Annotated in this window: 102 protein-coding genes and 1 riboswitch (1 of these 103 only partly in view); of the genes, 58 read left to right on the top strand and 44 right to left on the bottom strand. The window is 66.9% G+C overall.

Annotated elements, in window-relative coordinates; genetic code table 11:
• The 6 genes from PV781_RS03540 to PV781_RS03515 form a co-directional block, all read left to right on the top strand.
• Positions 1-3,050, top strand: the 3' portion of a protein-coding gene (locus PV781_RS03540; RefSeq protein WP_274774254.1) for an efflux RND transporter permease subunit. The gene continues 73 nt to the left of window position 1, outside the view; only the last 3,050 of its 3,123 coding nucleotides appear in the window; its start codon lies off the left edge, out of view; it ends in the stop codon at positions 3,048-3,050.
• Positions 3,051-3,443: 393 nt separating this feature from the next.
• Positions 3,444-3,632 carry a hemin uptake protein HemP gene (gene hemP / locus PV781_RS03535; RefSeq protein WP_274774253.1) on the top strand — a complete coding sequence of 63 codons (189 nt, stop codon included), beginning with the start codon at positions 3,444-3,446 and terminating at the stop codon, positions 3,630-3,632.
• Between the two features lie 240 nt (positions 3,633-3,872).
• Positions 3,873-5,633, top strand: a complete 1,761-nt coding sequence (locus PV781_RS03530) for an ArnT family glycosyltransferase (RefSeq protein WP_274774252.1) — start codon at positions 3,873-3,875, stop codon at positions 5,631-5,633.
• Positions 5,630-6,511, top strand: a complete 882-nt coding sequence (locus PV781_RS03525; RefSeq protein ID WP_274774251.1) for a phosphatase PAP2 family protein — start codon at positions 5,630-5,632, stop codon at positions 6,509-6,511. The genes PV781_RS03530 and PV781_RS03525 overlap by 4 nt, the downstream gene beginning before the upstream one ends.
• Complete coding sequence (locus PV781_RS03520; RefSeq protein WP_274774250.1) at positions 6,508-7,266, top strand: glycosyltransferase family 2 protein; 759 nt, start codon at positions 6,508-6,510, stop codon at positions 7,264-7,266. The genes PV781_RS03525 and PV781_RS03520 overlap by 4 nt, the downstream gene beginning before the upstream one ends.
• The gene (locus PV781_RS03515) at positions 7,256-7,606 is read left to right on the top strand and encodes a lipid-A-disaccharide synthase N-terminal domain-containing protein (RefSeq protein ID WP_274774249.1); all 351 of its coding nucleotides are present in this window, start codon (positions 7,256-7,258) and stop codon (positions 7,604-7,606) included. The genes PV781_RS03520 and PV781_RS03515 overlap by 11 nt, the downstream gene beginning before the upstream one ends.
• Before the next feature lie 86 nt (positions 7,607-7,692).
• Here PV781_RS03515 and metC read toward each other — a convergent pair whose 3' ends face one another.
• Positions 7,693-8,871 (bottom strand): cystathionine beta-lyase, encoded by a 1,179-nt coding sequence (gene metC / locus PV781_RS03510; RefSeq protein ID WP_274774248.1) that lies wholly within the window; start codon positions 8,869-8,871, stop codon positions 7,693-7,695.
• A 184-nt stretch (positions 8,872-9,055) separates the two neighbouring features.
• On the opposite strand from metC, the gene PV781_RS03505 reads away from it, so the two are divergent.
• The 5 genes from PV781_RS03505 to PV781_RS03485 all read left to right on the top strand — a co-directional run bounded on the left by PV781_RS03505 (position 9,056) and on the right by PV781_RS03485 (position 14,281).
• Positions 9,056-10,066: an amino acid ABC transporter substrate-binding protein gene (locus tag PV781_RS03505; protein ID WP_274774247.1), complete on the top strand. Its 1,011-nt coding sequence runs from the start codon at positions 9,056-9,058 to the stop codon at positions 10,064-10,066.
• 437 nt (positions 10,067-10,503) lie between these two features.
• Positions 10,504-11,793 carry an amino acid ABC transporter permease gene (locus tag PV781_RS03500; protein ID WP_274774246.1) on the top strand — a complete coding sequence of 430 codons (1,290 nt, stop codon included), beginning with the start codon at positions 10,504-10,506 and terminating at the stop codon, positions 11,791-11,793.
• A 10-nt stretch (positions 11,794-11,803) separates the two neighbouring features.
• A complete protein-coding gene (locus PV781_RS03495; protein WP_274774245.1) occupies positions 11,804-13,201 on the top strand; it encodes an amino acid ABC transporter permease in 1,398 nt (465 codons plus the stop codon).
• A gap of 29 nt (positions 13,202-13,230) precedes the next feature.
• Complete coding sequence (locus PV781_RS03490; protein WP_425532360.1) at positions 13,231-13,998, top strand: amino acid ABC transporter ATP-binding protein; 768 nt, start codon at positions 13,231-13,233, stop codon at positions 13,996-13,998.
• Positions 13,999-14,086: 88 nt separating this feature from the next.
• Complete coding sequence (locus PV781_RS03485) at positions 14,087-14,281, top strand: hypothetical protein (protein WP_274774243.1); 195 nt, start codon at positions 14,087-14,089, stop codon at positions 14,279-14,281.
• Between the two features lie 51 nt (positions 14,282-14,332).
• Here the strand turns inward: PV781_RS03485 and panC are convergent, their stop codons facing one another.
• Positions 14,333-15,178 (bottom strand): pantoate--beta-alanine ligase, encoded by an 846-nt coding sequence (panC, locus tag PV781_RS03480; RefSeq protein ID WP_274774242.1) that lies wholly within the window; start codon positions 15,176-15,178, stop codon positions 14,333-14,335.
• 277 nt (positions 15,179-15,455) lie between these two features.
• Here panC and PV781_RS03475 point away from each other — a divergent pair, with 277 nt between their 5' ends.
• A complete protein-coding gene (locus PV781_RS03475) occupies positions 15,456-16,160 on the top strand; it encodes a VWA domain-containing protein (protein ID WP_274774241.1) in 705 nt (234 codons plus the stop codon).
• Positions 16,161-16,330: 170 nt separating this feature from the next.
• Entirely contained in the window at positions 16,331-17,047 is a 717-nt protein-coding gene (locus PV781_RS03470) for a DnaJ domain-containing protein (RefSeq protein WP_274774240.1), read from the top strand.
• A 20-nt stretch (positions 17,048-17,067) separates the two neighbouring features.
• Here PV781_RS03470 and PV781_RS03465 read toward each other — a convergent pair whose 3' ends face one another.
• Entirely contained in the window at positions 17,068-18,900 is a 1,833-nt protein-coding gene (locus PV781_RS03465) for a serine hydrolase (RefSeq protein WP_274774239.1), read from the bottom strand.
• Positions 18,901-19,177: 277 nt separating this feature from the next.
• Here PV781_RS03465 and PV781_RS03460 point away from each other — a divergent pair, with 277 nt between their 5' ends.
• The 3 genes from PV781_RS03460 (at position 19,178) to clpA (ending at position 22,816) form a co-directional block, all read left to right on the top strand.
• Complete coding sequence (locus PV781_RS03460; RefSeq protein WP_274774238.1) at positions 19,178-19,507, top strand: phasin family protein; 330 nt, start codon at positions 19,178-19,180, stop codon at positions 19,505-19,507.
• A 243-nt stretch (positions 19,508-19,750) separates the two neighbouring features.
• On the top strand, positions 19,751-20,161 hold the full coding sequence (clpS, locus tag PV781_RS03455; RefSeq protein ID WP_425532359.1) for an ATP-dependent Clp protease adapter ClpS: 411 nt from the start codon (positions 19,751-19,753) through the stop codon (positions 20,159-20,161).
• Positions 20,162-20,314: 153 nt separating this feature from the next.
• A complete protein-coding gene (clpA, locus tag PV781_RS03450; protein WP_274774237.1) occupies positions 20,315-22,816 on the top strand; it encodes an ATP-dependent Clp protease ATP-binding subunit ClpA in 2,502 nt (833 codons plus the stop codon).
• Positions 22,817-22,967: 151 nt separating this feature from the next.
• Here the strand turns inward: clpA and PV781_RS03445 are convergent, their stop codons facing one another.
• Together PV781_RS03445 and ctrA are read right to left on the bottom strand one after the other, a co-directional pair.
• Positions 22,968-23,852, bottom strand: coding sequence for a hypothetical protein (locus PV781_RS03445; protein WP_489667326.1), 885 nt, complete (start codon positions 23,850-23,852; stop codon positions 22,968-22,970).
• 263 nt (positions 23,853-24,115) lie between these two features.
• Positions 24,116-24,817 carry a response regulator transcription factor CtrA gene (ctrA, locus tag PV781_RS03440; protein ID WP_274774235.1) on the bottom strand — a complete coding sequence of 234 codons (702 nt, stop codon included), beginning with the start codon at positions 24,815-24,817 and terminating at the stop codon, positions 24,116-24,118.
• A 550-nt stretch (positions 24,818-25,367) separates the two neighbouring features.
• On the opposite strand from ctrA, the gene PV781_RS03435 reads away from it, so the two are divergent.
• From PV781_RS03435 to PV781_RS03410, 6 genes are all read left to right on the top strand, one after another.
• Entirely contained in the window at positions 25,368-25,763 is a 396-nt protein-coding gene (locus PV781_RS03435; RefSeq protein WP_274774234.1) for a flagellar export protein FliJ, read from the top strand.
• A gap of 169 nt (positions 25,764-25,932) precedes the next feature.
• Positions 25,933-26,469, top strand: a complete 537-nt coding sequence (locus PV781_RS03430) for a sigma factor-like helix-turn-helix DNA-binding protein (RefSeq protein WP_274774233.1) — start codon at positions 25,933-25,935, stop codon at positions 26,467-26,469.
• 5 nt (positions 26,470-26,474) lie between these two features.
• Complete coding sequence (locus tag PV781_RS03425; protein ID WP_274774232.1) at positions 26,475-27,965, top strand: hypothetical protein; 1,491 nt, start codon at positions 26,475-26,477, stop codon at positions 27,963-27,965.
• Positions 27,966-28,072: 107 nt separating this feature from the next.
• Complete coding sequence (locus tag PV781_RS03420; RefSeq protein ID WP_274774231.1) at positions 28,073-29,170, top strand: sulfate/molybdate ABC transporter ATP-binding protein; 1,098 nt, start codon at positions 28,073-28,075, stop codon at positions 29,168-29,170.
• A 130-nt stretch (positions 29,171-29,300) separates the two neighbouring features.
• On the top strand, positions 29,301-30,284 hold the full coding sequence (gene speB, locus PV781_RS03415; RefSeq protein ID WP_274774230.1) for an agmatinase: 984 nt from the start codon (positions 29,301-29,303) through the stop codon (positions 30,282-30,284).
• Between the two features lie 15 nt (positions 30,285-30,299).
• Entirely contained in the window at positions 30,300-31,367 is a 1,068-nt protein-coding gene (locus tag PV781_RS03410) for a calcium:cation antiporter (protein WP_274774229.1), read from the top strand.
• 116 nt (positions 31,368-31,483) lie between these two features.
• On the opposite strand, the gene PV781_RS03405 is transcribed toward PV781_RS03410, so the two are convergent.
• Positions 31,484-32,353 (bottom strand): hypothetical protein, encoded by an 870-nt coding sequence (locus tag PV781_RS03405; protein WP_274774228.1) that lies wholly within the window; start codon positions 32,351-32,353, stop codon positions 31,484-31,486.
• A 443-nt stretch (positions 32,354-32,796) separates the two neighbouring features.
• On the opposite strand from PV781_RS03405, the gene PV781_RS03400 reads away from it, so the two are divergent.
• Positions 32,797-33,207 (top strand): NADH:ubiquinone oxidoreductase subunit NDUFA12, encoded by a 411-nt coding sequence (locus PV781_RS03400; RefSeq protein ID WP_274774227.1) that lies wholly within the window; start codon positions 32,797-32,799, stop codon positions 33,205-33,207.
• 237 nt (positions 33,208-33,444) lie between these two features.
• On the top strand, positions 33,445-34,152 hold the full coding sequence (locus PV781_RS03395; protein ID WP_274774226.1) for a DUF2155 domain-containing protein: 708 nt from the start codon (positions 33,445-33,447) through the stop codon (positions 34,150-34,152).
• On the opposite strand, the gene aat is transcribed toward PV781_RS03395, so the two are convergent.
• Positions 34,083-34,760 (bottom strand): leucyl/phenylalanyl-tRNA--protein transferase, encoded by a 678-nt coding sequence (gene aat, locus PV781_RS03390; protein WP_274774225.1) that lies wholly within the window; start codon positions 34,758-34,760, stop codon positions 34,083-34,085. The genes PV781_RS03395 and aat overlap by 70 nt on opposite strands.
• Before the next feature lie 222 nt (positions 34,761-34,982).
• On the opposite strand from aat, the gene PV781_RS03385 reads away from it, so the two are divergent.
• From PV781_RS03385 to PV781_RS03375, 3 genes are all read left to right on the top strand, one after another.
• The gene (locus PV781_RS03385) at positions 34,983-36,725 is read left to right on the top strand and encodes an ABC transporter permease (RefSeq protein WP_274774224.1); all 1,743 of its coding nucleotides are present in this window, start codon (positions 34,983-34,985) and stop codon (positions 36,723-36,725) included.
• An 11-nt stretch (positions 36,726-36,736) separates the two neighbouring features.
• A complete protein-coding gene (locus tag PV781_RS03380; protein ID WP_274774223.1) occupies positions 36,737-38,065 on the top strand; it encodes an ABC transporter ATP-binding protein in 1,329 nt (442 codons plus the stop codon).
• 140 nt (positions 38,066-38,205) lie between these two features.
• Positions 38,206-39,207: an FUSC family protein gene (locus PV781_RS03375; RefSeq protein WP_274774222.1), complete on the top strand. Its 1,002-nt coding sequence runs from the start codon at positions 38,206-38,208 to the stop codon at positions 39,205-39,207.
• Between the two features lie 40 nt (positions 39,208-39,247).
• Here the strand turns inward: PV781_RS03375 and accC are convergent, their stop codons facing one another.
• The 5 genes from accC to PV781_RS03350 all read right to left on the bottom strand — a co-directional run bounded on the left by accC (position 39,248) and on the right by PV781_RS03350 (position 44,155).
• Complete coding sequence (accC, locus tag PV781_RS03370; RefSeq protein WP_274774221.1) at positions 39,248-40,603, bottom strand: acetyl-CoA carboxylase biotin carboxylase subunit; 1,356 nt, start codon at positions 40,601-40,603, stop codon at positions 39,248-39,250.
• A 93-nt stretch (positions 40,604-40,696) separates the two neighbouring features.
• A complete protein-coding gene (gene accB, locus PV781_RS03365) occupies positions 40,697-41,167 on the bottom strand; it encodes an acetyl-CoA carboxylase biotin carboxyl carrier protein (protein ID WP_274774667.1) in 471 nt (156 codons plus the stop codon).
• Positions 41,168-41,245: 78 nt separating this feature from the next.
• On the bottom strand, positions 41,246-41,683 hold the full coding sequence (aroQ, locus tag PV781_RS03360) for a type II 3-dehydroquinate dehydratase (RefSeq protein WP_274774220.1): 438 nt from the start codon (positions 41,681-41,683) through the stop codon (positions 41,246-41,248).
• A 187-nt stretch (positions 41,684-41,870) separates the two neighbouring features.
• Positions 41,871-42,635, bottom strand: coding sequence for a DsbA family protein (locus tag PV781_RS03355; RefSeq protein WP_274774219.1), 765 nt, complete (start codon positions 42,633-42,635; stop codon positions 41,871-41,873).
• Between the two features lie 44 nt (positions 42,636-42,679).
• Positions 42,680-44,155, bottom strand: a complete 1,476-nt coding sequence (locus PV781_RS03350) for a M48 family metalloprotease (RefSeq protein ID WP_274774218.1) — start codon at positions 44,153-44,155, stop codon at positions 42,680-42,682.
• Positions 44,156-44,452: 297 nt separating this feature from the next.
• Here PV781_RS03350 and PV781_RS03345 point away from each other — a divergent pair, with 297 nt between their 5' ends.
• On the top strand, positions 44,453-45,631 hold the full coding sequence (locus PV781_RS03345; RefSeq protein ID WP_274774217.1) for a pyridoxal phosphate-dependent aminotransferase: 1,179 nt from the start codon (positions 44,453-44,455) through the stop codon (positions 45,629-45,631).
• A 3-nt stretch (positions 45,632-45,634) separates the two neighbouring features.
• On the opposite strand, the gene rsmD is transcribed toward PV781_RS03345, so the two are convergent.
• The gene (rsmD, locus tag PV781_RS03340) at positions 45,635-46,183 is read right to left on the bottom strand and encodes a 16S rRNA (guanine(966)-N(2))-methyltransferase RsmD (RefSeq protein ID WP_274774216.1); all 549 of its coding nucleotides are present in this window, start codon (positions 46,181-46,183) and stop codon (positions 45,635-45,637) included.
• A gap of 12 nt (positions 46,184-46,195) precedes the next feature.
• Positions 46,196-47,992 (bottom strand): pseudouridine synthase, encoded by a 1,797-nt coding sequence (locus PV781_RS03335; RefSeq protein ID WP_274774215.1) that lies wholly within the window; start codon positions 47,990-47,992, stop codon positions 46,196-46,198.
• A gap of 69 nt (positions 47,993-48,061) precedes the next feature.
• On the opposite strand from PV781_RS03335, the gene PV781_RS03330 reads away from it, so the two are divergent.
• Positions 48,062-48,490 (top strand): nucleoside deaminase, encoded by a 429-nt coding sequence (locus PV781_RS03330; RefSeq protein ID WP_274774666.1) that lies wholly within the window; start codon positions 48,062-48,064, stop codon positions 48,488-48,490.
• Positions 48,491-48,668: 178 nt separating this feature from the next.
• Positions 48,669-49,661, top strand: coding sequence for an SLAC1 family transporter (locus tag PV781_RS03325; RefSeq protein ID WP_274774214.1), 993 nt, complete (start codon positions 48,669-48,671; stop codon positions 49,659-49,661).
• 36 nt (positions 49,662-49,697) lie between these two features.
• On the opposite strand, the gene PV781_RS03320 is transcribed toward PV781_RS03325, so the two are convergent.
• Positions 49,698-50,597 (bottom strand): alpha/beta fold hydrolase, encoded by a 900-nt coding sequence (locus PV781_RS03320; RefSeq protein WP_274774213.1) that lies wholly within the window; start codon positions 50,595-50,597, stop codon positions 49,698-49,700.
• Positions 50,598-50,656: 59 nt separating this feature from the next.
• Positions 50,657-51,913 carry a phosphoribosylamine--glycine ligase gene (gene purD, locus PV781_RS03315; protein ID WP_274774212.1) on the bottom strand — a complete coding sequence of 419 codons (1,257 nt, stop codon included), beginning with the start codon at positions 51,911-51,913 and terminating at the stop codon, positions 50,657-50,659.
• A 131-nt stretch (positions 51,914-52,044) separates the two neighbouring features.
• Here purD and xseA point away from each other — a divergent pair, with 131 nt between their 5' ends.
• Positions 52,045-53,652, top strand: coding sequence for an exodeoxyribonuclease VII large subunit (gene xseA, locus PV781_RS03310; RefSeq protein ID WP_274774211.1), 1,608 nt, complete (start codon positions 52,045-52,047; stop codon positions 53,650-53,652).
• Positions 53,653-53,781: 129 nt separating this feature from the next.
• The gene (locus PV781_RS03305) at positions 53,782-54,012 is read left to right on the top strand and encodes a DUF2093 domain-containing protein (protein ID WP_274774210.1); all 231 of its coding nucleotides are present in this window, start codon (positions 53,782-53,784) and stop codon (positions 54,010-54,012) included.
• Between the two features lie 38 nt (positions 54,013-54,050).
• Here PV781_RS03305 and lpxK read toward each other — a convergent pair whose 3' ends face one another.
• From lpxK to PV781_RS03270, 7 genes are all read right to left on the bottom strand, one after another.
• The gene (gene lpxK, locus PV781_RS03300) at positions 54,051-55,067 is read right to left on the bottom strand and encodes a tetraacyldisaccharide 4'-kinase (RefSeq protein ID WP_274774209.1); all 1,017 of its coding nucleotides are present in this window, start codon (positions 55,065-55,067) and stop codon (positions 54,051-54,053) included.
• A complete protein-coding gene (locus tag PV781_RS03295) occupies positions 55,067-56,305 on the bottom strand; it encodes a 3-deoxy-D-manno-octulosonic acid transferase (RefSeq protein ID WP_274774665.1) in 1,239 nt (412 codons plus the stop codon). The genes lpxK and PV781_RS03295 overlap by 1 nt, the downstream gene beginning before the upstream one ends.
• A gap of 62 nt (positions 56,306-56,367) precedes the next feature.
• Complete coding sequence (locus PV781_RS03290; protein ID WP_274774208.1) at positions 56,368-57,069, bottom strand: lysophospholipid acyltransferase family protein; 702 nt, start codon at positions 57,067-57,069, stop codon at positions 56,368-56,370.
• A gap of 156 nt (positions 57,070-57,225) precedes the next feature.
• Positions 57,226-57,477 carry a DUF4170 domain-containing protein gene (locus PV781_RS03285; RefSeq protein ID WP_274774207.1) on the bottom strand — a complete coding sequence of 84 codons (252 nt, stop codon included), beginning with the start codon at positions 57,475-57,477 and terminating at the stop codon, positions 57,226-57,228.
• Between the two features lie 36 nt (positions 57,478-57,513).
• Positions 57,514-58,281: a 3'(2'),5'-bisphosphate nucleotidase CysQ gene (locus tag PV781_RS03280; RefSeq protein WP_274774206.1), complete on the bottom strand. Its 768-nt coding sequence runs from the start codon at positions 58,279-58,281 to the stop codon at positions 57,514-57,516.
• 191 nt (positions 58,282-58,472) lie between these two features.
• Complete coding sequence (gene ubiA / locus PV781_RS03275) at positions 58,473-59,441, bottom strand: 4-hydroxybenzoate octaprenyltransferase (protein ID WP_274774205.1); 969 nt, start codon at positions 59,439-59,441, stop codon at positions 58,473-58,475.
• A gap of 14 nt (positions 59,442-59,455) precedes the next feature.
• Positions 59,456-59,980, bottom strand: coding sequence for a hypothetical protein (locus tag PV781_RS03270; protein WP_274774204.1), 525 nt, complete (start codon positions 59,978-59,980; stop codon positions 59,456-59,458).
• Positions 59,981-60,371: 391 nt separating this feature from the next.
• On the opposite strand from PV781_RS03270, the gene PV781_RS03265 reads away from it, so the two are divergent.
• The 6 genes from PV781_RS03265 to PV781_RS03240 all read left to right on the top strand — a co-directional run bounded on the left by PV781_RS03265 (position 60,372) and on the right by PV781_RS03240 (position 65,840).
• On the top strand, positions 60,372-62,132 hold the full coding sequence (locus PV781_RS03265; RefSeq protein WP_274774203.1) for an acetolactate synthase 3 large subunit: 1,761 nt from the start codon (positions 60,372-60,374) through the stop codon (positions 62,130-62,132).
• Between the two features lie 135 nt (positions 62,133-62,267).
• A complete protein-coding gene (gene ilvN / locus PV781_RS03260) occupies positions 62,268-62,783 on the top strand; it encodes an acetolactate synthase small subunit (protein WP_274774202.1) in 516 nt (171 codons plus the stop codon).
• A gap of 308 nt (positions 62,784-63,091) precedes the next feature.
• Positions 63,092-64,111: a ketol-acid reductoisomerase gene (ilvC, locus tag PV781_RS03255; protein WP_274774201.1), complete on the top strand. Its 1,020-nt coding sequence runs from the start codon at positions 63,092-63,094 to the stop codon at positions 64,109-64,111.
• Between the two features lie 395 nt (positions 64,112-64,506).
• On the top strand, positions 64,507-64,989 hold the full coding sequence (gene fldA / locus PV781_RS03250) for a flavodoxin FldA (protein ID WP_274774200.1): 483 nt from the start codon (positions 64,507-64,509) through the stop codon (positions 64,987-64,989).
• The gene (locus PV781_RS03245; RefSeq protein WP_209104503.1) at positions 64,968-65,342 is read left to right on the top strand and encodes a DUF2023 family protein; all 375 of its coding nucleotides are present in this window, start codon (positions 64,968-64,970) and stop codon (positions 65,340-65,342) included. Before fldA ends, PV781_RS03245 begins: the two co-directional genes overlap by 22 nt.
• A 102-nt stretch (positions 65,343-65,444) precedes the next feature.
• Positions 65,445-65,840, top strand: coding sequence for a winged helix-turn-helix domain-containing protein (locus PV781_RS03240; RefSeq protein ID WP_274774199.1), 396 nt, complete (start codon positions 65,445-65,447; stop codon positions 65,838-65,840).
• A gap of 18 nt (positions 65,841-65,858) precedes the next feature.
• Here PV781_RS03240 and modC read toward each other — a convergent pair whose 3' ends face one another.
• The 3 genes from modC to modA all read right to left on the bottom strand — a co-directional run bounded on the left by modC (position 65,859) and on the right by modA (position 68,616).
• Positions 65,859-66,965 carry a molybdenum ABC transporter ATP-binding protein gene (gene modC, locus PV781_RS03235; protein ID WP_274774198.1) on the bottom strand — a complete coding sequence of 369 codons (1,107 nt, stop codon included), beginning with the start codon at positions 66,963-66,965 and terminating at the stop codon, positions 65,859-65,861.
• Entirely contained in the window at positions 66,962-67,651 is a 690-nt protein-coding gene (gene modB / locus PV781_RS03230) for a molybdate ABC transporter permease subunit (protein ID WP_274774197.1), read from the bottom strand. Before modB ends, modC begins: the two co-directional genes overlap by 4 nt.
• 170 nt (positions 67,652-67,821) lie before the next feature.
• Entirely contained in the window at positions 67,822-68,616 is a 795-nt protein-coding gene (modA, locus tag PV781_RS03225; RefSeq protein ID WP_274774196.1) for a molybdate ABC transporter substrate-binding protein, read from the bottom strand.
• A gap of 252 nt (positions 68,617-68,868) precedes the next feature.
• Here modA and PV781_RS03220 point away from each other — a divergent pair, with 252 nt between their 5' ends.
• The 4 genes from PV781_RS03220 to PV781_RS03205 are packed head-to-tail and all read left to right on the top strand — an operon-like array spanning position 68,869 to position 72,937.
• Positions 68,869-70,344 carry a UbiA family prenyltransferase gene (locus PV781_RS03220; RefSeq protein WP_274774195.1) on the top strand — a complete coding sequence of 492 codons (1,476 nt, stop codon included), beginning with the start codon at positions 68,869-68,871 and terminating at the stop codon, positions 70,342-70,344.
• Positions 70,345-70,348: 4 nt separating this feature from the next.
• Complete coding sequence (locus PV781_RS03215; RefSeq protein WP_274774194.1) at positions 70,349-71,719, top strand: FAD-binding oxidoreductase; 1,371 nt, start codon at positions 70,349-70,351, stop codon at positions 71,717-71,719.
• Positions 71,716-72,468 carry an SDR family NAD(P)-dependent oxidoreductase gene (locus PV781_RS03210; RefSeq protein WP_274774193.1) on the top strand — a complete coding sequence of 251 codons (753 nt, stop codon included), beginning with the start codon at positions 71,716-71,718 and terminating at the stop codon, positions 72,466-72,468. Before PV781_RS03215 ends, PV781_RS03210 begins: the two co-directional genes overlap by 4 nt.
• 46 nt (positions 72,469-72,514) lie before the next feature.
• Positions 72,515-72,937 carry a GtrA family protein gene (locus PV781_RS03205; RefSeq protein WP_274774192.1) on the top strand — a complete coding sequence of 141 codons (423 nt, stop codon included), beginning with the start codon at positions 72,515-72,517 and terminating at the stop codon, positions 72,935-72,937.
• Positions 72,938-73,022: 85 nt separating this feature from the next.
• Here PV781_RS03205 and PV781_RS03200 read toward each other — a convergent pair whose 3' ends face one another.
• Positions 73,023-75,059, bottom strand: a complete 2,037-nt coding sequence (locus PV781_RS03200) for a hypothetical protein (RefSeq protein WP_274774191.1) — start codon at positions 75,057-75,059, stop codon at positions 73,023-73,025.
• Between the two features lie 120 nt (positions 75,060-75,179).
• Positions 75,180-75,416 (bottom strand): Lrp/AsnC ligand binding domain-containing protein, encoded by a 237-nt coding sequence (locus tag PV781_RS03195; protein WP_274774190.1) that lies wholly within the window; start codon positions 75,414-75,416, stop codon positions 75,180-75,182.
• Between the two features lie 104 nt (positions 75,417-75,520).
• Positions 75,521-75,626: riboswitch (TPP riboswitch) on the top strand.
• Between the two features lie 48 nt (positions 75,627-75,674).
• Here PV781_RS03195 and thiD point away from each other — a divergent pair.
• Complete coding sequence (gene thiD / locus PV781_RS03190; protein WP_274774189.1) at positions 75,675-76,487, top strand: bifunctional hydroxymethylpyrimidine kinase/phosphomethylpyrimidine kinase; 813 nt, start codon at positions 75,675-75,677, stop codon at positions 76,485-76,487.
• A gap of 90 nt (positions 76,488-76,577) precedes the next feature.
• Entirely contained in the window at positions 76,578-77,195 is a 618-nt protein-coding gene (locus tag PV781_RS03185) for a helix-turn-helix domain-containing protein (RefSeq protein ID WP_274774188.1), read from the top strand.
• 45 nt (positions 77,196-77,240) lie between these two features.
• Here the strand turns inward: PV781_RS03185 and PV781_RS03180 are convergent, their stop codons facing one another.
• The 6 genes from PV781_RS03180 to rfbC all read right to left on the bottom strand — a co-directional run bounded on the left by PV781_RS03180 (position 77,241) and on the right by rfbC (position 84,681).
• On the bottom strand, positions 77,241-79,949 hold the full coding sequence (locus PV781_RS03180) for a sulfite reductase flavoprotein subunit alpha (protein ID WP_274774187.1): 2,709 nt from the start codon (positions 79,947-79,949) through the stop codon (positions 77,241-77,243).
• A 353-nt stretch (positions 79,950-80,302) separates the two neighbouring features.
• On the bottom strand, positions 80,303-81,076 hold the full coding sequence (locus PV781_RS03175; RefSeq protein WP_274774186.1) for a ferredoxin--NADP reductase: 774 nt from the start codon (positions 81,074-81,076) through the stop codon (positions 80,303-80,305).
• Positions 81,077-81,285: 209 nt separating this feature from the next.
• A complete protein-coding gene (gene rfbA, locus PV781_RS03170; RefSeq protein WP_274774185.1) occupies positions 81,286-82,158 on the bottom strand; it encodes a glucose-1-phosphate thymidylyltransferase RfbA in 873 nt (290 codons plus the stop codon).
• Positions 82,155-83,051, bottom strand: a complete 897-nt coding sequence (rfbD, locus tag PV781_RS03165; RefSeq protein WP_274774664.1) for a dTDP-4-dehydrorhamnose reductase — start codon at positions 83,049-83,051, stop codon at positions 82,155-82,157. Before rfbD ends, rfbA begins: the two co-directional genes overlap by 4 nt.
• On the bottom strand, positions 83,048-84,103 hold the full coding sequence (rfbB, locus tag PV781_RS03160) for a dTDP-glucose 4,6-dehydratase (RefSeq protein WP_274774184.1): 1,056 nt from the start codon (positions 84,101-84,103) through the stop codon (positions 83,048-83,050). Before rfbB ends, rfbD begins: the two co-directional genes overlap by 4 nt.
• A gap of 20 nt (positions 84,104-84,123) precedes the next feature.
• Positions 84,124-84,681 (bottom strand): dTDP-4-dehydrorhamnose 3,5-epimerase, encoded by a 558-nt coding sequence (gene rfbC / locus PV781_RS03155; RefSeq protein WP_274774183.1) that lies wholly within the window; start codon positions 84,679-84,681, stop codon positions 84,124-84,126.
• Positions 84,682-85,209: 528 nt separating this feature from the next.
• Between rfbC and PV781_RS03150 the strand changes: the two genes are divergently transcribed.
• Positions 85,210-85,902, top strand: coding sequence for an EAL domain-containing protein (locus PV781_RS03150; protein WP_274774182.1), 693 nt, complete (start codon positions 85,210-85,212; stop codon positions 85,900-85,902).
• Between the two features lie 3 nt (positions 85,903-85,905).
• Here PV781_RS03150 and PV781_RS03145 read toward each other — a convergent pair whose 3' ends face one another.
• Positions 85,906-87,327, bottom strand: a complete 1,422-nt coding sequence (locus PV781_RS03145) for a mannose-1-phosphate guanylyltransferase/mannose-6-phosphate isomerase (protein WP_274774181.1) — start codon at positions 87,325-87,327, stop codon at positions 85,906-85,908.
• Positions 87,328-87,536: 209 nt separating this feature from the next.
• Here PV781_RS03145 and PV781_RS03140 point away from each other — a divergent pair, with 209 nt between their 5' ends.
• The 5 genes from PV781_RS03140 to rnhB all read left to right on the top strand — a co-directional run bounded on the left by PV781_RS03140 (position 87,537) and on the right by rnhB (position 93,771).
• Positions 87,537-89,678 (top strand): sodium-translocating pyrophosphatase, encoded by a 2,142-nt coding sequence (locus PV781_RS03140; RefSeq protein WP_274774180.1) that lies wholly within the window; start codon positions 87,537-87,539, stop codon positions 89,676-89,678.
• Between the two features lie 150 nt (positions 89,679-89,828).
• Positions 89,829-90,233 (top strand): preprotein translocase subunit SecG, encoded by a 405-nt coding sequence (gene secG / locus PV781_RS03135; RefSeq protein ID WP_274774179.1) that lies wholly within the window; start codon positions 89,829-89,831, stop codon positions 90,231-90,233.
• Between the two features lie 164 nt (positions 90,234-90,397).
• On the top strand, positions 90,398-92,026 hold the full coding sequence (gene pyrG / locus PV781_RS03130; RefSeq protein ID WP_274774178.1) for a CTP synthase: 1,629 nt from the start codon (positions 90,398-90,400) through the stop codon (positions 92,024-92,026).
• Positions 92,027-92,202: 176 nt separating this feature from the next.
• A complete protein-coding gene (locus PV781_RS03125; RefSeq protein ID WP_274774177.1) occupies positions 92,203-93,078 on the top strand; it encodes a VOC family protein in 876 nt (291 codons plus the stop codon).
• A 15-nt stretch (positions 93,079-93,093) separates the two neighbouring features.
• Complete coding sequence (gene rnhB / locus PV781_RS03120; protein ID WP_425532353.1) at positions 93,094-93,771, top strand: ribonuclease HII; 678 nt, start codon at positions 93,094-93,096, stop codon at positions 93,769-93,771.
• Positions 93,772-93,807: 36 nt separating this feature from the next.
• On the opposite strand, the gene PV781_RS03115 is transcribed toward rnhB, so the two are convergent.
• The 5 genes from PV781_RS03115 to PV781_RS03095 form a co-directional block, all read right to left on the bottom strand.
• On the bottom strand, positions 93,808-94,581 hold the full coding sequence (locus PV781_RS03115) for a sulfite exporter TauE/SafE family protein (protein ID WP_274774176.1): 774 nt from the start codon (positions 94,579-94,581) through the stop codon (positions 93,808-93,810).
• Between the two features lie 211 nt (positions 94,582-94,792).
• The gene (gene cysQ, locus PV781_RS03110; protein WP_274774175.1) at positions 94,793-95,560 is read right to left on the bottom strand and encodes a 3'(2'),5'-bisphosphate nucleotidase CysQ; all 768 of its coding nucleotides are present in this window, start codon (positions 95,558-95,560) and stop codon (positions 94,793-94,795) included.
• Positions 95,560-97,488, bottom strand: coding sequence for a sulfate adenylyltransferase subunit CysN (gene cysN, locus PV781_RS03105; protein WP_274774174.1), 1,929 nt, complete (start codon positions 97,486-97,488; stop codon positions 95,560-95,562). The genes cysQ and cysN overlap by 1 nt, the downstream gene beginning before the upstream one ends.
• Complete coding sequence (cysD, locus tag PV781_RS03100) at positions 97,488-98,618, bottom strand: sulfate adenylyltransferase subunit CysD (protein WP_274774173.1); 1,131 nt, start codon at positions 98,616-98,618, stop codon at positions 97,488-97,490. The genes cysN and cysD overlap by 1 nt, the downstream gene beginning before the upstream one ends.
• 188 nt (positions 98,619-98,806) lie before the next feature.
• Positions 98,807-99,454 (bottom strand): class I SAM-dependent methyltransferase, encoded by a 648-nt coding sequence (locus PV781_RS03095; protein WP_274774172.1) that lies wholly within the window; start codon positions 99,452-99,454, stop codon positions 98,807-98,809.
• Positions 99,455-100,059: 605 nt separating this feature from the next.
• On the opposite strand from PV781_RS03095, the gene PV781_RS03090 reads away from it, so the two are divergent.
• On the top strand, positions 100,060-101,961 hold the full coding sequence (locus PV781_RS03090; protein ID WP_274774171.1) for a hypothetical protein: 1,902 nt from the start codon (positions 100,060-100,062) through the stop codon (positions 101,959-101,961).
• Between the two features lie 31 nt (positions 101,962-101,992).
• On the opposite strand, the gene PV781_RS03085 is transcribed toward PV781_RS03090, so the two are convergent.
• On the bottom strand, positions 101,993-103,054 hold the full coding sequence (locus tag PV781_RS03085; RefSeq protein ID WP_274774170.1) for a glycosyltransferase family 61 protein: 1,062 nt from the start codon (positions 103,052-103,054) through the stop codon (positions 101,993-101,995).
• A gap of 44 nt (positions 103,055-103,098) precedes the next feature.
• A complete protein-coding gene (locus PV781_RS03080; RefSeq protein WP_274774662.1) occupies positions 103,099-103,833 on the bottom strand; it encodes a sulfotransferase family protein in 735 nt (244 codons plus the stop codon).
• Between the two features lie 327 nt (positions 103,834-104,160).
• On the opposite strand from PV781_RS03080, the gene PV781_RS03075 reads away from it, so the two are divergent.
• From PV781_RS03075 to PV781_RS03060, 4 genes are all read left to right on the top strand, one after another.
• Positions 104,161-106,443 (top strand): FdhF/YdeP family oxidoreductase, encoded by a 2,283-nt coding sequence (locus PV781_RS03075; protein ID WP_274774169.1) that lies wholly within the window; start codon positions 104,161-104,163, stop codon positions 106,441-106,443.
• Positions 106,444-106,464: 21 nt separating this feature from the next.
• A complete protein-coding gene (locus PV781_RS03070) occupies positions 106,465-107,277 on the top strand; it encodes a formate/nitrite transporter family protein (protein WP_274774168.1) in 813 nt (270 codons plus the stop codon).
• A gap of 239 nt (positions 107,278-107,516) precedes the next feature.
• A complete protein-coding gene (locus PV781_RS03065; protein WP_274774167.1) occupies positions 107,517-108,233 on the top strand; it encodes a cytochrome c oxidase assembly protein in 717 nt (238 codons plus the stop codon).
• Positions 108,230-108,739 (top strand): CopD family protein, encoded by a 510-nt coding sequence (locus PV781_RS03060; protein WP_274774166.1) that lies wholly within the window; start codon positions 108,230-108,232, stop codon positions 108,737-108,739. The genes PV781_RS03065 and PV781_RS03060 overlap by 4 nt, the downstream gene beginning before the upstream one ends.
• Here PV781_RS03060 and PV781_RS03055 read toward each other — a convergent pair.
• Positions 108,700-109,209 carry a DUF2231 domain-containing protein gene (locus tag PV781_RS03055; RefSeq protein WP_274774165.1) on the bottom strand — a complete coding sequence of 170 codons (510 nt, stop codon included), beginning with the start codon at positions 109,207-109,209 and terminating at the stop codon, positions 108,700-108,702. The genes PV781_RS03060 and PV781_RS03055 overlap by 40 nt on opposite strands.
• A gap of 48 nt (positions 109,210-109,257) precedes the next feature.
• Here PV781_RS03055 and coxB point away from each other — a divergent pair, with 48 nt between their 5' ends.
• Genes coxB through PV781_RS03040 form a run of 3 tightly spaced genes read left to right on the top strand, consistent with a single transcriptional unit; the run spans position 109,258 to position 112,732 of the window.
• Positions 109,258-109,902 (top strand): cytochrome c oxidase subunit II, encoded by a 645-nt coding sequence (gene coxB / locus PV781_RS03050; RefSeq protein WP_274774164.1) that lies wholly within the window; start codon positions 109,258-109,260, stop codon positions 109,900-109,902.
• Positions 109,899-112,412, top strand: a complete 2,514-nt coding sequence (gene ctaD / locus PV781_RS03045; protein ID WP_274774163.1) for a cytochrome c oxidase subunit I — start codon at positions 109,899-109,901, stop codon at positions 112,410-112,412. The genes coxB and ctaD overlap by 4 nt, the downstream gene beginning before the upstream one ends.
• Complete coding sequence (locus tag PV781_RS03040; RefSeq protein WP_274774162.1) at positions 112,409-112,732, top strand: hypothetical protein; 324 nt, start codon at positions 112,409-112,411, stop codon at positions 112,730-112,732. The genes ctaD and PV781_RS03040 overlap by 4 nt, the downstream gene beginning before the upstream one ends.
• Positions 112,733-112,735: 3 nt before the next feature.
• On the opposite strand, the gene PV781_RS03035 is transcribed toward PV781_RS03040, so the two are convergent.
• On the bottom strand, positions 112,736-113,335 hold the full coding sequence (locus tag PV781_RS03035; RefSeq protein WP_274774161.1) for a hypothetical protein: 600 nt from the start codon (positions 113,333-113,335) through the stop codon (positions 112,736-112,738).
• Between the last annotated feature and the right edge of the window lie 437 nt (positions 113,336-113,772).

Raw genomic sequence — 113,772 nt, 5'->3', positions numbered from 1 at the left:
TGTTCGCCTACCGCCTCCTGCCGGTGGCCGCCCTGCCGCGGGTGGATTTTCCCACCATCTCCATCACCGCCAGCTTGCCCGGCGCCAGTCCCGAGACCATGGCCTCGGCGGTGGCAACGCCCATTGAGCGCCAGCTTTCCACCATTTCGGGCATCACCTCGCTCACCTCCTCCAGCACCCAGGGCTCCACCTCCATCACGGTGCAGTTCGACCTGTCGCGCAACATCGATGACGCGGCGCTGGACGTGCAGTCCGCCCTCTCGGTGGCCCAGCGGCAATTGCCGGCGGAAATGACGACCCCGCCCAGCTTCCGTAAGGTCAATCCGGCCGACGCGCCGGTGATCCTCCTGGCGGTGTCCTCCGATACGCTGCCGCTTTCCACCGTCAACGAATATGCCGACACCATCATCGGCCAGCAGATCTCCCAATTGCCCGGCGTGGCGCAGGTGCAGATCTACGGCACGCAGAAATATGCGGTGCGCGTGCGCGTCGATCCCGCCGCCGCCGGGGCGCGCAACATCTCCGCCTCCGACATCAAGACCGCGCTGGAGGCCGCCGCCTCCAACACGCCCATCGGCCAATTGGCCGGGCCGCGCCAGAGCCTGACCATCGACATGGGCATGCCCAAGGCCGACGCCAACGTCTATCGCCGGCTGGTGGTGGCCTGGCGAAATGGCGCGCCCGTGCGGCTCGACGAGATCGCCCGCGTCACCAATGGCGTGGAGAATGAGCGCGTCGCCTCCTGGTTCAATGACGAGCGCGCCATCGTGCTCGCCGTGGTGCGCCAGCCCGATGCCAACACGGTGGCGGTGGTGGACGAGGTGCGCGCGCATCTCGACGGCTACCGCGCCCAGGTGCCCGCCTCGGTGAATATCGCGGTGCTGAACGACCGGTCGGTCTCCATCCGCGACGCGGTCCACGACGTGCAGAAGACGCTGTTCGAGGCCATCGTGCTGGTGGTGCTCGTCATCTTCCTGTTCCTGCGCAACGTGCGCGCCACCATCATTCCCTCGCTGGCGCTGCCCATCTCCATCGTCGCCACCTTCGGCGCCATGTGGCTGCTGAACTTCTCCATCAACAACATGACGCTGCTGGCGCTCACTTTGTGCGTCGGCTTCGTGGTGGACGATGCCATCGTGGTGCTGGAGAACATCTATCGCCACATCGAGAACGGCATGCGCCCGTTCCAGGCGGCCATCCTGGGCTCGCGGGAGATCGGCTTCACCATCATCTCCATGACGCTGTCCCTGGTGGCGGTGTTCATCCCGGTGCTGTTCATGGGCGGCGTGGTGGGGCGCGTGTTCCGCGAGTTCGCGGTCACCATCTCCATCGCCATCCTGGTATCGGGCTTCGTCTCGCTCACCTTGACGCCCATGCTGTGCGCGCGCGTGCTGAAGCCCGTGGACCACCACAAGAAGCCGCCGCTCCTCTTCCGCTGGAGCGAGGCCATGTTTGATGCCTGGCTCGCCGGCTATCGCCGCAGCCTCGACTTCGTGCTGCGCCATCGCTTTCCCATGCTGCTGGTGACCTTCGCCACCATCGGCCTGTCGGTCTATCTCTACATCGCCATTCCCAAGGGCTTCTTCCCTACCGAGGACACCGGCTTCATCACCGGCACGGTGGAAGCGGCGACCGATTCCTCCTTCGATGCCATGGTGGAGCGCCAGAAGCGCGTGGCGGACGCGGTGCGCGGCGACCCCAATGTGGCCTACCTGATCTCCACGGCGGGCGCGACTGGCATCAGCCGCACCACCAATTCGGGCCGCATGTTCATCGCGCTGAAGCCGCGGGCGGAGCGCGAGAAGAGCGCCTTCCAGATCATCCAGGACCTGCGCCGCCGGGTGGCGGCGGTCCCGGGGGTGAAGGTGTTCTTCCAGCCGGTGCAGAACATCAATATCGGCGGCGTCGCCTCCAAGAGCCAGTACCAGTACACGCTCCAGAGCTCCGACACGGATCTGCTCTATGCCCGCGCCGCCCAGATGGAGGAGCGCCTGGCCGCCCTGCCGCAGCTGCGCGACGTGACCTCCGACCTCCAGATCTCCAATCCCCAGCTCACCATCGACCTGGACAAGGACAAGGCGGCCGCCCTCGGCATCACCGAGGACCAATTGCGCAACGCCCTTTACACCCAGTTCGGCACGCGGCAGGTGGCCACCCTCTACACCTCCACCAACCAGTACGCGATCATCGCCGAGGTGCAGCCGCGCTTCCAGCAGGATGCCAGCGACCTCAGCCGCGTCTATCTGCGCACCTCGTCGGGCTCGGTCGTGCCGCTGGAGACAGTGGCCGACATCCGCCGCACCGTGGGTCCGCTGCAGATTGCCCACCAGCAGCAGCAACCCTCCGTCACCATTTCGTTCAACCTGCCGCCGGGCGTCTCGCTCGGCCAGGCGGTGGAGGCCATCCGCGAGGTGGAGCGGGAGGCGGCCTTGCCGGCCACCATCATCACCGGCTTCCAGGGCACCGCGCAGGTGTTCCAGGATTCGCTCTCCAACCAGCCGCTGCTGATCCTGGCGGCGGTGGTGGTGATCTATATCGTGCTCGGCATCCTGTATGAGAGCTTCATCCACCCCATCACCATCCTGTCGGGCCTCCCCTCCGCCGGCATCGGGGCGATCCTGACGCTGATGGCGTTCGGCATGGAATTGTCGGTGATCGCCATCATCGGCATCGTCATGCTGGTGGGCATCGTGAAGAAGAACGCCATCATGATGATCGACTTCGCGCTGGAACGACGGCGCGAAGGGGCGGATGCGCTTGAGGCGATCCGCGAGGCGGCGCTCCTGCGCTTCCGGCCGATCATGATGACCACGCTCGCCGCCATTTTCGGCGTGCTGCCCATCGCGGTGGGGGCGGGCGCCGGCTCCGAGCTGCGCCAGCCCCTGGGCGTGGCGGTGGTGGGCGGGCTCCTGGTGTCCCAGCTCCTCACCCTCTACATCACGCCCGTGGTCTATCTCTATCTCGACAAGATCGACCGCCGCGTGACGCGGGCGGTGAGCGGGGAGAGCGACGAGACCCCGGCCAGCGGCAGCCCTCACCCCGCTGAATAGGCGCAAAGGCCGGAGCCGCGCCGTTGCAGCGCGGCCCGCTCTGATCTGCCGGGCATTCCCTTACGACAAGAGCCGTTGTGCGGCCGCACGTTCCGCCTATTCTCACAGCCCGCCATATGCCCCGACCACGCGCCCGCCTGGCGCGGCCGGCGTCCCGATTCTGTCCGCGCCGATCCGGCGACAGGGGGCGGACGGGCCTTCAGCCACGATGCGAACACAGAATCGGGCCTGTGCCGGCCAGCACAGGCATCGGTGTGACGCTTCGTTGATTTTCATATCCCAGCGTATTAGAAGGGGATGTGCAGGAAGAAGCCTAATATTGAATTCTTCTAAAGTGCACGAATAGCCTGACGAAGTTCGATTTGCAGATCATTGCATATTGGAGCTGTTCAAATGAGCAAGCATGAACATCAAGCTCCCGCCTGGACGCCGCAGGGCAAGGCCCGCGCCGTTCCGCTGGTGGGAGAGCAGATGGACAGCCGGGACCTCTTCGCGGCCTCCCGCGTGGTCACCATTTCCCATGGCGAGCAGGTCTACCAGCTGCGCCTGACCTCCCAGGGCAAGCTCATCCTCACCAAGTGACGGGCGTGCCCCCGCCGAGGGCGGGGGAGGGGCGCGCCGTGGCGCGAAGCTGTGCAGGGTGATCTTCGATAACGGTCCCTCGGCCGGGTGGGGCAGATTGTGCCTTGCTTCCGCCCACCTGCTCGGCCATGTGTGCGCCCAGATTGGGGCAGGCTGCGGCCGGCCGGAGGGGTGCACTTTCCGGCTTGGGCGTTTCTGCTATTGTCCCGCGCCCGAAACGACCCGGACCTGACCTCGCGCATGGCCCTTTCCGAGCCCGCCGGCGGACACCGCATGGCCGCCAGCCCTTCTGCTTCGGACCGTATCGCACACGGTCTCGACCGCGTCTGCGCGTCTCATGGGCGCGCGGTGGGCGTGCTCGTGCTCCTTTGCCTCTTGGCCTTCCTGCCCGGCTTCTTCTCCATCTCGCCCATCGACCGGGACGAAGCGCGCTTCGCCCAGGCCACCAAGCAGATGCTGGAAACCGGCAATTATGTGGACATCCGCTTCAAGGAGCAGGCGCGCCACAAGAAGCCGGTGGGCATCTACTGGCTCCAGGCGGCGGCGGTCTCCACCGCCGAGGCCGTGGTCGGCCCGTCCGCCCGCACCACCATCGCCTATTACCGGCTGCCCTCGCTCGCCGGCGCCATCGGCGCGGTGCTGCTGACCTATTGGGCGGGCCTGAGCTTCCTCTCCCGGCGCGGCGCCTTCCTGGCGGCCGGCATGATGGCCACCTGCGTCCTCCTGGGCGTGGAGGCGCGGCTCGCCAAGACCGATGCGGTGCTGCTCTTCACCATCCTGGCCTCCCTCGGCGCGTTGACGAAAGCCTATCTCGGCGGGCGCGAGCGCCCCGATGCGGGCTGGGGCGGCTGGCGCCTGCCGGCCATTTTCTGGACCGGGCTTGCCGCCGGCATCCTCATCAAGGGGCCCATGGCCCCCCTGTTCGTGGGCCTGCCCATCCTGGCGCTGGCCATCGCCGACCGTTCGCTTGGCTTCATGCGGCCGCTGAAGCCCCTGCCGGGCCTCGCCTGGTGCCTGCTGCTCTGCCTGCCCTGGTTCGTGGCCATCTATATCGTCACCAACGGCGCCTTTTATGAGCATGCGGTGGGCGTCGACATGCTGGGCAAGGTGGCGGATGGGGCGGAGGGCCATTGGGGTCCGCCGGGCACCTATCTGCTGGCGGTGTGGGGCACCTTCTGGCCGGCGGTGGTGCTGGTGGCCATGGCGGTGCCGTTCGCGTGGCGCAACCGGCGTGAGCCGGCGGTGCGCCTGCTGCTGGCCTGGATCGTGCCGGCCTGGATCGTCCTGGAAATCACCGCCACCAAGCTCCCTCATTATGTGCTGCCGCTCTATCCGGCGCTTGCCCTTCTGGCGGCGCTGGCGCTGGAAAAGGGTGCGCTCGATGCGGTCCATCGGCGCCTTGCCGGCACGGCCGCCCTGTGGCCCATCCTGGCCGGTGTGCTGATTGTCGGCTCGCTCGGGGCCTATGTGTGGATCGGCGGCAAGCTCGTCTATTGGCTGGTGGCGCTGCCGCTTCTGGCCGGCTCCATCTTCCTTCTGGCCATCGCGGCCGGGGGCATTCAGCGCCGGGGCGCGCAGGCGAGCTTCGTGCTCGCGGCGGGCGGCGCGCTGCTGCTCTATGCATCGGTGTACCAGATCCTCATGCCGCACATGCGCGGCGTCTGGATCTCCGAGCGCCTGGCCGAATATGCCCGCGCCAGCGGCTGCCCCGCGTCCGACATCGCCACCGTGCCCTACCAGGAGCCGAGCCTGGCCTTCCTGGTGGGCACAGACACACGCTTCACCAATCCGGTGGACGCCGCGGACCTTTTGAAGTCCAAGCCCTGCTCGCTGGCCTTCATCGGCGCCAATATGCGCCCGCTCTTCACCGACCGGGCCGAGCGCATCGGCCTGCGCTATGAGACCGCCGGGACGGTGGAGGGCTTTGCCTATAATGGCGGGCGCAAGGTCACCATCTACGTCTTCCGGCCCGTGACGACGGATGGAAGGAGCGCGCGGTGAAGGCGCGCCTCCAGCGGGCCGGGCTGTTCCTGCGCCAGGCTGTTGCGGGCCTCGGCGGCGCCATCGCCTATGGTCGGGCGCGCCGCGTGCGGGGCCCCGCACCGCGCGTCATGTCCGGCGGCGCGGTGGAGACCGCATCCATCTTCGTCCTGGTGGCGAGCCTGATCGCCGCCTCCATGATCCTGCTGGATCCGTTGATCCCGGGCCTGCGACTGCAACTGCCCCACGGTCTCGTGCGGGTGTTCGAACGCATCACGGATCTCGGGCTCGGCAGCGTCGTGTTGTGGCCGGTGGGCATCGCGTGGCTCGTGGTGCTGGGCGCCATGCCTGAGCTGAAGGACATGAACCGCCGGGTGGCCGCCGCCCTGGCGGCGCGGATCGGCTTCGTCTTCACCTGCGTGGCCGGTGTCGGCCTGTTCGTCCTGGTGCTGAAATATGTGCTCGGCCGGGCGCGCCCCTATATGGCGCTGCACCTGCCCGGCCCCCATCCCGTGCTCACCTTCGACTGGTTCGCGCTGCAGGCGAGCTTTTCCAGCTTCCCTTCGGGCCACAGCACGGTGGTGTTCGCCACCGCCTGTGCCTTTGCCGCGCTCTATCCCCGGGCGCGCACGGCGCTGTTCGCAGTGGCCGTGCTGGTGGCCTTCTCCCGCGTGGTGCTGGGCTCCCACTATCCCAGCGACGTGCTGGCGGGCGGAGCGCTGGCCATCCTGTTCTCCTGCTTCATGGTGAAGGCCTTCGCCGCCCGGCGCCTGGTCTTCTCCGTCGCCCCCGACGGGGCGGTGCATCCCATGCCGGGCCCCTCCGCCCGCCGCCTCGCGCGGCTCGTGGCGCGCGGGTCCCATTCCCAACGATCGGCTCTTGAAGAGGCGAGACCTTGAACGTTCAGACTGCGCTGGCTCCGGCCGCTCCCCGCTACTCGGTCGTCATCGCCGTGCGCGACGAGGTGGACAATGTGGCGCCGCTGATCGCGGAGATCGAGGCCGCACTCCCTGCCGGCACGTTCGAGCTGGTGTTTGTGGATGACGGCTCGGTGGATGGCACCGACAAGGTGCTGCTCACCTGCGCCCAGACCCGGCCCAACATGCTCATCATCACCCACGAGAAGGCCTGCGGGAAGTCGGCGGGCGTCGATACCGGCGTGTGGGCGGCGCGGGGGGATATCCTGCTCCTGCTGGACGGCGACGGCCAGAACAACCCGGCCTATTTCCCGCAGATGATCGAGACGCTGGAAAAGGGCGGCGCCGGCGCGGGGATGGTGCAGGGCGAGCGCGTTGGCCGAAAAGACACGGCCTTCAAGCGCTTTCAGTCGCGCCTGGCCAATGCGGTGCGCAGCGCCTTGCTGCGGGACGGCACCCGCGATACAGGGTGCGGCCTGAAAGTGGTGTATCGCGACGTCTATCTGCGTCTGCCCTTCTTCGATGCCCTTCATCGTTTCACGCCGGCCCTTGTGCGCCGGGAGGGCCTCGACGTTCTGACCTTCCCGGTGGTGGACCGGGCGCGTTGGCACGGGCAGTCCAAATATGGCTTCTGGAACCGCCTGTGGGTGGGGATCGTGGATCTCCTGGGGGTGTGGTGGCTCACACGCCGGCGTCGCGTGCCCAAGGTAGTGAGGGTCTATCCGGATGCTCGTTGAGCTCGCCAACGCCGTTGGAGACTATCTCCACGACGTGTTCGTCACCCAGCTCGACTGGTGGGTCATTCTCGGTTTCGTCGCCCAGATTCTGTTCACCATGCGCTTCGTGGTGCAATGGGTGGCCTCCGAGCGGGCCGGGCGCTCCGTGGTGCCGTTCGCCTTCTGGACCTTCTCGCTGGGCGGCGGGACCTTGCTGCTGATCTATGCGCTCTATCGGCGGGACCCGGTCTTCATCGCGGGCCAGGCGCTGTCCACCTTCATCTATATCCGCAACCTCCAGTTCGCCCTGCGCGAGCGCAAGGCGAACAAGGCGGCGCTCCCCCAGACCAAGGGCCAGTGAGCGCCGCTCTCGCGTGCCGGGCGCGCCCGCGCGGCGCCGGTCAGGGACGGGGACGGGGAAACGGGGCCTGAGGGCCCCGTCCGGTCTCACCCGTTGAGGTGCTCCAGGCCCTGGGCGAGGTCGGCCATCAGGTCGGCAGGGTCCTCAAGGCCGATATGCAGGCGCACCGCCGGGCCGCCGGGGGCCCAGGTGGTGGCGGTGCGGTAGCTGGAGCAGTCGAAGGGGATGGCGAGGCTCTCATAGCCGCCCCACGAATAGCCCATGCCGAACAGAGCCAGGGAATCGAAGAAGGCCGCCACCTTCTCCTCCGCCACCGGCTTCAGGATCAGGCTGAACAGGCCGGACGCGCCGGAAAAATCCCGCTTCCAGATGGCATGGCCGGGATCGTCCTCCAAAGCGGGATGGAGCACGCGCGCCACCTGCGGCTGCTCTTTCAGCCAGCGTGCCACCTTCAGGCCCGAGGCCCAATGCCGCTCCAGCCGCACCGCCATGGTCCGCAGCCCGCGGGAGGCGAGGGCCGCATCGTCCGGGCTCACGCAGAGGCCGAGATCCCCATGGGTCTGCTTCACCTTGCGCCAGGCTGCGCCGCGGGCGGCGATGGTGCCGAGATTCACGTCCGCATGGCCGCCAATATATTTGGTGCCGGCCTGGATGGTGATGTCGACGCCCAGCGCCAGCGGCTTGAAATAAAGCTGCGTCGCCCAGGTGTTGTCGATGAGGGTCGTGATGCCGTGCGCCTGTGCCACCGCCACGATGGCGGGCACATCCTGCATCTCGAAGGACTGGGAGCCGGGCGATTCGAGGAAGATGGCGCGGGTGTTCTCCCGGATGAGGCCGGCAATGCCCGCCCCCACCAGGGGATCGTAATAGGTCACCTCGACGCCCATGCGCTTGAGCACGCCATTGCAGATGGTGCGGGTGGGCAGATAGGCGGTGTCCACCATCAGCAGGTGATCGCCGGCCCCCAGGACGCTGAGCAGGGCCGTCGAAATGGCGGACAGGCCGGAGGGCGTCAGCACGGTGCCGTCGGCGCCGTCCAGCGCGCTGAGCGCCGTTTCCAGCGCCTCGCCCGTGGGATTGCCGCGCCGGCCATAGGTGTAGCGCCCATTATGGGCAACGAGGTCGGCATAGGTGGGCGAGAGCACGGTGGAGCCGCGCACCACCGGCGGATTGACGAAGCCGTCGAAGCGCAGGGGGTCCCGGCCGAGGCGCACCACCTCGGTGTCCGGCGCGAATTTTGCATTGGGCAGATCTGAAGGCTTCATCCGGGTCTCCGGGGGGTGCCACACGATTGTGCTGTCTAAACGCTGGGCAGCCTATTGACCACCTGGGCGCGAGAGAATGAGATACATGTCCTTACGACGTCCCGGACGATGGCGTCGATCCCCTCCGGGGGACGGCCCCTCGAACCGGCACGAAGCTCAGGTGCAAAGAGAGAAGGGACCTTCCGTGAAACGCATCCTGCTTGCTGCGGCTGGATTTCTAGCGCTCGGCGTCGGCGCGAGCCAAGCTGGCACCCTCGACGACGTGAAGGCGCGCGGCGCGCTCAATTGCGGCGTGACCCAGGGTTTGCCCGGCTTCTCCAATCCCGACGACAAGGGCAATTGGACCGGCATCGACGTGGATTTCTGCCGCGCTGTGGCGGCAGCCATCTTCAACGACCCCACCAAGGTGAAGTTCTCGCCGCTCTCGGCGAAGGACCGCTTCACCGCGCTCCAGTCCGGTGCCATCGACGTGCTGTCGCGCAACACCACCTGGACCATGTCGCGCGATACCACGCTCGGCTTCAACTTCGCTGGCGTCATGTATTATGACGGCCAGGGCTTCATGGTCCGCAAGTCGCTGGGCGTGAAGTCGGTGGACGAGCTCAACGGCGCCTCCATCTGCGTGCAGACGGGCACCACCAACGAACTGAATGTGGGCGACTATTTCCGCTCCCACAACATGAAGTACGAGCTGATCGCCTTCGCGACCATCGACGAGACGGTCAAGGCCTATGATTCGGGCCGCTGCGACGCCTTCACCTCGGACCAGAGCCAGGTCTATTCGGTGCGCCTGAAGCTCACCAATGCCGGCGACCATCTGGTGCTGCCGCAGGTCATCTCCAAGGAGCCCCTCGGCCCGCTGGTGCGCCATGCGGATGACCAGTGGTTCGACCTTATCAAGTGGACCTATTTCGCGCTCCTCAATGCCGAAGAGCTGGGCGTGAACTCCAAGAATGCCGACCAGATGGTCAACTCGCCCAACCCCGAGATCAAGCGTCTTTTGGGTTCGGACGGCAAGTATGGCGAGGCTCTCGGCCTCACCACCGACTGGGCGCTGCGCATCGTCAAGCACGTGGGCAATTACGGCGAGATCTTCGACCGCAATCTCGGCCCCTCGACGCCGCTCGGCATCAATCGCGGCCTCAACAACCTGTGGAACAATGGCGGCCTCCAGTACGGCATGCCGGTCCGCTGACACTGCGACCCGGCGCGCGTCTGCGCGCCGGGTCATTCCCCGCTGAGGGACAGCCTCGGCGAGGGCCGGCTCTGGCCGACCGGGGGCGGTCCCCGGGGGGGCTTCAAGGCTTCGTCCTCAGGACATGGCGCCCATCGTCACGCGGCGCGCCTGGACCTGGGGAGCGGGGCCGACGACGACGACGACGGACGCGGGGTGCGTGACCCCAGCGCAGTTCAGGCTCAGGGGCGCGGGAGCGCGATCTGACCGCATGACCTTCCAGAAGGGTCCATTCGGTCGGCCAATCGTCCTCCATCGTCCGGAAGAGAGACGGATCCATCCCGGCTCTGGCGCCGGCGGCGGGCCGCACGACAGCACAGACATCAGACGAATCCGAACCCGGCAAGGCGCCCGCAAGAGGCGCAGCGGTGGGGCGTATTTCGGGACCGAGGGGCTAAATGGCAGATGTTCGCAGGTCGGACGAAGGTCCGGCGCGGCGCTGGTCGTGGACCGACCCAGCGCTCAGGTCCGCCGTCATCCAGGTGAGCCTCGCGCTCCTCCTGATCTGGATGGCATGGTCGTTCTTCGCCAATGCGCAGGCCAATCTGGCCCGCCAGGGCATCGCCTCCGGCTTCGGCTTCCTGGAGAATTCGGCCGGCTTCGGCATCACCCAGACGCTCATTCCCTATTCGGAATCCATGAGCTATGGCCGCGCCTTCCTGGTGGGCCTGCTCAACACGCTCCTGGTGGCGGTGATCGGCATCATCCTGGCCACCATCATCGGCTTCTTCATGGGCGTTGCCCGCCTGTCCCACAACGTGGTCATCAAGGCGCTGGCCTCCGCCTATGTGGAGATCACACGCAACCTGCCGCCTCTGTTCCAGATCCTGTTCTGGTACCTGGCGGTGCTCTCCACCATGCCCGGCCCGCGCCAGAGCTGGCGCTTCGGCTCCCAGCCGCTGCTGGGCGTGCTGGGCGACTGGTCCAACGCCATCGGCCTTGCGGGCCTCGGCGGCTGGTTCAAGAGCCTGGCCGGCGACATGGCGGCGCCGGGCATCTTCCTGTCCAATCGCGGCCTCATCGTGCCGCGGCCTCTGTTCGAGGCGGACTTCAACATTGTGCTGGCCGTGCTCGCCGTGTCGGTGGTCGCCGTCTTCCTCATCGCCCGCTGGGCGAGCAAGCGGCGGGAGGCCACCGGCCAGCAATTCCCCACCTTCTGGGTCGGGCTTGCCGTGCTCATCCTGCCGGCCCTGGTGACAAGCCTCGCGCTCGGCTCGCCGGTGAGCTTTGAATATCCTGAGCTCAAGGGGTTCAATTTCGTGGGCGGCATCCGGGTCATTCCCGAATTCGTCGCCCTGGTGCTAGCCCTGTCCATCTATACGGCCGGCTTCATCGCCGAGATCGTGCGCGCCGGCATCCTGGCCGTGTCCAAGGGCCAGACGGAAGCGGCCCATTCGCTGGGCCTGCGCTCCGGCCCCACGCTGCGCCTCGTCATCATCCCGCAGGCCATGCGGGTGATCGTGCCGCCGCTCACCAGCCAGTATCTCAACCTGACCAAGAACTCCACGCTCGGCGTGGCGGTGGGCTACCCGGACCTGTTCGCCATCTTCGCGGGCACCACGCTCAACCAGACCGGCCAGGCGATCGAGATCATCGCCATCACCATGGCGGTCTATCTCATCATCTCCATCATCACCTCGGCTTTGATGGGCTGGTTCAACAAGCGCGTCGCGCTGGTCGAGCGGTGAGGGGGCGGCCATGACTTCCACGGACATTCACGCCCCCCACGCCCGCGTCTATGTGGCCCCCGGCGAACTCATCGCCCCCGAGCCCGCCCCGCCGTCAACGCGTGGTGCCTGGGGCTGGGCGCGGGCCCATCTGTTCGGCTCGGTCTCGCAGGTGCTGCTGACGCTGTTCGGCGCGCTCCTGGTGCTCGCCGTCGTGCCGCCGGTGCTGCGCTTCTTCATCTTCGACGCCGTGTGGACCGGCACCAACCGCGAAGCCTGCCTGCCCCAGACGGTGGGCCGGGACGTGGGGGCCTGCTGGCCCTTCATCTGGGCCAAGTGGAACCAGATCCTCTACGGCTTCTATCCGGAGACGGAGCGCTGGCGGGTCAACATCGTCTATGGGCTCGCGGTGGTGCTGCTGGTGCCGCTGCTGGTGCCCAAGGCGCCCTACAAGCGCCTGAACGCGCTGGCCTTCTTCGGCATCTATCCGCTGGTGGCCTTCGTGCTGCTCACCGGCGGCAACGTCACCATGCGCAATTTCGTGCTGGGCAGCTTCGGCCTGGATTTCGGCCTCACCGCCACGGCGGGGGGCTTGTGGCTGTCCTTCTGGGTCCAGTTCGCGGTGGTGGCGGGGCTGGTCGCCGCCCTCTGGGCGGCGGTGTCGCCCTTCTTTGGAACCGCTCGCCCCGATGCCGCCAAGGCCGTCCTGAAGGTGTTCGCGGTGCTGGGCCTCGTCCTTCTGGTGATGGACGCGGATTTCGGCCTCCAGGAGGTGGAGACGCGGCGCTGGGGCGGCCTGATGGTGACGCTGGTGATCGCGGTCACCGGCATCGTCGCCTCCCTCCCGCTGGGCATCCTGCTGGCGCTGGGGCGGCGGTCGGAGCTGCCGCTGGTGAAGTACTCCTCCATCATCTTCATCGAGTTCTGGCGTGGCGTGCCGCTCATCACGGTGCTGTTCTTCGCCACCTACATGCTGCCCTTGTTCCTGCCCGGCCGCTTCACCATCGACGGCCTGCTGCGGGTGCTTGTGGGCGTCACGCTCTTCGCCTCGGCCTATATGGCAGAGGTGGTGCGCGGCGGCCTGCAGGCGATCCCCAAGGGGCAGTATGAGGGCGCCATGGCGCTCGGCCTGCGGCCCTCCTGGATGATGCGCCTCGTGGTGCTGCCCCAGGCGCTCAAGCTGGTGATCCCGGGCATCGTCAACAACTTCATCGGCCTGTTCAAGGACACGACGCTGGTGCTGATCGTGTCCATCTTCGACCTCCTGGGCGTGCTGCGCGCGGCCTTTACCGATCCCAACTGGGCCACCCCCACCACCGTCTTCACGGGCTTCGGCTTCGCCGGGATCATCTATTTCGTCTTCTGCTACGGCATGTCCCGCTACTCGATGATGCTGGAAAAGCGTCTCGACCGCGGCCGCCGCCATTGAGGGGTTTGACCATGTCCCAGGCGCAATCCATGTCCTCCACGCTCTCCCCCGCCGCCGAGACCGAGCAGCTTGCGGTGGAGCTGGTCAACGTCAACAAGTGGTATGGCGACTTCCATGTGCTGCGGGAGATCAATCTCGCCGTGAAGCGCAAGGAGCGCCTTGTCATTTGCGGCCCGTCCGGCTCCGGCAAGTCCACCATGATCCGCTGCATCAACCGCCTGGAGGAGCACCAGAAGGGCCGCATCGTGGTGGATGGCATCGAGCTCACCAACGACCTCAAGCGCATCGACGAGGTGCGCCGCGAGGTGGGCATGGTGTTCCAGCACTTCAACCTCTTCCCCCACCTCACCATTCTGGAAAACTGCACGCTTGCCCCCATGTGGGTGCGCAAGATGCCCAAGAGGGAGGCGGAGGAGGTGGCCATGCACTTCCTCACCAAGGTGAAGATCCCCAACCAGGCGCACAAATATCCCGGCCAGCTCTCTGGGGGCCAGCAGCAGCGCGTGGCCATCGCCCGCGCCCTGTGCATGCGCCCGCGCATCATGCTGTTCGACGAGCCCACCTCGGCGCTCGATCCGGAAATGGTGAAGGAGGTGCTCGACACCATGGTCTCTCTCGCGGAAGAGGGCATGACCATGCTGTGCGTCACCCATGAGATGGGCTTTGCCCGCCAGGTGGCGGACCGGGTCATCTTCATGGATGCCGGGCAGATCATCGAGATGAACGAGCCCAACGCCTTCTTCTCGAACCCGCAGCACGAGCGCACCAAGCTCTTCCTCAGCCAGATCCTGCACTGAGGGCGCGGCCCGGCCCAGGCGGGGCCTTTCGTTTGGCGCATGAAACGAGATGGCCCCGCCAGCGTTGTCCTTGCGAAAGGAGAACGCCATGGAAGATGTGAAGGAGCGGCGCGAAGATCGCGCCTTTCATTCCCCGGACGGGATCGGGCCGCAGGGTGAGCCCATCAAACCGGCGCCCAAGGCCCGGCAGGGCGTGACGTCGGGCCGGGTCATGACCATCCTGGTGGTCGGCTTGCTGTTCGTGGTGGCCGGCTTCGTGGCCAGTTTCATTCTGGCGGTTTAACCGCCGGAATGCCGGATGCCAGCGGCCGCCGACGGAGGCGGTCAGGCGGTGTCAGACGCCCATATTGTCAATGAGGCGGGTGGTACCGAGCCAGGCCGCCGCGAGGAGGCGGATGGGCTCTCCCGCTGCGGAGACCGGCGCCAGCGTCTCGGCATGGCGCGCCTCCACATAATCCACCTTGAGGCCGGCTGCGGATATCTCAGTCCGCGCCGTGTCTGCTGCCGAATCAGGCGCCCTCCCGGCGCGGATGGCGGCGGCGGCCGCGGTAAGCGCGCGGTGAATGACCGGCGCCGTGGCCCGCTCCTGCGGGCTCAGGTAGCGATTGCGGGACGACAGAGCCAGGCCGTCTTCCTCGCGCGCGGTGGGGGCGGGGACGATCTCCAGCTGCAGGTCCAGGTCCCGCGCCATGCGGGTGACCACTTTCAGCTGCTGGTAGTCCTTCTCACCGAACACCGCATAGTCCGGCAGGCATTGCAGGAACAGCTTGGACACCACAATGGCGACGCCCGAGAAGAAATGCGGGCGGAAGTCGCTTTCCAGGCCCTGGGCGGGGCCGGCCATCACGATCGAGGTGGAAAAGCCCTCGGGATACATGTCGGCGGGGGAGGGGGCGTAGACAAGGTCGGCCTCGACCTCCGACAGCTTCTCCAGGTCCGCCTCGAACGTGCGGGGATAACGGGAGAAATCCTCGTTGGGGGCAAACTGGGTGGGATTGACGAAGATGGAGACCACCACCCGCTTCGCCTTGCTTCGGGCAAGCTTCACCAGGCCCATGTGACCCGAATGCAGCGCGCCCATGGTGGGCACCAGAGCCACGCTCTCGCCGGCGGCGCGCCATGCTTTCACCTGCGCGCGCAGTGCCGCCACCGTCTCGGCCACCTGAGGCTTATCCGCCATTCATCCCTCCCCATCGCGCCGCTGACGGGCCAGAAGGCCGCGCGCCGCATCTTGCTCTGCGGGCCGGGCCCGGAGCGCGCCGCACGGCGGGGCGCTGGGTCGGCCGTTCGGGGGCGGAACCTAGTGCGCGTCGCGGCGTGAGGGAAGCGGTTCCGTGCGGGGGTGGCCTTGGTGCCGGCGTTCGGCATGCTTATGTTCATGCCATGCTCGTGCGCACCCCTCTTTTGCACCCTTCACCCACCTGCATCCTGTCCCTGCCGCCCGGGAGGGGTCTGTCGTGAGGGGGAAGGACAATAAGGGCCTGCCGGCCGCCGGCACCTCTTCGGCGGACGACGTGGCCGCGTTCCTGAAGGCCGCCACCCACACCGCGCCCCGCGCGGCGGGGCGCGGACGCCTCGCTTTCGCGCTGGATGCCACCTTCTCCCGCCAGCCCACCTGGGACCTGGCCTGCGGGCTCCAGGCCGAGCTGTTCTCGGCGGCGGCGGACCTGGGCGGGCTTGACGTGAAGCTCCTCTATTATCGCGGCGCCAGCGAGTGCAAGGCCTCCGGCTGGGTGGAAGATCCCCGCACGCTGGGGCGATTGATGGGCACCATCACCTGCCAGGGCGGGCAGACGCAGATCGGGCGCGTGCTCACCCATCTGGAAGGGGAGGTGGAGCGCTCGGGCCTCAAGGCGGCGGTGTTCGTGGGCGACGCCATGGAGGAGGATGTGGACGCCCTGTGCCAGAAGGCCGGGCGCCTGGGCGTGCTCGGTCTGAAGCTGTTTGTCTTCCAGGAAGGCCACGACCGGCGGGTGGAAGCCGCCTTCCGCGAGATCGCGCGCCTCACCGGCGGGGCCTGGTGCCGCTTCGAGCCGGGCGCGGGCGAGGAATTGCGCGCTTTGCTGCGGGCGGTGGCCGCCTATGCGGCCGGCGGCCGGCCAGCCTTGCAGGCGAGCCGCGAGCACGGCGCCCGGCTGCTGCTGGCGGCGCTGCGCCCGTGAGTGTGACCGGCGGGCGAGGTTCGCGCCCGCGGTAGGGCTGATATAAGGCTGTTTTCCGGGAGACCTTCGACGCCGCTGGTGTCGGCGCGGCTCCCGTCAAGTCATTGAGGCGGCGCACGGGCGGATGTGTTTCGCGCCAGACAGCGCCGGCTCCAGGAAAGGCGGACCCCGTGGCTCTGATCGCCGGCGCGATCCTGCTCGCCGTGCTGCTCTATGCGGCGCATCTGTGGACCAAGGCCAATCCCAAGGCCCTGTCCTTGAACCTGATGAAGCTCGGAGCGACGCTGTCCTTCGTCGCTGCGGCGGGGATGCTGGTGACGGGGCGGTTCGGCGCCGCCATTCCGCTCGCCGCCATCGGCCTTGCCCTGCTGGGACGTACCGGCGGCGGGCTTTTGGGCCTGTTTGGCTCCTGGTTCGGCGGCCCGCGCGCGCCGCGGGTCTCCAAGGTGCGATCGGCCTGGTTCGAGATGGCGCTGGACCATGACAGCGGCGCCATGAGCGGCCAGATCCTCGCTGGTGCCCATGCCGGCGCAACGCTCGATGCCCTTGCGGTGCCCGATCTCCTGGCGATGCGGGCGCAGGTGGACGCGCAGTCCCTGGCGCTACTCGAAGCTTATCTCGACCGCCGGGCGCCCGCCTGGCGTGAAGACAGACAGGGCAATGCGGGTCGGGGGGGTGGCGCCGACCCGGGCCGGGCGGACGGGGGCCCGATGACCGAGGAAGAAGCCTACGAGGTCCTTGGTCTTCAGCCGGGAGCGGATGAGGCCACGGTGCGAAATGCGCACCGGACGCTGATGAAGCGGCTCCATCCCGACCAGGGCGGCTCCGGTTATCTTGCGGCTCGCGTCAATCAGGCAAAGGATGTCATTTTGCGTAAGCATCGCTGAACCCGCGCGAATCCGTTTCCTCAGTTGCGTATAGTCATGCAGTCGAAATCATTTCGCTGCAGTAAACGGCAGGCGTCCTTCGCGCTCTTTTCGCTCAGGCCGGCGAATCGGGCGCGATAGAGGTCGGACGAGCCGCGAGACACTTTCTCGGTATAGGGGGCGGCGCCGTTCAGCGCGGTGCGGGCCTTGGAGAGGGCCGCGTCGAGACGTGCCTTGGCTTCCTTTTCCCCATTGAACGCCCCGATCTGAATCTGCCAGCCGGGCTTGGGCGGGCCGCCATTGGCCGCGGCCGGGTTGGAGGTGCGGGCCGTGGGCAGGGCCACCGGCGCGGCCGAGGCGGTCCGCACGGGCTGGGGTTCGGGCCGGGCCGCCTCGGCGGAGGACACCGGCGCCCCCCAGATGAGTGCGGGCGGGGCGATCTCTTCTTCCGCGAGACCGGCGGGCAGGCGCGCCGGGGGCTGCAGATGCGAGACCGCCTGGACCTGCGCCTGGCCGGTCTGGAAGCGCTGCGACGGAACAAGGGCTTGCTGGGCCGGAGCGGGCGCCGGGGCCGGCACCGGCTGGGCATAGGCCTGGGTGCCGGAATTGGAGAAGCCAGGGGCCGTCAGCGTCTGCGTGGTCGGGCGCTGGATGGCGGTGGTGCGCACCGCCACGGGCTTGATGAGCTCGTTGGCAGGCTGGGCCGTGGCGCGGGCGGGAATGGCGGCCGTCACCACCGGGTCGGCCGCATAAGCCAGGCGCTGCGGCGCGGGAAGGGGGGCGATCGGCCCGGGTTCCACTGCGGCCATGGCAGCCGGGCGGGTGGTGGGGATCGGCGGGGGATTGTCGTTGGCCGCGGTCTGGATGGTGCGGCTTGTGCGCGCACCGGCATAGGCGCGGTTGTAATTGTTGGCGATCAGGCTCGCCATCCGGGCATCCCGGGAGGGGCCGCTCGAGCCGCCCAGCACCACGCCAATGATGAAGCGGTCATCCTTGTGGACCGAGGTCAACAGGTTGAAGCCCGAGGCACGGGTATAGCCGGTCTTGATGCCGTCCACGCCTTCCACCCGTCCCAGAAGCCGGTTGTGGTTGCCGATGGACTCGCCCTTATAGACGAATGTCCGGGTGGAGAAGTATTTGTAATACTGGGGGAAACGGTCCTGGATGGCGATGCCGAGCGTGGCCAGGTCGCGCGCCGTGGTCAGTTGTCCCGGATTGGGCAGGCCGGAGGCATTGCGGAACTGCGAGCGCGTCATGCCGATCTGGCGGGCCTTGCGCGTCATCATCTCGCCGAAGGTCGACTCGTCCCCGCCGATGGCTTCCGCGATCACCACCGCCACGTCATTGGCGGAGCGCGTGACCAGGGCCTTGATGGCGTCGTCCACCTCGATGGTGGACCCGGCGCGCACATTCAGCTTGGAGGGCGACTGCGCCGCAGCGCGGGCGGAAACCGGCAACTGGCTGTCGAGGCGCAGGCGGCCGGCCTCCAGCTGCTCGAACAGCATGTAGAGGGTCATCACCTTGGTGACCGAGGCCGGGTGCAGCTGGGTGTCGGCATTCTCCTCATAGAGGACCTTGCCGGTATTGGCATCGACGATGAGCGCGGCGGTGCCGGAGCGCCAGCCCGCGCCCGTGGTCGGGGTATCGTCGTCCTCGTCGTCCTGGGCCCGCGCGGTCTTGGCCTTGCTGGATTTGGAGGCCGACTTGGAGCTGGCGCTGCTCTTGGATTTGCTGGATTGCGTCTGCTTCTGGGAGGACTTCTGGCTCTTGGCGTCGGCCGCATCGGCGCCGCCCACCGTGAAGGCGAAAGCGAGCGCGGTCACTGCCGCGAGAAGCCTGAAGGAAAAGGCGCCATTCGCAAGCGCAATACGCATGAAACTGGTCCCGTTTTGGTTCGGCGGACAGGCCGGCAAAAAGGCACGACGCGTCCGCAAGCCCGGCGCGCCGTCACGGTCATGTCGTTCGGTATGTGACCGGCTCGAAGGGTAGAAACCCGCAGTTACCAAGCCGTAAATCCGGCCACATCCGTATTTGTGCGGTGCACAAAATTCTTGACGTTTATGTTGCAGTGCATATTATACAAATCGGGCAGGGCAAAACCTCCCAGTGTCAGGGCTGCCGGTGAAAGCCGGTATAGGAAAGGAACTCCCAATGGTTCAGTCCGCTGAAGAGCTGCAGAAGCTCGGTAAGGAAAATGTCGACGTCGCGCTGAAGAGCTTCGGCGTGTGGTCCAAGGGCGCCCAGGCCATCGCCATCGAGGTCGCCGAATACACCAAGAGCTCGTTCGAGCTGAGCACCTCCACGCTGGAGAAGCTCCTCGGCGCCAAGACCCTGGATCAGGCCGTAGAGATCCAGCAGGGCTATTTCAAGGCCGCCTACGAGGCTGCGGTGTCCGAGACCACCAAGCTGGGTGAGCTCTATTCCGACCTCTACAAGCAGGCCTACAAGCCCTACGAAGCCGTGTTCGCCAAGGTGCAGTGAGGCTTTGCCTTCGTTGGCCGCCCGGACCTTCCGGGCTGCCAACCGTGTGCCAATCCCTCGCAGCCCATTAAGGGCCGCGAGGCTGTCGTGAAGCCTGCGGCGAACGGGCCGTCCGGCATGATTTTGCGCTTTCCGGGCGCCTATGGTCTGGCGAAGCCGGGCCGTCATTCCTATTATTCCGGCATGCGCCGAGATGGCAGATCGTCCGCGGTCGCGTCACCGGGAACAGCGCGCAAGATGCCGATGAGATACAAAGAACCTCTTTCCGCCGCACCTGTCGCGGGCCCCGCTGCAAGGCCCCCCGCCGCTCCGCCGCCCTCGGCTGCCGGAGACAAACCCCGCCGCGGAGGCGGGACGGGTCCTGGCACAGCCGTCATCACGCGCACCAAGCCGCAGACCAAGCGGCCGAGCCTTTACCGGGTGCTGCTGCTGAACGACGACTACACCCCCATGGAATTCGTGGTGCACGTGCTGGAGCGGTTCTTCAACAAGGACCGGGAAGCCGCCAACACCATCATGCTCCATGTCCACCACCATGGCGTGGGGGAATGCGGCGTCTACACCTACGAGATCGCTGAAACAAAAGTGACACAGGTGATGGACTTTGCCCGCAAACACCAACATCCTCTCCAGTGTGTGATGGAAAAAAAGTGACGCTGGAACAAGCTTGATGTCGTCACATGGGTGAATGAGGCCCGCGAGGGTCTTGCAAGGGGGGCGGGCCGGTACAAAGTTTAACGGAGCGGGCACGCGCCGGGATCCTTCGAACCGGCAAGGGTTGGGGCGACGTGCCAGATAGAGGTGTCGATGCCGACTTTTTCACGCAGCCTCGAACAATCGCTCCACCGCGCGCTCGCCTTGGCGAACGAACGGCACCACGAATACGCGACGCTCGAGCACCTGCTTCTCTCCCTGGTGGATGACCAGGACGCGGCCGCTGTCATGCGCGCCTGCAATGTCGATCTCGACAAGCTGCGCCGCAATCTCATCGAATATGTGGATACCGAGCTCGACAACCTGGTCCAGCGCGGCGGGGACGATTCCAAGCCCACCGCCGGCTTCCAGCGGGTCATCCAGCGCGCCGTCATCCATGTGCAATCCTCCGGCCGCGAGGAAGTGACGGGCGCCAACGTGCTCGTCGCCATCTTTGCCGAGCGGGAGAGCCATGCCGCCTATTTCCTGCAGGAGCAGGACATGACGCGGTATGACGCCGTCAATTACATTTCCCACGGCATCGCCAAGCGGGCCGGCATGTCGGAAAGCCGCCCCGTGCGCGGCGCCGAGGAGGAGACTGAGACGAAATCCGGCGAAGAGACCAAGAAGAAGGCGGATGCGCTCGACGCCTATTGCGTCAACCTCAACCGCAAGGCCAATGAGGGCAAGATCGACCCGCTGATTGGCCGCGACAAGGAAATCCAGCGCACCATCCAGGTGCTCTGCCGCCGCCAGAAGAACAATCCCCTGTTCGTGGGCGACCCTGGCGTCGGTAAGACCGCCATCGCGGAGGGCCTGGCGCATCGCATCATCAATGGCGACGTGCCGGAAGTGCTGGCCACCGCCACCATCTTCTCCCTCGACATGGGCGCGCTGCTCGCCGGGACCCGCTATCGCGGCGACTTCGAGGAGCGCCTCAAGCAGGTGGTGAAGGAGATCGAGGCCTATCCCAACGCCATCATGTTCATCGACGAGATCCACACCGTCATCGGCGCGGGTGCGACCTCGGGCGGCGCCATGGATGCCTCCAACCTGCTGAAGCCGGCGCTGGCCTCCGGCTCCCTGCGCTGCATGGGGTCGACCACTTATAAGGAATACCGGCAGTATTTCGAGAAGGACCGCGCCCTGGTGCGCCGCTTCCAGAAGATCGACGTGGCCGAGCCGACCGTTCCGGACGCCATCGAGATCCTCAAGGGCCTCAAGCCCTATTTCGAGGACTATCACAAGCTGCGCTACACCAACGAGGCCATCAAGGCCGCGGTGGAGCTGTCCGCCCGCTACATCCACGATCGCAAGCTGCCCGACAAGGCCATCGACGTGATCGACGAGAGCGGCGCGGCGCAGATGCTGCTGCCGGAGGCCCGGCGCAAGAAGACCATCGGCCTGAAAGAAATCGAGGCCACCATCGCCACCATGGCGCGCATTCCGCCCAAGACCGTCTCCAAGGACGATGCGGAGGTGCTGTCGGCGCTGGAAAGCACGCTCAAGCGCGTGGTCTATGGCCAGGACAAGGCCATCGAGGCGTTGTCCGCCTCCATCAAGCTGGCCCGCGCGGGCCTGCGGGAACCGGAGAAGCCCATCGGCTCCTATCTGTTCTCCGGCCCCACCGGCGTCGGCAAGACCGAGGTCGCCAAGCAGCTCGCCTCTGTGCTGGGGGTGAACCTGCTGCGCTTCGACATGTCGGAATATATGGAGCGCCACACGGTGTCGCGCCTCATCGGCGCGCCTCCCGGCTATGTGGGCTTCGACCAGGGTGGCCTTCTGACCGACGGCGTCGACCAGACCCCCCATTGCGTGCTGTTGCTGGACGAGATCGAAAAGGCCCATCCGGACCTCTTCAACATCCTCCTGCAGGTGATGGACCACGGCAAGCTCACCGACCATAACGGCAAGTCGGTGGATTTCCGCAACGTGATCCTCATCATGACCACCAATGCGGGCGCGGCGGACCTCTCCAAGGCGGCCTATGGCTTTACCCGCTCCAAGCGGGAGGGTGACGACGTGGAGGCCATCAACCGGACCTTCGCGCCCGAGTTCCGCAACCGCCTGGACGCGGTCATCCCCTTCGCCCACCTCACGCCCGAAATCATCGGGCAGGTGGTGGAGAAGTTCGTGCTCCAGCTGGAGGCGCAGCTCGCCGACCGCAACGTGACCATCGAGCTGTCCGAGGAGGCCACCTCCTGGCTGGTGGAGCGCGGCTATGACGAGCAGATGGGCGCCCGCCCCATGGGCCGGGTGATCCAGGAATACATCAAGACGCCTCTGGCCGATCTGGTGCTGTTCGGCTCGCTGAAGGGCGGCGGGCATGTGCGGGTGGTGGTCGAGGGCGAGGGCGCCAAGTCCAAGCTTGGCTTCCTCTTCCCCGACGGCCCGGTCACGCCCAAGCCGGACAAGGTCACCCCCACCGCCCCCAAGCGGACGCCGCGCCGCAAGGGCGAGGCCGGGGGGCCCTCCAAGGGGGGACGGCCGAAGGGAGGTTCCGGCGGGGGCGGACCCAAGTCCGGCCCCAAGGGACCCAGGTCGGGCGGCTCCTCCGGTGGTCCCTCCGGGGGCACTGGCCGCCATGTGCCGAAGGTGCCGCTGGTCAAGGCCTGAGCGCACGGGCGCGATGCGCGTATGCCTATAGTGGCATGCGCGGCAGCCTCAGTCTCATGAAACAAAGCGGGCTCCGGCCATCTCGCCGGAGCCCGCTTCTTTTTTTGCCAAACGACCAAGGCGGCCTTGGACCGGGGTTTGGCCGCTCCGGTCAGCTCGCCTTGGCTGCCGCCGCGTTGCGCGCGGCGGCCCGGATCGCCCGCCTCTTGGCGAGGGCCGCGACGCGGGGATCGGAGCGGCAGAAGGCGTCGAGCTGGCGGTAGATCTCGCCTGCGGCGATCAGCTCATAGGCCTTGTTGTAGTGTCCCAGGTCCTGCAGCGCGACATCCATGCCGTCCCGCATCACATAGGCGGTGGGATCGATGAAGGCCGTGTGCGGGCTGGTCTCCGCCGCGCTCTTCAACGCATCGCGGAGCTCCACGCGCTGGCGGATGGGCGAGCCGTCATAGTCATTGGACGTGATGCCGACGAAAACCACGGGGTGGTCTGGCATCATTTCCCGCAGCCGCAGGATCTCCTGCGCCAAGCCGGCATGGTCCAATTCGTAGAAGTTGGACTGAAGCACCACATCCATGGCCAGCTCGGATTTGGGCTTTCCCTTCAGCCGCTCGGCGATGTCGGCCTTGGCATCGGCGGAGCGGAACAGGGCGCCGGACGCCCGCTCGTCAATCTTGTACTCGGCCAGCATCTCCCGGAACCGGTTCAGCTGGAGGTACCAGCCCTTATATTCGATGATCCGCACCGAGGAGACCTCGCACACGATCACATCGATATTGGCGAAGAGGCGGTAGAAGCGGTCTTCCCCCCTCAGCTCCTTGGGCGAGGTGATGTTGATGAGGTCGTAGAGCTCCGGCGGGGCCTTGATCTCGGACCGCAGGAGGCGGATGGCCTGCTGGATCTCAAGCGGGTTGTGAAGATAACCGATGGCGGAATCGAACTTGTAGGAGATCAGTCCGTGATTTGTGACCACGCTGAGAGGCGTGTTCACGCGGCAGCTGCCAAAGGCCCCTACGGCCCAAATCGATTCCTCGTCCACGGCTTAGCCCCTCGCGATTGAAGTCAGGTGCGGACGCGTCGTTCGCGGCGGTCGGCCTGACATGTTGCAGTGCGGTGGAAGCAGTGTAAACCCCTCGGGCCGATGCCGTGGAGGTTTTATGATACGCATGAATGAAAATTCATAAGCCTTGCCAACGCCTGGTCCCAGGCGTTTCCCTTGGCCAAGCGAAAATGGCCCCGCCGGGAGGCGAGGCCATTTTGAAGGACGCAGAGGGGGGGGCGCAGGATGCTTGGCCGGGCAGGTCAGACCGCCATGCGCTCGGCACCGGCCACCGGCTCGCGCAGCACATAGCCGCGACCCCAGACGGTCTCGATATAGTTCTTGCCACCGGAGGCGTTCGCCAGCTTCTTGCGCAGCTTGCAGATGAACACGTCGATGATCTTCAGCTCGGGCTCGTCCATGCCGCCATAGAGATGGTTGAGGAACATCTCCTTGGTGAGGGTCGTGCCCTTGCGCAGGGAGAGGAGCTCCAGCATCTGGTACTCCTTGCCCGTGAGGTGCACCCGGGTGCCTTCCACCTCGACGGTCTTGGTGTCCAGGTTGACGATCAGGTCGCCCGTCTGGATGACCGATTGGGCATGGCCCTTGGAGCGGCGCACGATGGCGTGGATGCGCGCCACCATTTCGTCCTTGTGGAACGGCTTGGTGAGATAGTCATCCGCCCCGAAGCCGAAGCCCTTCACCTTGTCCTCGGTGCCGGCAAGGCCGGAAAGGATGAGGATGGGGGTCTTGACCTTGGCCACGCGCAGGGCCCGCAGCACCTCGAAACCGGACATGTCCGGGAGGTTCAGGTCCAGCAGGATGATGTCGTATTCGTAGACCTTGCCCAGGTCCACGCCTTCCTCACCGAGGTCGGTTGCATAGACGTTGAAATTCTCGGACTTCAGCATCAATTCGATGCTTTGGGCCGTCGCACTGTCGTCCTCGATGAGCAAGACGCGCATGGCAATCCCTTTCCTCGAACCAAGACGAAAGGCGGCGTGCCGCCCCTCGCGGTCCCGACAGACAGTGTGATTCGCGTTACGTATGATGAATCGATAACCGACAAGGATTCATGCGGGCAAGAGTCGGTTTGAAAAACTTTGTGCATGAACGCGAAGACTGACTCTGTTCCAAGCACTTACGTTTTTTCATCCCCATGCCGCCGTAACGTCGCACTCCCTTCCGAGACCGGAAATATCGGACGCCGCTCCTGATCCGGGGGGTTGGCGCGGTAACACTTTGCCGGCGCCCTCGAACCGGGATCGGAAGTCTTCAAAACCCCTGTGGCGCAAGGATTGCCCCAGCGCCGGAGGTTTTTCGAACCACGTCCGAACCGTGGAAGCATCATTAATGAAGGCGGTAAACGATTGGTTTCCATGCGCAGCGTGGCCGTAAATTTCCCCCGCCTTGGAGGTGGCGGTAAGGAAAGCGCAACCGGTGTGCGCCATGCTGGCTCAACAGGTCCAAAGCGGACCGAAGCGTTCAGTGATGCACTTCGGAGTATGGCGTTCCATGAAGTCGCGTGAACCCCTGATCCGCGCCAAACGGTTCAAGATCGAGGATGCCCGTCGGCGCCTGTCCCAGATTGATGCGATGATCGGCGAGTTCGAGCGCATGGCGAACGATCTCGACCGCGACATCGCCGCCGAGGAGGCGCGGACCGGCATCTCCGATCCGCGTCATTTCGCCTATCCGCCCGTGGCTGCGGCCGCGCGGCAGCGGCGCGACAATCTCGTGCGGTCCTGCCAGGACTTGCGGGGCCAGCGCTCCGACGCGCTGGACGTGCTCAACGAGGCGGAGACGCAGTTGCAACTGGCGGAAGCCGCCGGAGAGCGCGAGCGGGCCTCCGACGGCGAGGGCCTGGAGCGGCGCCTCGCCTGGCGGCATGGCGAGACCGCGCGCATGTGAGCGCGTGCGCCCAACTTTCAAAAACCGGGCCGCCAAAAACCGGGGCGCGCGGTCCATCTGCCATGTGCACATGGCGCGCCAGCGCGTATGACAGTCGGATTGTCCGATCCGCGTCGCGCACACGGGGCGGACCGGATTTGAGCGGCGCCGGGCGCCAGACGGGAGTGTCGTGACCCATCCCTTCGATGCGGAACGGGTGATGGAGCAAGTGGCGGCCGGCAACCGGGACGCCTTGCGTGTCCTCTATGACGCCACCGCGCCGCGCATCTATGGCATCGCCCTTCGGATCCTGCGCGAGGAGGCGCAGGCGCGCCACGTGGTGCGCGCGCTTTATCTGGAGATCTGGTCCGAGCCCGCCGCCTTTGCCCCGCCCGAGCGCCTGGTGGATCGCATGGCCGCGCGCGTGCGCGCCCTTTCCCTTGATGCCGCACGCGACCGCGCCGAGAGTGGCAGCGGGTTCGAGCCATTCGCCGTGGACGATGATGTGGACGATCCCCTCGCCAGACCCGAGCGCACGCCCGCACTCCTGAAGCTCCTCACCTGCCTCGGCCAGCTCCCGGAAGATCGGCGCCGCATGCTGCTGCTGGCCTATTATGATGGCTGGAGCCGGGATGCCCTGTCCATCTATCTGGATGCGCCGCCTCATGCGGTGAACACCTGGATCTGGCGGTCGGTGGCCGAACTCGACGCGTGCCTCCAGTCATGATGGCCATGGACGATCCCCGGCGCCTTGCGGCCACGTTCGTGTTGGGCACGCTGGATGGCCCCGAGCGTGCCGAGGCGCGTGCACGCCGTGCGGAAGATCTGGACTTTGCCGCCCTGGTCCATCTGTGGGAGGAGCGCCTCGCGCCTCTCCACGCCCTGTCGCCCGCCGTGCGCCCGCCCGCCGACCTGTGGGACGATCTGCTGGCGGCGCTGCCCGTGCCGACACCGGAGGTCGAGGAGGCTGCGGCGGCCCTGGACGCGCCTGACGAGGCCGGCAAGGAACCGGCCGGCCCGCCCGGCGCAGAAGACGGCACACCGGTCGAGCCTCCCCTGCCGGGCATGGATACGCCCGCGCCCGAGGCAACGCCCGATGTGCCGCCCGAGCGGTTCCGCGCGGACGGGCAGGCGGGCGTGCCGATGGAAGGGGCCGCCTCCAGCCGTCCCGAGGCCAGCGCACCCGGTGACGGACCGGCACAAGAGTCGTCCGCCGCGCCTGCGCCCGAGATGCCGGGCGAGCCACCTCTGGACCCGTCCCTTGTGGCGCCCTTGGCGCCGACGGACACGTCGGCCGGCCCACCGCTCCCGGATGGTCCGCAGCTTCCGGCCGCAGACCCCGTGGCGGCCGGGCCTGTTGTCCCGGCCGAGCAGGGGCGGGCGGGTGTGGCATCCTCCGATGGACCGGGCTCCGGGTCGGAGCCGGACAGCGCCGCAACGCCGAACCACGCCTTCCCTCACGACGAGGGGAAGGTCGGGCGCGAGGCGGTCGCGGAAGCGGGGGAGGGGGCGGCGACGCCGATTCTCGTTTCGCCCTCGCTTTCGGCAATACCGGCCGAGGAGGAGTCGCGGCCCGCTGCACCCCTGACGGTGCCGGCCGGGGGGGCGACCGCAGAGCCGCCTGCCGAAGCACCTGCCGAAGCACCCGCCGATACGCCTCCCGAAGCGCCCGTCGCCACGGAGCCGCTCGCGCCGGTGCCGCCGCGCGGGCCATTCGACATCGTGCTGGATCGCCCCGCGCCGACGGGTCGCGAGGCCGGCGCGGCCCCGCCGGCTGAGGCGCCGTCCGAAGGCGGCAACCCCTGGCGGCTGACCACGGGGCTCCTGCTGGTGGCGGGGCTCATCGGGGGCGGGGCGCTGGCCTATCGGGAAATGCACCGCCAGCCGCCGCTGCCCGATGTCTTCGCCCCCCTGCGCTCCTCGCCCCACCCCCAGATGGTGCTGGCCCTGGACCCAGAAGCCGGCGACGTGGTGGTCCGCCATCTGGATGCGCCGCCGCCGGAGGGCATGGTCTATCGCATGTGGCTGGTGTCCCACACCCACGGCACCCGCGCCGTGTGCAGCTTCACCACGGCGGGACGCTGCCCTGCCGGAGCACTCGGCGCGGTGGACCGCGCCGGGCTGATGGCTGGCACGCTTCAGGTGACGCTGGAGCCGGCCGGCCTGAGCCTTGCCACCCCTACCGGCAAGGTGGTGTTCTACGGCCGCGCGCTGACCCGCTGAGGCGGCCAAGCGTTTGCCCCGCCGCCTGTTCATGGCATAAGGCCGGCTTGAGCCGGTGACGCAGCGCCCCCTTGGCGCGGCCTGAGCGCTTCTTGACGGGACGGATCATGACGGTCGCGGTGACGATTGAAGACGCGGTGAAGACCTTCGGGCCCCATCGCGCCCTGTCGGGCATCTCGCTGAAGATCGAGCACGGCGAGCTGGTGGCCCTGCTGGGCCCCTCCGGTTCGGGCAAGACCACCTTGCTGCGGGCGGTGGCGGGGCTGGAGCAACTGGACACCGGCCACATCTTGTTCGACGGCGTGGATGCGGCGCAGGTGCCGGTGCGCTTTCGCGGCATCGGCTTCGTGTTCCAGCAATATGCCCTGTTCCGCCACATGAGCGTTGCTGACAATATCGCCTATGGCCTGCGCTCCCGCTCCCGCGCGACCCGCCCGCCGGAAGCGGAGATCCGCCGCCGGGTGGAGGAACTTCTCGCGCTCGTGCAGCTGGAGGGCTATGGCGGCCGCTTCCCGGCCCAATTGTCCGGCGGCCAGCGCCAGCGCGTGGCGCTCGCCCGGGCGCTCGCCATCGAGCCGAAGGTGCTGCTGCTGGACGAACCCTTCGGGGCGCTCGATGCCCTCGTGCGCAAGGAGTTGCGCGCCTGGCTGCGGGCCCTGCACGACCAGACCGGCCACACCACCTTGTTCGTCACCCACGACCAGGAAGAGGCATTGGAACTGGCCGACCGCGTGGTGGTCATGAGCCAAGGGCGCATCGAGCAGGTGGGCACGCCGGACGATGTCTATGACCGCCCCGCCACCCCCGACGTGTTCGGCTTCATGGGCGCCTCCAGCCGCCTGCCGGTGACGGTAGGGGAAGGGCTGGTGCGCGCCGGCGGCGACGTGGTGGCCGCGCCCATCGAAATGGTGCCGGACGGGCCGGGTCTCCTCTTTGTGCGCCCGCACGACATCACCGTCTCCATGGCGGGTACGCCGGGCGCCGACGGCGTGGTGCGGGGCTTCCGCCGCCATGGCGCCACCCGCCTCCTGGAAGTGGAAGTGGGCGGGGGCCTCGTGGAGGCCAATGTGACGCCGGCAGTGCGCGTTCCCGCGGGCACCAAGGTGTCGGTGCGCTTCGACCGCGCGCGGCTGTTCCCCTCCGCCGGCGGCGCCGTGGATTGCCGGCCGCCCAAGGCCCACCAGACGGGCGAATACGCCATCTGAGCGCGCACAGGCGTGGATTACTCCGGCCACGCTTAACCTTGCGTCGCTCTTGCCCTGTGTCGGCGGGAAAGGCTAAGTCGGCGGCGGCGACACGTGCTGCGGTTGCTCGCGGCTAGGCAGAGTGAGTGTGATGAGCGCTGATCCCCTGTTCCCGCGTCCGGTCGACCGTGCGCTTGATGCGTCCTTCCGGTTCGGCCAATCCATGGAGCCCAACTATTCCGGCGCGGCCTCCTTCCTGCGGCGGCGCTATGCCAAGGATGGCGGCGGGGCCGAGGCGGTGGTGTGGGGCATCCCGCTGGACGTGACCGTCTCCAACCGGCCCGGCACCCGCTTCGGGCCTCGGGCCCTGCGCGCCGCCTCCACCATTCTCGACGGCGATCCCTATTACCCCTTCGGCTTCGACCCCTTCGCCCGGCTCGACGTGGCCGATGCGGGGGATTGCGTGTTCGACTATGGCATCGCCCATGCCATCCCCGCCGCCATCGAGGCGCAGGCGGCCCAGCACCATGCCCGCGGCACCCATCTGGTGACGCTGGGCGGCGACCATTTCCTCACCTATCCGGTGCTGAAATCCCTGGTGGCCAAGCTCGGCGAGCCGGTGGCCCTGATCCAGTTCGACGCCCACCAGGACACCTGGGACGATGACGGCGAGCGGGTGGACCACGGCACCATGATCACCCGCGCGGTGAAGGACGGCCTGATCCGTGTGGACCGCTCGGTGCAGGTGGGCATTCGCACCCACGCCCCGCAGACCTACGGCATCGACATCATCGACGGCTTCACGGCCGGCGAGCTGGGCCCCCGCGAGGTGGCGCGGCGGGTGATCGAGCGGGTGGGGGACGCCCCGGTCTATGTCTCCTTCGACATTGATGCGCTGGACCCCGCCTTCGCGCCCGGCACCGGCACGCCCGTGTGCGGCGGCCTCACCAGCCGCGAGGCCATCTCCATCCTGCGCCAGTTCGGCGGGCTCAACCTGAAGGGCTTCGACGTGGTGGAGGTCTCGCCGCCCTACGACCATGCGGAAGTCACGGCGCTGGCGGGGGCGAGCCTGGCGGCCTGCTATCTGTGCCTGCTCGCCGACCGGAAGGCCAAGGGCTTCGACATCTCCCTTTAGGCCGGAGCGCCCCCCATGGCCGTTCCGGCCTACGCCTATGTGCTGCCGCTCTCGGCGGTGGGGCTTGCCTTGGCCGGCCCCATCCTGCGCCTGCCATTCTCTGACGCGGCCGCCTTGCTGGCCACCGGTTTGCTGCTGGGCTCATCCTTCTCGGCGGTGAAGCATGCCGAGCGCATCTCGGCCCGGCTGGGACAGCCCTACGGGACGCTGGTGCTGACCTTTTCGGTCACCCTTATCGAGGTGTCGGTCCTCGCCTCCCTGATGCTCAATGGGAGCAACAACCCGACCCTTGCCCGCGAGGCCGTGCTCTCCACGGTCATGTTCGTTTTGACCGGCGTGGTGGGCATCTGCCTGCTTCTGGGAAGCCTGCGCCATTTCCAGCAGGGGGTGCAGCAGCAGGGGGTGACCGGGTTCCTGTCGGTCATCATCTCCATCTCGGTCATCGGGCTCATCCTGCCCGGCGAGACCTCCGCCGGCATGACGGGAACGGCCAATCCGGTGCTGATCGCCCTCATCATGGTGGGCGTGGTGCTGCTCTATCTCTCCTTCCTCTTCATGCAGACCGTGCGCTACCGGCTGGATTACCTGGACGGGGACAGCGACGAGGACGAGCGGCCCACCGGCCGGCAGACCCTGAAGGCCATCACCTTCCTGCTGGTGAGCCTGATGGGCGTGGTGATGCTGTCGGACCATGTGGCGGCCGGCGTCGAGCGTCTCATCCTGCCGCTGAACCTGGCGGACCCGGACGCGGTGATCGGCGCCGTCGTGGTGGCCATGCTGCTCTTGCCGGAGACCATCACCGCCATCCGCGCGGCGCGAAACAACGAATTGCAGCGGGCGGTCAACACCGCGCTGGGCTCGGCGCTGGCCACCATCGGCCTGACCATGCCCGCCATGGTGGCCATCTCATTCCTGCTGGACCGCCCTATCGTGCTGGGCCTCGACCAGGAGGACCGGGTGCAATTGCTCCTGGCGCTGCTGCTGTCGGTGGTGAACTTCGGCACCGGCAAGACCAATACCTTGACCGGAATGGTGCATCTGGTGCTGTTCTTCGTGTATGTGGTGACTTTGATCGTGCCTTAGCCTCCTTGGCGTCCGACCCAATCCGTTCCCACAGCGTTTGGGCAAGAAGGTCCGCCGCCAGGCGGCGGGCCACGCTCTGATCTGCTGTTCGGCACCTGTGCGAGCGGAAGCCTCGATCAATTTTTCACTTCGCCGGCAATAGCCAGCCATTCGGCAACGCCCTTGTGGAAATTCAGCTTCAGCCAATTATCGAACTCGGCGGCCCACTTGTCCGGGGTCATTGCCTTGACCTTGTCGTAGAGCATCTGGGCATCGTTCTTGTCGTTCGACTCGCAAAGGGTCACGAAACCGACAGCGATGCCCTGAAGCATGCCGCGGCCTTTTTGAATGAAGGCGTTGCTATTCGCTGCGTCCGTATTGTTGAGGTCCATCTGAGCCATCATCTGATCATAACTGGGCATCTTGCCCATGAGCGTGTCGATCAAGGCGGGTTTCGCGGCGAGGATGTTGCCGATGGCAAAGGCGAGGTCGCTTGCCGCCGCTGCGGGCGACGCCGGATATATCCGCGGAGGCGCGACCTGAGCCGGGTCGATGATCTTGGCATAGGCGGCAATGGCCGCATCGATGCCGGCTTCGGTTGCAGGGTAGCGGTTGGCCAGCAGGTCGGTGGGGCTCTGCCCGGCCTCATAGGCCACTTCCGCTTCAAAGGCGGCGCCAAGAAGCGAATCGCCGCCCTTGGCTGCGGCGATAATGGCCTGCGCCGAGGCCACGTCCTCCGCCTGGACGAGATCGTAAAAAGCATCTCGCAATCCAGAAAAAGCGGCCCGATAGGCCAGGAGAACGGTTCTGTTCTTCCCCCGCTCCCCGAGCGACAGATCATTGGCGGGGATTCGCGCGACCAGCTGGGGCGCCAAAGCTGGCGTCGTGGTCAGGATGGCGCGGATGCGGTTGCCCAGCATGGCGGCGGCCACCTGCGTTCCGATGCTGTTCGCATTCTCGCTGAAAGCCTCGAAAGCGGCGTCGATCATGTCAGTGGCGTCGGTCATCGTCAGTCCCTCCGATTGGATGTTGGGCGGCGTTCGAGGCATCGCATTCATCAGGATTGAGTTTTCGTCCGCCGACCATGACGGCCACACGGGAAGCGCCTGGACGTGGGCAGGGGGAGCGAGGTGTGGGAGTGAGGTGTGGAAGTCAGCTGGCCCACCAAGCCCCTGGGCGCCAATTCGGGGCCGCTCCCCTCTGTGACTGTCTTCACGTTTGCCCCGCTCCCTCCCTGGTGAACGGCCGAGCCGCGAGGCGAGTATGTCAGATCTATGCGTGTGCGTAACTATAAATACAACTATAACTAGAAAATGAGTGACCCTTGCGATGGTCCTGGGGTGGTGGAGCGAGCCGCCGGTGGCTGACGTCCGCCCCCCTGTCGAGAAGGCGTGGACACCCGGGCGCGGGAATGGCATGTTCCGACCCGAAATCGAGCGAGGCGCGGACCGTGAAAGAGTTGCTGGTTTCTATTTTCACCTGGTGGAACAAGCAGACCATCGGCACGGCCCTGTGGACCCGCCGCTTCGGCGAGTTCGTGGGCCAGGACGAGTTCGGCAACCGCTATTTCCGCACCCGCAACGGCGCCATCGACCCGACCCTCGGCTTCGAGCGGCGCTGGGTGATCTATAACGGCTATGCCGAGGCCAGCTCCATTCCCTCCGGCTGGTATGGCTGGATTCACCACCGCACCGACGTGCCCCCCACCGAGGAAACCTACGTTCCCCGGTCCTGGGAAAAGCCGCACCACCGCAATCTCACCGGCACCCCGGCCGCCTATCGCCCCAAGGGCTCCGTGCTGGCGGGCCGCGCCCGTCCGCGCGTGACCGGCGACTATTCCGCCTGGACGCCCGGCGAGTGAGTCGCCGCCGCTGAGCGCTCGGCGCGGGCCTCCGCCCCCCGCGCGATCTGCTGCGCCTCCCATACCCCATGACGCCGTGCCGATGCATGGGACGTGGAGGGTGTGGGCCTGTCCGCCCTGCTTGCCCTTCCGTGGCCGCATTGGGGGTGTTAACGGAGACCAGCGGCGGATCCCAACCGCCCCTGCGTCGTGGCGACCCCGCCGTCCGGCGGCCGGCCCCCTGGAAATGGTTTTGACATGGTGATGTCCCGCTTCGCGTCGTTCCTGGCCATCGCGACGCTGCTCGCGGCGGGAACGGCAGCCTTCGCGCAGTCGAGAAGCGGCATCGAATCGGCGCCCCTCCTGCCGCCCGCCAGCGTCGGCCAGCCACCGGCCGGGGCCCAGCCCAGCCAGGCGCCGCGCCCGCAATATCCCCAACTGCCCCCACCCGGCGCGCCCCGTCCCGCGCAACCCGGCGCCCAGCCGGCGCCCCCCGTGACCCAGGCGCCGCTCGCCCCCCCGCCCGCCGCCCCGCAGACGCCCGTGACGGCCCCGCCCGTCTCCCCGGGAAGCCAGGCGCCGGCTGCGGATGGCAATGATTATGTGGTGGTCCAGCCTTCAGCCGAGCGCATTGCCAATCCGACCGCCGTCTATGCCGGCCTCGACAAGATCACCGGGCGCATCACCTCGTTCGAGGTGGCCATTGGCGAGACCGTGCAGTTCGGTGCCCTCCAGGTGACGCCGCGCGCATGCTATACGCGCCCGCCCACGGAGACGGCCAACACCACCTCATTCACGGAGGTGAACGAAATCACGCTGAAAGGCGAGGCCAAGCGCATCTTCACCGGCTGGATGTTCGCGGCCAGCCCCGGCCTCCACGCGGTGGAGCACCCGATCTATGACGTCTGGCTGATCGACTGCAAGGCAACCCCGCCCGGAACCGCCAAGTCCGCCGGCCAGAAGTAGAAGTCGGCGTTGGCCTTCGCCGCCTCGTCCAGCAGGCGCTGATAGGCGCGACGGCTGACCTCCACCGCGCCGAAGGTGGCCAGGTGCGAGGTGACGAACTGGGTGTCCAGGAGACGGAACCCGCCCGCCTTCAGGCGCGCCACCAGATGGACGAGCGCCACCTTGGAGGCGTCCCGCTCGGTGTGGAACATGCTCTCGCCGAAAAAGGCGGCGCCGAGCCGCACGCCATAAAGGCCGCCCACCAGCCGCCCGTCCTGCCAGGCTTCCACCGTGTGGCAATGGCCGCGGCGGAACAGGTCGCCATAGAGTGCGCGGATGCGGCCATTGATCCAGGTCTTGGCCCGGCCGGGCTGGGAGGCGGCGCAGCCGGAAATCACGCCCTCGAAATCGGTGTCGACGCGCACCTCGAATTCATCCGCGCGCACCGTGCGGGCGAGGCGCGAGGGCACGTGGAAGGCGTCGAGCGGGATGATGCCCCGTCGCTCCGGCTCCACCCAATAAAGGCCGGGATCCTCGGCGCTCTCGGCCATGGGAAAGATGCCGCAGGCATAGGCCTTCAGCAGCACCTCCGAGGTGATTTCAACGATATGGTCGCGCGGCCTGCTCATGGGACCATAGAAGCGCATGCAAGCGGGGCGGCGATGTGGCGCTTTGCCGCTTTTGTCCCACCTGTTCCGCGAAACCATGCGGCAGTGCAGCATGGGCGTGGAAAGGTGCAAGGATAAGGGGATACGGCTGTAGTCATTTTGTCATGAACGCGCTGTACTGCCGCTCTGGACCCACCTTCGGTGCCGTCCGCGTTTCAGCCCGTTTTGCAGCGGACCCGCCTCATGCTCTTCCAGCCTGTCGGCTCCAGACCTGATCCCGCGGCGGTCCGCCCCCGCTATTTCAGCGCCTTCGATCTCTTCGCCTTCGCCATCATCTTCGCCTTCCTGGCGCTGATCACCCACGCGACGCAGGAGACGCTGGTTCCGATCGCCGAGATGGAGCAGACGCCCATCTCGCTCGACCCGACGTCGCTGCCCGAATATGCGCTGCGCACCACCTTGCGCATGCTGGCGGCCATCGTCTGCTCGCTGATCTTCACCTTCATCTACGGCGCCATTGCCGCCAAGAGCCGGCGCGCCGAGATGGTGCTGATCCCGGTGCTGGACATCCTGCAATCGGTGCCGGTGCTGGGCTTCCTGTCCTTCACGGTTCTGTTCTTCATGAACCTGTTTCCCGGCCGGGTGATCGGCGTGGAACTGGCGGCGGTGTTCGCCATCTTCACCAGCCAGGCCTGGAACATGACCTTCAGCTTCTACCAGTCGCTGAAGACGCTGCCCCGCGATCTGGTGGAGGTGTCGGACAGCTTCCGCCTCACCGGCTGGCAGCGCTTCTGGCGGCTGGAGGTGCCCTTCTCCATGCCGGGCCTCGTATGGAACACCATGATGTCCATGTCGGGCGGCTGGTTCTTCGTGGTGGCCTCGGAAGCCATCACGGTGGGCGACACCACCATCACCCTGCCGGGCATCGGCGCCTATGTGGCCACCGCCATCGACCAGCGGGACCTTGGCGCGGTGGCCTGGTCGGTCATCGCCATGCTGGTCATCATCCTGCTTTATGACCAGCTGCTGTTCCGTCCCTTGGTGGCCTGGGCGGAGAAGTTCCGGTTCGAGCAGTCGGCGGGCGGCCCCGCGCCCAAATCCTGGGTGCTGGACCTCGTCAAGCGGGCACGCCTGCTGCAGATCCTCATGACCCCCATCGGCATGCTGGCCACCGTGGCCTCGCGCATGCCGCTGCGTTCCCCCGTGCGCGTGCCCCGCAAGGTGGAGGCCGCCTGGACCAGCCCCACCATGGACCGCATCTGGACCGTGCTGGTGGTGGCGAGCGCGATCTATGGCGCCTGGATCGTGGTTGACTATGTGGGCCGCGAGGTGGGGCTTGCCGAAGTGGGCCATGTGGTGTGGCTGGGCTTCCTCACTCTGATCCGCGTGGCGGTGCTGATCTTCCTCGCCTCGCTCATCTGGGTGCCCGTTGGCGTGTGGATCGGCCTTCGCCCGAAGGTTGCCACCGCGCTTCAGCCGGCGGCGCAGTTCCTGGCGGCCTTCCCCGCCAACATCGTCTTCCCGTTCGCGGTGGTGGCCATCGTGCGGCTGGGGCTCGACCCCAATGTGTGGCTGTCCCCGCTGATGGTGCTGGGCACCCAGTGGTACATCCTCTTCAACGTGATCGCCGGCGCCAGCGCCTTCCCGAACGACCTGCGGGAGGCGGCCAATTCCTTCCACATCCGGGGCTGGCACTGGTGGACCAAGGTGATCCTGCCCGGCGTCTTCCCCTATTATGTCACCGGCGCCCTGACCGCCAGCGGCGGCTCCTGGAACGCCTCCATCGTCGCCGAGGTGGCAAGCTGGGGTGACACCACGCTCAGGGCCGAGGGCCTGGGCGCCTATATCGCCGATGCCACCACGGCGGCGGACTTCCCGCGCGTGACCCTCGGCATTGCCGTCATGTCGCTCTACGTGATCGCCTTCAACCGCACGCTCTGGCGCCCGATGTTCACCTTCGCGGCCCGCCGCCTGCGCCTCGACTGAGGAGACCGACCATGCTCGAAACCGTCTCTCCCCCGGCGGATACCCCGCTGCTCGGCGTCTCCCATGTGGTCCAGTCCTATCGCAAGGGCGACAACAACCGCATCCTGGTGCTGGACGATGTCTCGCTCTCCATCAAGGAGGGCGAGATTGTCGGCCTGCTCGGCCGCTCCGGCTCGGGCAAGTCGTCCCTGCTGCGCATCATTTCCGGCCTCGTGCCGCCTTATGCGGGCGAGGTGACCTGGTGCGGGGAGAAGATTGACGGGCCGTGCCCCGGCATCTCCATGGTGTTCCAGACCTTCGCCCTCTTTCCCTGGCTGACCGTGCTCCAGAATGTGGAGATCGGCCTTGAAGCGCTGGGCGTGGATGCGGCGGAGCGCCGCCGCCGCGCGGAGCAGGCCATCGACCTGATCGGCCTCGGCGGCTTCGAGAGCGCCTATCCGAAGGAATTGTCCGGCGGCATGCGCCAGCGCGTGGGCTTTGCCCGGGCGCTGGTGGTGCATCCGCGCCTCATGCTCATGGACGAGCCCTTTTCGGCCCTCGACGTGCTGACCGCCGAGACCCTGCGCACCGACATCATCGACCTGTGGACCGATGGCGTGCTGCCCATCAAGTCCATCCTCATCGTGACCCATAACATCGAGGAGGCGGTGCTCATGTGCGACCGCGTCCTCATCTTCTCGTCCAATCCCGGCCGGGTGGCCTATGAGATGCCCATCGGCCTGCCGCACCCGCGCGACCGCCTGGCGCCGGAGTTCCGGGCGCTGGTGGAAGAGATCTATGCCCGCATGACCAACCGGGCCGGCCCCGGCGCGGCGCTGCAAGGTCACGACCAGCAGCACCAGGAGGCGACCCTCACCTCCCACCTTCAGCCCATTTCCACCAACATCCTGGCCGGCCTGCTCGAGGAGCTGGCGGACCCGCCCTATAACGGCAAGGCCGACCTGCCCGAACTGGCGGACAGCCTGCACATGCCGGCCGACAGCCTGTTCCCGGTGGCCGAGGCCCTCCAGATGCTGCGCTTCGCGGACATCGTGGCCGGCGACATCCTCATCACCGAGGCGGGGCGGCAATTCGTCGGTGCCGAGGTGGAGGCGCGCAAGCGCCTGTTCGCGGACCATCTCCTCGCCCATGTGCCCCTGGCCGCGCACATCCGCCGGGTGCTGGAGGAGCGCCCCAGCCACAAGGCCCCCTGGTCGCGCTTCGCCGACGAGCTGGAGGACCACATGTCCGAGGACTTCGCCAGCGAATCCCTGTGGGCGGTGGTCAATTGGGGCCGCTATGGCGAGACCTTCGTCTATGACGAACAGCTGAAGCAGTTCAGCCTCGAAGAGGAAGAGTGAGCGCGCGCCGCGCCGCCGGCCTATGGTCCTGAACACAGGCGGCTGACCGGGCCGGCGGGGTCGCAGGACGATCCGGTGCCCGGATCCGCCTCCTGGGGAGCAGCCGCTGCCCGAGGCGCGGGCGGCCGATGGAGGGGCGGATGGCGCGCGCGCGGCTTGTCCGGGCCGGTGTGCTTGCGATGGCGGCGACGGCGCCGGGTTTTCTCGGCCTTGCCACCGTGCAGGTGGAGGCGGGGATTGCCGGCGCTTTCGGCGCCTATCTCCTGGTTGTCAGCTTTCCCAAACTCCCCGCGCGCGAGCCGCGTGCCAAGCTGCTGGTGGCGGCGGCCTCCTTCGGGGGCTCGGCCGCCCTCGGTGCCTTTTGCGGGCTGGACCTCTGGCGGCTCATGCCGGCCGCGATCCTGTTCGCCCTCTGGCAGGCGCGCACCGAACTGGTGCCGGTGAGCCTGCGCCCCGTGGCGGCCCTGAGCGCACTCGCCATGGCGCTGTCCACCGCTCCGCTTCCGCCCGGCCTGACGCCGGCCACCTACGGCCTCGCCCTTGGTGCCGGCGCCCTGTGGCAAGCGGTCTGGGTGGCCGCGCTGGTGCCCGCCGGAGAAACGGGGCGTCGCGGCTGGCGCAGCGAGCTGGTGTTGCCCTGGCAGGGCCTCTTTCACGCTTATGCACCCCCGCCAGTGGAGGGCCGGAAGGTCGGCGCGCGGTTCGATCTGGTGATGGCGGTTCTGGCGGCGGTGGGCAGCGTTCTGGTGGTGGTGATGCCGGTGCCCCATTCGGGCTGGCTGCTGACCACGGCACTGCGGGTGATGAAGCCGACGCGGACGGAGACGCTCCATCGCATGCATCGGCGGGGGCTGGGCACGGTGCTGGGATCGGTCGCGGCGGTGGCGATCCTGTCGGTTGGAATGCCGCTCGCCCTCCACATCGCGTTGATGGGGGCGATCCTGTGCGCCATGCTGGTGGCGGGGCCGCAGCGCTATGGCCTCTACAGCTTCTGCCTGACCGTGGTGGCGCTGAACTTTGCGGCCTCTCCGGGCGAGGCGGTGACCGCGCTCGGCGGTTATCGGGTGGAGCTGACGCTCGGCGGCCTCGCCCTCGGCCTTCTGGCCTGCCTCGCTCTGCCGGCGACGGGGCAGAAAGCCTGACCGGGCGCGGAAGCGCCCGGCGGCTGCCCTCAGGCCCCCGTCAGATGCCCTTGCCCTCGCCCTGCGCCAGGAAGTGCTCCAGCCAGTGAATGTCATACTGGCCTTCGGCAATGTCCTTGGTGCGCACGAGGGTGCGGAAGAGCGGCAAGGTGGTGTCGATGCCATCCACCACGAACTCGTCCAGCGCGCGGCGCAGGCGCATCAGGCATTCGTCGCGGGTCTTGCCGTGGACGATGAGCTTGCCCACCAGCGAATCGTAATTGGGCGGGATCGCGTAGCCCTGATAGGCATTGCTGTCGACGCGGATGCCGAGGCCGCCGGGCACATGATAGTGCGTGATCCGCCCGGGCGAGGGCCGGAAGGTGGTGGGGTGCTCGGCATTGACGCGGCACTCGATGGCATGGCCCTCGATCACCACATCCTTCTGGGTGAGGGTCAGCGGCTCGCCGGCGGCGACGCGGATCTGCTCGTTGATGAGATCGATGCCGGTGACCATTTCGGTGACCGGATGCTCCACCTGGATGCGGGTGTTCATCTCGATGAAGTAGAATTCCCCGTTCTCGTACAGGAATTCCACCGTGCCGACGCCGAGATACTTCATCTCGCGCATGGCCTTGGCCACGGTCTCGCCGATCTCGGCGCGCTGGGCAGCGGTGATGACCGGGGAGGGGGCCTCTTCCCAGACCTTCTGGTGGCGGCGCTGCAGCGAGCAGTCGCGCTCGCCCAGATGGATGGCGTTGCCACGCCCGTCGCCGAGCACCTGCACCTCGATATGGCGCGGCTTGCCCAGATACTTTTCCAGATAGACCGCATCGTCGCCGAAGGCCGCCTTGGCTTCCGAGCGGGCGGTGGAGAGCGCCGCGGACAGGTCCTCGGCGGTCAGCGCCACTTTCATGCCGCGCCCGCCGCCGCCGGCGGCGGCCTTTACCAGGACCGGGAAGCCGATCTCGGCCGCGACCTTGTGGGCCTCCTCGTCCGAGTGAATGCCGCCCTCGGAGCCGGGCACCACCGGGATGCCGAGCCGCTGGGCGGTCTTCTTGGCCTCGATCTTGTCGCCCATGATGCGGATATGCTCCGCCTTGGGGCCGATGAAGTGGATGTTGTGGTCGTTCAGGATCTCGGCGAAGCGGGCATTCTCGGCCAGGAAGCCGTAGCCCGGATGTACCGCGTCCGCGCCCGTGATCTCGCAGGCGGCGAGCAGGGAGGGGATGTTCAGATAGCTGTCGCGGGCGGGAGCCGGGCCGATGCACACGCTCTCGTCGGCGAGGCGCACATGCATGGCATCCGCATCCACGGTGGAGTGCACGGCGACGGTGGCGATGCCGAGCTCCTTGCAGGCCCGCAGGATGCGCAGCGCGATCTCGCCGCGATTGGCGATGAGGATTTTCTGAAACATCGGCGCGGTTAGCCTTCGCGTAAACTCAATCTGCCGACGGCCGGCAGGAGGCGCCGGCCCGTCCGTGACGCGCGCCTTGGGGCGCGCCGTCGCTCACTCGATGACGAGCAGGGGCTCGCCATATTCCACGGGCTGGCCGTTCTCCACCAGGATCCTGGTGATCGTGCCGGAGCGCGGGGCGGGGATGGCGTTCATAGTCTTCATGGCTTCGACGATCAGGACCGTCTGGCCTTCGCGCACCGTGGAACCCACATCAACGAAGGGCGCCGCACCCGGCTCGGGGCAGCGATAGGCGGTGCCGACCATGGGCGAGGAGACCGCGCCGGGGTGCTTGGAGAAATCAGCCGGGCTGGCGGCGGCGGCAGCCTCGGGCGCGGCGAGCGCGGGGGCGGCGGGCGCTGCCACGGCGGCGGGGGCCACCTGGACCACCGGGGCGGGGGCGCGCACCACACGGATGCGCAGCGCGTCTTGCTGGACCTCGATTTCCGTCAGGTCGCTCTCCGAGAGGAGCTGGGCGATGTCGCGGACGAGGGCGGTGTCGATCGGGGATTTGGGATTCTTCATCATGCCTATGCGATCGTGCGGCGCGAGCGGCCGCGCGGGGCTCCTTGAGGACTGGTCAGTTCCGAATGTCAAGCATGGTCAGGCCGGACGCTGGGCTGCGAGTGCGGCGATGCCCAGAACATAGCTCTGGGGGCCGAAGCCGCAGATGACGCCGCGCGCCACGGGCGAGAGATAGGAATGGTGCCGGAACGGCTCGCGCGCGAACACGTTGGACAGGTGGACTTCCACCGTCGTGACGGCCGCAGCGGAAATGGCGTCCCGGATCGCCACCGAGGTGTGGGTATAGGCGCCCGCATTCAGCACCACGCCGAGGCTGCCGCGCGCGGCATGGATCTGATCCACCAGCACGCCTTCATGATTGGTCTGGTGGAACACCAGGTCCAGCCCGTGGCTGGCGGCGGCCTGCCGGCACAGGGCCTCGATGTCGGCCAAGGTCGCGGCGCCATAGATGCCGGGCTCGCGCGTGCCGAGCAGGTTCAGGTTGGGTCCGTTGAGGACGTGGACGGTATCGGGCATCCGGTGCGATCGGGTCCATGGCGCCCCGCGCACATCGCGAGGCTGCCGAGAGGAAGACGTCGCGGCCTCATGCCAGCGCCGGCTCTTCGGGCCGGGCGTTTATAAGGTGCAACGCGCACGAAGAAAAGCGCCCCGCGCAAGGCTGTCCCTGCGCGAGGCGGGATGGGAGGGCAGGCCGGCGCGCCGCTCAGTTGGTCGCCTGCTTGCGGGCCTGGTCCACCGCGTCCTTGAGCTTGTCATAGCCCACCGCGCCGATCACCACGTCGTTGCCCACCACGAAGGAGGGCGTGCCGTTGAGGCCGAGCGCCTGGGCGATCTTCATGCTCTCGTCGAGGGTGGCGTTCAGCTCGGGCGAGGTGGCCTGCTTCTGGATGAGGGCGGTGTCGATGCCCACTTCCTTGGCGGCGGCGATCGCCTTGGCGCGGTCGGCCTGGCCCCGGCCGGACAGCAAGGCATGGTGGAAGGCCATGTATTTGTCGGGCGCCACCATGCGCACGGCCACCGCCACCTGGGCGGCCTCCACCGAGCCCTGGCCGAGCACGGGGAATTCGCGCAGCACCACCTTCAGCTTGGGATCGGCCTTGATGAGCTGCTCGATGTCGGTGAGCGCCTTGCGGCAATAACCGCAATTATAGTCGAAGAACTCCACCAGGGTGACGTCGCCCTTGGGATTGCCCACCACCACGCCGCGCGGGCTGTTGAAGATGAGGTCCTTCATCTGCGTCACGGCCTGCACGCGGTCCTTGGCCTCGTTGGCCGCCTGGCGCTTCTCCAGCTCCATGATGGCTTCCTGGAGCACTTCCGGATTCTTGATCAGGTAGTCGCGGATGATGGGACCCATCTCGGCCTTTTCCGCATCGGTGAAGGCGGCGGCGGGGGCGGCGAAGGTGGCCAGCGTCCCGAAGGCGGCGGCGAAGGCGAGGGCGGCACGCAGGCCGGGACGGGGCAGCATCGAAGTCTCCATGAGAAAACGGAAAACGAGAGAAACGCGCATCATCACCGCTGCGCCGTCGGGGCGGGCGGCTTGAAGTTCAGGATGTCGTCGGCCTTCAGCCAGCCCGGCGTGCCCGGCTTGAAGCGCTGGCGGGCGCGGGCGGCCAGCTCCTGGCCGGTGCGGAACTCGCCGGCCGCCATATAGCCTTGCGCCGAGGCCAGGTCCGCATTGGCAAGGTCTCCCTTGCGGCCATAGGCGGTGGCCAGCGAGCGCCAGGCAAGGGCGGAATTGGGATCGCGCTGGGTGGCGAAGGACAGTTCGCGGATGGCCTCGTCCGTATAAGCGGGGTTGCCGGACTCCACCAGCGCCTGGCCCAGCATGGCGCGGATCAGCGGGTTGCCGTTGGTCATGCGCACCGCCTGCTGCAGCGGGGGCACCGCCTGGCCGGCGCGGCCCGCCTCCAGCAGCGCCTGGCCCTTCAGCTCGACAAAATAGGGGTTGCCCGGCTGGCGGGCGATGAGAGCGTCGATCTTGCTGATGGAATCGTTCACGTTGCCATAGCGATAGGCCGAAATCGCCCGGGCATATTGGGCCGCCAGCGAGGTGTCGGAGGGCGGATAGCGCCGCAGCACCGCGTCGGGCCGCTCCATGAAGCCGAACAGCTTGGCGCGCATGAGGTCGTGGCGGGCCTGGAGTTCCGGCGGATCCTTGGCGTTGTAATAGGGGCTCGCCTTGGCCAGTTGCTCCAGCGCCGCGATGCGCTCGCGCGCCATGGGATGGCTGAGCAGATAGGGGTCGATGCGCTGGCTGAGGAAAAGCTGGTCGCTCTGGAAGCGCTCGAACGTCTCCAGCATGCCCTTGGCGGATTGCTGGGTGGCGGTGAGATATTTCACCGCCAGCCGGTCGGCCTCCAGCTCCTGCCCGCGCTGATAGCTCAGCAGCGAGCGGCGAATCATTTCCTGCGGCGCGGTGATTGCGCCCGCCGCGGCCCCGCCCACCGTGCTCCCGCTGGCGCCCGCCGCTGCCCCCGCCGCGACGCCCGCGCCCGCCAGCAGCATGGCGGCGATGGCCATGGTCTGGGCGCCGGCAATCTGCTCGCGCATGCGCACCAGGTGGCCGGCGGAGATGTGGCCGATCTCATGGGCGAGCACGCCGATGATCTGGTTGGGCGTCTCGGCATCCATGAGCGCGCCCACATTGATGAAGATGCGCTTGCCGTCGGCCACGAAGGCGTTGAAGGAGCGGTCGCTGATCAGCACCACGTCGATGTTCTGCTGGGTCAGCCCGGCCACCTTGAGGATGGGGCGGATATAGTCGCGCAGCAGGTTCTCGATTTCCGCGTCGCGGATGAGCTTGGGGCGCGCCTGGGCGGCGGCCTCGTGAACGGGGAAGGCGAGGGTGGCGAGGAAGGCCAGGGCAATGGCGCCCGCGCCCGGCCACCCGCCCGAACGGCGCGCAGGCGCGCCCGGTCGCTGGCCGGAGGTCCCGTGCCGGATCGCGCGGCACGCATGCTGGAAGAGGCTCCACACCACCTTCATCGGTCCGTACGCTCGTTCCTTCATAATCGGGGCAGGCCCAGGCCTCCCCTTGCGCAGCCCCCACGCGGCCGCCTCTCGCCCCTTGGCGGACCGGCGCTCCCGCGCTACCAAGCGCAGCGACGCCGCAGTTCATCCGCCGCAGACGACAAAGCGAAGGAACACGGCCCGGCCCCACGGGTCAATGCGCCCCTGGATCACGTTGGGGCGAACCCTGTAACCACCGCGCGAATGCGGCGACACGACGGCGTCGCCCGCGTGCCAGGATCACGTGCCAAAGATCGTCTTGAGGATCACCCCATGTCCCCGCGTCCCGTTCCGCCCTTTTTCGCCTCCGCGCGCTCCGATGTGGCGCCCTTCATCGTCATGGACGTGATGGCGCATGCGGCCCGCATCGAGAGCGCGGGCGGACGGGTGATCCATATGGAGGTGGGACAGCCCGCCGCGCCCGCGCCGCTCACGGCCCGGCGGGCCGCCGCCGCCGCGCTGGAGGCGGGGCAGGTGGGCTATACGGCGGCGCTGGGCATTCCGTCGCTGCGGGCGCGAATCGCCCGCCATTATGGCGAGGTCCACGGCACGGCGGTGGACCCGGAGCGCATCGTCGTCACCAACGGCTCGTCGGGCGGCTTCATCCTCGCCTTCCTGGCCTTGTTCGAGCCCGGCGACCGGGTGGCCATCGCCGCGCCCGGCTATCCGCCCTATCGCCACGTGCTCTCCGCGCTCGGCTGCGAGCCGGTGCTGATCGAGACGCGCGCCGAGGACCGCTTCGCCCTGACGCCGGAGACGCTTTTGGCCGCCCATCGCCAGAAGCCGCTCAAGGGCGTGCTGGTGGCGAGCCCCGCCAACCCCACCGGCACCATGATGGACCGGCCGGCGCTGGCCGCGCTCATGGACTGTGCCAAGGATCTCGGCCTGCGCTTCGTCTCCGACGAGATCTATCACGGCCTCGACTATGCCTTCCCGGCGGTGAGCGCCGTGGAGCTGTCGGAGGAGGCGGTGGTGATCAACTCCTTCTCCAAATATTTCTGCATGACCGGCTGGCGCGTGGGCTGGATGGTGGTGCCGCCGGGCCTGTCCCGCACCATGGAACGCCTGCAGCAGAACCTGTCCATCTCGGTGCCCACCCTCTCCCAGGTCGCCGCCGAGGCCGCCTTTGACGGGTGCGCGGAGATGGACGCGGTCAAGCACGGTTATGAGGTGAACCGGCGCATCCTGACCGAGGGCCTGCCGCGCGTGGGGCTCGACCATTTCCTGCCCGTGGACGGCGCCTTCTACCTTTATGCGGATGTCTCGCGCTTCACCGGCGATTCCGCCGCCTTCGCCACCCGGCTTCTGGATGCCGTGCACGTGGCGGTGACGCCGGGCATCGACTTCGACCCGTTCCGGGGCAACCAGTTCCTGCGCTTTTCCTATGCCGGCTCCGAGGCGGACATGCGCGAGGCGGTGGAGCGCATCGGCAGCTTCCTGGCGGCCGAGTAGGGCTCAGGCGGAGAGAAACGTCAGTTCCGTCTCGTCATAGCGCCGGCGCTCCAATTCGGTGAAGCCCTCGGGCACGGTGAAGGCGCCGGCCTTTTCCTCCACCACGATCAGCGCTTCTGGGGCGAGCCAAGCGCCCAGGCGCGCGGAGGCCAGCGCCTGCTCAGCCAGCCCCTTGCCATAAGGCGGGTCGCAGAAGACGAGGCTGTAGGCATCCCCCGCAGGGCAGTCGCCCAGGCGGGTGGCATCGCGGCGGAAGATGCGGGTGACGCCGGTCAGCCCCAGCGTCTCCACATTGGTGCGGATGAGGGCGCGCGGCTCCACAGCCTCCTCCACGAACAGGGCAAACGCCGCGCCCCGCGAGAGCGCCTCGATGCCCAGGGCTCCGGTGCCGGCGAACAGGTCGAGCACCCGCGCGCCGTCGGCCGCGTCCCCATAGGCATGGGCGAGCACGTTGAACAGCGCCTCGCGCAGCCGGTCCGTAGTGGGGCGCGTGGCGTTGGTGGCGGGGGCCTTCAGCACCCGCCCGCGCAGGGAACCGCCGACGATCCGCATGGCCGCCCCCGATCAGCCCCGGCTGCGGGGACCGGACGACCGGCCGCGCGGACCGGCGCCACCGGGGCCGCCCTTGGGACCGCCCTTGCCGCCCTTGGGGCCGCTCTTGAAGCCGCCGGAGGGACGGCCTTTCGGCCCACCCTTGGGTCCGCCCTTGCCGGGCCCTGCCGGGCCGCGGGGGCGATCATCCCCATAAGCCGGCCGCTTGCCGGCGCCGCCCTTGAAGCCCTTGGGGCCGTCTTCCCGTCCACCGGACCGGAAGCCGCCCGACCGCTGGGGCCGCTCGCCCCCCTCGGGACGCTCGGACCGCTCACGGAAGGGACGGGCGGGACGCTCGCGGCGCTCCTCGCGGTCCCCGCCAAAGCGGCCGCCGGACCGGGGCGGACGGGCGCCGCCTTCGGGACGCTCGGACCGCTCGCGGAAGGGGCGGGCGGGGCGTTCGCCGCGCTCGCCGCCAGCGCGGGGACCGCGCGGCAGGAAGCCCACATCATCCCCCTCGGAGCGGGGGCGCTCGTCGCGGCGGGGAGGACGGTCGCCCCCACGGGCGGGACGGCCGCCAAATTCCCCTTCATCACGGCTGAAGCCGGGACGGCCCCGGCCGAAGCGGGGCTTCTCGCCCCGGGCATCATCAAAGCCGCGCTGGCCGCCCTTGCGGGGCGGGCGCCCGTCCGTGGACTTGCCGCGCCGGGGCTCCTCGCGCGGCTTCACCACGCGCTCCACCTTGATTTCGCGGCCCTTGCGATCGGCTACGGTGCCGCGGCTCTCCAGCTCGCGCTCCTCGTCTCCCCGACGGCTGCGGACGCGGAAGGCGGCGGTCTCCTCGGCCTCGCCGCGCGGGCGGCGGGCGCGCGCCCGCGGCTCCGGCTCCGGCTCGGCTCGGCGCGGCGGTCCACGACGGGCGGGACGGCGGGCCTCGTTGTCCTCCTCGGCCGCCTCGGTGCGCACCCGGCGGGCGGGCGGCTCCACGGGCTGGTCCAGGATGGGGCCGTCAAAGTCCGCGCCGGAGGCGGCGACGATCTCGGCGCCCATCTGGTCGCGCAGGATGCGGGTGCGCACTTCCTCGATGCCGCCTTCCGCGATCTCGCCCAGCTGGAACGGGCCGTAGGAGACACGGATCAGGCGGTTCACCAGGAGGCCGAGGGCGCCCAGCACATTGCGCACCTCGCGATTCTTGCCTTCGCGCAGGGCCACCGTGATCCAGGCATTGGCGCCTTGGACGCGGTCGAGGGTCGCTTCGATGGGGCCATATTCCACGCCCTCCACGGTGATGCCCTTGATGAGGCCGTCGAGCTGGGCCTGGTCGATCTCGCCCTTGGCGCGCACGCGGTAGCGGCGCAGCCAGCCGGTCTCCGGCAGCTCCAGCACCCGGGCCAGGCCGCCATCATTGGTCAGCAGCAGCAGGCCTTCCGAATTCAGATCGAGCCGGCCGACGCTGACGAGGCGCGGCAGGCCCTTGGGCAGGATCTCGAAGAGCGTCGTGCGCCCTTCCGGGTCCTTGTTGGTGGTCACCACGCCGCGGGGCTTGTGGTAGAGGAACAGGCGCGTGCGCTCACGCTCCGGCAGGGGGGCGCCGTCGACCGTAATGGCGTCCTCCGCCGTCACGGTGAAGGCGGGGGAGGTGAGGACGGTGCCGTTGACGGCGACCCGCCCTTCCAGGATCCAGTCCTCGATCTCGCGCCGCGAGCCTAGGCCGGCGCGGGCGATGACCTTGGCGACGCGCTCGGCGTCCTTGGTTTGGGCAGGCGGCAGCGCGGCTTTGGCACGCGGGACGCGGTTCTTGTCCTTGCGGGGAGGCTGTGTACGGGGCATGGAGAGGGCGATAGCACGATCCGTGCGGCGAGACGAGGTGGCTGGAGCGTCGGCGTGGGCGAGACTTTCATGCAGATGGCGCTGGCCGAGGCCCGCGCCGCCGCCGCGCGGGGCGAGGTGCCGGTGGGGGCGGTGCTGGTGCGCGGCTCGACGGTGATCGCCCGCGATGGCAACCGCACGCGCGAAAACTCAGATCCCACCGCCCATGCGGAGATGCAGGTGCTGCGCGCGGGGGCGGCGACGCTCGGCGCGGAGCGGCTGGTCAATTGCGATCTCTATGTGACGCTGGAGCCCTGCGCCATGTGCGCGGCGGCCATCTCCTTCGCGCGCATCCGCCGACTTTATTATGGCGCCGCCGATCCCAAGGGCGGCGCGGTGGACAGCGGTCCGCGCTTCTACAGCCAGCCCACCTGCCACCACGCCCCCGAAGTCTATGGCGGCATCGCCGAGCGGCAGGCGGCCGAGGTGCTGCGCACCTTCTTCAAGGACCGGCGCTGACCCCAGGCGCGCCCGCCCGCCATTTGCATGGCGTGGTGCCCGATCATGCACGCGCGTCCGTCGTGAAATCAGAGCCAAGATGCTAAAGCGGCCCTCTCACGCTTTGCCCGAACGGGACGCAAAAAAGAGGGCGCGCGCCTCTGGGGCGCCCGCACCCAGAAGACCTGGAAACGCCGTGATGTCCGCAGCCGCAATGGTCACGCCTCCCGACGCCGGCCACAGGCCGGGCCGGCTGGTGCACCTGCCCCTCGCACTGTTCGCAGCGCCCATGGGGTTGGGGGGCATCGGTCTCGCCTGGCGGGAGGCGGGCCGTTATCTGGGCGCGCCGGTCTTCATCGGCGAGGCTCTGATTGCCCTGGCCTGCCTCGTCTGGGGGCTGCTGGTGGCGCTGCATCTGGCCCGCGCGCTGCGCCATCCCGGCGCGCTTGCGGCCGATCTCGGCCATCCCGTGCGCTCCGCCTTTGCCGGCGCCGCCTCCATCGGCCTGATGATCGTGTCCGGCGGGCTCACGCCCTATGCGTACACGGCCGCCTGCTGGATCTGGCTGGTGGCGGTGGTGCTCCACGTGGGCATTGGCGTGTGGATGGTGCGTGGGCTCCTCACCTTGCCGCGCGAATCCACCGCCCTGTCTCCGCCGCTGCTGATTCCCCTTGTGGGAAATGTCCTGGCCCCGGCCTTCGGGGTCGCGCTTGGCTATGAGACGCTCGGCTGGGTGCTGTTCGGCCTCGGCGCGCTGCTCTGGGTGCTGGTGCAGCCCCTGATCCTCTCGCGCATCATCCTCGGCCCGAAAATGCCGATCCGCCTCCAGCCCACCCTCGTCATCCTGCTGGCGCCGCCGGCGGCCGGGGCGCTGGCACTGGCGCGCCTCACCCACGGCTTCGGTCCGGGGCCGTTGGTGCTGCTGGGGCTTGGCGCCTTCTTCGCGCTGGTGTTCGCGACCCTGGTGCCGGTGTTCGCGAAGATGCCCTTCGCCCTGTCCTGGTGGGCCTGGACCTTCCCCACCGCCGCCTTCGCCATGTCGACTTTGGCCTTTGCCAACGATCATCCGCACAGTGCCTGGACGCTGGCGGCCTGGGCGCTGCTGATGGCCTCCAGCGCCATCGTGGCGCTGGTGTCGGGCCTGACGCTCCGGGAGGCCTGGTCCGGGCGCCTGCTTCAGCCGGAGCCCTGATCCATAAGGAGGGGCGCTATCTGACCAGACGGCGGCTCAGGCGAAGAAGTCCAGGAGCGCGGCGCTGACGGCCTCGGGGGCCTCCTCGCACACAAAGTGGCCGGCCTCCACCGGGGCGCCGCGGCGCTTGGGGGCGAAGATCTTCCAGGCGTCCAGCGGGCTGACGCCGCGGCTGGGAATGCCGGTGGCCCCCCACACCGCCAGCACCTCGCAATCGATCTGCCGCCCGGCGGCAAGGTCCGCCTCGTCATGGGCGAGATCGATGGTGGCGCCGGCGCGGTAATCCTCGCAGGCGGCGCGGATATGATCCGGGGAGGAGAAGGCCGCGCGGTAATGGGCGATCGCGCGGGGATCGAAGGCGGAGAGGTCTTTCTCCGCCGTCCAGCTCGCCAGCGTCCAGTCCAGGAAATAGCCGGGGTCGGCGCCGATCATCTTTTCCGGAAGGGGATGGGGTTGGGCCAGGAAGGCCCAGTGATAGACCTGGAGCGCGCGGGACCGGTCCATGCCATGCCACATGGTGACGGTGGGCACGATGTCCAGCACCGCCAGCCGGTCCACGCGGCCGGGCGCGTCGAGGGCGAGGCGATAGCCGACGCGCGCCCCGCGATCATGGCCGGCCACGGCGAAATGGGCGTGGCCCAGATCTTCCATGACGTGAACCAAAGCCGCCGCCATGGCCCGCTTGGAATAGGGGGCATGGTCGCGTCCAGGGGCGGGGGCGGCGCTCCAGCCATAGCCGGGCAGGTCCGGAATGATCAGCCGATGGCTCTTGGCCAAGGCGGGGGCCACCTTGTGCCACATCACGCCGGTCTCGGGAAAACCGTGGATCAGGAGGAGGGGAGGGCCCTCGCCGCCGACGCGGGCAAAGATGCGCCCGGCAGGGGTGTCGATATTGTGCGACGAGAAACCGGGAAACAGATCGGCGAGATCAGGCACGGCATCCTCCCTTGGTCACGTCCGGGCACCAGGCGCGCGAGGCCAGCGCGCCCGAGACCTTATTTCAAGGCACGCCAGCCAATATCGTTCCGATAGAAGCCGCCGGGCCATTCGATCCGCTCGGCCGCCGCATAGGCGCGGTCACGGGCGTCCTTCAGGGTGGTGCCGGTGGCGGTGATGTTCAACACCCGACCCCCGTTGGACACGATCTTGTTGCCCAGCCACTTGGTGCCGGCCTGGAAGATGATGACTCCCTCGCCTTCGCCGGCCGCCTCCAGGCCGAGGATCTCGTTGCCCGTCTTGTGGGCGCCGGGATAGCCGCGGCTGGCATAGACCACCGTGATGGCGTTCTCGTCGGACCAGGTGACGTCCACGGAGGCAAGGCGCCCGGCTGCGGTGGCGGCGAGCACCTCCAGGAGGTCGCCGGTGAAACGCGGCATCAGCACCTGGCATTCCGGGTCGCCGAAGCGGCAATTATATTCCACCAGCTTCGGCCCGGCGGAGGTGAGCATGAGGCCGGCATAGAGGATGCCGCGATAGGGCGCGCCTTCCTTCACCATGGCCTTGGCGGTGGGCACCACGATCTCGGCGATGGCGCGGGCTTCCAGTTCGGGGGTGAGAACCGGGGCGGGGGAATAGGCGCCCATGCCGCCCGTATTGGGGCCGAGGTCGCCGTCGAAGGCGCGCTTGTGGTCCTGCGCGCTGCCGAAGGGCACCACGGTCTCGCCGTCTACCAGGCAGAAGAGGCTGGCCTCCTCGCCTTCCATGAATTCCTCGATCAGCACTTCCTGCCCGCCGGCGGCGAACACCTGCTCGATGGCGGAGACCGCCTCTTCCAGATTGAGCGCCACCACCACGCCCTTGCCGGCCATGAGGCCGTCCGCCTTCACAACGATGGGCAGGCGCTCCCCCTTCACATAGGCGGAGGCCGCCTCGGCGGAGGTGAAGCGGGCAAAGCCGGCGGTGGGGATGCCATAAGCCCGGCACAATTCCTTGGTGAAAAGCTTGGAGCCTTCCAGGCGCGCGGCGGCGGCGGTGGGGCCGAAGGCGAGGATGCCGGCTTCGTTCAGCTTGTCCACGAGGCCCGCCACGAGCGGCGCCTCCGGGCCGACCACGACGAATTCGATGGCATGGTCGCGGCACCATTTCACCAGGGTGTCGTGGGCGGAGAGGGGAATGCCTTCCACCACCTCGGCGAAGTCGGCGATGCCGGGATTGCCGGGGAGGGCGTAGAACTGCCCCATGTTCGGACTCTGGGCCAGCTTCCAAGCAAGAGCATGTTCGCGGCCACCGGAGCCGAGGAGCAGAACATTCATCAGGCATCTCTCCCGTTTCAGTTTCGCTATCGGCTTGAGGCCCGGCAAACAAGAGAAAAGGCAATGCGCTCTCCGCATGAGAGGTGAAAGCGTTATGCTCTTGTCATCGTTGTCCACCGTTCCGTGATTCCATGGTTGCCCTCTCCCCGCCTACCGCCAACGCGCCCGAATGGAGCGTCACCGAACTGTCCATGGCGCTCCGCCGCACGGTGGAGGATGCCTATGGGCACGTGCGGGTGCGGGGCGAGATTTCCGGCTATCGCGGCCCCCATTCCTCCGGCCACGCCTATTTCTCGCTGAAGGATGCGGGCGCAAGGCTCGATGCGGTGGTGTGGAAAGGCACGTTCGGCCGCCTGAAGCTGCGCCCGGAGGAGGGGCTGGAAGTGGTGGCCATCGGCCGCCTCACCACCTATCCCGGCAAGTCCGGCTACCAGATCGTCATCGAGGCGCTGGAGTTCGCGGGCGCCGGCGCCATCATGGCCATGCTGGAGGAGCGCAAGACGCGCCTCGCGCTGGAAGGCCTGTTCGATGCCGGCCGCAAGGTGCCTCTGCCTTATTTGCCGCAGGTGATCGGCATCGTCACCTCGCCCACGGGCGCCGTCATCCGCGACATTCTTCATCGGCTCGGGGATCGCTTCCCCCGCCGCGTCATCGTCTGGCCCGTGCGGGTGCAGGGCGACACCTGCGCCGCCGAGGTGAGCGCCGCCATCCGAGGCTTCAATGCGCTTGCCCCCGGTGGCCCCGTGCCCCGGCCGGACGTGCTGATCGTGGCGCGGGGCGGCGGCTCGCTGGAAGACCTCCTGGGCTTCTCGGAGGAAGCCGTGGTGCGGGCGGCGGCGGAGAGCGCCATCCCGCTGATCTCCGCCGTGGGCCACGAGACCGACGTGACCCTCATCGATTTCGCCGCCGACGTGCGCGCGCCCACCCCCACGGCCGCCGCCGAGATGGCGGTGCCGGTGCGTGCCGAGCTTCTCAATGGGCTCGACCGCCTCGCCGCGCGTTTGCGTGCCGCGCCGCGCCGCCATTTGGAGCGGGCGCGGGCGGAGTTTCGCGCGCTCTCCCGCCTGTTGCCCACCGCCGAGACGCTGCTGGCCGATCGCCGGCAGCGCCTCGACACGGCCTCCGCCCGGCTGCCGCGTGGCCTGACCACCAATGCCGGCGCCCATCGCCTGCGCTTCCAGGCGGCCCATGGCCGCCTCTCCCCCCATGTGCTGCGCGCCCGCCTGGAGCGGTGCGGCGAGCGCAGGGACGTGCTGGGCGCGCGGTTGGAACGGGCGGCGAAGGCCCTGGCAGAGAGGCGCTCCGACCGGCTCGCCAGCTTGTCCTCGCGCCTCGATGCCGCGCGGGCCGGCTATCTGCGCACCCAGGCGCTCCACATCGCCCGCCGACGCGAGGGGCTGGCGAGCCTGCACAATCGGCTCGGCCGCGCGGTCAAGGCGCTGCTGCGGGACCAGACGCGGCAATTGGCCGGCGCGTCCGCCATGCTGGAGGCCTTGTCCTATCACGGCGTTCTCGCGCGCGGCTTCGCCCTGGTGCGCGATGCCTCGGGCCAGGCGGTGCGCGCCGCCGGTCAGGTGCGGCCGGGCGCCGGTCTGGAGCTGGAATTTGCCGACGGCCGCGTCGCCGTGACCGCCGAGGGCACGCCGCCCGCGCCGGGAGAGGGCGGCGCGCCCCGCCGCGCGCCCAAGCCGGCCGCGAAGGGGACGGGGACTGGCCAAGGGTCGCTGTTCGCGGGCTGAGCGGGCGTCTCGAAGGCCGCCGGCTCTGACTGGGACGCATGGCTGGCGGTCGCGGGCGCCCCGCCCTTTGCGGTTCGGTGCCGAAAACCTTATGCTGGCGTCATCACAGATTTGCGGACATCCGCCGGCATGAACAGATTTGAACGTTTCCCCGAGCCCAATGGCGAGGCCGAAATCCGGTATCTCGACGGCGAGTTCCGCGTGCTCCGCCCCGGCAGCTTCGTGCGCTGCGCGGTGACCGGCCAGACCATTCCCCTCGACGAACTGCGCTATTGGAGCGTCGATCTCCAGGAAGCCTATGCGGACCCCCAGGCGGTGCTCCAGCGCGTGCGCCAGCAGGAGGGCAAGCCTACCTCCTGACGGCCCACCTCCTGACGGCTCTGCATTTTTGGGGGTCTTTATCCGCTGGTGCGGGCGGCGAAGCGGGAGTCCGCCAGCGCCACGAGATCGTCAAACAGGTTTGCCGCCGCCGGCACCATCTCGACACCGAGGGTGGCAATGTCCGGGCGGACCTGCGCGAAGGTGGGCCCGGAGAGGCGCACGGCATCCTTTTCGGTGGTGACGGGGGTCAGCCCCGCCACGCGGGCTTTCAGCACCAAGGCGGTGATTTCGTCGACCCCATAGGGATGATGGTCGGGAAAGGCCTGGCGCGCCACCACGTCCGCACCCGCCGCCTCCAGGGTCGCGAAGAATTTGTCCGGCCGGCCGATCCCGGCGAAGGCCAGCACCCGCTTTCCCTTCAAGGCCTGCGCATCCCGCGCCACCGGCACCAGATGGCCGGTCTCGATGGTGGGCGCGCCGGCATCGCGGGCCGCCTGGAGCCCGGCTGTTCCCTCGCCCACCACCAGCACCGCATCCGCCCGGGCCAGTTGCGGCTTCAAGGGCGCGCGCAAGGGACCGGCGGGCAGCACATGGCCGTTGCCGATGCCCGCCGCCGCATCCATCAGCAGGAGGCTGGCATCCTTCACGAGGGAGGGATTCTGGAAGCCGTCATCCATCACCACATGGGTTGCGCCCTCCGCCAGAGCGAGGCGGGCGCCGGCGGGGCGGTCGCGGGAGACGATGGTGGGCGCGTGGCGGGCCAGCAGCAGGGCCTCGTCGCCCACATCCGCCGGGCCGTGCCGATCGAGGTCCACCCGCAGCGGCCCCGCTTCGCGGCCGCCATGGCCGCGCAAGAGGGCGAAGGGGCGGGCGCCACGGGCGGTCAGCGCGTTGAGCAGCGCAATGGCGGTGGGCGTCTTGCCGGTGCCGCCCACGGTGGGATTGCCGATGCAGATGACCGGCAGGCCGACCGCGGCGCCCGGCTGCGCCATGCGGTGCACCGTCACCGCCCCGATGAGCGCGCCGAGCGGCGAGAGCAGGGCGCCGGCAAGGCTGCCCGGAACCGACCAGAACCGGGGCGCCTGCGCGAACATCAGCGCCCCAGCCGCAACTGCACGAGATAGGGCTCGATGGCCGACAAGGTCCGCTCCAGCGCTCCGCTCAGCGCCGCCGTGGTCCGCCGTGCCGCTTCCGCCGTGCGGGCATGGAGGGTTGGGTCGGCATATTGGGCGAGCACGCTTTCGATGATGTCCTCGGCGGAATTCACAAGGCCCGCGCCGCCTTCCGCGTCGAGGCGGTCATAGACCAGGCCGAAATTCCACACATGCGGGCCGTGCAGCACCACCGCGCCGAGCTTGGCCGCCTCGATGGGATTCTGTCCGCCATGGCGCGCCAGCGAGCCGCCCACGAACACCACGGGGGCGAGGCGGTAGAACAGGCCGAGTTCACCGATGGTGTCGGCCACATAGATCTCGATGCCCTCGTCCGGCATGTGGCCGCTGCTGCGGGTCAGGGCCGGCAGGCCGGCCTGCTCGGCGATCACCCGCACCGCCTCGCCTCGCTCGGGATGGCGGGGGACGATGACGGTCAGGAGGCCGGGAATCTCTTCGCGCAGGGCCAGGTGCACCTGTGCGATGGCTTCCTCTTCGCCCGGATGGGTGGAGGCGGCCAGGAAGACCGGGCGGTCATGCAGATGCCGCAGCATGGCGTCCAAGGCCGCCGGGTCCACGGGCGGGGGCGGGACGTCGAATTTCAGGTTGCCGGCCACTTCCACGCGGGGCGCGCCGAGGGTCTTGAAGCGCTGGGCGTCGTCGCGGGTCTGGGCGAGGCACAGGTCGACGCGGGACAGCAGGGCACCGGCGCTGCGGGGCAGGCGACCCCAGCGCCCGGCCGAGCGTTGCGACAGGCGGGCATTGACCATGACCAGAGGCGTGCCCCGCCGCCCGATCTCGGCCAGGAGATTGGGCCACAGCTCGGATTCGGCGATCAAAGCCAGGTCCGGCTTCCAATGGTCGAGGAAGCGGGCGACGAAGCGGGGGGCGTCGAGGGGAATGAACTGGTGGATCACCCCGCGCGGCGCGCGGCGCGCCACGATGCGGCTGGAGGTGAGCGTGCCGGAGGTGAGCAGGCAGGAAAAGCCGCGCTCCACCAGCCGCTCCACCAGCGGCATCACGGAGATGATCTCGCCGACGCTCGCCCCATGCACCCAGACCAGGGTGCCGCGCGGCCGCTCGGCGCTGGCAAAGCCCCGGCGCTCGGCCAGGCGGGAGGGATCCTCCTTGCCCTTGCGGACCCGGTATCCGAGCCATGCGGGGGTCAGAAGGCCCGCCATCGCGGTCAGCCCGCGATAGGCGCGGAGCGGAACGGGCAGCTTTTGCCCCTTCGTCGCCGCCTTCACCTGGCGGTGTCTCCGCGGCCGAGAAGCGCCTCCGCCCGGGCGGTGGCCTTCTCCAGGCGCTCCTGCACCAAGGCGCGGGCGGCTTCCAGGCCCGCCTCGTCCACGTCGCGGGCCACGAAGATGGGCTCGCCCACCACCGCCGCCCCCTTGCCGAACGGCAGGTGCAGGCTGGCGCGGTCCCAGCTCTTGAGCAGGATGCGGTTCTTGGTGGCCATGGCGATGGGCAGGATAGGCCGTCCCGAATGGCGCGCAATGGTCACCACGCCGAGCCCGGCCCGGCGGGAGATCTTGGGCACGTCGGCGGTCATGGCGACGTTGATGCCCTCGCGCAGGGTCTCGATCATGGCATAGGTGGCGGAGACGCCGCCCTTGCGGTGGAAGTCGCCCGGATTGGTGGCGCCGGAGCCACGAATGGTCCCCACCCCCAGCCGCTCGGCGGCGATGGCATTGATCTCCGCGTCCGCATGACGGGAGATGAGCACCTTTGCCTTGTGGTGCGGCTTCATGATGAAGGGGGTCAGGAAGTGCTGGCCGTGCCAGAACGTCATGATCAGCGGCAGGTGCGCGTCCATGCGCTCATAGATGTCGGGCGGCTCGACGATGAAGCGGGACGTCTTGGCGACCAGCTTGAAATAGGACGCAAACGCCGTTCCGGCGGCCACCTGAAAGGCCCGGTTGGTGCGCAGACGACGCCACATGCTTCGATGATGTCCCAGTCAAACATATGCTCGCCCCGCGGGATGTCTCCCACGGAGCAAGACGCATTGCAATCGGATTGTTTCAGCATCTTTCGCCGCGTGAACAGGAAATGCTGCACTGCGGCGACGGCGGGCTCCGGGGCCGGCCCCGCAGCGTCAGCCTTCGTGGGTGGTGTCGGTCTCGGGGTCCAGAAGGCGATGCATGTGGACGACGAAATAGCGCATCAGCGCATTGTCCACCGTCTGCTGGGCCTTCGCCTTCCAGGCGGCGGCGGCGGAGGCGTAGTCGGGATAGATGCCGACGATGTCGAGCTGGCTGAGATCCTTGAACTCGACGCCCCCCAGCTCCTTCAGCTCGCCGCCGAAAACCAGGTGCAGCAACTGTTTGTGGTCGGATGACTTGGGCATGTTCGGACGCTTCCCGCAGCTAGAGCACGACAAGGATCAGAGGCCCGCCCCCCCCTTGAGGAGCGCGAGCACGGGGCCATGGAGCTTCAGTCCGGCACAGACCAGCGGGCGATGCCGGGGGCTCGGCGCATTGTAGCGCGGAACCGCTCCGTCATAGCTCGTTACTGCACCGCACGCTTCATGCACGATCAGATCGGCCGCGGCAATGTCCCAGTCATTGGCGGCGGCGCCCGCGAGGGTCAGGTCCAACTCGCCGGTGGCCACCCGGGCGAGGCGCAGGGCGAGGGAGCGGGCGCGGGGCACGCGCTGGATGCGGGCGCGCCGTTCCATGGCATCGAGGGCGCCGTTGGGGCCGGCGACGGTGGCGCCATCAAGGCCCGCGCGCTGCGACGCCGCGATGGGCGCGCCGTTGCGGGTCGCCCCGCCGCCGAGGCTGGCGAGGAACAATTCGTTGGTCACCGGGGCGAAGAGGGCGCCGGCGATGGGCCGGCCATCCTCCACGAGGGCGGCCGAGATGCTCCAGTCGCTGCCGCCGGCCATGAAGCCACGCGTGCCGTCGATGGGGTCCACCACCCAGACGCGGCGCCGGGACAGGCGGTCGGGGGAATCCGCGCTCTCTTCGGAGAGCCAGCCATAATCGGGCGCCAGGGCCTGCAGGCGCTCGCGCAGATAGGCATCCACGGCCAGGTCCGCGGCGGTGACGGGGGAATCGTTGGACTTGGTCCAGGTCTCCACGTCGGCGCGGAACATGGAGAGCGCGATTTCGCCCGCCGCGGTCGCAACCTCCGCCAGATGGCGCGCCATGGCCGCCGGCGCATCCGGCGCGGGGGAGGCGGCGACGGAGGAGGAAAAAGGATCTGAGGGACGCATGGCAAGCCAATAGGCCGGGGGCGACGCTAAGGCAAGCGCGGCCGGGCAAGCGGGGTCGGGCAAATAGGGCCGGGCAAGCAGGGGCCGGCAAGGCGAGGCTGGAGGCGCGCCAAGCCCCGGGGCCGCTAGATCAGCCCCGTGGCCACCAGATGTTGAAGCGCCGCATCCAAAGCAAGGCCGGCGAACAGGATCAGGCCCGCATTGCGGTTGGACTTGAACAAAGCCAGGCACAGGTCGGGATTGTCGATGTCGAGGCGCACCACCTGCCGCCGCAGCATCAAGGCGAAGACGGCAAGGCCGATCCAGGCGAACAGGCCCGCGCCCGCCGTGAAGAGAGCAAGGGCGAAGAAGACGACGGTCGCGCCATAGACGAGGGTCAGGGCAATCCCCGAGCTGCGGCCGAACAGCAAAGCGGTGGAGCGCACACCCACCACCGCGTCGTCCTCGCGGTCCTGGTGGGCATAGATGGTGTCATAGCCGAACACCCAGCACACCGATCCGGCGAACAGGAGGAGGGCGGGATCCTCGATGGAGGAGAAGACGCTGGCCCAGCCCATGAGCGCGCCCCAGGAAAAGGCGATGCCCAGCACCAGTTGCGGCACCGAGGTGATGCGCTTCATGAGCGGATAGACCGCCACCACGCCCATGGAGGCGATTCCCGTGACCACCGCGAAGCGCGGCAGGCTGAGCAGCACCGCAAGCCCGATGAGAAGCTGGAAGGCCAGGAAGGCGAACGCACCGGTCAAGCCCACCTGGCCGCTGGCCAGCGGGCGGGAGCGGGTGCGGGCGACCTTCTTGTCGATGTCGCGGTCGAGAATGTCGTTCCAGGTGCAACCGGCGCCGCGCATGGCGATGGCCCCCACCGCGAACAAGGCGAGCAGGGCGGGATCGGGATAGGCATGGCGGGCGGCGATGGCGGCAAGGGCGGTGGACCACCAGCACGGCAGCAGCAGCAGCCAGCTGCCGATGGGCCGGTCCGCCCGCGCCAGGCGCAGATAGGGCCGCGCCACGGCAGGCGCCCAGCGGTCAACCCAGTTGCCGGCGCCCGCGTCGGCAACGGGCGCGAAGGCGCCGTCCTGTCCCAATGATGTCAAGGTCGGCCTCGCGGCTATTTCAAGGCGTTGCCGGTCAAGGTGTCGAACACGCCCCCGCCCGTGCCGCCGGAGCCGGGCACGTAGCCGGTGGTCACGCCAAGCGCGCTGGACATGGAGCCCTGCGGCGGGGGCTTGGCCGGCCCGCCCCCTCCGGCCCCGGCGCCGCTGGCCGCTGCCGCGCAGATCTTGTCCCGCAGATCGGCGGTCTTCTTGTTGTTGGCCACCGCCGAGGTCACCACCTCCGGCGGGATCTGGCACCAGTCCTTATTGTCCTGGAGATATTTGGCGACCTTGGCCTCGGAGGCCGTGAAGGTGCGGAAGAGCGGGCACAACTCCTGCGGCGGCTTCTTCGCCTTGCCGGCGGCCTGCAGGGCCTTGCCCTTTTCCTCCATGTCCTGGCGCAGGGCCATGAAGTCGGTCTGGCAATCGGCGAGGGCGACGCCCGTCCCCATCAGGAAGAGGGCAAGGGTGGCCGCCGACAGGCGCTGGATTTTAGCGTGCACGGACAAATCCCCTTCCGCAGCGTCCCACAAGGTCATACATTTTCCTTACAAAGACCCGACGTATTGGGCAATATCGCGGCAGGCGGCAATATAAGTTCAAATAGCGGGGGAAGACCCCTTCCGCGATGGGCTTTTGCCGGCGCTAAAAAACCGCACGGGCGTGCTTGACGGACATTGCGCCGGAAAGTACCTTCCGCGCAACTTTATGGAAGGTGTGTGCGCACATGCGCAAGTTCGTTGCCATTCTTGTACCCTGGGGCGCCACCAACGGGCCGGCTTGATTGCCGGGACGGGGATTGGTGGCGCGTGACGAGGGGCCTTCGGGCCCCTTCGTCGTTTCTGGACCCCGTGATGTTTCTGGACCCTGTGACAACAGAACGCTTGAGGAATGGTGCGGCGCTGCGGCGGGCACCGGGGAGCAACTGAGATGAACAAGCAGATGACCGGCGCCGAAATGGTCATGCAGGCCCTCGCCGACCAGGGGGTCGAACACCTGTTCGGCTATCCGGGCGGCGCCGTGCTGCCCATCTATGACGCCATGTTCCACCAGAACCAGGTGCAGCACATCCTGGTGCGGCACGAGCAGGCGGCGGTTCATGCGGCCGAGGGTTATGCCCGCTCCTCCGGCAAGGTGGGCGTCGTGCTCGTCACCTCCGGTCCCGGCGCCACCAATGCGGTCACCGGTCTCACCGACGCGCTGATGGATTCCATTCCCCTCGTCTGCATCACCGGCCAGGTGCCCACCCACCTGATTGGCAATGATGCCTTCCAGGAATGCGACACGGTGGGCATCACCCGCCCTTGCACCAAGCACAATTATCTCGTCCGCGACGTGAACGACCTGGCGCGCGTGCTGCACGAGGCCTTCTATGTGGCGCAGAACGGGCGCCCCGGCCCCGTCGTTGTCGACATCCCGAAGGACGTTCAGTTCGCCACCGGCACCTATGTCGGCCGCGAGAATATCGAGCACAAGACCTACAAGCCGAAGCTGTTCGGCGATGCCGACAAGATCGCGGCGGCGGTGGAGATGATCGCCAATGCCAAGCGGCCCATCTTCTATACGGGCGGCGGCGTCATCAATGCCGGGCCGGAGGCGAGCCGCCTGCTGCGCGAGCTGGCCAAGCTCACCGGCGTGCCGGTCACCTCCACGCTGATGGGCCTCGGCGCCTTCCCGGCGGCGAGCAATCAGTGGCTGGGCATGCTGGGCATGCACGGCACCTACGAGGCCAACATGGCCATGCACGGCTGCGACGTCATGGTGTGCATCGGCGCGCGCTTCGACGACCGCATCACCGGCCGCCTGGACGCCTTCGCGCCGGGATCGAAGAAGATCCACATCGACATCGACCCGTCCTCCATCAACAAGAACGTGAAGGTGGACCTGCCCATCATCGGCGATTGCGGCCGGGTGCTGGCGGACCTCGTCTCGGTGTGGAAGGCCAAGGGCGCCCAGGTGGAGAAGGACGCGCTTGAGATCTGGTGGCGGCAGATCGACCGCTGGCGGGGGCGCAACTGCCTCGCCTACCGGGCGTCCGACGAGATCATCAAGCCGCAATACGCCATCGAGCGCCTCTATGCGGCCACCAAGGACAAGGACGTCTACATCACCACGGAAGTGGGGCAGCACCAGATGTGGGCCGCCCAGTTCTTCCGCTTCGAGGAGCCCAATCGCTGGATGACCTCCGGCGGCCTGGGCACCATGGGCTACGGCCTGCCCGCCGCCATCGGCGCGCAGATCGCCCATCCCGAGGCGCTCGTCGTCGACATTGCCGGCGAAGCCTCCATCCTCATGAACATGCAGGAGATGTCGACGGCCGTGCAGTTCGACCTGCCGGTGAAGATCTTCATCCTGAACAACCGCTACATGGGCATGGTGCGCCAGTGGCAGGAACTGCTCCATGGCGGGCGCTACTCCCACTCCTATTCGGAGGCGCTGCCCGACTTCGTGAAGCTGGCGGAAGCCTATGGCGGCGTCGGCATCCGTTGCGAGAAGCCCGGTGACCTCGACGCGGCCATCGCCGAGATGAATGCCATCAAGCGCCCGGTCATCTTCGACTGCATCGTGGACCAGCAGGAAAACTGCTTCCCCATGATCCCGTCGGGCCGCGCGCACAACGAGATGATTCTCGGCGACATGGCGGTGGACCTCGACGAGGCCATCACCGACGAAGGCAAGATGCTGGTGTGACGGACGCCTGACGGCACCGCCCGGTCGCCGCCCCTCACGGGCCGGCCGGGCGGATGCCGCTTGAGAGACCGCGCCGTCCCTTTTTCCTCTGCCCTCCCGCTCGCGGAGGGCATGCCCCACCTTCAAGAGACATCCATGTCCCATCCCGCCGAACCCATCGAGCGCCATACCCTCTCGGTCCTGGTGGACAACGAGCCCGGCGTGCTCGCCCGCGTCATCGGGCTGTTCTCCGGCCGCGGCTACAATATCGACAGCCTGACCGTGTCCGAGGTGAGCCAGGAGACCCATCTCTCGCGCATCACCATCGTCACCACCGGCACCCCCATGGTGATCGAGCAGATCCGCAACCAGCTCGATCGCCTCGTGCCCGTGCACAAGGTGCGCGACCTCACCAAGGAGGCGGTGTCGCTGGAGCGGGAGCTGGCTATGGTGAAGGTGCGCGGCCTCGGCGAGGCGCGCAGCGAGGCGCTCAGGCTGGCGGAAGCGTTCCGCGCCCGGGTCATCGACGCCACCCGCGAGAGCTTCGTGTTCGAGATCACCGGCAAGAGCGACAAGATCGACCAGTTCGCCTGGCTGATGGAGCCCCTCGGCCTCGTGGAGGTGGCGCGCACCGGCGTGGTCGCCATCGCCCGCGGGCCGGAGCCCATGTGAGGCGAGCGCGGGCAGCTATGCACCATGCACTGCGGTAGGCCGAAAGGCATGCCGCACCGCATGGACAGGCGGTGAACGGAGCGCCGCCTTGGGCTTGCCTCGCCGGGTTCCCCTGGATATACGGCGGGGCATCAAGCCCTCGTGCGCCATAGGCGCGAAGGTGGCATTCAGCGCGCATCGTCGGCGTCCCCCTTAGAGCTTCGCCGCCGGAGCGGGAGGACGTTCAAGGCCGGTCGGAAAGCACGCTTCGGGTTCGCCGCCGGCCCTTTTTCACACCCTTTCAAGAACAGCGCCCACAGGAGATGATGATGCGCGTTTACTACGATCGCGATGCCGACCTGAACCTCATCAAGGGGAAGAAGGTCGCCGTCGTCGGCTATGGCAGCCAGGGCCACGCCCATGCGCTCAACATGCGCGATTCCGGCGTGAAGGACGTCGTGATCGCCCTGCGCCCCGGCTCCGCCACCGCCAAGAAGGCCGAGGCCGAGGGCTTCAAGGTCATGACCCCCGCCGAGGCCGCCAAGTGGGCCGACGTGGTGATGATGCTGACCCCCGACGAGCTGCAGGGCGACATCTATCGCGAGAGCCTGCACGACAACATGAAGAACGGCGCCGCGCTGCTCTTCGCCCACGGCCTCAACGTGCACTTCAATCTCATCGAGCCCCGCAAGGACCTCGACGTGCTGATGGTCGCCCCCAAGGGCCCCGGCCACACCGTGCGCTCCGAGTACCAGCGTGGCGGCGGCGTGCCGACCCTCATCGCCATCGCCCAGGACGCCTCGGGCAATGCCCATGACCTCGGCCTCTCCTACGCCTCCGCCATCGGCGGCGGCCGCGCCGGCATCATCGAGACCACGTTCAAGGAAGAGTGCGAGACCGACCTGTTCGGCGAGCAGGTCGTCCTGTGCGGCGGCCTCGTGGAGCTGATCCGCGCCGGCTTCGAGACGCTGGTGGAAGCCGGCTACGCCCCCGAGATGGCCTATTTCGAGTGCCTCCACGAGGTGAAGCTGATCGTCGACCTCATCTATGAGGGCGGCATCGCCAACATGAACTACTCGATCTCCAACACCGCCGAGTATGGCGAGTATGTCACCGGCCCCCGCATCATCACCCCCGAGACCAAGGCGGAGATGAAGCGCGTGCTCGCCGACATCCAGACCGGCAAGTTCACCCGCGACTGGATGCTGGAGAACAAGGTCAACCAGGCCTCCTTCAAGGCCACCCGCGCCCGCGTCAATGCCCACCCCATCGAGGAAGTGGGCGAGAAGCTGCGCGACATGATGCCCTGGATCAAGGCCAAGGCCCTGGTGGACAAGTCCCGCAACTGATCCTCGCGGCTCAGCATGTGCGTCTGGAAGGCGGGCTTCGGCCCGCCTTTCTTTTTGCCTGCGTCAGGCGGGGAGCCGCGAAAAAGGATGGGCACATCGGCCCATTTTTGAATCATTATTATTTTGATCTATTCTATCCGTGAAATCCCTATATTGTCGGGTTTCTTTCCCTGCCTCACATTTGATCCTGCCTGAACGGCGTGCATCCAGAGCGCGATCCCACCCGGCAGCCTCGTCGTCAGGCGGCAGGGCGTTCTCTGGGAATGCTCTAACTTATTGTTTTCACGCGATTTCGGTAGCGAAAACGGGCGCTCGCCCGTGCCGGAATGGCATGCGTTCTTCGTGGCAGCGGCGGATGTTTTTCCGCTGCCGCAGGCATTGAGAAGAGAAGGTCCATGATTGTCACGATCATTTACGGCTCCGATGGCGGAGCCACGAAAGGTGTTGCGTCAAAGATATCCAAGAAAACCAAGGGCCGCGTGGTGGACATCAAGGCCGCCAGCGCGTCCGATTTCGAAGGCTGCGATCTCCTCATCCTCGGGTCCCCCACCTATGGCGCGGGCGACCTCCAGATGGATTGGGAAGCCCATCTGGATACGCTGAAATCATCCAACCTGGACGGCAAGAAGGTCGCCCTGTTCGGAACCGGGGACCAGGCCACCTATCCGGACTCCTTCGTCGACGCCATGGGGGTCCTCTATGACCTCGTGGTGGAGCAGGGCGCGCAGGTGGTCGGCTTCACCGATACGGCCGGCTATGACTTCACCGGATCCTTTGCGGAGCGGGATGGCCAGTTCGTGGGCCTCGCCCTCGATCAGGACGGCCAATCCTCCTTGACCGAGAAGCGAGTCACGGCATGGCTTGCGACCATTCTCTAGATCCCCTCGCGCTGCGGATCTTCAACCACAATGTCTACGAATATCGACGGGGCGTGCGCGCCCTGTTCCTGATGACCATGGGAGAGGGCGACCTCCCGCCCATTCTCACCCGCCTCGCCAACACGGGCATCGACCATTTCGTCCAGCAGGTGACGGCCACCAAGGTGAACCTGTTCTTCGGAAGCCGGGCCTTTGTGGAGACGACGCGCAGCATCGTCACCAAGCCGCTGTGCCAGCTCTCGCCGGAGGAGGATTTCATGCTCGGCACCATGCTCGGCTATGATCGCGAGCAACAATGCCTGCGCTATCTCTCGCGGGTGCTGCGTCCACCGGGGGTGGTGTTGAGCCATTGACGTGGCGCGTGGGGCTGCCAATCTTCGTTGCTCCTGAAGATCGCGGATTCTGCAGGCGGGCCTGGAAGGTCAGGCCGACAATGCCCGCCACGAGGAAACGCCGTGCCCCAGAAGACCGCCCCCCATCTGTTCCTGCGCCTGGATTTCGCCGATGGCCGCCGCCTCGGGCCGGGCAAGATCGCGCTGCTGGAGGCGGTGCGCGAACATGGCTCCATCCTTGCCGGCTCCAAGGCCATCGGGATGAGCTATCGCCGCGCCTGGCTCCTCATGGACGAACTGGACCGCATGTTCGAGGACAAGGTGGTGGTGACCTATCCCGGCCGGCGCGGCAGCGGCACGGAGCTGACGCCGTTCGGCGAGCGGCTCATCGCCCTCTACCGGGCCATGGAGCGCCAGGCCGCCAAGGCCACGCGCGCGGCGGGGGACGAATTGGCCGCCGCGCTCGCCCGCGACTTCCAGGCGGTGGGGGAGGGGAGGCGGGAGAGCGAGGCAGGCTGAGCGCGCGCCGCTTTCCGCTCACGTCTCCCCATCGGCCGCAAAGCGCGGCGAGCGGCTGTCCACCGCCACCGCCTTGATCATGATCCAGACCGGCATGCCCGGCTCCACCGCGAGGCGGTCCGCGCTTTCCGTGGTCACCAGCGCGCGGATGACGGACGAGCCCACATCCACGCCAATGTCCGAATAGGGGCCTTCCTCGCGCCGGATGTCGCGGATGCGGCCGGGCAGGCGGTTGGTGATGGACACGTCCATGGGCCGCGACAAAGAGAGCGCCACGTCGCGCGAGCGGATGCGGGCCCGCACCGGACCGCCCACCGGCCGGTCCACCAGCGGCACCCGCAACTCGCCATCGGCGAAGGCGAGGGTCGACAGGAACAGGTCGGGATCGTGCCGCTTCACCCGGCAATCCAGGATGGTGCCGAGGTCAAACCGCCCCACCACGGACAGAAGATCCGGCCGGGACATCACCTCCGCCACCGGGCCCGAGGCGAGGGCCTGGCCGCTGGCCATGGCCACCACCGTATCGGAGAGACGTAGGACCTCCTCGATGGAATGGCTGACATAGAGAATGGGGAGCGCCAATTCGTCCCGCAGGCGCTCCAGATAGGGCAGGATCTCGGCCTTGCGCTGCTCGTCCAGCGAGGCGAGGGGCTCGTCCATCAGGAGGAGACGGGGCTGGGAGAGCAAGGCGCGGCCGATGGCCACCCGCTGGCGCTCGCCGCCGGACAGCGTATGGGGCCTGCGCTTCAAGAGATGGCCGATGCCGAGCATCTCCACCACGGCGGCAAAGGCGACGGGTCTTTCGCCCACCGCCCGCCGCTCGCCATAGCGCAGGTTCGTCTCCACCGACATGTGCGGAAAGAGCCGGGCTTCCTGGAAGACATAGCCCACCCGGCGTCTTTCCATGGGCAGGTCGATGCGGCCCGCCGAATCGAAGAAGGTCTCGCCGGCCACGCGGATACGCCCGCTATCCGGCCGCACCGCTCCGGCCACCATCTGAATCAGCGTGGTCTTGCCGCAGCCCGACCGGCCGAACAGAGAGGTCACGCCCCGCTCGGGCGCGGTGAACCGGATCGCCAGCCGGAAGTCGGCCGCGCGCTGGAGGGCCACGTCGATCTCAATCATGCCCGCCCCAATGCGCGCTTGAGCTGCTTGTCCGCAAAGTTCGCCATCATCAGCGCGCCCAGCGCGAGCACCACCGACACCAGAGACAGGCGCGCCGCGATGGCGTCGCCATCCGGCATATGGGTGGCACTGTAGATGGCGAGGGGAATGGTGCGGGTCTGGCCCTCGATGTTGGAGACGAAGGTGATGGTGGCGCCGAACTCGCCCAGCGCCGAGGCGAGGCAGATGAGCGCCCCCGAGAGGATGCCCGGCGCCATCAGCGGCAAGGTGACGGAGAAGAACACGTCGATCCGCGAGGCACCAAGCGTGCGGGCCGCCGTCTCCAGGCCCTTGTCCACCGCATCGAGGGAAAGGCGGATGGCATTCACCGACAAGGGAAAGCTCACCACCGCCGCCGCCACCGTGGCGCCCGCCGTGGAGAAGATGAGCCGGATGCCGAACCACTCATAGAGATACTGGCCGAGAAAGCCCTTCGAGCCGAGCGTGAGCAGCAGCAGATAACCCACCACCACGCGCGGCAGGACGAGGGGCAAATGCAGGATGCCATCAAGGAGGCCCTTGCCGGGGAAATGCGTCCGCGACAGCACCCAGGCAAAGGCGATGGCAGGCGGCAGGCTCCACACCGTGGCCCAGAAGGCCACTTCCAAGCTGAGATGGACCGCTGTCCATTCATCAGGGGTCAGCATGAGGGATCCTCAACGGGCTTTGCGCCGGCCGGCGCCGGGTCGCGTTCCATCCTGCACCGCATGGGGGCGGCAGGTCAGGCCTCTTTTCAGCGCACGGCGGATCAACACGAGGCTGCCCTGGCCCCTCGCAGGGGTCAGGACAGCCGCGCTTCACTGCTCCAGGGGAAGGTTCAGAGCACCGTGAAGCCGTATTTGACGAAGATCGCCTTCGCCTGCGGGCCCTTCAGATAGTCGAAGAAGGCCTTGGCCGCGGGCGTGTCCTGGCCCTTTACGAGGGCGAAGGGATAGACGATCTCCGGGTGGCTGGACGCCGGGAAGGTGCCGGCCACCTTCACATTCTTGGCCACCGCCGCGTCGGTGGCATAGACAATGCCAGCGGCGGCTTCACCGCGTTCCACCAAAGCCAGCGCCGCGCGCACGCTTTCGGCGCCGACAATGCGGGGACGGAACTGGTCCCACACCCCGAGCTTGGTCAAGGCCGCCTTGGCATAGATGCCCACGGGTACGCTTTCGGTGATGCCAGTGGCGAGCTTGCCATCGGGCCCGAGCAGGGCGTCCGCATTCAGCTTGTCGTCGATGGTGACGGTGCGCGACTTGTCGGCGGGGACGATCAGGACCAGGGCATTGCTGAGCAGCGGAGTGCGGGTGGCGGGGATGATCAGGTCCTTGGACTGGGCATAGTCCACCCACTTGTTGTCCGCCGACACGAAGATGTTGGCGGGGGCGCCCGCCTCCATCTGCTTGGCAAGGTCCGAGGAGGCGGCAAAGGAGAAGCGGATCGTGTCCTTGGACGTCTCCCCATAGGCCTTGGCAATGTCCTGGAGCGCATTGGTGAGGCTGGCGGCGGCAAACACCGTCACCTGCTCGGCGCGGGCGGCCACGGGCGCGGAAATGAGCGCGGACGCCAGCCCGGCAGCGAGAAAAAGACGCCGCGAAAGGCGCCGGAACGGACCGGAAAGCGACATGAAGGAATCCTCGACGTTATATCCAATCGTATATAGCAATTCTTGCCGCATGCCCCGGCCGCCCGTCAACTGCGGGAATGCCCGATGAGCCGAACCGGCGCCATGCCGCCGGCCATTCGGCGCCCGGCGCTTGCCGCACCGCGAAAGCGCATGTCATAAGCAAAGCTAAGACAAGCGCTTGCACGACCCTGACGCCGCCGGCCCGCCGATCGCGGGAACGCGCGGCGCGAACCAGGATGGAAGCCGCGGCCGGTGACGCAACCCCACATGCCCCTGAGCGCCGCCTCGGCCCAAGGCGCGGACCTCCTGCCGCTGGTGGTGGACCTGGACGGCACCTTGACGCCCTCCGACACCCTCCATGAATCCTGCCTTGCGGTGCTGAAGACAATCTCCGCCTCCGGCCTTGGCCCCTGCCTCGCCCTTCTGCCGCACCTGCGTGCCGGCAAGGCCGCCTTCAAGCGCGCGGTGGCGCAGACCGTGGTGCTGGATCACGAGGCTTTGCCCCTCAATGAACCCTTCCTGGACTGGCTGAGGCAGGAGCATCGGGCTGGCCGGCCGCTTTATCTGGTCACCGCCGCCGACCAGTCCATCGCGGACGCCGTTGCCCGGCACCTCAACCTGTTTGATGGGGCGTTCGGATCGGCGGACGGCGTGAACCTATCTGGCGACCGAAAGCTCGCCCTCATCCGCGAGCGGATCGGAGGGCGGTTCCTCTATGCGGGCGATGCCCCGGTGGACGCCCCCCTGTTCGCGGCGGCGGAGGCGGCGGTGCTGGTGGGGAACACCAAGCGGTTGGAAGCCTTGATCCCCCCGGAAAAGCCGGTTCTTCAGCGCTTTCCAACCGCGGTTCCGGGCCTCCTCACCTGGGCGAAGGCGTTCCGCCTGCCCCATTGGTCGAAGAACCTCCTGGTCTTCGTTGCCCCCTTTCTCGCCTTCCACCACGCCCCGGGCGGTGTCCTGGTTCAGGCGCTTTTTCTCTTTCTGGCCATGGGGTTGCTGGCCTCGGCCACCTATGTGGCGAACGACCTTCTCGACCTGCCGGCCGACAGGCGCCACCCGCGCAAGCGCATGCGCCCCTTCGCTGCGGGGCTTATCCCCCCCAAGCAGGGGGTAATGGCCGCGTGTGGTCTTCTTTTGCTTGCAGTTCTCCTAGCATTTAGCCTTCCGGTGAGTGTTAGACTGACGCTCATTGGCTATGCGGTGGTGACTCTGGCCTATTCGTTCGGATTGAAGCAGCAACCCATCGTGGATGTCTTCGTTTTGGCCGGATTATTCACCTTACGCATACTGGCGGGCACCTTGCTTCTTCCAGGACCCCCATCGCCCTGGCTCTTGACGTTCTCCATGTTTTTCTTCCTGGGCCTCGCCATGGTCAAGCGCCATGCGGAGCTGGATCGTGTGGTGCGGGAAGGCGGCAGGGGCGTCGCCTCCAGAGGCTATACGGCCCGCGACTTGCCGCTTCTTCTGGCTGCTGGGGTGGCTTCCAGCTTCGCTGCCATCGTCATGTTCATGATCTACCTGATTGGCGAGCAGTATCCGAATGGCATGTATAGCCATCCTGGTCTTTTATGGATCATGATGCCGGTGCTTCTCATCTTCGTCTTGCGGGTGTGGCATCTGACGGTACACGGCCGGATGAACGAAGATCCTGTGATGTTCGCGCTGAAAGACAAGACGTCCCTCGCGCTCGGCGTCGTCGCCCTCGCCGCCCTCGCTCTGGCGCTGTAAGGTTATGGAATACCGTAAGTCTGTCCGCCGTTCGGCCAGCCACACCTCCTGGGGCAACGTCATCCGGGCTGAGCATGACGTTGTCTCCCCCGGAGAACCCCTTGAAGCTGCAAGGCTTTTATCCTCTGTCCCAGCCGGTCATGCCATCCCGCGCGGCTGCGGCCGATCCTATGGCGACGTGGCACTCAATCCCGGCCGGCTGCTGGTCGAGACCCGCCGGCTCGACCGTTTCATCGCCTTCGACCCGTCGACCGGCCTCCTGACCTGCGAAGCCGGCGTCACCCTGGCCGAGATCCTACGCGCCACCTCCCGCCCGGATCCGGACGGCTCCGGCTGGCTGCTGCCCGTGGTGCCGGGAACGCGCTTCGTGACCGTCGGCGGCGCCATCGCCAACGACGTCCACGGCAAGAACGCCCACGTCTTCGGCAGCTTCGGAAACCACCTGGAAGCCCTTGATCTTGCAAGAAGCGACGGGCAGATCCTCATCTGTTCCGCCACCTCCAATCCGGACCTGTTCGCCGCCACCATTGGCGGTCTCGGCCTGACCGGCCTGATCCTGCGCGCCACCTTGCGGCTGCGGCGGGTGGAGGGGCTGGCGCTGGAAAGCGAAGAGATTCGCTTCGCCCGCCTCGCCGATTTCTTCGCCCTGGACGCCGGAAGCGCCGCCGATTGGGAATATACCGCCGCCTGGATCGACTGCCTGGCAAAAGGGGAGCACCTGGGGCGTGGCATTTACCTGCGCGCCCGTCACGCTGCTGGCGTCGGCGCCCCGCCGCCCGCCCTTGGCCCGCGCCGTTCCGTGCCGGTCGCGCCCCCGCTTTCATTGGTCAACGGCCTTTCGGTGCGCGCCTTCAATGCCGCCTACTGGCGCAAGCTCGGCAGCAAGGACCGGATCCGGCGCGTGGCGCCTTATGAGAGCGCCTTCTTCCCCCTGGATGCCCTGGGGGGCTGGAACCGCCTCTACGGCCCCAAGGGTTTCTTTCAATTCCAATGCGTTGTGCCGGGCGAAGCCGAAGCCGTGACCCGGGCGCTGCTCGCCGCCATTGCGGCCTCCGGCCAAGGCTCCATGCTGGTGGTGCTGAAGCGCTTCGGCCATGTGGCATCACCGGGGTTGCTATCATTCCCCATGCCCGGCATCACGCTGGCGCTGGATTTTCCGAACACCGGGGCAGAGACGGTGGGGCTCTTGAAGCGGCTCGAGGCCATCGCCCTGGAGGCGGGCGGGCGCCTTTATCCGGCCAAGGATGCGCTGATGTCCGCGGAGAGCTTTGCGCGCGGATATCCTGAGGCCGCAACCTTCCGGCGGCATATGGATCCGGCCTTGTCCTCGGCCTTTTCGCGCCGTGTTGGACTGACCGAAGAGGGGACATCATGAGCGGGAAGGGACGTCGCGTAGCCATCTTCGGGGCGACCTCCGAGATCGCCGTGGCTTTCGGGCGCATCTGTGCGGAGGCCCATGACACCCTTGTGCTGGTGGGACGGGACAGCGAGGCGTTGGAACTCCTTGCGGCGGACCTAAAGGTGCGCGGCGCCCACGCAGTCGCCATTTTGCCGGGGGATTTCAACCATATTTCAGGATTGAAAGAGGTCGCTGAGGAGAGCTGGGCGGTCTTTGGGGGGCTCGATCTCGCCCTTATCGCCTATGGCGTCCTGCCGGAGCAGAAGGAGGCGATTGCCGACCCGACCGTCGCGGCGGCTGCGCTCCACATCAATTTCGTCAGCCCGGCCTTGCTCTGTGACCTGCTGGCCGCACGCTTCGAGGCTGCCAAGGCGGGCGCGCTGGCCGTGATCACGTCGGTGGCGGGGGACCGTGGCCGCCAGAGCAATTATGTCTACGGCGCCGCCAAGGGCGGCTTGCAATTTTATCTGGAAGGCCTGCGCCATCGGCTGGCAAAGGCCGGCGTGCCGGTGGTCGACATCCGTCCTGGCTTCGTTGCCACCCGCATGACCGCCCACCTGCCACAAGGCGGACCGCTGTGGGCGACGCCGGAATGCGTGGCGGCGGATATGGACAAGGCGGTCCGCCGCGGCAGCGCGGTGGTCTACACGCCCTGGTTCTGGAGGCTCATTCTCATGGTGGTGCGCGCCCTGCCGCGCCCCCTTTTCCATCGCACCAAGCTGTGAGACGTCCCTCGTCCCCTACGCTCCAGCCTTCGGGATGGGAACCGGCATGAGTCGCGACTTCCTTTTCTTCCTGGTCATTGGCGGGTTGGCGGCGCTGGTCAACCTCGTCGCCCGCATCGCTTTCAACCTGGTTGTGGACTATCAGGTCGCCATCGTTCTGGCCTATCCGCTGGGGATGGTGGTGGCGTTCCTGCTCAACCGCCATTTCGTCTTCAAGGCCGATGCCCATCCGGCGATGGGACAGATGGTGCGCTTTGCTCTGGTCAATGTGCTGTCCTTGGCGCAGATCTGGATCGTGAGCGTGGGGCTCGTGGAATGGGCCTTTCCCGCCCTCGGCTTCACCTGGCACGCCGAAACGGTGGGCCACGCCATCGGCCTCGGCAGCCCGGCCCTGACCAGCTATTTCGCGCATAAGCACTTTTCGTTCCGGCCGGCCAAATCCGCTTCCTCCATGCCGGACCGAAGATAGGATCCGGGTCGCGCGGACATCCGCTGCGGGCTTGAGGACGCGGATCCACTGTTTCACCCACAATCCAACGCCTTGCCGTGCCGGTCTAACCGTTTCGTACCTCGATGGAGCGCGGCCGGATGGACACGTCCATGCGGCGTGGCCGCCATGCCCAGCCAGCCGACAGGGAGAGCGAAATGGCCAAGGCCATCATATAGGTGGCTGGCAGTGTGTATTGCGGATTGATGGCAGGGAACGAACTGACATCCACGATGGCAACCACCGCCAGCCGCGAGCCCACAAAGATCCAGGCCGCGCCCGCGCTCAGCCAGGCGGCATCCAGCCGCCTGTGTCGGGCCAGCTGGACGCCCGTCCACACGAAGGCGAGGAGGGAGAGCGCTACCAAGGGCGGAAACACAAACGGCATGCCGCGGAAAAGAGCCCGGATGGTATGGCCAGCCGCATTGGAATGGCGGTTCCAGATGCCGGCGGGATGAAGGGTCGCGACGGTGGCGTCCACATGAAGGGTGCGCGCCCCCTCTGTCCGCGCCGACGCGCCGCCAGGCGCGAGCGGCAGCGAGAGCGAGGACCCGTCCGCAAAGGTGGCTTCAAGCAGGCACGTACCCGCGCAGCTATAATTGGCCGAGAACCGATCATTGACCGCGCCGGGATCGGAAAAGGCGAGCGCCACGTCCGGGCTTGCCATGCGCTGGATGCTGGCGCGAAGGGGAGCGCCCTGTGGGTCCCGGATGGAAAGGGACGGCCAGGCCTCACCCGGTTGCAACCTGATCCAGCCGAGCGTCTCGCGACGGTCGCTGGCGGGGCCATAGGTGCGCGGATAGTTCAAAAAGGACCAATAGAGGTTGAACAACGCCTCGTTGGGTTCGGCTCGGGTGGTGGCGAGGTCGTAGCGCTCGCCTGTCGCGATGGCGGATATCGTCAGCGCCTGGAACAGTCGGCCAGGCAGTGCGAGCCATTGTGCCCATGACATATGGGGAATGTGTGCATAGAGCGTCGGCCGGCAGGTCAAGGCTCCGGCGGCGCAAGCGACGCGGATCTCGTCCGCGATGCGGGAGAAAGTCTCCCGCGCCTGCTCGGGAGAGGCAAAGACCCCTGCGCTGGATGCTGCATCTCGGAAGGCCCACACGAACCAGCCACCGGCAAGCTGGCCGCACGTCTCCGGCAGCGCTTCGCAACTGGTGGCGTACCATTTGGCCAAAGGTCCGTCGGGCCGGAGGTTGGGGGCGAGGCGTGCGAAGGTGGGACTGACCTCGGCAGCCTTCTCCATGGCAGTGGTGGTGACGGGCACCTTTGCACGTGAGCCGCCATCCTCGATGCTTGAGAGGGCGCCGATCGCTTCCTTGAAGGGTCGGTCCTGAAAATCAACGGCCACGAAGGCGCCGTATGTCAGGAAGTTGATCGACAGCAGCATGAGAAGAAGGGCGTAGAAGCCCGCGATCGCGCCTGCAATGCCGGGTAGGACTTTCCAGAATGCCGCTCGGTTGAGGCCGTTCCAGACAAGGCCTGCCAGAAGGAGAGCGGCCAACCCCGGAAGAAACCAGACCCCTTCCTCGCGGGTCAAAAAGGCCCAGGCCAGCGTGGCCCCGCCGGCAAGGCCGAGGCCGAGGCGCGCCTTCCACCCCTCGGGCGGCGCGAACATGACCACCATGCCGCAGGCAAAGACGATCAGCGTCTGGCCCCAATACACCTGGTCGCGGATCACCCGATGGACACCAGCATCGAAGCCTGAAGGGATCAGGAGGAGCAGGATGACCGTGCCGTAGAAGGTGGACCGGGATCGGGTCAGGCGGAGCACCGCGACGGCGGCGACAAGGACCGCCAGGAGATGGAACAGGGCGTGGCCGATGGAGACCGGTCCGCCGAAAAGCGTTGCAAGGGCGACAAAGAGCGGATAGCCGGGCCCCTTCATCAGCGTGTACTGGTCATAAGCACCGAGCCATTGTCCCGATGCGATATGGCTCGCCATCCGCATGAAATAGCCGTCATCGTGGCCGGCGGCTGGGATGAGGAGGAGGCGACTGTTCACCTCCACGTAAAAACGCGCGGCGAAAAGGATTAGGAGCAGCACAAAGTCGCGGCCCCGCAGGCGTGGCATCTGGTCTTCGGAGATCGATCTGTCCACGCCGCCGCTCGTCACACCCGCACCTCTGCCTTTGGGCCTTCTGGAGAGCCCGCGGGATCGGCCGCCAGGCTGGAAAGTCGCAGCCGCCGCGCCCGTGCCGCCCCACCCATCGGGAAGGTCTCAGAACGCCTTGAAAGTAATGATCGTGCGCGTGTCCTGAATACCGGGTATGCCCTGGACCTGTTCGTTCACGAAGTGACCGATGTCGATGTCGTCGGCCACATAGAACTTCACGAGGAGGTCGAAGTCGCCGGCGGTCGAATAGATCTCGGAGGCGATTTCCTTGTCGGCCAACGCATTGGCCACCTCATAGGAGCGGCCGAGCTGGCACTTGATCTGCATGAAGAAGGGAACCACGGCGAACCTCCTGGACAGGGCGGCAAAGTGGACAAAACAGCCGCCTCTTGCAAGCCCGTCACCGGCCAATCCTTGAAGCGGGAAGGTGGGTTGGCTACATGAAAGGGATCTCGTCGGGGTGTCCCGCATCATGTGGGGCTGAGAGGCAGGCGCCAACCCGCGAACCTGATCCGGATCATGCCGGCGAAGGGAAGCGAGGACGGCCGGACGCATGGTGTCGGGGCCATCGGACCTTCCCGCTCCGGCGCGGGAGGCCCCATGGCAGAGCGCGTTCCCCCCATTGCCGTCACCGTTGCGGGCTCGGATTCCAGCGGCGGCGCGGGCATCCAGGCGGACCTGAAGACGTTCTCGGCGCTCGGTGTCTATGGCGCCAGCATCCTCACGGCCCTGACGGCCCAGAATACGCTGGGGGTGAGCGCCATCCACGACGTGCCGCCTGATTTCATCACAGCCCAGTTCGACGCGGTCTTCTCCGACCTCAAGGTGGAGGCGGTGAAGATCGGCATGCTCTCGCGGCCAGCCGCCATTGAGGCGGTGGCCGCTGGGCTGGACCGCTGGGCGCCGAAGGCGGTGGTCCTTGATCCCGTCATGGTGGCAGCATCGGGTGCGCGCCTGCTGGAACCGGAGGCCATGGACGCCCTGAAGGCAATGCTTCTGCCGCGCGCCCACGTCTTGACCCCGAACCTGCCGGAAGCCGCTGCTCTCCTCGATGCGCCGGTGGCGGAGACGGAGGCACAGATGCAGTCCCAGGCCGAACAGCTCATGGTCCTCGGCGCCCGCTGCGTCCTCATGAAGGGGGGGCATGGCGGCGGGCCGGAGAGCGTGGATCTCCTGGTGGACAGCAAGGGCGTCACGCGGCTCGCGGCTCCCCGCCATGCCAGCCGAAACACCCATGGCACCGGCTGCACCCTTTCTTCCGCCATTGCCGCCGGACTGGCCCAAGGCAAGGGCCTCGCCGATGCGGTGGATGCGGCCAAGGCCTATATCACAGGCGCCATCGCGGCCGCCGATGGCCTGGATGTGGGGCGCGGACACGGGCCCGTGCACCACTTCTTTGCCCTTTGGAATTGAGCCCGCATCAGGGCCCGGCCCGCGGCAATTCGTCTTGCATTCGCCGGCTCGTACGTTAATACGAACATTGGTTCGCAAAGATGGAACGCCATGTCGCAGCGCGAAAAGGGGGGCGAACGCCCCCTTGAAACGGGGGCCCAGGTCATCACCGGGCAGCTGGGAAAGACCATCCAGCGCCTGAGAAAGGCCTACAACCTTTCCCTCTCCGATTTGTCCGAACAATCGGGCGTTGCCAAGTCCATCATCAGCCAGATCGAGCGCAACGAGACCAACCCGACCTTGGCCACCATCTGGCGCCTGTCGCAGGCCCTGGACATGTCGGTGGAGCGCGTGCTCGCCTCTTCCGACGAGGCGCCGTTCGTGGAGAAGCTCACCCGGGCCGATACGCCCATCCTGCTGTCGGATGACGGCCGCTGCCGTCTGACCATCATCGGATGGATCAAGACGGTGGAGTGGCTGCAATATTACGACTTCCAGGCGGAGCCGGGCGGCGAGCTGGACTCCGATCCGCACCAGCGCGGCTCCATCGAATGCCTGAGCGTCGTGTCCGGCGCGCTGGAGGTGGAGGTGGGCGGCGTGACGGAGACCGCCAAGGCCGGCGAGACCCTGCGCTATCGCTGCGACCGTCGCCACACCATCCGCAATGTGGGGACGGAGCCTGCCCACGCCTTCATGGTGTGCCTCCTGAAGGCGGCTGTGCTCGACTGAGCCATAGGAATAAGCCAGGAGAAGAAGAGGCGCTTGGCCTCTTCTTCAATAGACATCCCGCCGGTAGAGCCCTTCGGCGGCAAGGCGGTCCAGTTCGTCGGTTCCCAGGATGGTCCGCAGCCTCTCGTCCACCGCGCCCGCCATTCCGGCGATGCTGCCGCACACGAAGATGGCGGCGCCGTCGTCCACCCATGCCTTCACGGTGTCGGCGGCTGCCGCGAGGCGATCCTGGACATAGATGCGCGTATCCTGGTCGCGGGAGAAGGCAAGGTCCAGGCGGGCTATGCCGCCGGACGCCACCCAGCCCGCGATTTCCGTGCGGAAATAGAAGTCATGGGTTTCATTGCGCTCGCCGAAGATCAGCCAGTTGCGGTCGCATCCAGCCTGGATGCGGGCCTTCAGATGGGCGCGCAAGCCGGCAAGGCCCGTGCCGTTTCCGATCAGGATGAGCGGGCGTTCGCCTGATGGGGCATGGAAGCCCGCATTGGGCTTGATCCGCAGTTCGATCTCGCTGCCCAGCGGCGCGTAGGCGGTGAGCCATCCCGAGCCCACGCCGAAGCTGCCATCCGCAGCCCGCGTCTGGCGCACCAGGATTTCGAGCCGGCCATCTTGCGGAATGGAGGCGATGGAATAATCGCGCTCCGGCAGGGGGCGGATAAGATCGGCAAAGCCTTGGGCGGTGACGCCCTCGGGAACCTGGCCGGGCCATGCCCCGCGCAAGGCGATGCCTTCGAGCGCGGTGGCCTCGCCGTGCGCTGCCACCGGCGCAGCCGGATCAAGCGAGAGCGCGGCCAGCTTCTTGCGCACGCGCTCTGGATCATTGCGCGGACGGACTTGGGCGATGTCGCCCGCTTCCCAAGGCGGAAGCGGGCCCGCCATGGGTTCCAGCACCACGTGGAAGGTCGGCAGGCCAATTCCGCCAGGGTTCAGGCAGTGGCGCTCCACCAGCCGCCAGGAGGAGAAGTCCGGTGCGCTCCACTCCTGCCGGACATCGGCGCCCAGGGTTTGGGCAAGCCGCGCCTGCCAGGTGGTGAGGGCGGCCGTGTCTTCTCCGTCCATCTCGACACTGGCAAACAGCGGGCGAGCCCCCTTCTGCCGGAGGCTCTCCTCCAGTTCGCGACCAAAGCCGCAGAAATGACCATAGGTGTGGTCACCCAGTGCCAACAGGGCGAAGCCGACGTGATCCAGGCGGCTGGTCGCGCGCGGGAAGGCGCGCGCAAAAGCACGGGCGGAATCGGGGGCCTCGCCTTCGCCGAAGGTCGAGACGATGAAGAGCACCCGCGTCTCGCGCGCCAGGGCGTCCGCCGTCAGGGTGCCCAGCGAAACCACGCGGCACGGCGTGCCCGCCGCCTTGAGAGCGGAGGCGGTTTGCCAAGCCAGGCGCTCGGCGGTGCCGGTCTGGCTGGCAAAGGCGACGAGCACCGGGGTGGCGGAGCCATCGGTGCCGAAGGAGCCTTCCGCAGCAGCTTTCCGAGCTTGGCCCTTCTTCTTGCGACGGTCGAGATAGAGCATCCAGCCGGTGACCGCGAAAAGCGGCATGAGAAGGCTGGCGATCATCATGAGGATCAGCCCGGGCATGCCGAAGTAGCTGCCCGCGTGCAGGGGGAAGATGCTGCCCATGAGATGCTGGCCGAGGGGCAGTTCATCGAACTTCCGGTGCTGCCTTACGGCCCCGGTTGCATCAAGGACGAGCGTGTTGTTGGCCCGCTCATGGGTGGGATTGGGCAATTGATAGGTGATGGTCAGCGGCTGGTTGCCTTGCGGCAAGCGAAGCGTGGCCGTGCTGTAGGCCCCGGCTTCCCGCTCGAACACTGCCCAGAGGCGGGCAATGTCCAGGGCGGCAGCGGCCGGCCTTCCGCTGGCCTGGCCCATCGCCGACGGGCGCGGGCGGTCTGGCGCAGGCTGCCGCTCGGCGGATGCGGGGCCGGCGCCTTGTCCCTGGACCGATGGACCGGTGGCGGATTGGCTCTGCCCTTGCCCTTGGTTTGGGCCTTGGTTTGGGCCTTGGCTTGGGCTCTGGGCCTGGGCGGCCTGAGGCGGGCCGGGGCGGGGGCCTTGCTGGGCGGGGCGGGGTGTTCCCGTGATGTCGAACAATGCGTTTCGATACCAGTCGTAGGACCAGTAGAGACCGGTGAGGGAGGCCAGGAGATAGAAGGGCAGGACCCAGGTCCCAATGACCGAATGCAACTCCCACAGAAGGCTGCGACCACTTCGGTTGAGGTTCAGGTGAAACCAGGACCGCCACTGCAACGGGCGGCGGGGCCAGCGCAGGTAAAGACCGGACAGGCTGAGCACGATGAGGGCGATGGTGGACGCGCCGACAATATGCTTTCCCACATCGCCAGCGGCCAGCCAGCGGTGGATCTGCATAATGAAGCGGAAGGTGTCCTGCCCCGCGACGGCTCCCAGAAGACGGCCATCATAAGGGTTCACGTATCGCATCTCGCCGCGCGGGCCGCCTGTGCCCCCTGGCAGGGGGGCGAACGTGACGCGGGCAGCGCTTTCAGGGTCCGCATAGACGGTCAGGGCGGTGATGGTGCGGTCCGGGGCGTCCGCCCGGATCTTGTCCAGCAGGGCAGCCGGCGGCAAAGGACCGCCGGGCCGCGCGTCCACGGTCATGACGCCGGGATTGAGGGCGCGCAGGATTTCGCCCTCGAAGGACAGCAGGCCCCCTGTGACGCCCACGATGGCGAGGACGATGCCGGCCGTGATCCCCAGTAGCCAATGGGTCTGAAACCAAAGGGCTTTCAGCATGGCGCGCCTCCCGAAGGGAGAGTGTGGAGGGCGGGCAGTGAAAGCCGAGGAGCGCGAGATTGGGACAGCGCCACTGGAAAGTAAAAATGAAGCAAAAAAACTGGCTCATCCATCTGGCTATGCCGGGCACCATTGAGCCCGCCCCACACATAGGAAAGCTCAGCCCATAACAAGGCAGATGACGCACCGCAATGGTGCGAGAATGCAATGGAATTAGTGCAATTCCAATCACCTGCCTCAGCGTCGGGCGGCCGTGGGCGAGGGTATGTCCGCAGGAAAGGAAGAGCCGCCCCGGGGGGGGGGGGCGGCTTCCATTCACGGGTCAGTCCAGAAGTGCAAGCGCGAAGGAAGCTTCAGCGCTCCACGAACGCTTTCTCGATGACATAGTGTCCGGCCTCGGACTGGCTGCCTTCCTTGAAGCCGCGGGATTCGAGCAACTCCACCATGTCCTTCAGCATCTGCGGACTTCCGCACAGCATGAGGCGATCATGCTCCGGCGAAAGATCCGGGACGCCGATGTCGGAGAACAGCTTTCCCGAATTGATAAGGGCGGTGATGCGGCCCTGGTTGCGGAACGGCTCCCGCGTCACCGTCGGATAATAGGTGAGCTTTGCCTTGACTTCCTCGCCGATATATTCGTCGGAGGGCAGGGTCTGCGTCAGATATTCATCATAGGCAAGCTCGCCCACCGTGCGCGTGCCGTGGACCAGGATCACCTTTTCGTAGCGCTCATAGGCGTCGGGATCCTTGATCACGGAGAGGAACGGAGCAAGGCCGGTTCCCGTGGACAAGAGATAAAGTCGTTTTCCGGGAAGAAGATTATCCTGGATGAGCGTGCCCGTGGCCTTGCGGCCCACAAGGATCTTGTCACCCACCTTCAAGTGCTGCAGGCGTGAGGTCAGTGGCCCATTCTGCACTTTGATGGAGAAGAACTGCAGGTCCTCCTCGTAATTGGCACTTGCCATGGAATAGGCCCGCAGAAGGGGCTTATTGTCGACCATCAGGCCGATCATCACGAACTGGCCGTTCAAGAACCGGAAGCCAGGATCGCGCGAGGTGGTGAAGCTGAAGAGCCGATCCGTCCAATGATGGACGCTCTTGACGGTTTCTTCGTTGAGATTGCTCATGGCCAATCATCGTTTCGCATCCGGGCTGCGGAAACGCAAACTCCGAAATCCGAATGTAGTTTAGTTAAAACCACCATAGACGCGCAGCCGACAGAAGGGAAGCACACATTCTGTCTCTCGCCGCGCCCCGGGTAACAGAGGGAGGCCCGGTCACTGCGCCTCCCTCATTCCGTTTTGGCTGCGGCGCGCGTGCTCCGCCTTGACTCAGATCACAGGCCGCCGTCAGCCAGGTTCATCAAATACTTGCCGTAGCTGGACTTGATCTGCGCGCGGGCGATCTCGCGCAGTTTGGCGGCGTCGATATAGCCGGAGCGGAAGGCGATCTCCTCGGGCGCAGAGATCTTCAGACCCTGGCGCTTTTCAAGGATCTGTACGAACTGGCCGGCTTCCACCAGGCTATCCGGCGTGCCGGTGTCCAGCCAGGCGAAGCCACGGCCCATCATGCTCACCTTCAACTCGCCGCGCTCCAGATAGGCCTGGTTCACGTCGGTGATCTCGATCTCGCCACGCGGGGAAGGCTGCAGGTTAGCGGCGATCTCCACCACGCGATTGTCGTAGAAATAAAGCCCGGTCACGGCCAGATTTGACTTGGGCTTGATCGGCTTCTCCTCCAGGGAAAGCACGTTCCCTTGGCCGTCCACTTCGGCGACACCGTAGCGCTCGGGGTCGTTCACGGGGTATCCAAACACCGTGGCACCCGCCTCGCGACTGGCGGCCTCCTCCAGCAGTTCCGGCAGGCCGTGCCCGAAGAAGAGGTTGTCGCCCAGAACCAGCGCCACCCGGTCGTCGCCGATGAAGTCGCGGCCGACGATGAAGGCGTCGGCGAGACCACGGGGCGTCTCCTGGATCGCATAGCTGATGGAAATGCCGAACTGACTGCCGTCCTTCAGCAGACTCTGGAACAGGGCATTGTCATGGGGGGTGGTGATGATCAGGATGTCCCGGATGCCCGCCATCATCAGCGTGGCGAGGGGATAGTAGATCATCGGTTTGTCATAGACGGGCAGAAGCTGCTTCGACACGACAAGGGTGATGGGATGGAGACGGGTGCCCGACCCGCCTGCGAGGATAATGCCCTTCACGGTGCCTCCGTTGGTGCTGGGGCGAGCAGGCGGTCGACAACTTCGGCGACCCGGGTTTCCCACGGAGCCGCGCGGAATCCGAAGGTCCGCTCAAACAGGTTGGAATCGAGTTCGGAATTGGCCGGCCGCTGGGCCGGGGTGGGATAGTCGGCGGTGGTGATGGGCGCCACTTCCGGATTGCGGCCGGTGTAGCGCGCCGCCTCGCGGACAATCTCGCTCGCAAAGCCGTGCCACGTGGTGGCACCGGTGCCGGCCAGATTATAGGTGCCCCAGCGGGCGGTGCCGCCGGCGGCCGCCTCTGCCGCGGCCATCAGTCCCTCGGCGATGTCGCGGGTTGCGGTGGGGCAGCCCTTCTGGTCGGCGACGATGGTCAGCCGGTCGCGGTCCCCCGCGAGGCGCAACATGGTCTTCAGGAAGTTGGCGCCATGGATGCCATAGACCCAGGAGGTCCGCAGGATCAGGTGGCGCTCGGTGGCGGCGCGAACCGCCGCCTCTCCCGCCGCCTTGGTGCGCCCATAGACGCCCAGCGGCTTGATGGGATCGCTCTCCACATAGGCGCCCACCTTGGTGCCATCGAACACATAGTCGGTGGAGATGTGGATCATCGGGATGCGGTAGCGCGCGCAGCGCTCCGCGATCAGGCCGGGGGCCATGGCATTGGCGCGGGTGGCCAGCTCCGGCTCGCTTTCGGCCTTGTCCACGGCCGTGTAGGCGGCGGCATTGATCACCACGTCGGGCCGGTTGGCCTCAAGGGCTCGCGCCACCGCCGCGGGGTCCGCAATGTCCACGGCGGCCCGGTCGAGAGCGACCAGGGCAATGTCGCGTTCAGAGGCAAGCGCCTGGGTTTCCCGGCCCACCTGGCCGTTGGCGCCAAAGAGGAGGACACGCATCAGGAGGCAAGCCCCAGGCGCTGGCCGCCATAATTGGTGCGCAACGGTGCCCACCAGGCCTCGTTGGCCAGGTACCACTCGATGGTCTTGCGCAGGCCCGTCTCGAAGGTCTCGCGCGGGCTCCAGCCGAGCTCCGTGTTGAGCTTGGTGAAATCGATGGCATAGCGGGCATCGTGGCCGGGCCGGTCGGTCACGAAACGGATCAGGCCCTCGCGCGGGCCGATCTTGGCATCGGGGCGGATGTCGTCGAGGATGGTGCAGATGGTGCGCACCACGTCGATGTTCCGCCGCTCGCTGGCCCCGCCCACATTGTAGCTCTCGCCCAGCCGCCCGGTGGTGGCGATGAGATAGAGCGCCTCCGCATGATCCTCCACAAACAGCCAGTCGCGCACATTCTCACCCGTGCCATAGACGGGCAGCGGCGCGCCTTCCAGGGCGTTGAGGATCACCAGCGGGATCAGCTTCTCGGGGAAATGGTACGGGCCGTAATTGTTCGAGCAGTTCGACATCACGGTGGGCAGGCCATAGGTGTGGTGCCATGCCCGCACCAGATGGTCCGAGCCCGCCTTGGAGGCCGAATAGGGCGAGTTGGGCTGATAGGGCGTATCCTCGCGGAACAGGCCCTCGGCGCCCAGCGTGCCGAATACTTCGTCGGTGGAGATGTGGTGAAAGCGGAAGGCCGCCTGCTCTTCGGCGGTCAGCCCGCGCCAATAGCGCAGGGCTTCCTGCAGCATGGTGTAGGTGCCAACGATGTTGGTCTCGATGAAGGCCGCCGGCCCGTCGATGGACCGGTCTACGTGGGACTCGGCCGCCAGATGCATGATGAGATCGGGCTTGAAGCCGTCGATCGCCGTGCGCACCGCATCGGCGTCGCAGATGTCGCCGCGCACGAAGCTGTAGCGGGGATTGTCCTGCACCGGGCCGAGGGAGGCCAGGTTCCCGGCATAGGTCAGCTTGTCGAAGTTCAGGACATGGGCGCCGAGGCCGATGAGGTGGCGGACGACAGCCGAGCCGATGAAGCCCGCGCCGCCGGTGACGAGGATGCGTTGTGCCATGTGTGCCCCGTTTCTTCCTGTCACGCGTAGACGAATGGGCTGTCGAAATCCTTCAGGCGCGGCAGCACCCGGTCCTTGTCGGACAAGATGGCCTCCGCCACCGGCCAGGTGATGGCGAGATCGGGATCGTCCCACACGATGCCGCCCTCGCATTCCTTGGAATAGGAGCCGTCCACCTTGTAGAGAACCTTGGTGTTGGGCACCAAGGTGCAGAAGGCGTGGGCGAAGCCGCGGGGCACGAAGAGCTGCTCGCGCCCTTCGGCGGTCAGCTTGGCGCCGGCCCACTTGCCATAGGTGGGCGAGCCCTTGCGGATGTCCACCGCCACGTCGAACACCTCGCCCTGCACCACGCGCACGAGCTTGGCCTGGGCATGGGGCGGCACCTGGAAGTGCAGGCCGCGGATGGTGCCGATGGGCTCGGAGAGGGACTCGTTGTCCTGGATGAATTCGCAGTCAATGCCGTTGGCGGCATAGCGCGCCTTGACGTAGGTCTCGCTGAAATATCCCCGCGGATCGTTGAAGCGGGGTGGCGTGACGAGGATCACCTCGGGAATGTCCAGGCGCGTAAATACCGTCATGTGCGCAGCAAAAGCCCCCAACTGACCTCTGAAAAAGCGCGCGGACGTTAGCCTTTGAGGCCTGTCAGGTCAATTGCACCGAGGCCAGATGGCGTCATTCTGTTGCAGTGCAAAAGCAAATCCAACGGCCGCGTGCCTCCGCATATATGGGTATGATGATAAATGACAAGCGTCTTCGCCTGTCGCGCGGCAGGTGCCAGGCCGCCTGTGACCGGCGCGGCGCCTTAGACCAAAGTCTTTGCCATGCGTTCACGATGCGACAGGCGGCTGCCGGAGGATGCCATGCCTTACGTGGGCTGGTCGCGCGTACGGCGCCAGGGGGGAGAGCAGGGTCGAAGGTGTCTTACGTCATGTTTCAAGTGCGCTTGAGTTGTCTCAAGCGCCGCGCAGCCGTTGCGAATGCGAATCACCTTGAACCAATTGGACGTTCCTGTCGTTTATCGCGTGACAGCTCATAATGTTACGAAGAGAAAGAAAATGGGGTGCGTCGGGTGCCGAGGTGGAAGTGACGCGCCTTTTCCCTTCTCAATGGCCTTTCAGCCCATCGTGGACCTGAGGGACGGCAACATTTTCGCCTTTGAGGCCCTGGTGCGTGGCCCGGGCGGCGAGCCCGCGCCGACGGTTCTGGCACAGGTGACAGCGGAAAACCGGTACCGGTTCGATCAGGCGTGCCGGGTGAAGGCGTTGCAGCTTGCCGTCCGTCTCGGCCTTCCCGCCCGTGCGCAGCATGGCGTGTCCATCAACTTCATGCCGCAGGCTGTCTATGAGCCGGCCAATTGCCTGCGGGTCACGGTGGAAACGGCGCGCGAATTGGGGCTTCCGCTCAGCCAGATCATCTTCGAGGTGACCGAGCATGAGAAGGCGACCGACATCGGCCAGATCAGCCGCATCATGACCGAGTATCAGAGGTTCGGCCTGCGCACCGCCATTGATGATTTCGGCGGCGGCTATTCGGGCTTGAACCTCCTGACCGAGTTCCAGCCCCACATCCTGAAGCTGGACCTGCACCTGACACGGGGAATCGACAAGGACGCCACGCGCCGGGCCATCGTGGCGGGGATCGTCCATATGTGCGACGCCCTCGCCATGGTGCCGGTCGCCGAGGGGATCGAGACCGAAAACGAGATGCGCACCGTGCTGGCGCTCGGCATTACGCGCATGCAGGGCTACCTGTTCGCCCGCCCCGCCTTCGAGCAATTGCCGGAACCGTTTTTCCCTTAGGGCTCAGGCGCGGTGGTAGATGTCCTCCAGGCGCACGATGTCGTCTTCGCCCAGATAGGAGCCGGTCTGCACTTCGATGAGTTCGAGCGGGATGCGGCCGGGATTGGCGAGGCGATGCACCGCGCCGAGCGGAATATAGGTGGACTCGTTCTCGTGCACGGCGAACACCTTGTCGTCCACGGTCACCTCGGCGGTGCCGTGCACCACCACCCAATGCTCCGAGCGGTGGTGATGCTTCTGGAGCGAGAGCTTGGCGCCGGGTTCCACCACGATCTTCTTTACATGGAATCGATCGCCCCGGCAGATGGTCTGGTAGGTGCCCCAGGGCCGGTGCACCTTCAGGTGCTCGTCCGCCGCATAGTGCTTGGCCGCCTTCAGCGTGGCGACCATGGCCTTCACGTCCTGGCTGCGGTCTGAGGGCATGATGAGCACGGCATCCTCGGTCGCCACGACCGAGAGGTGGTCGAGCCCGATGCCGGCCACCAACGGGCCTTCCGAGCGCACATAGGAATTGCGGCTGTCGATCAGCTCCACCTGGCCAACGGTCACATTGCCTTCTCCGTCCTGGTCGCCGATCTCGCGCAGGGCATCCCAGGAGCCGATGTCCGACCAGCCGAAGTCGCCGGCCACGACGGCCGCGTGGCGGGTGCGCTCCAGGACCGCGAAGTCGATGGACTTGGCTGGTGCCGCCATGAAGGCCTCCCGGTCCAGGCGCAGGAAGCCGAGATCCTCCCGCGCACCGGCAGCGGCGGCAAGAGCCGCGGCGGTCAGCTCCGGCTCGAAGGCCTCCGCCTCGGCAATCATGAGTGCGGCGGGAAACAGGAAGTTTCCGGAATTCCAGAGATAGCCGTCGGCCAGGTAGCGCTCGGCGGTGGCGCGGTTCGGCTTCTCCACGAAGGCGGCCACCTCGTGTCCCCCCTCCGGCAGGGCGGCGCCGGGGCGGATATAGCCGTAGCTGGTGCGGGGGCTGTCGGGGGTGATGCCGAAGGTCACGATGTGCCCGCGCGCGGCCACCTGTGCCGCCACATCGACGGCGGCGCGGAAAGCGTCGGGTTTCGTCACCACATGGTCGGCGGCCAGCGCCAGGATGAGGGCGTCCGGCCCATACATGTGACGCACCACGGCGGCGGCGGCGATCAAGGCGGGGGCGCTGTCCCGGCGGGCCGGTTCCAGCACCACCGTCGCATCGATGCCGATCTCGCTGGCCTGGCGGCGCGCGAAGAAGCGGAAATCGTCGGAGGTGATGACCACGGGCGGTGCGAAGCGCTCTCCAGGCGGCACGCGCAGCAACGTGTCCTGGTACATGGTGTGATCGCCGGCGAGCGCCAGGAATTGCTTGGGCAGGGTGTTGCGGGACAAAGGCCACAGGCGCGTGCCGGCACCGCCGGCGAGAACCATCGGGATGATCTTCTGTCCGGCAGCCATCGTCGCGTCCATCCGCATCTGAAAACCTGCCTCGCCTAGTGTCACAACTTGCACCTTGGGTCCAGGGAAGCCCCGACCGGCGCGGGGGCACACGCCGCGGCTTGCAAAAGAAGAGATTGCGCCCGCCGGGAGCACCGCTCACACTCCCCCTGCATAAAAAAAGGACCTGAAAAATCAGGTCCGGGATTGGAAACGAAGGGGTGGGTTACATGTTGGCTCTGTTGGTGATTATCGCCTGCGGCCTCTTCGCCGTCGGCTATGGCATATGGGCGGGCCGAGAGGTCATGGCCGCCGATCCCGGATCCCCGCGCATGCAGGAGATTGCCGGGGCCATCGCGGAAGGCGCGCAGGCCTATCTGCGGCGGCAATATCTGACCATCGGCGCGGTCGGCCTCGTCATTTTCATTGCGGTCGGCATTTTCCTCGGCTGGCTGGTGGCGGTTGGGTTCGCGGTGGGCGCCGTGCTCTCGGGCCTGGCCGGCTTCATCGGCATGAACGTGTCCGTGCGGGCGAATGTGCGCACCGCCCAGGCGGCCGTGCGCTCGCTGGCCGGCGGCCTCGACATCGCCTTCAAGGCGGGCGCCGTCACGGGCCTCCTGGTCGCCGGACTCGCGCTCCTGGGCGTGACCGTCTATTTCGCCGTCCTCACCCATGGCTTCGGCCTCGCGCCCGGCAGCCGCACGGTGGTGGATGCCCTGGTGGCGCTCGGCTTCGGCGCCTCCCTCATCTCCATCTTCGCGCGGCTCGGCGGTGGCATCTTCACCAAGGGCGCAGACGTGGGCGGCGATCTCGTCGGCAAGGTGGAGGCGGGCATTCCCGAGGATGACCCGCGCAACCCCGCCACCATCGCCGACAATGTGGGCGACAATGTCGGCGACTGCGCGGGCATGGCTGCGGACCTGTTCGAGACCTATGCGGTGACGGTGGTCGCCACCATGGTGCTGGCGGTCATCTTCTTCGCCGGCAACGCCGCCACGCTGAACGCCATGCTGCTCTATCCGCTGGCCATTGGCGGGGCCTGCATCCTCACCTCCATCGCCGGCACCTTCTTCGTGCGGCTGGGGCCGACCTCCTCCATCATGGGCGCGCTCTATAAGGGCTTCGCGGCCTCCGCGGGCCTTTCGGTCTTCGCTCTGGCCCTCGTCACCTGGCTGCTGCCCGGCTTTGGAATGCTGCCGGGCTCCACCATCACCGGCACGCAGCTTTTCTTGGCGGGCGTGGTGGGACTGGCGGTGACCGGCGCCATCGTGGTCATCACCGAATATTATACGGGCACGGGCTATCGGCCGGTGGTCTCCATCGCCCAGGCCTCGGTGACCGGTCACGGCACCAACATCATCCAGGGCCTGGCGGTGTCGCTGGAATCCACCGCCTTGCCGACCCTCGTTATCATCGCGGGCATCCTCGCCGCCTATGGTCTTGCCGGCCTGTTCGGCATCGCGGTGGCGGCGACCACCATGCTGGCGCTGGCGGGCATGGTGGTGGCGCTCGACGCCTTCGGCCCGGTCACCGACAATGCGGGTGGCATTGCGGAAATGTCCGGCCTGCCGGCGGAGGTGCGCCATTCCACCGACGCGCTGGATGCGGTGGGCAACACCACCAAGGCGGTCACCAAGGGCTATGCGATCGGATCGGCGGGCCTCGGCGCGCTGGTGCTGTTCGCGGCCTATAATCAGGACCTGAAATACTTCATCGCCCAGGCCGCGCCGGGCTCCTACTTTGCCGGCGTCACGCCCAATTTCTCGTTGGAAAACCCCTATGTGGTGGTGGGCCTGCTGTTTGGCGGCCTCTTGCCCTTCCTGTTTGCCGCCATGGGCATGACGGCGGTGGGGCGGGCGGCGGGCGCCATCGTGGAGGAGGTGCGGCGCCAGTTCCGCGAGAAGCCGGGCATCATGGCCGGCACCGAGAAGCCGGACTATTCCCGCGCGGTGGACCTGCTCACCAAGGCTGCCATCAAGGAGATGATCATCCCCTCCTTGCTGCCCGTGCTCTCGCCCATCGTCTGCTACTACGTCATCTATCTGGTGGCGGGCGGCGGGGTGGCCGGCAAGTCGGCGGCCTTCTCGGCGGTTGGGGCGATGCTGCTCGGCGTCATCGTCACCGGTCTGTTCGTGGCCATTTCCATGACGTCCGGCGGCGGCGCCTGGGACAATGCCAAGAAGTCGTTCGAAGACGGCTTTGTCGATAAGGACGGGGTCCGCCACTACAAGGGGTCCGACGCCCACAAGGCCTCCGTCACCGGCGACACGGTGGGCGATCCCTACAAGGACACCGCGGGCCCCGCGGTCAACCCCATGATCAAGATCACCAACATCGTCGCCTTGCTGCTGCTGGCGGTGCTGGGCCATTGAGAGCGGCGAGGGTTCCGCAAGAGCGGGACCTTCGCACAGCAGGGCGGCGCCTGTTGCAGGTCGCCGCCCTTCCTTTGCGTGGCGCGATCGTGTAGGAGAGCGCCCGACTTCATGCCTTGATCCGCCCGCTGGGGCGAAGACGATGGAACCATGCAGACTGTCCTGATCGTCATCCACCTTATGGTGGTCCTCGCTTTGATCGGCGTGGTGCTGATTCAGCGCTCCGAAGGGGGCGGGCTCGGCATCGGCGGCGGAGGCGGGGGCTCGGGCGGCTTCTTCACCGCGCGCGGCACGGCCAATGTGCTGACGCGGGCCACGGCGATTCTCGCGGCCCTGTTCTTCGTCACCTCGATCTCGCTGACCATCCTGGCCGGCTGGGGGCGCACGCCGCCCGCCATCCTGAACCAGACGGCGCCCACCGGCCCGTCCGCCCCCCAGAGCGGTGGTTCGATCCTCGACCAGATCCGTCCGCAGGCGCCCGCCTCCTCGGCTCCGGCGACGCCCGCCCCGGCCGCTCCGGCGCCCACCGGGCCGCAGGTTCCTCAGTCGCAGTGAAGCCGGTCGCTGCGATCTCCTCGCAGCGGCCCCGTCGCAGTCCTTTCGTTTCGGTCATCGCGCGCCGCGGTTCGCCGCGGCGTATGGTTTTCCCCAGGCGGGGCGAGGGCGTGCAGGCCGTCGTCCTCGCCGAATCGCGTTTGCGCGGAGTAGAGTAGAAGCCCATGGCGCGCTATATCTTCATCACCGGCGGCGTCGTGTCCTCCTTGGGCAAGGGCCTCGCCTCCGCAGCCTTGGGCGCGCTTCTTCAGGCGCGCGGCTATACCGTCCGGCTGCGCAAGCTGGACCCCTATCTGAACGTCGATCCGGGCACCATGAGCCCGTATCAGCATGGCGAAGTGTTCGTCACCGACGATGGCGCCGAGACCGATCTCGACCTCGGCCATTACGAGCGCTTCACCGGCCGCCCCGCCACCAAGCGGGACAACATCACCACCGGCAAGATCTACCAGGACATCATCACCAAGGAGCGGCGCGGCGACTATCTGGGCGCCACCGTCCAGGTGATCCCCCACGTCACCAATGCCATCAAGGAATTCGTCCTGGAGGGCAACGAGGCCTATGACTTCGTGCTGGTGGAAGTGGGCGGCACGGTGGGCGACATTGAGGGCCTGCCCTTCTTCGAGGCCACCCGCCAGCTCAAGAACGAGCTGCCGCGCAACCATTCCATCTTCATCCATCTCACCCTGCTGCCCTTCATCCCCTCCGCCGGGGAATTGAAGACCAAGCCGACGCAGCATTCGGTGAAGGAGCTGCGCTCCATCGGTATCCAGCCCGACATCCTTCTGTGCCGCACCGATCGTCCGGTGCCGCGCGAGGAGCGCCGCAAGCTCTCGCTGTTCTGCAATGTGCGGGAGAGCGCGGTGATCGAGGCGCGGGACGTGGACAACATCTATGCCGTGCCCGCCGCCTATCACGCCGAAGGGCTCGACACGGAAGTGCTGGCCGCCTTCGGCATCGAGCCGGCGCCCGCGCCGAACCTCAAGCGCTGGTCGGTGATCGAGGACCGGGTGCGCAATCCCGAGGGCGAGGTCACCATTGCGGTGGTGGGCAAATATACCGGCCTCAAGGATGCCTATAAGTCGCTCATCGAGGCGCTGGCCCATGGCGGCATCGCCAACAAGGTGAAGGTGAACCTCGACTGGATCGAGAGCGAAACCTTCGAGCGCGAGGACCCCGCGCCCTTCCTGGAGCATGTGCACGGCATCCTGGTGCCCGGCGGCTTCGGCCAGCGCGGTGCCGAGGGCAAGATCCGCGCGGCCCAGTTTGCCCGCGAGCGGGCCGTGCCCTATTTCGGCATCTGCTTCGGCATGCAGATGGCGGTGATCGAGGCGGCGCGCAATCTGGCCGGCGTCACCAAGGCCAATTCCACCGAATTCGGCGAGACGTCGGAGCCGGTGGTGGGCCTGCTCACCGAATGGCTGAAGGGCAACGAGCTGGAGCGCCGCAATGCGGCCGGCGACCTCGGCGGCACCATGCGCCTCGGCGCCTATGAGGCGCGCCTTTCGGACGAGAGCCGGGTGGCCTCCATCTATGGCTCCACCGACATCTTCGAGCGTCATCGCCACCGCTATGAGGTGAACACCGCCTATAAGGATCGCCTGGAGGACTGCGGCCTGCGCTTTTCCGGCATGTCGCCCGACGGGCTGCTGCCGGAAATCGTTGAGTATGCAGACCATCCCTGGTTCATCGGCGTGCAGTTCCATCCCGAGCTGAAGTCGCGTCCGTTCGAGCCGCACCCGCTGTTCGCCTCCTTCATCCGCGCGGCCATGGTGCAGAGCCGGCTGGTCTGAAGGTCAAGGTTTCCAAAAGCCTGCGGGCGGCCTCCTCGATTCGCCTTGGGCCTGCCGCTTCGCCTGAGATCACGCATCGCCGGGAGACCGCGGTGGTGCTGGCTTCCCTGGCGTGCGGTTGCCCTTAAGTTGCCGGACGTGCCACAAGGTCGGACCGGAGAGACAGGGGGGTTCCCATGCCACGCGGCCTCGACCATGTCGTTCATGTCGTGCGCGATCTCGATGCGGCAGGGGAGGTCTATGACCTGCTCGGCTTCACCGTCGGCCCGCGCAACCGCCATCCCTGGGGCACCCAGAACCGGATCATCCAGACCGACGGCTTCTTCATGGAGCTGCTGGAGATTTCCGAGCCCGACAAGATCACCGAGGGTGATAGCGGCCACTTCTCCTTCGGCGCCTTCAATCGGGACTTCCTGGCGCGCAACGGCCAGGGCCTGTCCATGCTGGTCGCCGAAGGCAAGGACCCGGCGGCGGAGAAGGCCGCTTTCGATGCGGCCGGGGTGGGCGGGTTCGATCTGTTTGAATTCTCCCGCCTCGCGCGGCGACCCGACGGCGGCGAGGTGGAGGTGGGCTTCTCTCTCGCCTTCGCGCGCGACGAAGCGGCGCCCAATGCGGGCTTCTTCACTTGCACCCAGCGCAAGCCCGAGAATTTCTGGAATCCGCAATTGCAGCGCCACACCAATGGCGTGACGCAAGTGGCCGGCGTGGTGCTGGTGGCCGAGCGGCCCATCGACCATGTCAGCTTCATCGATACCTTCTGTGGTGTCACGCCCCGCCGGGCGACCGATGCCTGGTATGTGGCGCAGACCCCTCGCGGCGAGATCGACATCATGACCCGCGCGACCTTCGGCGAGCGCTTCGGCACCACCGCGCCGGACGGCGACGACCTGCGGCTTGCGGCGGTGCGCTTCAAGTCCACCGGCGCGGCCAGCATGCGGCGCGGGCTTGCCGCCCGCAAAATGATCGAGGAAGCCATGGAAGGCATGGTGGTGGCCCCGCCGCGCGCCGTCATGGGCGCCGCCATCGTGCTGGAGCGGGTGGACGAGGCCTGAGCGGAGACGGAGAGCGTGAGGGCAAGCATCGCAGGCTCCGGCTCCCGCCGCAAAGCGGAGCCACCCGCTGGCCTCGGCTTCGAGGTGGAAGCGCGCCGCTATGCGGCCGGCCTGATGCCCATTGCCGGCGCCGATGAGGCGGGCAGGGGGCCTCTGGCAGGTCCTGTGGTTGCCGCCGCCGTCATCCTCGATCCCGCTTGCGTGCCGCGCGGCCTTGACGATTCCAAGAAGCTCACCGCCGCCCGGCGCGAGGCGCTGTTCGAGGAGATCCTCGCCACGGCGGAGGTGTCCGTCTGCATGGCGCCACCCGCCCGCATCGACCGGGACAATATCCGCCAGGCGTGCCTTTGGGCGCTCGCGAGCGCGGTGCGCTCCCTGCCGCGCGCGCCGGCGCTCGTCTTCGTAGATGGCAATGATCCGCCGCCCGTCTCCTGCGCCCTGGAAATGGTGATTGGCGGCGACGGCCTCATCGCTTCCATCGCGGCCGCCTCCATCGTCGCCAAGGTCACGCGCGACCGGCTCATGGCGGGGGTGGGCACGGCCTTTCCGGCCTATGGCTTCGAGCGGCACATGGGCTATGGCACCCGCGCCCATGGCGATGCCCTGCGCACCCACGGCCCTTGCCGCCACCACCGCGCCTCGTTCGCCCCCGTGCGGGAGCAGCAATTGGTGCTGTTCGGCGAGGACGCCTGACCGGGATCTCGCTCTCTGCCCTGAGCTCGCCCCGCGTCACATCATCAGGCGCGCGCCGACGATCAGCAGAACCGTCGCCAGTGCGCCGCGCAGGAAGCGGTCGGGCACCTTGACCGACCACAGGCTGCCGATGATGACGCCGGGCACCGAGCCCAGCAGCAGCGCGCCCACCAGTCCGAAATTCACATCCCCCAGCCACCAATGCCCCATGCCCGCCAGCAGGGCCAACGGCACCGCATGGGCGATGTCGGAGCCCACCAGGCGCGAGGTGGGCAGGTGGGGATAGAGCACGATCAGCGCGGTGACGCCGATGGCGCCGGCCCCGACCGAGGTCAGCGTCACCAGCACGCCCAGGATGCCCCCCGCCACCACGGTGAGGAGGTGCCGGCGGTGATCGGAAGCCTCCCCCAGAAAGCCGCCGAGCAGCTTCACCGCGCGGGTGCGGAACATCACCAGCAGGGACGTGAAGATGAGAACCGCGCCGAGGCTCGCCTTCACGAAATGCGAGCCGCCATCATGGCTGAGATGGGCCATGGAGGCGAAGGCGAGGGTCAGCACCGTCATGGGGACGCTGCCGGTGGCCAGCAGCCGCACCACCTTCCAGTCCACACTCTGGCGGAAGCCGTGCACCCCCGTGCCCACCGCCTTGGTGGCCGCGGCATAGAGCAGGTCGCTGCCCACGGCGGTGGCCGGGTGCACGCCGAACAGGAGAATGAGAAGCGGGGTCATGAGCGAACCGCCGCCGACCCCGGTGAGCCCCACCAGAATGCCGACGAACAGGCCCGACAGCGAATAAAGATAGAAAGACATGCCCCGTTCGTCCCCGCTGCGGCCCAGAGCGCGATCACGCCGGATGGATGCATCCGCGAGAGAGCGGCGTCTGGCCCCTTGAATGGAGGCGGAAGGACTGGCCCCTTCGAGCCGCTCCGCGACCCGTAAGACCCCATCCACCTCGAGACCCGCGCGCCACCCGCCGGGACCCTCGTCCGGCCGCACTCCGCGGCAGGACCCGATCGGTGCGTCAGACCGCCCCCGCCGCCACGAAGTGCGGATTGCGATAATCGGGCTTGCCATAAGCAAGCTCCGCGCCTTCCAGCGTGCGCACCGTGCCGCCCGCCGCCTTCAGCACGGCGTGGCCGGCGGCAATGTCCCATTCCATGGTGGGGCCGAGGCGCGGATAAAGGTCCGCCTCGCCCCGGGCCAGGAGGCACAGCTTCAGGGAACTGCCGGCGGCGCGGAATTCCGCCACCTTTCGGCCGTCGAGGAAGCGTTCCATGGCCTCGGCATCCCCATGGGAGCGCGAGCCCACCACCACGAGCCCCGCCTCGGCCGGGCGCCGCACATGGATGGGTGCTTCGCCGGTCTTGCAGGCGAAGAAGGCTTCGCCCGCCGCGCCGCAATAGGTCTCCCCGAGCGCGGGGGCGACCACGATGCCAAGCACCGGCACGCCCTTTTCGATCAGGGCGATGTTGACCGTGAACTCGCCGTTGCCGGAGATGAACTCCTTGGTCCCATCCAGGGGATCCACCAGCCAGAAGCACTCGCCCACCTCAGACGGGCTGAGGCCCTTGGAGGCTTCTTCTTCGGAAATGACGGGAATGTCGGGGGTCAGCGCCCGCAGGCGGGGCAGGATGACTGCCTCCGCCGCCTCATCGGCAAGGGTGACGGGGCTGCCATCCGCCTTGGTGCGCGCGTCCGGGGCGCCATAGAAGGCGAGGGTGGCCTGGCCGGCCTCCTCCGCCACGGGACGGAGCGCCGCCAGCAGCGCGGTGAGCGTCGCCTTGTCCATCACTGCTCCCCGCTGCGCAGCAGGCCGCGGGATTCGAGCGCCGCGATGATCTCCTCGGCCGCCGCCTCGGGGGCGAGCTTGGAGCTGTCGATGTGGATGTCCGGGTTCTCTGGCGCCTCATAGGGGCTGGAGATGCCGGTGAAATTGGCGATCTCGCCGCGCCGCGCCTTCTTGTAGAGGCCCTTGGGATCGCGCTGCTCCACCACCGCGAGCGGGGCATCCACGAACACTTCCAGAAAGTGCCCCTCGGGCATCAGGTCGCGGGCCATCTGCCGCTCGGAGCGGAAGGGCGAGATGAAGGACACCACCACGATGAGCCCGGCATCGGTCATCAGCCGGGCCACCTCGCTCACCCGGCGGATGTTCTCCACCCGGTCGCCCTCGGTGAAGCCGAGGTCGCGATTGAGGCCGTGGCGCACATTGTCGCCGTCCAGCATGTAGGAGTGCTTGCCCATGGCGAAGAGGCGGCGTTCCACCAGATTGGCGATGGTGGATTTGCCGGCGCCCGACAGGCCAGTGAACCACAGCACGAAGGGCTTCTGGTTCTTCTGGTGGGCGCGGGCATTGCGGTCGAGGTCCACCGCCTGCCAATGGATGTTCTGCGCCCGGCGCAGCGCAAAGTGGACGAGGCCCGCAGCCACCGTCTCATTGGTGAAGCGGTCGATGAGAATGAAGCCGCCGGTGTCGCGATTGTCCTTGTAGGAGTCGAACACCACCGACTGGCTGACCGAGATGTTGCACTGCCCGATCTCGTTCATATCCAGCTGGCGGGCGGCCACCTGTTCCAGCGTGTTGACGTTGACCTTGTGCTTGAGCGCCGTGACGGAGGCGGTCACCGTCTTGGTGCCGATCTTCATCAGATAGGACCGGCCCGGCAGCATCGGCGTCTCGTTCATCCATACGATGGTGGTCTCGAACTGGTCGGACACCTCCGCCGGATTGTCCACTCCGGTAATCACGTCGCCGCGGCTGCAATCGATCTCGTCCGCCAGCGAGATGGTCACCGACTGGCCGGCGACGCCCACCGGCAGGTCGCCATCCAGATAGACCCGCGTGACCTTGCTCTGGCGCCCCGAGGGCATCACGCGCACGACATCACCCGGCGCCACGGTGCCTGTGGCGATGAGGCCGGAGAAGCCGCGGAAATCCTGGTTCGGCCGGTTCACCCACTGCACCGGCATGCGGAAGGAGGCCGAGCGGGTGTCGCTCGCGGTCTCCACCGTCTCCAGGTGCCCCATGAGCGTGGGGCCGTGGTACCACGGCGTGTTGCCGCTCTTCTCGGTGATGTTGTCGCCGGCCAGGGCCGACATTGGGATGGCGACGATGTTCTCGATGGACAGCCGGCTGGCAAAGTCCATGTAGTCGCCGAGGATGCGGTTGAACACGTCCTGGCTGTAATTGACCAGGTCCATCTTGTTGATGGCCAGCACCACATGGCGGATGCCCACCAGGGAGGCCAGGTAGGAGTGGCGCCGCGTCTGGGTCAGCACGCCGCGCCGGGCATCGATGAGGATGACGGCAAGGTCGGCGGTGGAGGCGCCGGTGACCATGTTGCGCGTGTACTGCTCGTGGCCCGGCGTGTCGGCGACGATGAACTTGCGCTTGGCGGTGGAGAAGAAGCGATAGGCCACATCGATGGTGATGCCCTGCTCGCGCTCGGCGGCCAGCCCATCCACCAGCAAGGCGAAGTCGATATTCTGGCCCTGGGTGCCCATGCGCTTGGAATCGGCTTCCAGCGCCGCCAGCTGATCCTCGAAGATCATCTTGCTGTCGTAGAGAAGCCGGCCGATCAGGGTGGACTTGCCGTCATCCACCGAGCCGCAGGTGATGAAGCGCAGGAGGCTCTTGTGCTCGTGCTGGCGCAGATAGGCCTCGACGTCGGTGGAGAGCAGGTCGGCTTGCTGATCCTGGTAAACCGCGGGTGCCATCAGAAGTACCCTTCCTGCTTCTTCTTCTCCATGCTGGCGGCGCTGTCATGGTCGATGGCGCGGCCTTGCCGTTCGGAGGTGGTGGTCAGCAGCATTTCCTGGATGACTTCCGGCAAGGTGCTGGCCTTGCTCTCCACTGCGCCCGACAGCGGGTAGCAGCCCAGCGTGCGGAAGCGGATGGACTTCATCTGCGGCGTCTGCCCCTCGGGGATGCGCATACGCTCGTCATCCACCATGATGGTGAGCCCGTTATAGGTCACCACCGGCCGCTCGGCCGCGAAATAGAGCGGCACGATGGGGATGTTTTCCTTGTAGATGTATTGCCAGATGTCCAGCTCGGTCCAGTTGGACAGGGGGAAGACGCGGATGGTCTCGCCCTTGTTCTTGCGGGCATTGTAGAGATGCCACAATTCCGGCCGTTGCTGCTTGGGGTCCCAGCGGTGTCCGGGGGAGCGGAAGGAGAAGATGCGCTCCTTGGCGCGGCTCTTCTCCTCGTCGCGCCGCGCGCCGCCGAAGGCGACATCGAAGCCGTAATGATCCAGGGCCGCCTTCAGCGCCTCGGTCTTCATCACGTCCGTATAATGGCCGCCATGGTCGAACGGGTTGATGCCGCGCGCGAGGCCGTCCTGATTGATCCACTCGATCAGGTCGAATCCCAGATCCTTGGCCCGCTGGTCGCGGAAGGAGATCATGTCACGGAACTTCCAGGTGGTGTTCACGTGCATGAGGGGGAAGGGGGGCTTGCCCGGCGCGAAGGCTTTCATGGCCAGGTGCAGCATGACGGCGCTGTCCTTGCCCACGGAATAGAGCATGACCGGCTTTTCCGCCTCGGCCGCCACCTCGCGCATGATGTGGATGCTCTCGGCCTCCAGCCGCTGGAGGTGGGTCAAATCCGGCACCGCCCGCGTGGCGGCGTCGAGGGAAGCGGGCATGGGGGGCTCCCAGAGGTCTGGCCTGAGATTGTGGCGGGGGATGCCGGTGAAGCTCTCGATCTTGAGAACCAGATCAGCCGGGATCTCACGATCGCCGCTGGCCCACTGGCTGACGGTCCCTTCCGTCCGGCCCACCGCACGCGCGATGTCCCGCTGGAGCTTGCCGCTGTTCCGGAAAAGTGTCTTGAGATCCGCCATGGCCGGACTTTAGTCAGATTAAAGTGGGCGGTGCAACATGATTTTTTGGGGGGGTGGGGGAGGTTCCCGCGGCCACCGCCAAAAAAATAGCCTCGTCCACGAAGGACGAGGCCGCTTCTGTTTAGGGTGAGAGTCACGTGCTTTTGTTGCGGTCGCTCCGCCTCGGCGGCAAGGGCGTCCCGTTCGGCTCACTCGGGGCTGGCTTCGCCTTCCGTCTTCTTGTGCACGATGATCGAGCGGGGCACGATCTCGATCCGGTCAATACGGTTTGCGATCATGAATTCGGTTTTGCCTCGCTCTTCAGCAAAATCCTTCCTTTTCTGCCCCTTCATGTGCAGGTAGTCAGCATAGGCGTGCATGTACTCCGTGAAGGGAACAGTGTCGGTTCCTGCATACTTGGGGTCGTGGGATGTATGAACGTCCTCGATCACGTAAATGCCGCCTGGAGCGAGCTGGGGAAAAAGGTACTCAAATGCAATTCTTTGATGGTCCCACCTGTGTGAACCGTCATCAAGAACGATCTGCGGAGTGCCGTGCTTCGCTAACACGCCCTTCAGATAGCTGCGAGAGCCGGAGTTTCCGATTTCAACCGAAATGCGCTCATTTTCGAAACGTTTGACTTCTGGATTAATGTCAAGGCAAACAACCTTTGCCTTGGGGAAGTAATCACACCACATGCGAAGCGATGCCCCATTGAGGCCGCCGATTTCGAACAGAGTGAGATCGTTCCCGCGAAGAGCGCTGAAATTGCGATCATAGTGAGAGAGATACGCATGCCCCTTTGATGCCTTGTCGGTACCATGGCGCAGCCCGATAGTATTCAAATCATCGCTCATGTTCATCCTCTCTGTTAAAAAACCTTGTCGTACAAGATTCTGTCAAGTGGATCTGGATCCGATGGAATTCAATTTACTTACAAGGAAGTCAGGCCCGCCTGACCGCCTCACGGTACCTATAGCGCATTGACATCGGTTCTTCCTTACCACCTCCCTCGCTTAGGTCGCAATGGGGGTGGTAATATATTCTTATAAACGAATCTCTCCGATGATAGGTTGGGGCGTATTTCTTGTTCGAGTTGCTCCAAGGGGTTGGACCCCCTGGGTCATTTTTCTGGCAGTAGCCCCGAATCTATAAATGGATCGATGCGCACTACAATGACAAGTTTTCGAAACGCAGTGGAGGGGGTGCGAGTCTGACGTTTGCCTTAGGTTGTGGCCATCGATCAATGCGCGAATATGCTCCGCTAAGTCCACAGCTTGGGCCGTGTCAGCGGAACGCGCGTGATGATTTCCGTTGGTCGGAGCGGTCACAGAGAGACATGACGTCGCGCGCACTGCTGAGGGTATTCTCAATTTTGACGTACTCAGCCCTCATGCCCGTCCGTTTCGTGAAGATACTCTTTATGTTTCTGGGTTGGCGCTGATCATGGAGGCGGAATAAAATGCTGCGTGTGCTCCTGTTGGCGCTTTTCGTCCTAAGTGGATGGTCCAACGCGCAGGTGCTGGCCGCGCCCCTTCAGCGTGAGCCCCCCTCGGGCGCCACCTTCGAGGAGAGGCGGGATCAGCTACTCTCCGCATTGGTGCGCACTCCGTTTCCAAAGCCCGAATGCGGCACGAAGGGCGTCGACTCGCCTTGCATCTGGGGCAAGCTCTCCCTTGCCCTTGCTCTTCTCTCCTTACCGCAGGAAGTCTCCGCCAGTTCGGCAACGGATGCGAGCACCCTGATCTCCGATGCGACGAAGCTGGAGAGCGCGCGGAATGGCTTTGGCGACACGGAAGATGAGGATGACAAGGACCCCGCAGCGCACGGGAGGGGGGTCGAGACGAAGTATCACTTCACCACGGGGTTGTTGTTCCACCGGATCCTGGCGACCTTCGGCCCTCGAAACCAAGGTGGGGATGAGCGGCTGAGCCCGGCCATCAGTGGCTCCATCATTCGGTTGTTTGGCGCTTGGGCTGGAACGGCTTGCACCCGGGCGGATGCCGATACTGCCCTGGTGTGGAAGCCGTGGGGGAGCGAAAACCATGACATCCTGCGCGCCTATTCTTGCTGGGCGGCAGCAGACATCATTTTCCGCGATGGCCAGGATAATTCCTTCTCGTATCGCGATGGCTCGACACCCGCGCAGCAGAGGGCAGCATGGACGCGGTTCCTTATCGCCTATATTCAAAATCGAGGCGAGAATGGGCTCTTCATCGAGTTCTTTTCGCCGACCTACGCCAAGTATTCGTTGAGCGTATTCTACAATATTTTCGATTTTTCAGAAGATAAAGATCTCAAGCAGGGGGCGGGTGCGCTCCTCACGCTCTGGTGGGCACTATGGGGTCAGGAGCAAATCGATGGCGTGCATGGGGGAAGCAAGGCGCGCCGCTACAGTCGCATGCCCCCAGCCGCAACACCAGACGGGGGAATGGGCTGGCTTTACACCGGCGAAGGCGACCTGCGCCCGCAAGTGCCCCATCCGGCCTTCCTTCCGCTTGTCCTTTCGTCGTTTCGCCCGCCAAAAGTCGTGCTGGACATCATGCGGCGGCCGGGGGCTCCGGAGTCCTATGGCGTGTGGACGCGGCAGCTTGGACGGGCGGCCAAGCCCAACGAGGACGGGCGCTTTGTGCTTGAGCGGGAGACCCTGTCCCTGGCCCGCTATACCTATGTGGGGCAAGGCTTCGTCATGGGTAGCATCATCGGCCCGACCTTGCCTGCGCAAGATTGGACGAACATCAGCAGCCAAAACCGCTGGATGGGCGTGGCGCTTGAGGGAAACGACCTGCCTTTGATCTATGCCAGGCCTGATCCTAAGGGGTCGCGGTCCAATTACAACGCGCTGGTCGGGACGCAGGAGAAGGGCCTGCAAATTGTTCAGGCCACGCGCCCGCCCTTCGGCCGGGCCGTGGGCGACATGTTTATCCATATCAGCCGAAACCTGGAGCGGATGGAGCGGGGAGGCTGGATCTTCGTGCGCGGGAGCGCCTACGTGGCGGTGCGCCCGGTGCGGGGCAAAGTCGTCGTGCAGGCCAATGGCGAGGACTACCGACTCGCCGACGCAAATGCGCCGGTGATCATTCAGGCGAGCCCTCTCTCCGCATTTCCATCTTTCGAGGCGTTCCAGGATGCGATCCTGGCAGCGCAGGTCACGGACAGCGGGAGCGTCGTGACGTTCGAAGGCATCCTCGGCGATGGACCCCTGTCCTTCCCGGACCAGGGGAGGGCGCCGGGCACCGTTGCGGGCCGCGCCATAGCTGCCCCCGAAGGCTGGACCTTGTACAGCCCCTTCGTGCGCCAGAAGGCGGGCTCCGATCAGGTTGAACTTCAATTCAAGGACGAGCACCTGATCCTGAAATTCTGACAGTCCTGTGCTTCGCCCTCCTTGGGCTTCCTCAAGGGGTTAGAAGGTCCAGCGCGAACTCGATACCCGATCGCGCCCGTTCAATATCCATCCGCCAGTCGCGGGAGCGCTCCTCAGCCTGGTCGTCCCCGCAGCGGATATAAACGGCATCTCCGTCGATCGCTTCATCGCAGAGCAGGTAGTTCACGTGCGGCGCGGCATCGCACAGCATGATCAGGGGACCCGTGCTTCGCGCCAGCAGAGCGGTGTGAAAGGCTGAGCCTTCGCAACCGATGATCGCCCCAGCGCTGGAAAGGATGTCAACCTGCTCCGGCACGGTATGTTGCTCGGGGTGTATGATACGGGTGCCGAATTTCTGGGTCAGATGGCCCTCAATGGCGGCCTCCCCATCAATGCTCCGCTTCTTACCCGACAGGCCGCCGCGGGAAAGAAACACGCTGCCGTTGCGGACAATGGCGTCGGCGTCGACACCCGGAAGGGCGAGACGATAGGCGTCTGGACAAATCTGGTTTGAAATTTCGAGCGCGGGCTCGCGCACATGAAGGTGTGCGACCCGCATCGGCCGGTCGCACAGGATGATCCGATCCTCGGAAATCCCCATGCTGTTGAACACATCTTTGATGAAACGCGGGAGAGTGGTTATGTTGTGGGGATTGAAGAAAATGATCTTGTCAGGAGAGGAAATCACATCGCTGTAGACAGACCTGGAGATGCTCTCCAGGAGGAAATGTCCGTAGTGCGAGAACAGGTAGCCACCAAACCAAGCAGTTTCAAATTCAACTTCAGGGGCTTCACCGCCTGAACGGGGATCCGGGTGAATACGCGAGGCTCGTTTCCGGCCGAAGCCGCGGTGGAGGAGCAGGTGTTCAATATGTGTCTCGCCGGAATAGGGGCCGCCACAAAAGTGCCCCTTCTGGATCCGGGTGAGGGGGATCAAAGTCACATGTTCCAACACCTGGCTCGCGGCAGGAGGCGCAATCCGCCTCCTGAAGTCGCGAAACAGTTCGTCAATCGTCGCGTCATCGTAGCCGATGAAAAATCGGCGGCCCTTTGACTTGGACTTTCGTACAACCCGGCGCGATACGCTTGGCATTTGCCCCTCGAATATTCCCCCGGCGACGGATCCCGGCTTGGCGGCTAGATCGCGCTGGAAAGCACTTTTTCAAGCTTGTCATGCTGGCGGGCAGTCTCGACCATAGCGGCATATTCTTCGGGGATCGGCTTGGACTTCTTGGCGCTCGGGGCCCGGAACAGAGCCTTTGCCACGTGGTCTAGGATCTCGTCGGAATCATCGAGCGACAGCTTCGAAAACAGGACTTTGATCTTGTCCTTGAACTCGGCCATGTCGTTATAGCCGAAGAAGGTCTCGTAGTTCACGACGATGAGGTCATCCTTCCAAAGCGGCGCTGCGGCTGCGATGAAGTCCACGCTCTTGGCCCACTCCTCGAATCCCTGCGCGGCGCCATTTTTGGCGGGCCAGTGGTCCTTCGGATTGTCAGCGCGCGCTTGCCACGAGAGGGCGACCGCGAGCGGATCACGGACGATTGCGACCAGCTTGCTGTTTGGGAACGTGTCGCGGAGGTATTTCTGCCGCATGTAGAGGCGCGGTATTTTTTCGCCGATGACCTGCGGCGGCCAAATGGACGCCGCCTTCTGCGCGATCGGAAGGTTTGCGCCCTTCAAGTTCGTGTCCGTATCGCGAATATCAATGAAGCGATCTTGCTCAAAGAGCTCCGGCTTAAACTCCGCCCCCCGCGAACCCATGGCGATATACTTGAATCGCTCCACGCCAAGAAGGGCCTGCGGGTGCTCATTAATCATCTGAGCAAGTGCGGTGGTACCCGAGCGGGGGCACCCGCACACGAAGCACATTTCCATCGAATGCTCTCACTTTGGATCGGCTGGCTCGACCGTAACAAATTTCAGTTAGAGCCAAAGACCTGCGATTGCCAGGAGGAATTTCCCCGGCTCGGCCAGAAGTGTATGTTAAGTAAGTTTATCGACATGAGTGTATTCTTTGGCTTGGGAGCCCCTCGGTCGGGCTGCTCGCGCGCATGCGTGAGACCTTCGGGTTTGCGTGCGCGGTTCGTTCTGCCCAGTGCGGCAACCCCGCCGCCCCAGCGATGACGCAGGAGATGTAACGTAAGGGAACATAAGGCGAGCCCGGTCATTGCCCCTTGGACAGGCAAGGAGCATGACATGAGCGAGCGCGCGCGGCACGAATCCTATGACCAGCCCGTGGGAGGATGGGGCTCTGCCAAGTCCTTGTTGAAGCATTCGGTGGAAAAGAAGGCGGTGCCGGCCATCGGTGCCTTGCTGAAAGATCACAACAAGACCGGCGGCTATATGTGCACAAGCTGTGCCTGGGCCAAGCCTGCTGATCCTCATGTGGCCGAGTTCTGTGAAAACGGCGCGAAGGCGACCTTCTGGGATGCCACGGCCGATCGCGCGCCGCCGGATTTCTTCGCCCGCCACACGGTGACCGAGCTGCTCGGCTGGTCGGACCATGATCTGGAGAAGCAGGGCCGACTCACCCATCCCCTGCGCTACGATCCCGACAGCGACACCTATGTGGAGGTGCCCTGGGAGGCAGCCTTCACGGAGATCGGCGCCCAATTGCGCAATTTTCCTGCCAAGGAGGTGGTCTTCTACGCCTCCGGGCGCGCCTCGCTTGAAACCTCCTACATGTACCAGCTCCTGGCGCGGCTCTATGGCTGCAACAACCTGCCGGACAGCTCCAATATGTGCCACGAGACCACCTCCGTGGCGCTGCCGCCCAGCATCGGCACGCCGGTGGGCACGGTGCTGCTGGAGGATTTCGAGCAGACCGACTGCATCTTCGCCTTCGGCCAGAATGTGGGCTCGAATGCGCCGCGCATGCTGCATGTGCTCCAAGAGGCGCGCGAGCGGGATGTCCCCATCGTGGTGTTCAATCCGCTGCGGGAGAAGGGCTGGGAGGAATTCGTCAACCCCCAGCGGCCGGGCCAGATGCTCACCAACAGCCCGACCACCATCGCCACCCAATATTACCAGGTGCGCGCGGGCGGCGACATTGCGGCCATGATCGGCATCGCCAAGACGCTGTTCGTAATGGAGGACGAGGCCCGCGCCACCGGCGGCGTGCCGGTGCTCGACCGTGACTTCATCGCCGCGCATACCGATGGCCTTGCCGCCTTCGAGACCTTGGTGCGCGAGACCGACTGGACCGAGATCCAGCTCGCCTCCGGCCTGCCGCAGGCGGCGCTGGAGGCGGCGGCCACCACCCTTGCCCGCGCGCGGGCTGTCATCGCCATCTATGGCATGGGCCTCACCCAGCACCGGCTGGGCGTCGACAATGTGCAGATGCTGGTGAACCTGCTCCTCATGGGCGGCCATATGGGCAAGCCGGGCGCCGGCATCTGCCCGGTGCGTGGGCATTCCAACGTCCAGGGTCAGCGCACCGTGGGCATCGCTGAAAAGGTGGAGCTGGTGCCGCTCGACCGCCTGGCCGAGCAATACGACTTCACGCCGCCGCGCACCGACGGCCTCAACACGGTGGAAGCCTGCGAGGCGCTGGTGGAGGGGAAGCTGCGGGCCTTCATCGGTCTCGGCGGCAATTTCTTGCGTGCCATTCCCGAGCGCGACCTGATGGAGGAGAAGTGGCGGGATCTCGACCTCTCCGTCCAGATCGCCACCAAGCTCAACCGCACCCATCTGGTCACCGCCAAGACCACCTTCCTGCTGCCCACCTTGGTGCGCTCGGAGGTGGACCGGCAGGCAGCCGGCCCGCAGATCGTGACCATGGAAGATTCCACCACCTGCATCCATGCCTCGCGCGGCACGTTCGAGCCGGCGGCAGACACCTTGCTGTCCGAGCCCAGGATCGTGGCGGAGATCGCCAAGGCGACCTTGCCGCCCAACCCCAAGGTGCCCTGGGATGACTGGGTGGCCGATTATGCCCGGGTGCGGGACGCCATCGAGGCCTCGTTCCCGGACGATTTCGAGAATTTCAATGGCCGGCTGGACATTCCCGGCGGCTTTGCCCGCCCGGTGCCGGCGCGCGAGCGCAAGTGGGAGACGCCGAACGGCAAGGCCAATTTCCAGATCCCCGCCGGCCTGTCGGCGAGCTTTGACGACGGCACCGATGCCGCCGTGCTCCGCCTCATCACCTTGCGCTCCAACGACCAGTTCAACACCACCGTCTATGGCTATGTGGACCGCCTGCGCGGCGTGAGCGGCTCGCGCATGATCGTGATGATGAACCCCGACGACCGCCTGCGGCTGGGACTGCTCGAGAATGGCACCGCGCGCATGGTGACAGCGGTGTCCGACGGCATCCACCGGGAGATGCGCGGCTTCCAGGTGATCGACTATGACCTGCCGCCGGGCACCTGCGCCTCCTATTTTCCCGAGTGCAATGCGCTGATCCCGCTCTGGCACTATGCCCGCGACGCCAAGACCCCGGCCGCCAAGTCGGTGCCGGTGCGCGTCTTTCCCGATTGACCGGCCGGGGAGGGCCCACCCATGAGCGAGGCGAGCCCCTTGCCTCAGCCGCCCGCCTTGGCGCAGCAGGTGTTCCAGGCGCTGGAGGACAAGGCGGCGCTGCCCCCCGCCACCCAGCTGGTGCTCGGCCTTCTGGCGGGACTTTATATCGGCTTCGGCGGCCTTTTCGCCACCGTTGCCCTGGCGGGGGCGCAGGACCTGCCCTTTGGGGTCGGGCAGGTGCTGGCCGGCCTCGTCTTTTCAGCCGGTCTCGCATTGGTGCTGATTGCCGGCGCGGAACTCTTCACCGGCAACATGCTGATGGTCGGCCCATGGGCGGCGGGGCGGCTGGGGGTAACACAGGTGTTGGGCGCCCTGGGTCTCGTTTACGCCGCCAACTTCCTGGGTTCGCTCCTCCTGGCCGTGCTGGTGCTCGCGGCCGGGGTGCATGAGGCGGGCGCAGGCGCGGTGGGGCAGGCGGCGCTGGACCTTGCCGCAACCAAGACCGGCAACGGCTTCCTGCCGACGCTGGCGAGCGGCGTCCTCGCCAACATGCTGGTCTGCCTTGGGGTGTGGCTCGCTTATGGCGGGCGTACGGTCGTGGAGAAGATTGCCGGCCTGATCCTGCCCATCGCCGCCTTCGTCGCCGCCGGGCTCGAGCATTCCGTCGCCAACATGTACCTGCTGCCCTATGGGCTGATGGTGCAGGCGGTGACCGGTCAGGCGGAGGCCGGCCTTTCGCTGGGGTCGATCGCGGCGAACCTGGTGCCGGCGACCCTCGGCAACATGATGGGCGGCGCGCTGGTGGCGCTCGCCTATTGGGCCGCCTTCCTGAGGACGGGCCGGCCGGCCTGACCCTTCAGCGCCACCGAGCCGTGTTTTTCGGGAACCGTTCGGGCGATCTGCCGTTGCGTAAGCAAAAGGCGGAGCGCACGGGCGCGGGTGGGTGTCCGGACGTCGGTGTCCTGAGGTCGGTGTCCTGAGGTCGGAGGCGGGATCGGGCAGCCGATGGCTGCTGATGCCGTCAACGCCGGCGCGCCCTTCGCGCCATGCCCTCGCCGCGACCTCGCCCAGGCGCCCGCCCGGAGATCGGAATGGATGAGATTCCCTATTGCGGCCCCGCTCCCACGCCCGAGGCCCTGTGGACGGCATGGAATCTGGCGGCCTTTCCCCTTCTTCTGTCCGGATCGCCGTTGCTGTTTGCCCTGTTGCGGCCGGAGGTTCGCAAGGGCCCGGCGGTGCTCGCCTCGGCCGCGCTGTTTGTCGCCTTTGTCTCGCCCCTGTGTGCGCTGACGGTCGCCCTGTTCGCGGCGCGGGGCGTGCATCATCTGGTGCTGGTCCTGATCGCCGCGCCAGCCCTGGCGCTGGCTTGGCCGAGGGTGGTTCCCGGCGCGCGCGTGGCTGGGTTTCTCGGACTTTCGCTCTTTCTCTGGCTGTGGCACCTGCCCGCGGCCTATGACCTCGCCTGGGGCAGCTCCCTCTTCTATTGGCTGATGCAGGCCGGCCTCATCGGTTCCGCCTGGGCCTTCTGGTCTCACGTCTTCCAGGGGGCGGGGCCATGGGAGCGCGTCTCCGGCGTCGGGCTGATCCTGGCGCTGGCCGGGCAGATGGGGCTCATCGGCGCCATTCTCTCCTTCGCGCCCCGCATCCTCTACCCGCACCATCTCGCCTCGGCCCCGGCCTATGGGCTGGATGCGCTGGCCGACCAGCAGCTGGCCGGTCTCGTCATGTGGGTACCCGGCATGCTGCCCCTGGCGCTGCTGGGTGTCGTCCTGCTGCGGCGGGGCTGGCGGGAGGTGGCGCAGGCATGATCGCCATCGTGAAGGCCACCCACATCGCCGCCCTCAGCCTGTGGTGCGCCGGCCTCATCGCGCTGCCCATCGTGCTCCAGGCCTATGGCCGGCGCGAGGAAGTGCGCACCCAGGCCGGGTTTTCCGAATTCCGCCTGCTGATCCACGCCGCCTATACCCGCATCGTCACGCCGGCCGCCATCATCGCCATTGCCGCCGGCACGGTGCTGTTCTTCGCGCTGGAACTGCGGGACCACTGGCTGATGGCCAAGCTGGTGGCGGTGGTGGGCATGGTGCTCGTCCATGCCTGGCTGGGTCACCTCTCCGTTCAGGCGACCGAGGCGCGGGGCGACTATGCCATGCCGCCGGCGGCCCTCATCGCGCTGCCGGCGGGCGTCCTGTGCATGGCGACGGTGCTGGTCCTGGTGCTCGCCAAGCCCGATCTCCAGCCGCTGGTGGACGCCTTGCCGCGGGACCTCACGGTTCCTCAGGCACGACCCTTGCCCTCCGAACTGGTGCCGATTTGATAATCGAAGACGAGCTTTCCGCCATGCCAGCCCGTGAGCGCGGTCATGCCAGCCGCCACCAGGGAGAGCGCCAATCCCACCGGCAGGACGGCGCCGTCGGGATCGCCGATGCGCACCAGCCAATTGGCGCCGAGGAGGGAGAGCAGCATCACAGCGAGGATGAAGTGGGTCCAGCTCGACGAGCGATTGCGGATGCCGCGCACCATCAGCAATTCGGCGGCCCCGCTGATCCCCGCCAGGACCCCCATGGCGAAGGCGCCGAACACGGCATAGCCCGCCGCATGGGACCAGAAGCTCGACCCGGTCCACAGATAGAGCAGGTCGGCGGCCAGCGTGCTGAAGGACAGCGCGATGGGAAAGGCCACCAGCATGGCGTGGAGCGGATGGCCGGCAATGGCGATCTTGGATTCGGTGTCCTCCAGGGCTCGCCGTTCCTCCAGCGGGTCCAACAGGCGCGCGCGCGTCTCCATGCGGTTTCCTTATGGTCAGGTGTCACCTCCCCGGTGAAGTGCGCGACGGTGCTGGTAGTTCCCGTCCTTCTGGCCGGATGCCGGGGGCCGCTCTCCACCCTCTCGCCCGCCGGCCCGGTGGCGCAGGATGTGGCCTTTCTGTGGTGGATGCTGCTGGCGGGTGCCGCCGGGCTCACCTTGATGGTGCTCGCGCTCGTGGCGATCGGCTTCGGCCGGCCGCGGGAGGTGGGGGAGGGGCGCTGGACGCTGGGGCTTGGCGTCGGCTTCTCGCTCGGCATTCTCACCGTGACCCTGGGCGCGGCGCTGTGGGTGGGCGAGCGCATCCTGCCCCACGGCCCGGCGCTGGAGGTCCGCGCCCATGCCCGGCAATGGGCCTGGAGCTTCACCCATGACGGCCCTGACGGCCCGGTGACCACCGAGGGCGTGCTGCACGTGCCCGCCGGCCAGCCGGTGGACGTGCTCATCACCGCGTCCGACGTGATCCATTCCTTCTGGGTGCCCCGGCTCGGCGGCAAGATGGACGCCATTCCCGGCCGCACCAACCGCCTGCGCATCGAGGCGGAGCGCCCCGGCACCTATGAGGGCCTGTGCGCCGAATTCTGCGGCCTCGAACACGCCGCCATGCGCTTCGAGGTGATCGCGCACGATCCCGCCCAATGGCCGCCCTTGCTCACCGAGGCTCCCCGTCCATGATCCCCACCGCCGACGCGCCCCTTCCGGCCAATCCTGCGCGCCGGGCCCTCGCGCTGCATCGGGAGCTGGATGCGGTCTGGCGCAACGATCCCGGCCTGAAGGGGCAGATCACCAGCCTCAGCCACTCCACGCTGGGGCTGCGCTTCATGGCCACCGCCTTCGTCTTCTTCGGCATTGGCGGGCTGCTGGCCATGCTGATCCGGGCGCAACTGGCCACCCCCGCCGGGGCGTTCCTGGACAACGGGCTCTACAACCAGATCTTCACGATGCACGGCAGCATCATGATGTTCCTGTTTTCCATCCCCCTGCTGGAGGGGCTGGCCATGTACCTGCTGCCGAAGATGCTGGGCAATCGCGACCTCGCCTTTCCCCGCCTCTCGGCGCTCGGCTATTGGTGCTATCTCCTGGGCGGCACCATCCTGATCGTCGCGCTCCTTTCGGGGGTGGCGCCGGCGGAGGGGTGGTTCATGTACACGCCGCTCTCCAGCCGGGCCTATGCGCCGGGCATCAATGCGGATGTGTGGCTGCTGGGGGTCACCTTCGTCGAGATTTCCGCCCTCTCGGCGGCCATCGAGCTCTTGGTGTCCATCCTGCGCCTGCGGGCGCCGGGCATGAAGCTCACGCAGATGCCGCTCTTTGCCTGGTACATGCTGGGCACGGCGGCCATGATGCTGGCGGGCTTTCCCCCGCTCATCCTCGGCTCGGTGCTGCTGGAGCTGGAACGCGCCTTCGACTGGCCCTTCTTCGATCCCGCGCGCGGCGGCGACCCGCTCCTGTGGCAGCATCTGTTCTGGCTGTTCGGGCATCCGGAGGTCTACATCATCTTCCTGCCGGCGGCGGGGGTGCTCTCCACCATCATCCCGGTTCTCTCGCGCACCACCATCGTCGGCTATGGCGCCATCGTCGCGGCCATATTGGGCCTCGTGTTCTTGAGCTTCGGACTGTGGGTGCACCACATGTTCGCGGTGGGCATCCCCCATCTGGCGCTCTCCTTCTTCTCGGCGGCCTCCATGCTGGTGGCGGTGCCCACCGCCGTGCAGATCTTCGCCTGGATCGGCACGCTGTGGCGCGGGCGGCCGCAGCTGAAGCTGCCCATGCTCTATGTGCTGGGCTTCTTCTTCACGTTCGTGATGGGCGGGCTCACGGGCGTCATGCTGGCGGTGGTGCCGTTCAACTGGCAGGCCCACGACACCGCCTTCGTCACCGCGCACCTGCATTATGTTCTGATCGGAGGCTTCGTCTTCCCCATGCTGGCGGGGGTGACGTGGTGGATGCCCATGATGAGCGGGCGCGGGCGCATCAAGGGCCTGGGCGAGGCGGCATTCTGGATCATCCTGGTGGGCTTCCACGGCACCTTCTTCCTCATGCACCTCACGGGCCTGATGGGCATGCCGCGCCGCATTCCCGAATATGCGGGCAATCCCGAATGGGTCCTCCTCAACCTCGCCTCATCCATCTTCGGCTTCGTCATGGCCATCGGCTTTGCGCTGTTCCTGATCGACATCGCCCTTCAGGCGGGGCTTGGAAAGCGCAGCGTGCGCAATCCCTGGGGCGCGCCCTCGCTCGATTGGGCCCTGGCCCTGCCGCCGCCCAACTACAATTTCGCCTCCCTGCCCGGACCCCGATGCCAGGATCAGGCGCAGGACGCCGCCTTGCCGCTGGCCCGAGGGGAGGGGCTTCTGCCCGGGGCGCCGCGCGGGCTGCGGGAAATCCTGGTGACCTCCGTGGGCACCGCGCGGCCCGAGCATGTGGCGATCCTGCCGGTCAATAGCGGGCTGCCCTTCCTGCTGGCGCTCGCCATCTGCGCCTTCGTGCTGCTGATGCTGGCCGGCTTTTACAAGCTGGCGCCGCTGGCGCTCGTCCCCGTGGTCGCCCTGGTCTGGACCTGGGCGCGGCGCGTTCCGCGCCCGGACGGGCTGGACAGCGTGGAGGTGGCGCCCGGTCTTCGCCTGCCCACTGTGCCCCTGCAGGCGCCAAGCCTCACCTTGAGCGGTTTGCGCAGCCTGTTCTTTGCGGATGCGGTCTTCTTCGGCTCGCTGCTGTTCGGCCTTGCCTATCTCGCGGTGGTGACACCCGGCACGCCCCCGGCCTGGCTGCCCGACTGGGGGCCGCTCGCCGGCGGTGCCGCGTCTGTGCTCGGCCTGCTCGCTCTGGCGACCGTCTGCGCCCGCCTCAGCCAGCGTCGCGGGGCAGGGGGCAGGCCCGTGATGAGGTTCCTCGCCGGCGCCGTTCTGGCCAATGGGCTCGCATTGGCCGTCCTGCTGGCCCTTGGCCTCTGGCAGATGCCCGATCCCACCCGCCATGCGGCGGATGCGGTGCGCATGGCGATCCTGGCCTATGCGGGCCTCCACGGGGCGATCGCACTGCTCTTCAGCGCCTTCGCCCTCAATGCCGCCCGGCGGGGCGCGCCGAGGGGCGCCTTGGCCGCGTGGAGCGAATGGCAGCTTTTTACCCTGGTGGTGACCGCTATCGGCGCAGGGGCGATCTTCGTCCAGGCCGGTGCGCCATGAGGCCGACGACGGGATGGATGTGGCTGGCCTGGCTGATCGCCGGTCCCACCCTCTGGGCCGTGGCGTTTTCCGCCGCCTATGGCCTCCACGGGCTTGGCTGCGCATGGGGCTGGCCAGACGTCGCGCTTGGCGCTCTGAGCCTTCAGCGCGGCGCCATCCTGTTGGTGGGGCTGGTGGCCATGGCGGCATGCCTCGCCTTGCTGGCGCGGATAAAGGCGCAGCTTGGAGACGAGGCTGCGCTGCCCCGCTTCGGCCTCTGGATCGGGTTCGTCGCCACGGCCTTCACCCTGGCGCCGACCTTGGTGGCCTCCACCTGCTGAGGGCTACCAACTGGGCAGGCGGATGACGTTCTTCACCTGGTCGGTCACGGAGGCCAGAGCGGTGCGGGTGGCATCCACCGTCCGATCCAGGAGATTGGGCTCGGGCGCCGGGGCGTTGGACAGGGGCTGCGGCGGGCGCAGGCTCGCGGTTGTCGCCGGGGCTGCCGCCGCCGTCGTCGATGCCGTCACCAAGGGCGCGGCGGGCCGGGTGGCGGGATCGCGGCTGTCGCAGGCCGGGTTGCAGGCATCGAAGCGCTCCACACCCGCCGGCAGGGCGGGGGCCGCGGGCAAGGTGGAGCGCACCGCCACCGTCTTCACATTGGGCACCGGCACGGACGGGCGGGGAATCGGCTCGGGGGCCGGTGCCGCCGCCAGCGGCGAGGGCGCGGCGGGGGGCGGAGCGGGAAATTCGAACAGACCCGGCTCGGCGGGTGCCGGGCGCGCGCTCGCCCAGGGATGGGGCGCCGCGTCGGGGTCCGGCAGGAGGCGCGGCAGCACGCCGAAGCCGAACGCCGCCACCGCGCAACCGGCGAGGGCGAGGCCGGCGATCCGCGCGGTCAAGGTCCGCGGACGCAGGAAATGGCGGGGGAACAGATCGGGCACGGCGGTCGCTCCGGTTGAGCCAGGTCCATCATCTCCCCGCGGCCTTACGGGAAGCTTACCGGCGGTCAGGGCGGGCGGGCGTCACAACCCGCTTTGCAGCGTGTTCTGGGCTGTGACCACGGCGATTTTTGGTCGCTCCCGTGGCCGCGTGTGACGCAGGCCTGACAAAATGTAAGCTCATGTTTCCGGCCCGCTTTCCGCCGCAATCGGCGCGCCGGTGGTGCGCTGCGCGCGCACCCCCACGCGCCGTTGAAAACGCTGCTGCATCACGGCCCCTTGCAGACTTCAAGGAAACCTCCTATCCCACGGCGGCTTTTTTCGCCTTCGCGGCGCGCCACCGACCACCATTGAGAGAGAACGATGGCCAAAGAGAAATTCAACCGCTCGAAGCCGCACTGCAACATCGGCACGATCGGTCACGTTGACCACGGCAAGAC

The sequence above is a fragment of the Aquabacter sediminis genome, from assembly GCF_028863665.1.
GTDB lineage: Bacteria > Pseudomonadota > Alphaproteobacteria > Rhizobiales > Xanthobacteraceae > L1I39.
The sequence above is the reverse complement of the archived record's forward strand: the minus strand, read 5'-3'. Positions and strand labels throughout refer to the sequence as shown.

Coding starts and splice junctions, on each gene's coding strand:
- hemP (WP_274774253.1), top strand. CDS start 3,444: ATGAGCAAGCATGAACATCAAGCTCCCGCCTGGACGCCGCAGGGCAAG.
- PV781_RS03530 (WP_274774252.1), top strand. CDS start 3,873: ATGGCCCTTTCCGAGCCCGCCGGCGGACACCGCATGGCCGCCAGCCCT.
- PV781_RS03515 (WP_274774249.1), top strand. CDS start 7,256: ATGCTCGTTGAGCTCGCCAACGCCGTTGGAGACTATCTCCACGACGTG.
- metC (WP_274774248.1), bottom strand. CDS start 8,871: ATGAAGCCTTCAGATCTGCCCAATGCAAAATTCGCGCCGGACACCGAG.
- PV781_RS03500 (WP_274774246.1), top strand. CDS start 10,504: ATGGCAGATGTTCGCAGGTCGGACGAAGGTCCGGCGCGGCGCTGGTCG.
- PV781_RS03495 (WP_274774245.1), top strand. CDS start 11,804: ATGACTTCCACGGACATTCACGCCCCCCACGCCCGCGTCTATGTGGCC.
- PV781_RS03490 (WP_425532360.1), top strand. CDS start 13,231: ATGTCCTCCACGCTCTCCCCCGCCGCCGAGACCGAGCAGCTTGCGGTG.
- PV781_RS03485 (WP_274774243.1), top strand. CDS start 14,087: ATGGAAGATGTGAAGGAGCGGCGCGAAGATCGCGCCTTTCATTCCCCG.
- panC (WP_274774242.1), bottom strand. CDS start 15,178: ATGGCGGATAAGCCTCAGGTGGCCGAGACGGTGGCGGCACTGCGCGCG.
- PV781_RS03465 (WP_274774239.1), bottom strand. CDS start 18,900: ATGCGTATTGCGCTTGCGAATGGCGCCTTTTCCTTCAGGCTTCTCGCG.
- PV781_RS03460 (WP_274774238.1), top strand. CDS start 19,178: ATGGTTCAGTCCGCTGAAGAGCTGCAGAAGCTCGGTAAGGAAAATGTC.
- clpS (WP_425532359.1), top strand. CDS start 19,751: ATGAGATACAAAGAACCTCTTTCCGCCGCACCTGTCGCGGGCCCCGCT.
- clpA (WP_274774237.1), top strand. CDS start 20,315: ATGCCGACTTTTTCACGCAGCCTCGAACAATCGCTCCACCGCGCGCTC.
- ctrA (WP_274774235.1), bottom strand. CDS start 24,817: ATGCGCGTCTTGCTCATCGAGGACGACAGTGCGACGGCCCAAAGCATC.
- PV781_RS03435 (WP_274774234.1), top strand. CDS start 25,368: ATGAAGTCGCGTGAACCCCTGATCCGCGCCAAACGGTTCAAGATCGAG.
- PV781_RS03425 (WP_274774232.1), top strand. CDS start 26,475: ATGGACGATCCCCGGCGCCTTGCGGCCACGTTCGTGTTGGGCACGCTG.
- PV781_RS03420 (WP_274774231.1), top strand. CDS start 28,073: ATGACGGTCGCGGTGACGATTGAAGACGCGGTGAAGACCTTCGGGCCC.
- speB (WP_274774230.1), top strand. CDS start 29,301: ATGAGCGCTGATCCCCTGTTCCCGCGTCCGGTCGACCGTGCGCTTGAT.
- PV781_RS03410 (WP_274774229.1), top strand. CDS start 30,300: ATGGCCGTTCCGGCCTACGCCTATGTGCTGCCGCTCTCGGCGGTGGGG.
- PV781_RS03405 (WP_274774228.1), bottom strand. CDS start 32,353: ATGACCGACGCCACTGACATGATCGACGCCGCTTTCGAGGCTTTCAGC.
- PV781_RS03395 (WP_274774226.1), top strand. CDS start 33,445: ATGGTGATGTCCCGCTTCGCGTCGTTCCTGGCCATCGCGACGCTGCTC.
- aat (WP_274774225.1), bottom strand. CDS start 34,760: ATGAGCAGGCCGCGCGACCATATCGTTGAAATCACCTCGGAGGTGCTG.
- PV781_RS03385 (WP_274774224.1), top strand. CDS start 34,983: ATGCTCTTCCAGCCTGTCGGCTCCAGACCTGATCCCGCGGCGGTCCGC.
- PV781_RS03380 (WP_274774223.1), top strand. CDS start 36,737: ATGCTCGAAACCGTCTCTCCCCCGGCGGATACCCCGCTGCTCGGCGTC.
- PV781_RS03375 (WP_274774222.1), top strand. CDS start 38,206: ATGGCGCGCGCGCGGCTTGTCCGGGCCGGTGTGCTTGCGATGGCGGCG.
- accC (WP_274774221.1), bottom strand. CDS start 40,603: ATGTTTCAGAAAATCCTCATCGCCAATCGCGGCGAGATCGCGCTGCGC.
- accB (WP_274774667.1), bottom strand. CDS start 41,167: ATGAAGAATCCCAAATCCCCGATCGACACCGCCCTCGTCCGCGACATC.
- aroQ (WP_274774220.1), bottom strand. CDS start 41,683: ATGCCCGATACCGTCCACGTCCTCAACGGACCCAACCTGAACCTGCTC.
- PV781_RS03355 (WP_274774219.1), bottom strand. CDS start 42,635: ATGCTGCCCCGTCCCGGCCTGCGTGCCGCCCTCGCCTTCGCCGCCGCC.
- PV781_RS03350 (WP_274774218.1), bottom strand. CDS start 44,155: ATGAAGGTGGTGTGGAGCCTCTTCCAGCATGCGTGCCGCGCGATCCGG.
- PV781_RS03345 (WP_274774217.1), top strand. CDS start 44,453: ATGTCCCCGCGTCCCGTTCCGCCCTTTTTCGCCTCCGCGCGCTCCGAT.
- rsmD (WP_274774216.1), bottom strand. CDS start 46,183: ATGCGGATCGTCGGCGGTTCCCTGCGCGGGCGGGTGCTGAAGGCCCCC.
- PV781_RS03335 (WP_274774215.1), bottom strand. CDS start 47,992: ATGCCCCGTACACAGCCTCCCCGCAAGGACAAGAACCGCGTCCCGCGT.
- PV781_RS03330 (WP_274774666.1), top strand. CDS start 48,062: ATGCAGATGGCGCTGGCCGAGGCCCGCGCCGCCGCCGCGCGGGGCGAG.
- PV781_RS03325 (WP_274774214.1), top strand. CDS start 48,669: ATGTCCGCAGCCGCAATGGTCACGCCTCCCGACGCCGGCCACAGGCCG.
- purD (WP_274774212.1), bottom strand. CDS start 51,913: ATGAATGTTCTGCTCCTCGGCTCCGGTGGCCGCGAACATGCTCTTGCT.
- xseA (WP_274774211.1), top strand. CDS start 52,045: ATGGTTGCCCTCTCCCCGCCTACCGCCAACGCGCCCGAATGGAGCGTC.
- PV781_RS03305 (WP_274774210.1), top strand. CDS start 53,782: ATGAACAGATTTGAACGTTTCCCCGAGCCCAATGGCGAGGCCGAAATC.
- lpxK (WP_274774209.1), bottom strand. CDS start 55,067: ATGTTCGCGCAGGCGCCCCGGTTCTGGTCGGTTCCGGGCAGCCTTGCC.
- PV781_RS03295 (WP_274774665.1), bottom strand. CDS start 56,305: ATGGCGGGCCTTCTGACCCCCGCATGGCTCGGATACCGGGTCCGCAAG.
- PV781_RS03290 (WP_274774208.1), bottom strand. CDS start 57,069: ATGTGGCGTCGTCTGCGCACCAACCGGGCCTTTCAGGTGGCCGCCGGA.
- PV781_RS03285 (WP_274774207.1), bottom strand. CDS start 57,477: ATGCCCAAGTCATCCGACCACAAACAGTTGCTGCACCTGGTTTTCGGC.
- PV781_RS03280 (WP_274774206.1), bottom strand. CDS start 58,281: ATGGCGCGCCATCTGGCGGAGGTTGCGACCGCGGCGGGCGAAATCGCG.
- PV781_RS03270 (WP_274774204.1), bottom strand. CDS start 59,980: ATGACCTTGTGGGACGCTGCGGAAGGGGATTTGTCCGTGCACGCTAAA.
- PV781_RS03265 (WP_274774203.1), top strand. CDS start 60,372: ATGAACAAGCAGATGACCGGCGCCGAAATGGTCATGCAGGCCCTCGCC.
- ilvN (WP_274774202.1), top strand. CDS start 62,268: ATGTCCCATCCCGCCGAACCCATCGAGCGCCATACCCTCTCGGTCCTG.
- ilvC (WP_274774201.1), top strand. CDS start 63,092: ATGCGCGTTTACTACGATCGCGATGCCGACCTGAACCTCATCAAGGGG.
- fldA (WP_274774200.1), top strand. CDS start 64,507: ATGATTGTCACGATCATTTACGGCTCCGATGGCGGAGCCACGAAAGGT.
- PV781_RS03245 (WP_209104503.1), top strand. CDS start 64,968: ATGGCTTGCGACCATTCTCTAGATCCCCTCGCGCTGCGGATCTTCAAC.
- modC (WP_274774198.1), bottom strand. CDS start 66,965: ATGATTGAGATCGACGTGGCCCTCCAGCGCGCGGCCGACTTCCGGCTG.
- modB (WP_274774197.1), bottom strand. CDS start 67,651: ATGCTGACCCCTGATGAATGGACAGCGGTCCATCTCAGCTTGGAAGTG.
- modA (WP_274774196.1), bottom strand. CDS start 68,616: ATGTCGCTTTCCGGTCCGTTCCGGCGCCTTTCGCGGCGTCTTTTTCTC.
- PV781_RS03215 (WP_274774194.1), top strand. CDS start 70,349: ATGGAATACCGTAAGTCTGTCCGCCGTTCGGCCAGCCACACCTCCTGG.
- PV781_RS03210 (WP_274774193.1), top strand. CDS start 71,716: ATGAGCGGGAAGGGACGTCGCGTAGCCATCTTCGGGGCGACCTCCGAG.
- PV781_RS03205 (WP_274774192.1), top strand. CDS start 72,515: ATGAGTCGCGACTTCCTTTTCTTCCTGGTCATTGGCGGGTTGGCGGCG.
- thiD (WP_274774189.1), top strand. CDS start 75,675: ATGGCAGAGCGCGTTCCCCCCATTGCCGTCACCGTTGCGGGCTCGGAT.
- PV781_RS03185 (WP_274774188.1), top strand. CDS start 76,578: ATGTCGCAGCGCGAAAAGGGGGGCGAACGCCCCCTTGAAACGGGGGCC.
- PV781_RS03180 (WP_274774187.1), bottom strand. CDS start 79,949: ATGCTGAAAGCCCTTTGGTTTCAGACCCATTGGCTACTGGGGATCACG.
- PV781_RS03175 (WP_274774186.1), bottom strand. CDS start 81,076: ATGAGCAATCTCAACGAAGAAACCGTCAAGAGCGTCCATCATTGGACG.
- rfbB (WP_274774184.1), bottom strand. CDS start 84,103: ATGGCACAACGCATCCTCGTCACCGGCGGCGCGGGCTTCATCGGCTCG.
- rfbC (WP_274774183.1), bottom strand. CDS start 84,681: ATGACGGTATTTACGCGCCTGGACATTCCCGAGGTGATCCTCGTCACG.
- PV781_RS03150 (WP_274774182.1), top strand. CDS start 85,210: ATGGCCTTTCAGCCCATCGTGGACCTGAGGGACGGCAACATTTTCGCC.
- PV781_RS03145 (WP_274774181.1), bottom strand. CDS start 87,327: ATGGCTGCCGGACAGAAGATCATCCCGATGGTTCTCGCCGGCGGTGCC.
- PV781_RS03140 (WP_274774180.1), top strand. CDS start 87,537: ATGTTGGCTCTGTTGGTGATTATCGCCTGCGGCCTCTTCGCCGTCGGC.
- secG (WP_274774179.1), top strand. CDS start 89,829: ATGCAGACTGTCCTGATCGTCATCCACCTTATGGTGGTCCTCGCTTTG.
- pyrG (WP_274774178.1), top strand. CDS start 90,398: ATGGCGCGCTATATCTTCATCACCGGCGGCGTCGTGTCCTCCTTGGGC.
- PV781_RS03125 (WP_274774177.1), top strand. CDS start 92,203: ATGCCACGCGGCCTCGACCATGTCGTTCATGTCGTGCGCGATCTCGAT.
- PV781_RS03115 (WP_274774176.1), bottom strand. CDS start 94,581: ATGTCTTTCTATCTTTATTCGCTGTCGGGCCTGTTCGTCGGCATTCTG.
- cysQ (WP_274774175.1), bottom strand. CDS start 95,560: ATGGACAAGGCGACGCTCACCGCGCTGCTGGCGGCGCTCCGTCCCGTG.
- cysN (WP_274774174.1), bottom strand. CDS start 97,488: ATGGCACCCGCGGTTTACCAGGATCAGCAAGCCGACCTGCTCTCCACC.
- cysD (WP_274774173.1), bottom strand. CDS start 98,618: ATGGCGGATCTCAAGACACTTTTCCGGAACAGCGGCAAGCTCCAGCGG.
- PV781_RS03095 (WP_274774172.1), bottom strand. CDS start 99,454: ATGAGCGATGATTTGAATACTATCGGGCTGCGCCATGGTACCGACAAG.
- PV781_RS03090 (WP_274774171.1), top strand. CDS start 100,060: ATGCTGCGTGTGCTCCTGTTGGCGCTTTTCGTCCTAAGTGGATGGTCC.
- PV781_RS03085 (WP_274774170.1), bottom strand. CDS start 103,054: ATGCCAAGCGTATCGCGCCGGGTTGTACGAAAGTCCAAGTCAAAGGGC.
- PV781_RS03080 (WP_274774662.1), bottom strand. CDS start 103,833: ATGTGCTTCGTGTGCGGGTGCCCCCGCTCGGGTACCACCGCACTTGCT.
- PV781_RS03075 (WP_274774169.1), top strand. CDS start 104,161: ATGAGCGAGCGCGCGCGGCACGAATCCTATGACCAGCCCGTGGGAGGA.
- PV781_RS03070 (WP_274774168.1), top strand. CDS start 106,465: ATGAGCGAGGCGAGCCCCTTGCCTCAGCCGCCCGCCTTGGCGCAGCAG.
- PV781_RS03065 (WP_274774167.1), top strand. CDS start 107,517: ATGGATGAGATTCCCTATTGCGGCCCCGCTCCCACGCCCGAGGCCCTG.
- PV781_RS03060 (WP_274774166.1), top strand. CDS start 108,230: ATGATCGCCATCGTGAAGGCCACCCACATCGCCGCCCTCAGCCTGTGG.
- PV781_RS03055 (WP_274774165.1), bottom strand. CDS start 109,209: ATGGAGACGCGCGCGCGCCTGTTGGACCCGCTGGAGGAACGGCGAGCC.
- ctaD (WP_274774163.1), top strand. CDS start 109,899: ATGATCCCCACCGCCGACGCGCCCCTTCCGGCCAATCCTGCGCGCCGG.
- PV781_RS03040 (WP_274774162.1), top strand. CDS start 112,409: ATGAGGCCGACGACGGGATGGATGTGGCTGGCCTGGCTGATCGCCGGT.